The 110,585-nt window shown below is 71.2% G+C and carries 99 protein-coding genes, 1 pseudogene, 1 CRISPR repeat array and 1 riboswitch (1 of these 102 running past the window's edge); of the genes and pseudogenes, 55 read left to right on the top strand and 45 right to left on the bottom strand.

Features of this window, described 5'->3' with window-relative positions:
* On the bottom strand, window positions 1–19 hold the 5' portion of the coding sequence (locus tag PSEJ31_RS0100505) for a methyl-accepting chemotaxis protein (RefSeq protein WP_028914322.1). It extends 2,225 nt beyond the left edge of the window; 19 of the gene's 2,244 nt are visible here — the first part of the coding sequence; it begins with the start codon at window positions 17–19; its stop codon lies beyond the left edge, outside the window.
* Window positions 20–371: 352 nt separating this feature from the next.
* On the opposite strand from PSEJ31_RS0100505, the gene PSEJ31_RS0100500 reads away from it, so the two are divergent.
* Complete coding sequence (locus PSEJ31_RS0100500) at window positions 372–566, top strand: oxidoreductase-like domain-containing protein (RefSeq protein ID WP_028914321.1); 195 nt, start codon at window positions 372–374, stop codon at window positions 564–566.
* Here PSEJ31_RS0100500 and PSEJ31_RS0100495 read toward each other — a convergent pair.
* The 5 genes from PSEJ31_RS0100495 to PSEJ31_RS0100475 form a co-directional block, all read right to left on the bottom strand.
* On the bottom strand, window positions 563–979 hold the full coding sequence (locus PSEJ31_RS0100495) for an acyl-CoA thioesterase (RefSeq protein WP_019397438.1): 417 nt from the start codon (window positions 977–979) through the stop codon (window positions 563–565). The two genes, PSEJ31_RS0100500 and PSEJ31_RS0100495, sit on opposite strands and share 4 nt — an antisense overlap.
* Window positions 980–1,048: 69 nt before the next feature.
* Window positions 1,049–1,375 (bottom strand): thioredoxin family protein, encoded by a 327-nt coding sequence (locus PSEJ31_RS0100490; protein WP_019397437.1) that lies wholly within the window; start codon window positions 1,373–1,375, stop codon window positions 1,049–1,051.
* Complete coding sequence (locus tag PSEJ31_RS0100485; protein WP_019397436.1) at window positions 1,347–1,823, bottom strand: flavodoxin; 477 nt, start codon at window positions 1,821–1,823, stop codon at window positions 1,347–1,349. The genes PSEJ31_RS0100490 and PSEJ31_RS0100485 overlap by 29 nt, the downstream gene beginning before the upstream one ends.
* Before the next feature lie 122 nt (window positions 1,824–1,945).
* Window positions 1,946–3,010 (bottom strand): ribonucleotide-diphosphate reductase subunit beta, encoded by a 1,065-nt coding sequence (locus PSEJ31_RS0100480; protein WP_037034186.1) that lies wholly within the window; start codon window positions 3,008–3,010, stop codon window positions 1,946–1,948.
* A 165-nt stretch (window positions 3,011–3,175) separates the two neighbouring features.
* Window positions 3,176–5,617 carry a ribonucleoside-diphosphate reductase subunit alpha gene (locus PSEJ31_RS0100475; RefSeq protein WP_028914319.1) on the bottom strand — a complete coding sequence of 814 codons (2,442 nt, stop codon included), beginning with the start codon at window positions 5,615–5,617 and terminating at the stop codon, window positions 3,176–3,178.
* A gap of 176 nt (window positions 5,618–5,793) precedes the next feature.
* Window positions 5,794–6,007: riboswitch (cobalamin riboswitch) on the bottom strand.
* Between the two features lie 137 nt (window positions 6,008–6,144).
* Between PSEJ31_RS0100475 and PSEJ31_RS0100470 the strand changes: the two genes are divergently transcribed.
* Entirely contained in the window at window positions 6,145–6,732 is a 588-nt protein-coding gene (locus tag PSEJ31_RS0100470; RefSeq protein ID WP_028914318.1) for a DUF998 domain-containing protein, read from the top strand.
* Between the two features lie 3 nt (window positions 6,733–6,735).
* Here PSEJ31_RS0100470 and zapE read toward each other — a convergent pair whose 3' ends face one another.
* Window positions 6,736–7,872 (bottom strand): cell division protein ZapE, encoded by a 1,137-nt coding sequence (gene zapE, locus PSEJ31_RS0100465; RefSeq protein WP_028914317.1) that lies wholly within the window; start codon window positions 7,870–7,872, stop codon window positions 6,736–6,738.
* Window positions 7,869–8,534: an alpha/beta hydrolase gene (locus PSEJ31_RS0100460; RefSeq protein ID WP_028914316.1), complete on the bottom strand. Its 666-nt coding sequence runs from the start codon at window positions 8,532–8,534 to the stop codon at window positions 7,869–7,871. Before PSEJ31_RS0100460 ends, zapE begins: the two co-directional genes overlap by 4 nt.
* Before the next feature lie 93 nt (window positions 8,535–8,627).
* Between PSEJ31_RS0100460 and PSEJ31_RS0100455 the strand changes: the two genes are divergently transcribed.
* The 5 genes from PSEJ31_RS0100455 (at window position 8,628) to PSEJ31_RS0100435 (ending at window position 13,448) form a co-directional block, all read left to right on the top strand.
* The gene (locus PSEJ31_RS0100455) at window positions 8,628–9,485 is read left to right on the top strand and encodes an EamA family transporter (protein ID WP_026010252.1); all 858 of its coding nucleotides are present in this window, start codon (window positions 8,628–8,630) and stop codon (window positions 9,483–9,485) included.
* A 43-nt stretch (window positions 9,486–9,528) separates the two neighbouring features.
* Window positions 9,529–10,347, top strand: a complete 819-nt coding sequence (gene queF / locus PSEJ31_RS0100450; protein ID WP_019397429.1) for an NADPH-dependent 7-cyano-7-deazaguanine reductase QueF — start codon at window positions 9,529–9,531, stop codon at window positions 10,345–10,347.
* Window positions 10,348–10,594: 247 nt separating this feature from the next.
* Complete coding sequence (locus tag PSEJ31_RS0100445; RefSeq protein WP_037034182.1) at window positions 10,595–11,374, top strand: rhomboid family intramembrane serine protease; 780 nt, start codon at window positions 10,595–10,597, stop codon at window positions 11,372–11,374.
* An 84-nt stretch (window positions 11,375–11,458) separates the two neighbouring features.
* Complete coding sequence (locus PSEJ31_RS0100440; RefSeq protein ID WP_028914314.1) at window positions 11,459–12,322, top strand: phosphatase PAP2 family protein; 864 nt, start codon at window positions 11,459–11,461, stop codon at window positions 12,320–12,322.
* 100 nt (window positions 12,323–12,422) lie between these two features.
* On the top strand, window positions 12,423–13,448 hold the full coding sequence (locus tag PSEJ31_RS0100435) for a TIGR00266 family protein (RefSeq protein WP_028914313.1): 1,026 nt from the start codon (window positions 12,423–12,425) through the stop codon (window positions 13,446–13,448).
* Between the two features lie 112 nt (window positions 13,449–13,560).
* Here PSEJ31_RS0100435 and PSEJ31_RS0100430 read toward each other — a convergent pair whose 3' ends face one another.
* The 4 genes from PSEJ31_RS0100430 to PSEJ31_RS0100415 form a co-directional block, all read right to left on the bottom strand.
* Window positions 13,561–13,953, bottom strand: coding sequence for a hypothetical protein (locus tag PSEJ31_RS0100430; RefSeq protein ID WP_147208323.1), 393 nt, complete (start codon window positions 13,951–13,953; stop codon window positions 13,561–13,563).
* Window positions 13,954–14,005: 52 nt separating this feature from the next.
* A complete protein-coding gene (locus PSEJ31_RS15460; RefSeq protein ID WP_125109166.1) occupies window positions 14,006–14,347 on the bottom strand; it encodes a hypothetical protein in 342 nt (113 codons plus the stop codon).
* 98 nt (window positions 14,348–14,445) lie between these two features.
* On the bottom strand, window positions 14,446–14,850 hold the full coding sequence (locus PSEJ31_RS0100420; RefSeq protein ID WP_028914312.1) for a GFA family protein: 405 nt from the start codon (window positions 14,848–14,850) through the stop codon (window positions 14,446–14,448).
* 31 nt (window positions 14,851–14,881) lie between these two features.
* Window positions 14,882–15,361 carry an Lrp/AsnC family transcriptional regulator gene (locus PSEJ31_RS0100415; protein WP_019397422.1) on the bottom strand — a complete coding sequence of 160 codons (480 nt, stop codon included), beginning with the start codon at window positions 15,359–15,361 and terminating at the stop codon, window positions 14,882–14,884.
* Window positions 15,362–15,492: 131 nt separating this feature from the next.
* On the opposite strand from PSEJ31_RS0100415, the gene phhA reads away from it, so the two are divergent.
* Entirely contained in the window at window positions 15,493–16,386 is an 894-nt protein-coding gene (gene phhA / locus PSEJ31_RS0100410) for a phenylalanine 4-monooxygenase (protein ID WP_028914311.1), read from the top strand.
* 13 nt (window positions 16,387–16,399) lie between these two features.
* On the opposite strand, the gene PSEJ31_RS0100405 is transcribed toward phhA, so the two are convergent.
* Window positions 16,400–17,833, bottom strand: a complete 1,434-nt coding sequence (locus tag PSEJ31_RS0100405; protein ID WP_028914310.1) for an FAD/NAD(P)-binding protein — start codon at window positions 17,831–17,833, stop codon at window positions 16,400–16,402.
* Window positions 17,834–18,037: 204 nt separating this feature from the next.
* On the opposite strand from PSEJ31_RS0100405, the gene PSEJ31_RS0100400 reads away from it, so the two are divergent.
* Together PSEJ31_RS0100400 and PSEJ31_RS0100395 are read left to right on the top strand one after the other, a co-directional pair.
* A complete protein-coding gene (locus PSEJ31_RS0100400) occupies window positions 18,038–20,128 on the top strand; it encodes a TonB-dependent receptor (protein ID WP_051403589.1) in 2,091 nt (696 codons plus the stop codon).
* A gap of 127 nt (window positions 20,129–20,255) precedes the next feature.
* Window positions 20,256–21,455: an amino acid aminotransferase gene (locus tag PSEJ31_RS0100395; RefSeq protein ID WP_028914308.1), complete on the top strand. Its 1,200-nt coding sequence runs from the start codon at window positions 20,256–20,258 to the stop codon at window positions 21,453–21,455.
* 76 nt (window positions 21,456–21,531) lie between these two features.
* Here PSEJ31_RS0100395 and PSEJ31_RS0100390 read toward each other — a convergent pair whose 3' ends face one another.
* Complete coding sequence (locus PSEJ31_RS0100390) at window positions 21,532–21,711, bottom strand: hypothetical protein (protein ID WP_019397417.1); 180 nt, start codon at window positions 21,709–21,711, stop codon at window positions 21,532–21,534.
* A 157-nt stretch (window positions 21,712–21,868) separates the two neighbouring features.
* Between PSEJ31_RS0100390 and PSEJ31_RS0100385 the strand changes: the two genes are divergently transcribed.
* From PSEJ31_RS0100385 to PSEJ31_RS0100375, 3 genes are all read left to right on the top strand, one after another.
* Window positions 21,869–22,783, top strand: coding sequence for a Ku protein (locus PSEJ31_RS0100385; protein ID WP_028914307.1), 915 nt, complete (start codon window positions 21,869–21,871; stop codon window positions 22,781–22,783).
* Between the two features lie 77 nt (window positions 22,784–22,860).
* Window positions 22,861–23,967, top strand: a complete 1,107-nt coding sequence (locus PSEJ31_RS0100380; RefSeq protein ID WP_028914306.1) for a histidine kinase — start codon at window positions 22,861–22,863, stop codon at window positions 23,965–23,967.
* Window positions 23,964–24,602 carry a response regulator transcription factor gene (locus PSEJ31_RS0100375; RefSeq protein ID WP_019397414.1) on the top strand — a complete coding sequence of 213 codons (639 nt, stop codon included), beginning with the start codon at window positions 23,964–23,966 and terminating at the stop codon, window positions 24,600–24,602. The genes PSEJ31_RS0100380 and PSEJ31_RS0100375 overlap by 4 nt, the downstream gene beginning before the upstream one ends.
* A gap of 20 nt (window positions 24,603–24,622) precedes the next feature.
* Here PSEJ31_RS0100375 and PSEJ31_RS15455 read toward each other — a convergent pair whose 3' ends face one another.
* Together PSEJ31_RS15455 and PSEJ31_RS0100365 are read right to left on the bottom strand one after the other, a co-directional pair.
* Window positions 24,623–25,279 carry a glutathione S-transferase family protein gene (locus PSEJ31_RS15455; RefSeq protein ID WP_051403588.1) on the bottom strand — a complete coding sequence of 219 codons (657 nt, stop codon included), beginning with the start codon at window positions 25,277–25,279 and terminating at the stop codon, window positions 24,623–24,625.
* A 166-nt stretch (window positions 25,280–25,445) separates the two neighbouring features.
* Window positions 25,446–26,465, bottom strand: a complete 1,020-nt coding sequence (locus PSEJ31_RS0100365) for a sugar kinase (RefSeq protein ID WP_013533727.1) — start codon at window positions 26,463–26,465, stop codon at window positions 25,446–25,448.
* 302 nt (window positions 26,466–26,767) lie between these two features.
* Between PSEJ31_RS0100365 and PSEJ31_RS0100360 the strand changes: the two genes are divergently transcribed.
* The 4 genes from PSEJ31_RS0100360 to PSEJ31_RS0100345 all read left to right on the top strand — a co-directional run bounded on the left by PSEJ31_RS0100360 (window position 26,768) and on the right by PSEJ31_RS0100345 (window position 38,012).
* The gene (locus PSEJ31_RS0100360; protein WP_028914305.1) at window positions 26,768–29,512 is read left to right on the top strand and encodes a TonB-dependent receptor; all 2,745 of its coding nucleotides are present in this window, start codon (window positions 26,768–26,770) and stop codon (window positions 29,510–29,512) included.
* Between the two features lie 299 nt (window positions 29,513–29,811).
* Window positions 29,812–32,970, top strand: a complete 3,159-nt coding sequence (locus PSEJ31_RS0100355; protein ID WP_050992114.1) for a TonB-dependent receptor — start codon at window positions 29,812–29,814, stop codon at window positions 32,968–32,970.
* 120 nt (window positions 32,971–33,090) lie between these two features.
* Entirely contained in the window at window positions 33,091–34,140 is a 1,050-nt protein-coding gene (pelA, locus tag PSEJ31_RS0100350) for a pectate lyase (protein WP_013533724.1), read from the top strand.
* Between the two features lie 62 nt (window positions 34,141–34,202).
* Window positions 34,203–38,012 (top strand): LamG-like jellyroll fold domain-containing protein, encoded by a 3,810-nt coding sequence (locus tag PSEJ31_RS0100345; RefSeq protein ID WP_028914304.1) that lies wholly within the window; start codon window positions 34,203–34,205, stop codon window positions 38,010–38,012.
* Between the two features lie 193 nt (window positions 38,013–38,205).
* Here PSEJ31_RS0100345 and PSEJ31_RS0100340 read toward each other — a convergent pair whose 3' ends face one another.
* Entirely contained in the window at window positions 38,206–39,081 is an 876-nt protein-coding gene (locus PSEJ31_RS0100340) for a rhamnogalacturonan acetylesterase (RefSeq protein WP_037034180.1), read from the bottom strand.
* A 227-nt stretch (window positions 39,082–39,308) separates the two neighbouring features.
* On the opposite strand from PSEJ31_RS0100340, the gene PSEJ31_RS0100335 reads away from it, so the two are divergent.
* Together PSEJ31_RS0100335 and PSEJ31_RS0100330 are read left to right on the top strand one after the other, a co-directional pair.
* A complete protein-coding gene (locus PSEJ31_RS0100335) occupies window positions 39,309–40,913 on the top strand; it encodes a family 43 glycosylhydrolase (RefSeq protein WP_028914302.1) in 1,605 nt (534 codons plus the stop codon).
* Between the two features lie 14 nt (window positions 40,914–40,927).
* Window positions 40,928–42,154, top strand: a complete 1,227-nt coding sequence (locus PSEJ31_RS0100330; RefSeq protein ID WP_028914301.1) for a sialidase family protein — start codon at window positions 40,928–40,930, stop codon at window positions 42,152–42,154.
* A 17-nt stretch (window positions 42,155–42,171) separates the two neighbouring features.
* On the opposite strand, the gene PSEJ31_RS0100325 is transcribed toward PSEJ31_RS0100330, so the two are convergent.
* Entirely contained in the window at window positions 42,172–43,818 is a 1,647-nt protein-coding gene (locus PSEJ31_RS0100325; protein WP_028914300.1) for a carboxylesterase/lipase family protein, read from the bottom strand.
* A gap of 26 nt (window positions 43,819–43,844) precedes the next feature.
* Window positions 43,845–44,816: an alpha/beta hydrolase gene (locus PSEJ31_RS0100320; RefSeq protein WP_013533718.1), complete on the bottom strand. Its 972-nt coding sequence runs from the start codon at window positions 44,814–44,816 to the stop codon at window positions 43,845–43,847.
* A 156-nt stretch (window positions 44,817–44,972) separates the two neighbouring features.
* Between PSEJ31_RS0100320 and PSEJ31_RS0100315 the strand changes: the two genes are divergently transcribed.
* The 8 genes from PSEJ31_RS0100315 to PSEJ31_RS0100280 all read left to right on the top strand — a co-directional run bounded on the left by PSEJ31_RS0100315 (window position 44,973) and on the right by PSEJ31_RS0100280 (window position 52,999).
* The gene (locus tag PSEJ31_RS0100315) at window positions 44,973–45,812 is read left to right on the top strand and encodes a 2-keto-4-pentenoate hydratase (RefSeq protein WP_013533717.1); all 840 of its coding nucleotides are present in this window, start codon (window positions 44,973–44,975) and stop codon (window positions 45,810–45,812) included.
* On the top strand, window positions 45,809–46,825 hold the full coding sequence (locus PSEJ31_RS0100310; RefSeq protein WP_019397402.1) for a TRAP transporter substrate-binding protein: 1,017 nt from the start codon (window positions 45,809–45,811) through the stop codon (window positions 46,823–46,825). The genes PSEJ31_RS0100315 and PSEJ31_RS0100310 overlap by 4 nt, the downstream gene beginning before the upstream one ends.
* 20 nt (window positions 46,826–46,845) lie before the next feature.
* Window positions 46,846–47,370, top strand: a complete 525-nt coding sequence (locus PSEJ31_RS0100305; protein WP_013533715.1) for a TRAP transporter small permease — start codon at window positions 46,846–46,848, stop codon at window positions 47,368–47,370.
* Complete coding sequence (locus tag PSEJ31_RS0100300; protein ID WP_028914297.1) at window positions 47,370–48,653, top strand: TRAP transporter large permease; 1,284 nt, start codon at window positions 47,370–47,372, stop codon at window positions 48,651–48,653. The genes PSEJ31_RS0100305 and PSEJ31_RS0100300 overlap by 1 nt, the downstream gene beginning before the upstream one ends.
* A gap of 115 nt (window positions 48,654–48,768) precedes the next feature.
* Window positions 48,769–49,821: a LacI family DNA-binding transcriptional regulator gene (locus PSEJ31_RS0100295; protein WP_028914296.1), complete on the top strand. Its 1,053-nt coding sequence runs from the start codon at window positions 48,769–48,771 to the stop codon at window positions 49,819–49,821.
* A 136-nt stretch (window positions 49,822–49,957) separates the two neighbouring features.
* Complete coding sequence (gene kduI, locus PSEJ31_RS0100290) at window positions 49,958–50,806, top strand: 5-dehydro-4-deoxy-D-glucuronate isomerase (RefSeq protein ID WP_013533712.1); 849 nt, start codon at window positions 49,958–49,960, stop codon at window positions 50,804–50,806.
* 134 nt (window positions 50,807–50,940) lie between these two features.
* Entirely contained in the window at window positions 50,941–51,699 is a 759-nt protein-coding gene (gene kduD / locus PSEJ31_RS0100285) for a 2-dehydro-3-deoxy-D-gluconate 5-dehydrogenase KduD (RefSeq protein WP_013533711.1), read from the top strand.
* A 169-nt stretch (window positions 51,700–51,868) separates the two neighbouring features.
* Window positions 51,869–52,999: a GDSL-type esterase/lipase family protein gene (locus tag PSEJ31_RS0100280; protein WP_013533710.1), complete on the top strand. Its 1,131-nt coding sequence runs from the start codon at window positions 51,869–51,871 to the stop codon at window positions 52,997–52,999.
* A gap of 16 nt (window positions 53,000–53,015) precedes the next feature.
* Here PSEJ31_RS0100280 and PSEJ31_RS0100275 read toward each other — a convergent pair whose 3' ends face one another.
* Window positions 53,016–54,104 (bottom strand): PA0069 family radical SAM protein, encoded by a 1,089-nt coding sequence (locus tag PSEJ31_RS0100275; protein WP_028914295.1) that lies wholly within the window; start codon window positions 54,102–54,104, stop codon window positions 53,016–53,018.
* 83 nt (window positions 54,105–54,187) lie between these two features.
* Between PSEJ31_RS0100275 and cls the strand changes: the two genes are divergently transcribed.
* The 3 genes from cls to PSEJ31_RS0100255 all read left to right on the top strand — a co-directional run bounded on the left by cls (window position 54,188) and on the right by PSEJ31_RS0100255 (window position 56,767).
* Entirely contained in the window at window positions 54,188–55,633 is a 1,446-nt protein-coding gene (gene cls / locus PSEJ31_RS0100270; protein WP_028914294.1) for a cardiolipin synthase, read from the top strand.
* 109 nt (window positions 55,634–55,742) lie between these two features.
* Window positions 55,743–56,015 (top strand): hypothetical protein, encoded by a 273-nt coding sequence (locus tag PSEJ31_RS0100260; RefSeq protein WP_019397396.1) that lies wholly within the window; start codon window positions 55,743–55,745, stop codon window positions 56,013–56,015.
* Entirely contained in the window at window positions 56,012–56,767 is a 756-nt protein-coding gene (locus PSEJ31_RS0100255) for a pyridoxine 5'-phosphate synthase (RefSeq protein ID WP_028914293.1), read from the top strand. Before PSEJ31_RS0100260 ends, PSEJ31_RS0100255 begins: the two co-directional genes overlap by 4 nt.
* Before the next feature lie 404 nt (window positions 56,768–57,171).
* On the opposite strand, the gene PSEJ31_RS0100250 is transcribed toward PSEJ31_RS0100255, so the two are convergent.
* The 11 genes from PSEJ31_RS0100250 to dnaA all read right to left on the bottom strand — a co-directional run bounded on the left by PSEJ31_RS0100250 (window position 57,172) and on the right by dnaA (window position 69,114).
* Entirely contained in the window at window positions 57,172–57,582 is a 411-nt protein-coding gene (locus PSEJ31_RS0100250; RefSeq protein ID WP_026010245.1) for a biopolymer transporter ExbD, read from the bottom strand.
* A 3-nt stretch (window positions 57,583–57,585) separates the two neighbouring features.
* On the bottom strand, window positions 57,586–58,011 hold the full coding sequence (locus tag PSEJ31_RS0100245) for a biopolymer transporter ExbD (RefSeq protein ID WP_019397393.1): 426 nt from the start codon (window positions 58,009–58,011) through the stop codon (window positions 57,586–57,588).
* Between the two features lie 41 nt (window positions 58,012–58,052).
* Window positions 58,053–58,808, bottom strand: a complete 756-nt coding sequence (gene exbB, locus PSEJ31_RS0100240) for a TonB-system energizer ExbB (protein ID WP_019397392.1) — start codon at window positions 58,806–58,808, stop codon at window positions 58,053–58,055.
* Between the two features lie 95 nt (window positions 58,809–58,903).
* Window positions 58,904–59,575, bottom strand: coding sequence for an energy transducer TonB (locus PSEJ31_RS0100235; RefSeq protein WP_028914292.1), 672 nt, complete (start codon window positions 59,573–59,575; stop codon window positions 58,904–58,906).
* 131 nt (window positions 59,576–59,706) lie between these two features.
* A complete protein-coding gene (locus tag PSEJ31_RS0100230; RefSeq protein WP_019397390.1) occupies window positions 59,707–60,873 on the bottom strand; it encodes a tetratricopeptide repeat protein in 1,167 nt (388 codons plus the stop codon).
* 108 nt (window positions 60,874–60,981) lie between these two features.
* Window positions 60,982–61,785, bottom strand: a complete 804-nt coding sequence (locus PSEJ31_RS0100225; RefSeq protein WP_028914291.1) for a M48 family metallopeptidase — start codon at window positions 61,783–61,785, stop codon at window positions 60,982–60,984.
* Between the two features lie 73 nt (window positions 61,786–61,858).
* Window positions 61,859–62,680, bottom strand: coding sequence for a type II CAAX endopeptidase family protein (locus PSEJ31_RS0100220; RefSeq protein WP_028914290.1), 822 nt, complete (start codon window positions 62,678–62,680; stop codon window positions 61,859–61,861).
* Window positions 62,673–65,111, bottom strand: a complete 2,439-nt coding sequence (gene gyrB / locus PSEJ31_RS0100215; RefSeq protein ID WP_028914289.1) for a DNA topoisomerase (ATP-hydrolyzing) subunit B — start codon at window positions 65,109–65,111, stop codon at window positions 62,673–62,675. The genes PSEJ31_RS0100220 and gyrB overlap by 8 nt, the downstream gene beginning before the upstream one ends.
* A 75-nt stretch (window positions 65,112–65,186) precedes the next feature.
* A complete protein-coding gene (gene recF / locus PSEJ31_RS0100210; RefSeq protein WP_028914288.1) occupies window positions 65,187–66,317 on the bottom strand; it encodes a DNA replication/repair protein RecF in 1,131 nt (376 codons plus the stop codon).
* Between the two features lie 82 nt (window positions 66,318–66,399).
* Window positions 66,400–67,500, bottom strand: coding sequence for a DNA polymerase III subunit beta (dnaN, locus tag PSEJ31_RS0100205; RefSeq protein ID WP_019397385.1), 1,101 nt, complete (start codon window positions 67,498–67,500; stop codon window positions 66,400–66,402).
* A gap of 276 nt (window positions 67,501–67,776) precedes the next feature.
* A complete protein-coding gene (dnaA, locus tag PSEJ31_RS0100200) occupies window positions 67,777–69,114 on the bottom strand; it encodes a chromosomal replication initiator protein DnaA (protein WP_019397384.1) in 1,338 nt (445 codons plus the stop codon).
* A gap of 242 nt (window positions 69,115–69,356) precedes the next feature.
* Between dnaA and rpmH the strand changes: the two genes are divergently transcribed.
* From rpmH to PSEJ31_RS0100175, 5 genes are all read left to right on the top strand, one after another.
* Window positions 69,357–69,497 carry a 50S ribosomal protein L34 gene (gene rpmH, locus PSEJ31_RS0100195; RefSeq protein WP_019397383.1) on the top strand — a complete coding sequence of 47 codons (141 nt, stop codon included), beginning with the start codon at window positions 69,357–69,359 and terminating at the stop codon, window positions 69,495–69,497.
* Window positions 69,498–69,550: 53 nt separating this feature from the next.
* Window positions 69,551–69,988, top strand: coding sequence for a ribonuclease P protein component (rnpA, locus tag PSEJ31_RS0100190; RefSeq protein WP_050992112.1), 438 nt, complete (start codon window positions 69,551–69,553; stop codon window positions 69,986–69,988).
* Window positions 69,989–70,002: 14 nt separating this feature from the next.
* On the top strand, window positions 70,003–71,691 hold the full coding sequence (gene yidC, locus PSEJ31_RS0100185; protein WP_028914287.1) for a membrane protein insertase YidC: 1,689 nt from the start codon (window positions 70,003–70,005) through the stop codon (window positions 71,689–71,691).
* A gap of 91 nt (window positions 71,692–71,782) precedes the next feature.
* Window positions 71,783–73,117 carry a tRNA uridine-5-carboxymethylaminomethyl(34) synthesis GTPase MnmE gene (gene mnmE / locus PSEJ31_RS0100180; RefSeq protein ID WP_028914286.1) on the top strand — a complete coding sequence of 445 codons (1,335 nt, stop codon included), beginning with the start codon at window positions 71,783–71,785 and terminating at the stop codon, window positions 73,115–73,117.
* A gap of 124 nt (window positions 73,118–73,241) precedes the next feature.
* Window positions 73,242–74,249 (top strand): energy transducer TonB, encoded by a 1,008-nt coding sequence (locus PSEJ31_RS0100175; RefSeq protein ID WP_028914285.1) that lies wholly within the window; start codon window positions 73,242–73,244, stop codon window positions 74,247–74,249.
* A gap of 76 nt (window positions 74,250–74,325) precedes the next feature.
* On the opposite strand, the gene PSEJ31_RS0100170 is transcribed toward PSEJ31_RS0100175, so the two are convergent.
* The 6 genes from PSEJ31_RS0100170 to PSEJ31_RS0100145 form a co-directional block, all read right to left on the bottom strand.
* Window positions 74,326–75,507, bottom strand: coding sequence for an ABC transporter permease (locus PSEJ31_RS0100170; RefSeq protein WP_028914284.1), 1,182 nt, complete (start codon window positions 75,505–75,507; stop codon window positions 74,326–74,328).
* On the bottom strand, window positions 75,504–76,250 hold the full coding sequence (locus PSEJ31_RS0100165) for an ATP-binding cassette domain-containing protein (protein WP_028914283.1): 747 nt from the start codon (window positions 76,248–76,250) through the stop codon (window positions 75,504–75,506). The genes PSEJ31_RS0100170 and PSEJ31_RS0100165 overlap by 4 nt, the downstream gene beginning before the upstream one ends.
* 31 nt (window positions 76,251–76,281) lie before the next feature.
* Entirely contained in the window at window positions 76,282–77,799 is a 1,518-nt protein-coding gene (locus PSEJ31_RS0100160) for an alpha/beta hydrolase (protein WP_019397376.1), read from the bottom strand.
* A 41-nt stretch (window positions 77,800–77,840) separates the two neighbouring features.
* Window positions 77,841–78,038, bottom strand: coding sequence for a helix-turn-helix transcriptional regulator (locus PSEJ31_RS0100155; RefSeq protein ID WP_028914282.1), 198 nt, complete (start codon window positions 78,036–78,038; stop codon window positions 77,841–77,843).
* A 13-nt stretch (window positions 78,039–78,051) separates the two neighbouring features.
* Window positions 78,052–78,639: a hypothetical protein gene (locus PSEJ31_RS0100150; protein WP_028914281.1), complete on the bottom strand. Its 588-nt coding sequence runs from the start codon at window positions 78,637–78,639 to the stop codon at window positions 78,052–78,054.
* Window positions 78,640–78,898: 259 nt separating this feature from the next.
* Window positions 78,899–79,660, bottom strand: coding sequence for a ferredoxin--NADP reductase (locus PSEJ31_RS0100145; protein ID WP_083852373.1), 762 nt, complete (start codon window positions 79,658–79,660; stop codon window positions 78,899–78,901).
* A 98-nt stretch (window positions 79,661–79,758) separates the two neighbouring features.
* On the opposite strand from PSEJ31_RS0100145, the gene PSEJ31_RS0100140 reads away from it, so the two are divergent.
* The 9 genes from PSEJ31_RS0100140 to PSEJ31_RS0100100 all read left to right on the top strand — a co-directional run bounded on the left by PSEJ31_RS0100140 (window position 79,759) and on the right by PSEJ31_RS0100100 (window position 88,914).
* Window positions 79,759–80,709, top strand: coding sequence for an ABC transporter ATP-binding protein (locus PSEJ31_RS0100140; RefSeq protein WP_019397371.1), 951 nt, complete (start codon window positions 79,759–79,761; stop codon window positions 80,707–80,709).
* Entirely contained in the window at window positions 80,706–81,506 is an 801-nt protein-coding gene (locus PSEJ31_RS0100135; RefSeq protein ID WP_028914280.1) for an ABC transporter permease, read from the top strand. The genes PSEJ31_RS0100140 and PSEJ31_RS0100135 overlap by 4 nt, the downstream gene beginning before the upstream one ends.
* A 4-nt stretch (window positions 81,507–81,510) precedes the next feature.
* Window positions 81,511–82,458, top strand: coding sequence for a 2-dehydropantoate 2-reductase (gene panE / locus PSEJ31_RS0100130; protein WP_028914279.1), 948 nt, complete (start codon window positions 81,511–81,513; stop codon window positions 82,456–82,458).
* Window positions 82,459–82,515: 57 nt separating this feature from the next.
* Complete coding sequence (locus tag PSEJ31_RS0100125; protein WP_037034161.1) at window positions 82,516–83,073, top strand: ECF-type sigma factor; 558 nt, start codon at window positions 82,516–82,518, stop codon at window positions 83,071–83,073.
* A gap of 98 nt (window positions 83,074–83,171) precedes the next feature.
* Entirely contained in the window at window positions 83,172–83,702 is a 531-nt protein-coding gene (locus tag PSEJ31_RS0100120; RefSeq protein ID WP_147208564.1) for a hypothetical protein, read from the top strand.
* Window positions 83,703–83,711: 9 nt separating this feature from the next.
* Entirely contained in the window at window positions 83,712–86,537 is a 2,826-nt protein-coding gene (locus tag PSEJ31_RS16255; RefSeq protein WP_051403587.1) for a serine/threonine-protein kinase, read from the top strand.
* A 95-nt stretch (window positions 86,538–86,632) separates the two neighbouring features.
* Entirely contained in the window at window positions 86,633–87,337 is a 705-nt protein-coding gene (locus PSEJ31_RS0100110) for a hypothetical protein (protein ID WP_028914276.1), read from the top strand.
* Window positions 87,334–87,858 (top strand): hypothetical protein, encoded by a 525-nt coding sequence (locus tag PSEJ31_RS16800; protein WP_028914275.1) that lies wholly within the window; start codon window positions 87,334–87,336, stop codon window positions 87,856–87,858. Before PSEJ31_RS0100110 ends, PSEJ31_RS16800 begins: the two co-directional genes overlap by 4 nt.
* Before the next feature lie 27 nt (window positions 87,859–87,885).
* A complete protein-coding gene (locus tag PSEJ31_RS0100100; RefSeq protein WP_028914274.1) occupies window positions 87,886–88,914 on the top strand; it encodes a hypothetical protein in 1,029 nt (342 codons plus the stop codon).
* A 13-nt stretch (window positions 88,915–88,927) separates the two neighbouring features.
* On the opposite strand, the gene PSEJ31_RS0100095 is transcribed toward PSEJ31_RS0100100, so the two are convergent.
* Together PSEJ31_RS0100095 and PSEJ31_RS0100090 are read right to left on the bottom strand one after the other, a co-directional pair.
* A complete protein-coding gene (locus PSEJ31_RS0100095) occupies window positions 88,928–89,731 on the bottom strand; it encodes a TatD family hydrolase (protein WP_028914273.1) in 804 nt (267 codons plus the stop codon).
* Between the two features lie 29 nt (window positions 89,732–89,760).
* The gene (locus PSEJ31_RS0100090) at window positions 89,761–90,051 is read right to left on the bottom strand and encodes a hypothetical protein (RefSeq protein ID WP_028914272.1); all 291 of its coding nucleotides are present in this window, start codon (window positions 90,049–90,051) and stop codon (window positions 89,761–89,763) included.
* Between the two features lie 99 nt (window positions 90,052–90,150).
* Here PSEJ31_RS0100090 and hrpB point away from each other — a divergent pair, with 99 nt between their 5' ends.
* Together hrpB and PSEJ31_RS0100080 are read left to right on the top strand one after the other, a co-directional pair.
* Window positions 90,151–92,646, top strand: a complete 2,496-nt coding sequence (gene hrpB, locus PSEJ31_RS0100085) for an ATP-dependent helicase HrpB (protein ID WP_028914271.1) — start codon at window positions 90,151–90,153, stop codon at window positions 92,644–92,646.
* A gap of 469 nt (window positions 92,647–93,115) precedes the next feature.
* Window positions 93,116–93,505: a hypothetical protein gene (locus PSEJ31_RS0100080; protein ID WP_019397364.1), complete on the top strand. Its 390-nt coding sequence runs from the start codon at window positions 93,116–93,118 to the stop codon at window positions 93,503–93,505.
* Between the two features lie 168 nt (window positions 93,506–93,673).
* On the opposite strand, the pseudogene PSEJ31_RS0100075 reads toward PSEJ31_RS0100080, so the two are convergent.
* From PSEJ31_RS0100075 to PSEJ31_RS0100055, 5 genes and pseudogenes are all read right to left on the bottom strand, one after another.
* A pseudogene (locus tag PSEJ31_RS0100075) lies at window positions 93,674–94,162 on the bottom strand (pseudouridine synthase); the annotation flags it as partial.
* A gap of 17 nt (window positions 94,163–94,179) precedes the next feature.
* Window positions 94,180–94,566: a putative quinol monooxygenase gene (locus PSEJ31_RS0100070; RefSeq protein ID WP_125076425.1), complete on the bottom strand. Its 387-nt coding sequence runs from the start codon at window positions 94,564–94,566 to the stop codon at window positions 94,180–94,182.
* A gap of 78 nt (window positions 94,567–94,644) precedes the next feature.
* Window positions 94,645–95,490 (bottom strand): class I SAM-dependent methyltransferase, encoded by an 846-nt coding sequence (locus tag PSEJ31_RS0100065; RefSeq protein WP_019397361.1) that lies wholly within the window; start codon window positions 95,488–95,490, stop codon window positions 94,645–94,647.
* Between the two features lie 191 nt (window positions 95,491–95,681).
* Window positions 95,682–97,391 (bottom strand): bifunctional isocitrate dehydrogenase kinase/phosphatase, encoded by a 1,710-nt coding sequence (aceK, locus tag PSEJ31_RS0100060; protein ID WP_028914268.1) that lies wholly within the window; start codon window positions 97,389–97,391, stop codon window positions 95,682–95,684.
* A gap of 22 nt (window positions 97,392–97,413) precedes the next feature.
* Complete coding sequence (locus PSEJ31_RS0100055; RefSeq protein ID WP_028914267.1) at window positions 97,414–98,298, bottom strand: LysR substrate-binding domain-containing protein; 885 nt, start codon at window positions 98,296–98,298, stop codon at window positions 97,414–97,416.
* Between the two features lie 98 nt (window positions 98,299–98,396).
* On the opposite strand from PSEJ31_RS0100055, the gene PSEJ31_RS0100050 reads away from it, so the two are divergent.
* Window positions 98,397–98,612: a hypothetical protein gene (locus PSEJ31_RS0100050; RefSeq protein ID WP_232210955.1), complete on the top strand. Its 216-nt coding sequence runs from the start codon at window positions 98,397–98,399 to the stop codon at window positions 98,610–98,612.
* Here the strand turns inward: PSEJ31_RS0100050 and PSEJ31_RS0100045 are convergent.
* The gene (locus tag PSEJ31_RS0100045; RefSeq protein WP_028914265.1) at window positions 98,581–100,812 is read right to left on the bottom strand and encodes an NADP-dependent isocitrate dehydrogenase; all 2,232 of its coding nucleotides are present in this window, start codon (window positions 100,810–100,812) and stop codon (window positions 98,581–98,583) included. The genes PSEJ31_RS0100050 and PSEJ31_RS0100045 overlap by 32 nt on opposite strands.
* Before the next feature lie 285 nt (window positions 100,813–101,097).
* Between PSEJ31_RS0100045 and PSEJ31_RS15445 the strand changes: the two genes are divergently transcribed.
* The 8 genes from PSEJ31_RS15445 to cas2e all read left to right on the top strand — a co-directional run bounded on the left by PSEJ31_RS15445 (window position 101,098) and on the right by cas2e (window position 110,364).
* The gene (locus PSEJ31_RS15445) at window positions 101,098–103,860 is read left to right on the top strand and encodes a CRISPR-associated helicase/endonuclease Cas3 (protein WP_051403586.1); all 2,763 of its coding nucleotides are present in this window, start codon (window positions 101,098–101,100) and stop codon (window positions 103,858–103,860) included.
* A 324-nt stretch (window positions 103,861–104,184) separates the two neighbouring features.
* The gene (casA, locus tag PSEJ31_RS0100035; protein WP_028914264.1) at window positions 104,185–105,798 is read left to right on the top strand and encodes a type I-E CRISPR-associated protein Cse1/CasA; all 1,614 of its coding nucleotides are present in this window, start codon (window positions 104,185–104,187) and stop codon (window positions 105,796–105,798) included.
* Entirely contained in the window at window positions 105,795–106,352 is a 558-nt protein-coding gene (locus PSEJ31_RS17165) for a type I-E CRISPR-associated protein Cse2/CasB (RefSeq protein WP_147208555.1), read from the top strand. The genes casA and PSEJ31_RS17165 overlap by 4 nt, the downstream gene beginning before the upstream one ends.
* 28 nt (window positions 106,353–106,380) lie before the next feature.
* A complete protein-coding gene (gene cas7e, locus PSEJ31_RS0100025) occupies window positions 106,381–107,598 on the top strand; it encodes a type I-E CRISPR-associated protein Cas7/Cse4/CasC (protein ID WP_028914262.1) in 1,218 nt (405 codons plus the stop codon).
* 5 nt (window positions 107,599–107,603) lie between these two features.
* The gene (gene cas5e / locus PSEJ31_RS16395) at window positions 107,604–108,368 is read left to right on the top strand and encodes a type I-E CRISPR-associated protein Cas5/CasD (RefSeq protein WP_125109190.1); all 765 of its coding nucleotides are present in this window, start codon (window positions 107,604–107,606) and stop codon (window positions 108,366–108,368) included.
* Window positions 108,365–109,036 carry a type I-E CRISPR-associated protein Cas6/Cse3/CasE gene (gene cas6e, locus PSEJ31_RS0100015; protein ID WP_019397351.1) on the top strand — a complete coding sequence of 224 codons (672 nt, stop codon included), beginning with the start codon at window positions 108,365–108,367 and terminating at the stop codon, window positions 109,034–109,036. Before cas5e ends, cas6e begins: the two co-directional genes overlap by 4 nt.
* Before the next feature lie 99 nt (window positions 109,037–109,135).
* Window positions 109,136–110,065 carry a type I-E CRISPR-associated endonuclease Cas1e gene (gene cas1e / locus PSEJ31_RS0100010; RefSeq protein ID WP_232207881.1) on the top strand — a complete coding sequence of 310 codons (930 nt, stop codon included), beginning with the start codon at window positions 109,136–109,138 and terminating at the stop codon, window positions 110,063–110,065.
* Window positions 110,062–110,364, top strand: a complete 303-nt coding sequence (gene cas2e / locus PSEJ31_RS0100005; protein WP_028914261.1) for a type I-E CRISPR-associated endoribonuclease Cas2e — start codon at window positions 110,062–110,064, stop codon at window positions 110,362–110,364. The genes cas1e and cas2e overlap by 4 nt, the downstream gene beginning before the upstream one ends.
* Before the next feature lie 65 nt (window positions 110,365–110,429).
* Window positions 110,430–110,579: direct repeats of the CRISPR family, unit length 28 nt; unit sequence GTGTTCCCCGCGCACGCGGGGATGACCC.
* Between the last annotated feature and the right edge of the window lie 6 nt (window positions 110,580–110,585).

The following is a 110,585-nucleotide window of genomic DNA, read 5'->3' as shown; positions in this document are numbered from 1 at the left end:
GTTGGAGGAACTCGTTCATGACTGCCTCGGGGGGAGGTTGTTGCGGCTGGAGGACGGCGGAGCCGCCCGGGGCGCCTGGTCGGGGGATGCCCGGAGCCGCGCGGGCGGTTCCGGGTGTGCCCATCTATCGGCGCCCGCTGCACGGCGATTGAGCAGGCCTGATGAAGATCCTCAATACGATCGACGGCCTCTGCGGATTGGTAGCGATCCCTTGGCCCGGCGCAGCGCCGCCCGGGCGGTTGCACAGGGTCTTTCGCCGCCGGGAGTGCCGAGCTCGTCACACTATCGGTGGCGAAAATCTGAATAACAGGCGTCCGCGGCGCAGCCGGGTCGGCTGCCTGCGCGGCACGGTGATCGGCTACGCTTTCGCGATGCCACCCGACCCTGTTTTCCCGGCGGACGATCCACCGCCGCAGCCCCCGGAAAAGCCGCTGCCGTCCGAATGCTGCGAGAGCGGCTGCCCGATCTGCGTGTACGACCTCTACGCCGAAGCCCTGGACGAGTACCGCCAGGCGCTGGCCGCCTGGCAACAGCGCCATCCCGGGATCGATCCCGGGGTGGCCTAGTCGGCCGCGGCGCCCGCCGGCAGCTTGGGTACCGGCGTCGGCCGGCCCAGCGGATCCAGCGCGATCATCACGAACTGCCCGCGGGTGCACAGCTTGCGCTCGCCGCTGAGCAGGTTCTCGGTGATCACCTCGACCTCGACGTTCATCGAGCTGCGGCCCACCTTCACCAGGCGCGCGATCACCTCCACCAGGTCGCCCTTGTGGATCGGCTGGTTGAAGTCCACCTGCTCCGAGCGCGCGGTCACCACCGTGGTACGCGCGTAGCGCGAGGCGACGATGAAGGAGGCCATGTCCATCCACGCCAGCGCCTGGCCGCCGAACAGCGTGCCCAGGTGGTTGGTGTGGTCGGGGAAGACCATGTTCATCAGGCGCGCCTCGGTGGGGCGCGCTTCGGCGGGGACGGCTTCGGACATGGCGGCGTTCTCCCTGTTGGCCCGGCCCGATCATCGCCGATCCCGGGAAAGGCGCGCGTGAGGCGACGGCTACAGGTACGCCGCGACCGCCGCGGCCAGCTGCGCGGGGCCTTGGAAGCCCGGCAGCCGCGCCGTCTCCACCCCATCGCGGAACAGCGCCAGGGTCGGGGTCTGGCGCAGGCCCAGGCCGCGGAAGAAGTCCTCGCCAACCTCCTCCAGCTTCACCTTCAGCAGCACCAGGCCCTGCGCGGCCGGCTCGGTGGCGAACCTGCGCAGCGCAAGATCGAGCATGGTGCAGCCCGGGCAGGCGTCCTTCCAGTAGTCCACCAGCAGGCGGGGATGGGCCGCCAGCGCGGCGGCATGGGCCTCAGGCGAGGCGGCGTGCAGGATCTGCATGGGCAGCGGCTCCGGTGGCGGCCAGCACCTGGTCGGTCCAGCGGGCGATGGCCAGCGCATCGCGCTGCCCATGCGGCATCTGCTCGATTTCCAGGCGCGGGAAGGGTGAATCGAAGAAGCGGGCGATGCGCCGCACCGCGCCGCAGTAGTACTCCTCGCCCCACTGGGTCTCGCCGGTGCCAAACACGGCCACGTTGGCCGGCTTGCCCACGGCCGCGACCAGGTCGGCGATGAACTGCTTCATCTCCGCCGGCGTGCGCCCGCCGTTGTCGGTCCAGCTGCCCAGCAGGTAGAGGTCATGGCGCGGATCGCCCGCGTCGGCCAGCGCGTGCAATCCCGCCTCCAGCCAGGTCACGGCGTGGCCATGCGCCTCGCAGTGCCCACGCACCTGCCGTGCGAGGTCGCGGGTGTTGCCGCTGAGGGATGCGTAGGCGATCAGGAGGCGCATGAAGGCCGTGATTGGTGATTCGATAAAGGCGAGGGTTCGAGGTCAATGTCCGGGTCCCGTGATTGGCGCCGAAGCAGCTTTGCTCTTTCCGATCACGAATGACCAATCACGAGTCACGTGGCTCATAGCTCATCGAATCCGTTGTCCGCGTTGGTCTTCTTGTACGAGGCATTACGCATCTCGAAGAAGTCGGTCTTGGTCTGGGTGAAGTTGTCGGCGTAGGCGCGGATCCAGGGCATGACGTTGTCGGTGGTCTCCGTGTACAGCGACTCGATTCCCAGCATCCCGGCCATCTTGTTCGCGCGGTACTTCACGTAGCGGATCATCTCGTCCACGTCGATGCCGTCGATCCCGTCCAGCACTTCGCCGGTCCATTGCGTCTCCAGCTCGATGGCGTGGCGGAAGGCCAGGTGCACGTAGTCGGTCAGCTCGTCGGTCTGCAGTTCCGGGTTCTCGCCGACGATGGCGCGGATCACCTCGCTGATGAACTTGGTGTGCGCCAGCTCGTCGCGGTTGATGAAGCTGATGATCTTGCCTGTGCCGGCCATCCGGTTCTGCCGCACCAGGTTGTAGAAGTAGGCGAAGCCGGAATAGAAGTTGATGCCTTCCAGGATCGAGGACTGGATCAGCGCGCGCAGCAGGGTCTCGGCGGTCTTCTCGCGCATGAAGTCCTCGTATGCGACCATGATCGGTGCGTTGCGGCGCAGGATGGTCGGGTGGGTGCGCGCGATCTCGAACACCCGGTTCTGGTTGGCCAGATCGGTGATCGAGGCCAGCACGTAGCTGTAGCTCTCGTTGTGGATCACTTCCTGCTGGCCGATGATCGCCGCGTTGGCGTGCGCCGCCGGATCGGTGATGTACTCGGCCACGTTGTAGATGAAGCGGGTCTGCGGCGAGTCCAGGGTGGCCAGCAGGCCGATGATCGAGTCGAAGGCGTTCTTCTCGCGCGCCGACAGCTCGCCGTACTGGCGCGCGTCGCCCTTCATGTCGACCTCGTCCGGGATCCAGAAGTTGGTCGAGAGCTCCTTGTAGGCGCGGTAGAACGACGGGTAGGGGATGTCGTTCCAGTTGAGGATGCCCGAGGTGGTCCCGTTGATGATCCCGGTCGAACGGTTGGGATGGCGCGGCTCGAGGATGCGGATGCGGTCCAGCCGGGTGGCAGTACGCGGTGCGGCAACAGTATTCATGGTCGTTCTCTCTCTCTCTGCTGGTTGCCGACCGCAACCAGCATTCTGGAGGAAAGCCCCCCTGAGTCAGGGGGGCGCGCCGAAGGCGCAAGGGTGTGGAGGCTGATGAGCGGGGCCCGCGGTTCGCAGCGCGAACCGTGGAAGCTGACAAGGGCGAACGCGCGGTCAGCTACTGCACCACTCGCACTCGGCCACGTCGATATCGTTCGAGCGCACGTAGTACGTCGTCTTCAGCCCCTGCCGCCAAGCCTCCAGGTGCAGCTCCAGCAGCACCGAAGCGCGGATCGAGGAAGGTACGTAGAGGTTGAAGCTGATTGCCTGGTCCACGTGGCGTTGGCGGCGCGCGTTCTGCCGCACCGAGGCGAACTGGTCCACCTTCCACGCGCCCTTCTCGTAGTAGGGCCAGGTTTCCAGCGACAGGCCGGGTGCGGCTACCGGGCGCCGGTAGTCCTTCTTTTCCTCGTAGTAGAACGCCGAGTAGACCGGGTCGATCGAGGCGCTGGAGCCGGCGATCTGCGCGGTGGACATGTTCGGCGCCACCGCCAGCAGCCAGCCGTTGCGCAGGCCGTTGACCGCCACCTGAGCGGCCAGGTCCAGCCACTCGGGCGAGTTGTAGCCGCGTTCGCGGAAGTAGGCGCCGGTGTGCCAGTCGCTGCCGGGGAAGGCCGGGTAGGTGCCCTTTTCCTTCGCCAGCTCCATGCTGGCCTGGATCGCCAGGCGGTTGATCCGCTCGTACAGCGCGTCGCTGTAGTCCTCGGCCTCCTTCGAATCCCAGTGGATGCCCTTGAGTGCAAGCAGGTGGTGCCAGCCGAAGGTGCCCAGGCCGATCGCGCGGTACTTGCGGTTGGTGATGGTCGCCTGCGGCACCGGCAGCTGGTTGAGGTCGATGACGTTGTCGAGCATGCGCACCTGGATCGGTACCAGGCGCTCGAGCACGTCGCTGATCAGGTCGCCCTGGCCCTCGGCCTGGACCACCGCGCGGCCCAGGTTGATCGAGGACAAGTTGCAGACCACGAAGTCGCCAGCCTGCTTCGTGGTCACGATCTGGTCGCCGGAGACGACCTCCTGGATCATCCGGGTCGGGCTCTGGTTCTGCAGGATCTCGGTGCACAGGTTGGACGAATACACCATGCCGCAGTGCTTGTTCGGGTTCTTCCGGTTGACCTCGTCGCGGTAGAACATGAACGGGTTCCCGGTCTCCAGCTGCGAGACCATGATCCGCTTGAACAGGTCGATCGCGCGGACCGTCCTGCGGCCGATGCGCCCGTCCTCGACCAGCTCCTGGTACTTGCTGCGGAAGCTGCCCTCGCCGCGCTTTTCGTCGTAGAAGTCCTGCAGGTACCAGCCCTTGGCCTGCTTCACCTCGTGCGGGTCGAACAGGTACCAGTCGCCGCGCCGCTCCACCGCCTCCATGAACAGGTCCGGGATGCACACCGCGGTGAACACGTCGTGCGCGCGCAGGCGCTGGTCGCCGTTGTTGAGGCGCAGGTCGAGGAAGGCCTCGATGTCGCGGTGCCAGATGTCCAGGTACACCGCCACCGCGCCCTTGCGCTGGCCCAGCTGGTCCACCGATACGGCGGTGTTGTTGAGCTGCTTGATCCACGGCACCACGCCGCCGGAGGAGTTGGGCACGCCGCGGATCGGCGCGCCGGCGGCGCGCACGTAGCCCAGGTACGCGCCCACGCCGCCGCCGCCCTTGGACACGCGGGCGATGTCGGTGTTGGAGTCGTAGATGCCCTGCAGGCTGTCGTCGACGGTGTCGATGAAGCAGCTGGACAGCTGGCCGCCGACCTTGCCCGCGTTCTGCAGGGTCGGGGTGGCCACCGTCATGTACAGGTTGGACAGCGCCCAGTACGCCTCGCCCACCAGCTGCATGCGTCGCTCACGGGGCTTTTCGTCCTGCATCAGGTACAGCGCGATGGTCAGCCAGCGCTCCTGCGGCAGCTCGTAGACGTTGCGCGCCGCGTCGGTGGCCAGGTAGCGGGTCGCCAGCAGGTACAGGCCGTTGTAGGTGAACAGCTTGTCCCGCTCCGGGTCGAGCAGGCGGCCGGCCTCCTCCAGCTCCTCCTTGGAATAGGCGCGCAGGATGTCGTTGGAATAGATGCCGCGGTCGGCCAGGCTCTCCTGCAGGCCGACATAGGAACCGTACTTCCGTGCCACGTCGTAGAAGCGGTTGCGGCTGGCGCGCTTGTACAGGCGGCGCAGGTACAGGCGCGCGGCGAAGTACTCCCATTCCGGCGCGGCCAGGTCCACGCGCGCCTCCGCCTCGCGGATCAGGTGGTCGACCAGGTCGTCGGCCGACAGCGCTTGCTTGCGCGCGACGAAGCCCAGTACCGCGCGCTTGTAGCCGTCGATCTCAAGCTGCGGGAACTCGGCGTGGATGGCATCGATGCTGCGCTCCAGGCGCGCCGGGTCGAATGGCAGGCGGCGGTTGCCGGCCTCCTTGGTGATCCAGGTGGTGGCTGCCGGCGGCGGGGCCGGTGCGGCAGCGCGCGCGGCGGGCGGGGTGGGAACCGGGGCGTCGGCAAGCGCGTGGCCGGCGGCGGCCATGGCCGCGGTGGCCGGGGCCGCGCCGGCGACCGGCGAGGGGGTGTCCTGGGATGTCATGCGCATCCTCCGTGGCGTGATGCACCCCGCGTCCCTCCCTCGGGGAACGCGGATCCGGTGCGGATGCGGAGGATGCGAAGGCAGCGTCGCAACGGCCGCGACGCAGCGCGGCTGCGGCGGCCCCTGCTTCGCCAGTCTTCCCCCCTCCGGGGATTCCGTGACCGGCACCGCGCGGTGTGCTTGGCGCGGCTGTCGGCAGGTCTTCGGACTTCCGGACGTGGAGGTTTCCCTCCGCCTACTTCCGCCGCTTCCCAGGCCCTGGCCCAGTGCGTTGGTGCGGGTTCGTTTCCGGTTACCGCTGCGGGGCAGTGCCGGATTCGCCTTGCGGCCCACCGGACTTCCCTTTTAAACCCGCGCCGCGGCGCGGGTACCGACCCGACACAAGATAGTGGGGTACCAGGATCATGGCAACCCCATATCTCGGAACAGGCACCCTGTTGGCGGACTCGTCCGGGCCGCCGCCTGCGCCAGCCCCGCGCCTTTGCGACACTGCCGGCATGCGCGTGCCTGCCCCCGACCCCAGGTCCGTGGCCAGCACTCTGGTGCTGGGCAGCCTCGCCCACTTCCTGCTGGCCGCGGTGGCGGTGCAGGCGCTGCGCCCGGAATACGACCCCTGGCTGGCGCCGCTGAGCCTGTACCTGTCCGGTGCCTGGAGCGCGTGGCTGCGCGCGGGGTACTACGGCCTGGCCCTGGGCATCGTGCTGCTGGCGCTGGAACTGCGGCGCACGCTGGAGCCGCGGGCGCGCTACGCGCTGGTGCCCGTGCTGCTGTGCGGCGGCGCGCTGGCGCTGGCGGCCACCGCCGCCTGGCCGGGACCGGCACCCGGGTACCCGGTGGACGACCTGGAGGCGCTGGTCCACCGCATCGCGGCGATGGCCGCGTTCCTGCTGGTCGGCAGCGGCATGCTGCTGCAGTCCGCTGCGCTGCACCGCGATCCGCACTGGCGCGGACGGGCCCTGGCGGCGCTGCTGCTGGCGCTGCTGGCCTTCGCCGGGCTGTGGCTGCACGCGTTGTGGCGCGAGCTGCCGCGCGGGGCCTCGCAGAAAGCGGTGGTCGCGCTGTACCTGTCCTGGCTGTGGCTGTGCGCCTGGCGCCTGCGCACGGCGCCGCGCTGAGGCTCAGGCGCGGTGCGGGGTGGCCAGGTACTCGGCGCTCTGCATCTCGATCAGGCGCGAAGCGGTGCGCTCGAACGCGCCGCCCAGGCGCTGGCCTTCGTACAGTTGCGGCGGGGCCGCGTCGGCGGTGCACACCAGGTTGACCTGGCGGTCGTACAGCTCGTCAACCAGGTTGACGAAGCGCCGTGCCGCGTCCTCGTTCACCGCGCCCATGCGCGGGATGCCGCCCAGCAGCACGGTGTTGAACTCGCGCGCGATCTCGATGTAGTCGGTGGTGCCGCGCGGGCCGTCGCACAGCGCGGCGAAGTCGAACCAGGCGATGCTCTTGCCGCGGCCGCGCACCGGGATCTTGCGCGCGTCGATCTCGATGTTGCACGCGTGGGCCGCGTCGCCACCGCTCAGCTCGCGCCAGCGCTCGGCCAGCCAGGCGTCGGAGCCTTCGTCCAGCGGCGCGCGGTACACCGGGGAACGGGTCAGCGCGCGCAGGCGGTAGTCCTCCTGGCCATCGGAGCGCAGGACGGTGCAGTGCTGCTGCAGCAGGTCGATCGCCGGCAGGAAGCTGGCGCGCTGCAGGCCGTCGCGGTACAGGTTCTCCGGCGCGGTGTTGGAGGTGGTCACCAGGGTCACGCCCTCGGCGAACATCCGCTCCAGCAGGCGCGCCAGCAGCATGGCGTCGCCGATGTCGGTGACGAAGAACTCGTCCAGCACCAGCACCTTCAGCGCGCCGCGCCAGCGCCGGGCGATGTGCGCCAGCGGGTCGGCCTCGCCGGCGTGCTCGCGCAGGCGCTCGTGCACGCCGCGCATGAAGCGGTGGAAGTGGGTGCGGTACTTGCCGTTGCTGACCTGCGGCTTGTCCGTGCCCGGCGAGTACACCGGCAACGGCAGCGATTCGTAGAACAGGTCGACCACGAAGGTCTTGCCGCGCCCGACCTCGCCCCAGTAGTACAGGCCGCGCACCGGCGCCGCCGGGCGCGCGAACAGGCGCGACAGCAGGCCGCCGGAAGGCGGCGCCAGCAGCGCCTGGTGGATGCGGTCCAGCTCGCGCAGGGCCGGGTGCTGCGCCGGGTCGTCGCGCCAGCGCCCGGCCGCGGCGCCCTCGGCGTAGACCTGCGAGGGGGTGCGCACGCCGCTTGCGCTCATGCCTGCGACAGCCAGCCCTTGACCTCGTGCTGGATGGCGCCGCGCAGGTCGATCAGCTTGCGGTGGAAGAAGTGGCTGGTCTCGGGCATGCGCACCAGCTGCGGTTTGCGCGGCAGCGAATCGATCCAGTCGTACACCGCCTGCGGGTCGACGATCTCGTCCTGGTCGCCCTGCACCACCAGCCACGGCACCTCGGGGATCTGGATGCCGGAGAAGTCCCAGCCGCGTCCGGCCACCGGCGGCGCGATCGAGATCAGCGCATCGGGCGCCAGCTCGGCGGCGCTGGACAGGCTGACGTAGGAGCCGAAGCTGAACCCGGCCAGCCACAGCGCCTGGCCCGGGCGCGCGGCGCGCACCCAGTCCACCACCGCGCGCAGGTCCTCGCGCTCGCCGACGCCGCGGTCGAACTCGCCCTCGGAGGCGCCGGTGCCGCGGAAGTTGAAGCGCACCGTGGTCGCGCCCAGCTCGCGCAGCGCGCGCGCGACCATGGTCACCACCTTGTTGTGCATGGTCCCACCCTCGGTCGGCAGCGGGTGGCAGACCACCGCCACCAGCGGGCGGGCGTCGCCCGGTTCGGGCAGGTCCACGGCCACCTCCAGCGCGCCGGCCGGGCCGGGCAGCATCAGGGTGGTCGACTCGTCGGGGAAGGCGCTTGCGGTCATGCGCACATGATACAGACCGGCCGCGCGGCGCCGGTGTGGCTGCCGCGCCCGCCACTCGGCGACAATGGCGCCTTCCCGCCCGCCTCCCCGCGCATGCATTTCCTCCTGCTCAGCGTGACCTGCAGCGTCCTGGTCTCGGTGCTGCTGAAGCTGGCGCCGCGCCGCGGCTGGGACGTGGGCCAGATGGTCACCTGGAACTACCTGGCCGCGGCCCTGCTGTCGGCCTGGCTGCTCAAGCCGCCGGCGGCCGCCCTGCACCAGCCTGGCGCACCCTGGGGTGCGCTGCTGGTGCTGGCGGCGCTGTTGCCGACCCTGTTCCTGGTGCTGGCCGCGGCGGTGCGCCACGCCGGCATCGTGCGCACCGACGTGGCCCAGCGGCTGTCGTTGCTGCTGTCGCTGGCCGCGGCTTTCGTGTTCTTCGGTGAGCGCGCCGGGGCGATGAAGCTGGCCGGCCTCGGCCTGGGCCTGCTGGCGGTGCTGGGCATCCTGGCACGCCCGGCCGGTGCGCCCTCCGGCAGTCGCGGCTGGCTCCTGCTGCTGGCGGTATGGGCCGGCTTCGCCGTGGTCGACGTGGTGCTCAAGCGCCTGGCCATGGCCGGCACCCCGGCATCGGCCGCGCTGCTGGTGGCCTTCGTGCTGGCGTTCTTCGGCATGTCCGCCTGGCAGCTGTGGCGGATGCTGGCGCAAGGCATGCGCCCGGGGCTGCGCCACGCCGCCGCGGGCCTGGCCCTGGGGCTGCTCAACTTCGGCAACATCGTGTTCTACGTGCGCGCCCACCAGGCGCTGCCGGACAGCCCGGCCACGGTGTTCGCGACCATGAACATCGGCGTGGTCGTGGCCGGCACCCTGGTCGGCGTGCTGGCCTTCGGCGAACCCACCTCCCGGCTCAACCGCGCCGCCATCGCCCTGGCCATCGCCGCCATCGCCCTGATCGCGCTGGCGCCGCGCTGAGGCGGACAAGCGCCGTGCAGGCGCGCTTCCCTAGAATGTGCCGATGAATACCCCGCACGATTCCAGCCTCGGCCGCGAGGTCGCCTACCCGACCCGCTACGACCCGACGCTGCTGTTCCCGATCCCGCGCGCCGGCGCCCGCGCCGAACTGGGCCTGCAGGCAGGCGCGGCGCTGCCATTCACCGGCCACGACCGCTGGCATGCCTACGAACTGGGCTGGCTGGACGGCCGCGGCCGCCCGCAGGCGGCCACCGCGACCGTGCTGGTGCCGGCTGATTCGCCCTGCCTGGTCGAGTCCAAGTCGTTCAAGCTGTACCTCAACTCGCTCAACGGCGAGCGCTTCGCCGATGCCGGCGCGCTGCGCGCACGCATCGCCGCGGACCTGTCGCAGGCGGCCGGCGCCGCGGTGCGGGTGGAGTTCGGCCTGCCGCCGATGGCGGCAGGCGCCGAAGGCGCCAGCATCGACGATGCCGACGTGGACATCGACCACTACGGCCCGCCGCAGGCGGAAGTGCTGCGCGCCGATCCGGCCGAGGTGGCCGAGGAATACCTGCACTCGGGCCTGCTCAAGTCCAACTGCCCGGTGACCGGCCAGCCGGACTGGGGCAGCGTGCACCTGCGCTACCGCGGCCCGCGCATCGACCGCGGCAGCCTGCTGCGCTACCTGGCCGGCTACCGCGAGCATGCCGGCTTCCACGAGCAGTGCGTGGAGCAGATCTTCCTGGACGTGCTGGCCCGCTGCCGGCCGCAGTGGCTGTCGGTGGAGGCGCGCTATACCCGCCGCGGCGGCCTGGACATCAACCCCTGGCGCGCCACCCCGGGGCAACCGGCGCCGGCGCCGCTACGCGACCTGCGGCAGTAACCGCGGCCGCCCAATGCCGGCTTCACGGGTCACAGATGAAACGTTAACGACGCCTGTGACAACGTTGCGCCGTGCATTGGTCCGGCGCCTGGCAGGGTGGCCGCCGGACCCGGCGACCGGGCTCTCCCGGTGCTGCCTTCTCTCTCTCTCCCGGCAGGGTGAGTGACTCCTTGGGCGCGCCCTCCCGCGCCCTTCTTTTTGTCCGGACCCGGTTGATTCGGCGCCAGGCAGGCGCCATGCAGGGTTCATGGACGCCCCTACCGAACCCATGCCCCAGGCCGGCAGCGACCGGCGCAGGATCCTGCGCGCCTTCAACGCCAGCCTGGCCTTCGTGTTCCTGCTGCTAGTGGTGTTCGTTTCCCAGCCCGGGCTGGACGTGCGCGCCCTGGCAGTGGCGCCGCGCGACATCGGCCAGTGGATCGGCCTGCTCGCCGCGCCGTTGCTGCACGGCTCGCCGGAGCACCTGGGCGCCAATGCCGGCGCGATCCTGATCCTCGGCACCCTCGCCGGCGCGGTGTATCCGCGCGCCACCCTGCGCGCACTGCCGCTGCTGTGGCTGGGCTCGGGCCTGGGCGCCTGGCTGCTGGGCGATCCGGGCAGCCGCCACCTCGGCGCCAGCGGCCTGACCCATGGCCTGATGTTCATGGTCGCCGTGCTGGGCCTGCGCCGGCGCGACCGCGCCTCGATCGCCGTCGGCATGATCGGCTTCCTGTTCTACGGCAGCATGCTGGTGACCGTGCTCCCGCACGAGCCCGGGGTGTCGTGGCAGTCGCACCTGGGCGGGGCGCTGGCAGGCCTGCTCGCCGGCCTGCTGTGGTGGCGCGCGGACCCGCTGCCGCCACGCCCGCGCTACAGCTGGGAGGACGAAGAGGAGGACGCCGGCTCCCCCCAGGCCGGCACCGACGCCGACACCCTGGAACCCCCGCCGCCGCGCGACGTGCCGGTGCTGTGGCACCGTCGGCCACCGGTGCGCGGCGTGGTGCTGCGCTTCCCGCCGCCGCGGCGCGGACCTCCCGCGGAGCCCTGAGCCCGGCGGCATGACCGCCCGCACATCCGCGCCCACGGTGGGCCGCGGATAATCGGCGGCCTGTTCCCCTGCGCAGGACCTCCCATGCCTTCCGCTTCCGCCCCCGCGCCGGCCCGCTGGCGGCGGGCCCTGGTTCCCGTCCTGCTTGGCGCCGCGCTGGCCGCGTGCAGCGCGCGCCCCACCCCGCCCGCGCCCGCACTGGCCGCCGACGGCGTGCCGGAAAGCCGGCCCGGCTGGGCCATCGGCTACCTGCCCGACGCCGCCGTGCCCGACAGCCTGGCCCTGCTGCCGCCGCCGCCGTCCGGAGAAGCGGCCGCGCTGGACCAGGCGCGCATGCAAGCGGCGCTGGCGCTGCACGGTACCCCGCGCTTCGCCCAGGCCGCGGTGGACGCGGAGCTGCAGTTCCCGCAGGCCGCGCCGCTGTTCGCCTGCGCCCTGGGCGTGGAGATCGACCTGCAACACACCCCGGCCACCTGGCGCCTGCTGCGCCGCAGCCTGGCCGATGCTTCCCGCTCCACCCGCAAGGCCAAGGACCACTACAAGCGCCCGCGGCCGTTCCTGGCCAACCACGCGCCCACCTGCACCCCGCAGGACGAGGCACGCCTGGCGCACAGTGGTTCCTATCCCTCCGGGCATACCGCGATCGGCACGCTGTGGTCGCTGGTGCTGGCGCAGGCCGCGCCGGGCCACAGCGATGCCCTGCTGGCGCGCGGCCGCGCCTTCGGCGAGAGCCGGGTGGTGTGCAACGTGCACTGGACCAGCGACGTGGTCGAGGGCCGCTTCATGGGCATGGCCACCTTCGCCCGGCTGCAGGCCGAGCCGGCGTTCCAGGCCGACCTGGCCGCCGCGCGCCGCGAGCTCGCTGCCGCGCGCGCCGCCGGCCGCGTACCGCAACGCGACTGCGCCGCCGAAGCCGCGGTGCTGCAGGTGGCCGCCAACCCCGGCTGAACACCGGGCGTGGCCCCTGGTGCCGGGCTGACATCCGGCACCTGCGCATCCCGGCGCGCGGTCCTAGACTCGGCCCGCGATTCCCCCCCAGGAGGCCGCCATGACCCAGTGGTACCTGCACGACCCCGCGAGCAACCGCCGCCTCGGCCCCATGGACACCGACAGCGCGCGCGCCGAGGCCGCGCGCAACCCCGGCCTGCTGGCCTGGCGCGAGGGCATGGGCGACTGGCTGCCGGTGCGCAACCTCGCCGAGCTGGTCGACGGCGTGCCCGGCGACCCGGCCGCCACGCCGCCGCCGCTGCCGCGCAATGCCGGCCGCGGCCGCGCCGACGAGATCGAGTTCCGCATCCACGGCCAGGAGATGCAGTTCGTCGAGATCGAACTGGACCCGGGCGAGAGCGCCATCGCCGAGGCCGGCGCGCTGATGTTCAAGGACGCCGCGGTGCAGATGGACACCCTCTTCGGCGACGGCTCGCACCGCGGCCAGGGCGGCGGCTTCATGGACAAGCTGCTGGCGGCCGGCAAGCGCGTGATCACCGGCGAGAGCCTGTTCACCACCATGTTCACCCACACCGGCAGCGGCAAGGCCAAGGTGGCCTTCGCCGCGCCCTACCCGGGCACGGTGCTGGCGATGAAGCTGGACGAGCACGGCGGCCGCATCATCTGCCAGAAGGACAGCTTCCTGGCCGGCGCGCGCGGCGTGCAGGTCGGCGTGCATTTCCAGCGCCGCATCCTCACCGGCCTGTTCGGCGGCGAGGGCTTCATCATGCAGAAGCTCGAGGGCGACGGCTGGGTGTTCATCCATGCCGGCGGCTGCGTGGTCGAGCGCGAGCTGGCCGCCGGCGAGCGCATCGACGTGGATACCGGCTGCGTGGTCGGCTACCACGCCAGCGTCAGCATGGACGTGCGCCCGGTCGGCGGCATCAAGAGCATGCTGTTTGGCGGCGAGGGCGTGTTCCTGGCCACCCTGACCGGACCGGGCAAGGTCTGGCTGCAGTCGCTGCCGTTCTCGCGCCTGGCCGGACGCATGCTGCAGGCCGCGCCGCAGGCCGGCGGCCATAACCGCGGCGAAGGCTCGGTGCTGGGCGGGCTGGGCCGCATCCTGGACGGCGACAACCGCTTCTGACACCACGCGGCGCGGCCGCCCCGTCCGCGCCGGCGTCATTGGCTACCGTCGTCCTGCCCGCCGGGCGACGGGAGCGCGCCACGCGTCCTGCTGCACCTGACCGGGTGAAGCGTCAGGCCGACGAGCGACGGCGTGCAAAGTCCAGGCGGGCGAGTGCCCAGCACGCCGGCACCGCAACAAGCTGGCAGAACAGCCAGATGCCAGTGGCCGTATCCGGCCACGCCGCCGCCGGCAGCAGGACGTCGCAAGCGGCAAGCGCCAGCACGACGGCGACAGGCGCCAGCACGATCAAGGCCGCACGCACCGAGCGGCCGAACGGACCGGCCCCGGGGCTGCGCATCAAGGCAAACAGGGCCGGCCAGCCATGCAGCAGCGCCAGCACGAAGCTGACCACCAGTGCCCGCGATGGCGCCTGTCCTTCGGTGCCTACGAACTTGAGCCACCAGAGCGCCGCAAACAGCGCTGCGGACAGGAGGCCGAGAACTGGAACCTTCCGGTCGCGCACTGACCCGACCTGCTGCCTGGCACCTGGAGCCAACTCGCGCCGCAAGGCAGCGTCACCGCGGCGCGGGCACCGCGCCGATGGCGATGCCGGTATTGCAGTCGATGCGCAGCGCCTGGCGCGCGGACAGGCCGTAGCGCGGCGTCGTTTCCGGCGTGTAGTCGCCCAGGCCGCCGGTGGAGCGCAGCAGGCGCAGGCGGGTGCCGTCGCGCGGATCCAGCAGCGGGCTGCGGCAGGCCGGCCCGGCCACCGGCGAGGTGGCGCCGGTAGCGGCGTCGAGCACCTGGAAGCGTGGGGGCAGGTCGGTGATTGCGCCCGGGTCGGCGCGATCCGGCCATGCGCTGGCGCAGGAAGCCAGCAGCAGGGTGGCTGCGGCGGTCAACAGCAACGGTTTCATGGCGTCCCCCTTGCCTGTGTGTCCACGGACCGGGGCAGGGGGGTTATCGACGCTGCAAGGCGCCGCGCACCCGTGCCGTCGGCCATCCCCCGGGACGCTCAGCCGGGCGCGCGGTCGGAGGGATGGTTGATGCCGTCGCTGGTCGGCACCTCGCCCAGGTCGAAAGGATTGATGCCCTCCAGGCAGGCGACGTTGAGCCCGTACTCGTTGGGGTCCAAGCGCCGCTGGTGGTGGGTGTGGATGCCGCATATGCCGCAGAACCAGTGGCGCGCGGTCATGGTGTTCAACTGGTACAGGCGCAGGTGCTCCCGGCCGGCGGCCACGCGCAGGCGGTGCAGCGGCACGGTGGCCACGATCGTGCCCTTGCGCCGGCACAGCGAGCAGTCGCAGCGGCGCGGGTCGACCACGCCGTCCGGCAGTTCCACCTCCAGCCGCACCGCGCCGCAGTGGCAGCTGGCGCGGTGCACCGGCTGGATCGGCACGCCTCCGATGACCTTGTACATGGCAACTCCCGCCGGGCAGGTTGCCGCCACCTTAGCGCCGCGGCAGTGGCAGGCCGCGGGATTCCTTCACGGTGCGCAGCACGAAGCTGGAGTTCACGTCGGCCACCCCGGTGTTGTTGAGCAGGCGGTCGAGCAGGAAGCGCGAGAAGTGCTCCAGGTCCTCGACGTAGACGTGCAGCAGGTAGTCCATGTCGCCGGTCAGGGCATGGCAGGCCACCACCTCCTCCCAGTCCTGCACATGGGCGACGAAGCGGTCGATGCCGGGCGTGCCGTGCTTCTCCAGCTGCACCCGGACGAAGGCCTGCAGGCCCAGGCCCAGCGCGCGCGGGTCCAGGCGCGCGCCGTAGCCGGTGACCACCCCGGAGGCCTCCAGCCGCTGGATCCGGCGCAGGCAGGCCGAGGGGCTGAGGTTCACCCGCGCCGCCAGTTCGGCATTGGCGGCGCGGCCTTCCTGTTGCAGCAGGGCCAGCAGGCGCAGGTCGGTGCGGTCGAGTTCGACGGTGGCGGCCATTCGTTGCATTGCACCACGGTTGTGACGCAATAACATTGCGCCAGGCGCCGGGATATCCGCAACTTTGCAACCCGGTTGCGCGGGATCGGTCCTAGGCTGGGGGACGCCCCGCCAGTTCCGGAGACCCCGCCATGGCCACGCCCCGCCGCGTCGAATCCGAACGCCTGCAGACCGACAAGGGCTATGTCCCGGTCTACACCACCGCCATCGTCGAGCAGCCCTGGGACGACTACAGCGCCGACGACCACGCCACCTGGGGCACGCTCTACGAGCGCCAGCGCAGGCTGCTGGTCGGCCGCGCCTGCGACGAGTTCCTGCGGGCCCAGGACGCGATGGGCATGGACGCGCGCGCGATCCCGCGCTTCGACCAGCTCAACGAGGTGCTGGGCGCGACCACCGGCTGGACCCTGGTGGGCGTCGAGGGCCTGCTGCCGGAGCTGGATTTCTTCGAGCACCTGGCCAACCGCCGCTTCCCGGTCACCTGGTGGATCCGGCGCCCGGAGCAGATCGACTACATCGCCGAACCGGACCTGTTCCACGACCTGTTCGGCCACGTCCCGCTGCTGATGGACCCGGTGTTCGCCGACTACATGCAGGCATACGGCCGCGGCGGGGTGAAGGCGCACGGCATCGGCCCGGAGGCGCTGCAGAACCTGACCCGGCTGTACTGGTACACGGTGGAGTTCGGCCTGGTGCGCCAGGCCGGCGGGCTGCGCATCTACGGCGCCGGCATCGTGTCCTCTGCGGGCGAGTCGCAGTATTCGCTGGAGTCGGACGCGCCCAACCGGATCGGCTTCGACCTGGAGCGGATCATGCGCACCCGCTACCGGATCGACACCTACCAGAAGACGTATTTCGTGATCGACAGCTTCCAGCAGCTGATGGACGCCACCGCGCCGGACTTCACCCCGGTCTACGCGCGCCTGGCCGGGCTGCCGGCGCTGCCGGCCGGCGCGGTGCGCGACGGCGACCGCGTCCTGCACCGCGGCAGCGGCGAGGGCTGGGCCGAGGACGGCGACGTCTGAACCGGCGCGGGCGCTAGCGCGCGCCGGCGCGCAGGGCACGCGCGCCGCGCGGCAGGGCGCCCTCGCGCTGCACCCGGACCGAAGCCGCGGGCGCGCGCAGCAGCTGCTGGGCCAGTTCGCGCGCGGCCACCCGCAGTTCCGGCACGGCGATGATTTCCCACAGCTGCCCGCGCAGCAGCGGGCCGATGCAGTACAGCCCGCGCACCGGCGCGCCGTGGCGGTCCAGCGCCTCGAAGCGCTCGTTGGCGCGCAGGCCCAGGCCGAACGGATCGGGGCTGACCAGCCCGGCGTCGCGCAGCTGCCCGACCAGCGGGTGGCTGGTGCGCTCGATGTCGGTGTCCAGCCCGGTGGCGCGCACCAGCACGTCGTACTGCTCGGCCAGCGCGTGCGCCTGGCCGCGCTCGCGCAGCACCACCTCCACCGCTTCCTCGCCGCGGCGCGCGCGCAGCAGGCGCGCGGCGCGCACCACCAGGCGGCCCTCGCCGCGCAGCTGTTCCAGCTCCTCGTGCACGCTGGGCGGCAGGCGGTGGCGCACCACCTCCCAGTACGGGCGCAGGTGGCGCAGGAAGCGGCCGCGCTGCACGTCCGCCAGCCCGCGCCAGTAGCCCTGCAGGAACGGGCGCAGCGCATCGACCAGGCTGCGCCAGTCCGGCACGATCGGCGCCAGGCTGCGCAGCGCGCGCAGCAGCTGGCGCACGTCGCCGCTGTTGAGCGCGTGCAGCACGGTCGGCGGCAGCGCGATCGGGGGGCTGGGTTCGGCCAGGTGCGGGCGCGGTAGCAGGCCGCGGCGCGAGATCGCGGTGATCGGGCCCTGGTGGCCGCGGCGCAGCAGGGTGACCACGGTGTCGGCCATGGTCAGGCCGGTGCCGATCACCAGCACCCGGGCCTGCGCCGGTACCCGCGCCAGCGCGTCCTCGCCGCGCAGGTTCTTCTGCCACGGCCAGGCGATGTAGGCCGGGTCCACCAGCAGCCGCGGGCCGACGCCCTGCAGCCGCTGCGGCGGCAGCGCGCCGACCGCCAGCACCACCCGGTCGGTGAGGAAATCGGCGCCGTCGGCCAGCAGCACCCGGAACGCGTCGCCCTCGCGCTCCACCGCCACCGCCTCCTGCTGCACCTGGCTGAAGCCGGCCAGCGACACCTGCGCTGCCGACTGCAGCCGCGAGTACAGGTACTCGCCGTACACCAGCCGCGGCAGGAAGCTGTCCTCCGCGCGCCGGGTGAGGTTGAGCCAGCGCGCGAACTCGGCCGGCTGGTCGGCGGTGGCGCCCATCTCGCGGGCGCGCACGTTGAGCAGGTGCTCGGGGCGGGCCTCGCCGTAGGCCACGCCGCGGCCGAAGCCGTCGGCATTGCCGACCAGGCACAGGTCCACGCCAGTGGGGGCGATGCGGGCCAGTTCGGTCGCCAGGACGCTGCCGGCGAAACCGGCGCCGATGATGGTGATGCGCATGGCGCTGCCTCCGTGGATCGTTCGCCTTCGATTGGAACGGCGCGCCGCTCCCGGGGGGTAAAGATGCGGTTATCCCGGGGCTGCCGGCTCGCTACGGTTCGGCAGAAGCACATTGCGCATTGCCATGAGCGGCGCCCGTAGCGGACACCTAACGGGGCCATGCCTAGACTTGCGCCACCCGCTTCTGCACGCCATTGGCCCCCGATGAAGACCGCGACCCTGCTCCTGGCCGGCGCCACCGGCGCGCTCACTCCCGTTGCCGCCACCGCCGCCCCGGAACCGGAGGGCGTGCCGGCCGACCTGCCTGGCGTGCTCGTCACCGCGCGGCTGGATTCGGTGCCCGCGTTCGAGCTGCCGGCCTCGCTGGACGTGGTCGACCTGCAGGCCGGTTCGGCGCGGCCGCGCAGCGATGTCTCCGAGGTGCTGTCCGGCATTCCCGGCCTGCTGGCGCGCGACCGCGGCAACCGCGCCCAGGACACCCAGCTGTCGATCCGCGGCTTTGGCGCGCGCTCCACCTTCGGCGTGCGCGGCGTGCGCCTGTACGCCGACGGCATCCCCGCGACCATGCCCGACGGCCAGGGCCAGGTCTCGCACTTCGCCCTGGCCGCCGGCGACCGCATCGAGGTCATGCGCGGCCCGTTCTCGGCGCTGTACGGCAATTCCTCCGGCGGCGTGGTCCAGCTGTGGAGCGCCGATGGCACGCCCGAACCCAGCCTGGACCTGCGCGCCACCGCCGGCCGCTACGGCCACCTGGCCGGCAGCGCGCGCCTGCGCGGCACCGCCGGCGGCACCGGCTACAACGTCTCCGCCGCGGTCCTCGACAGCGACGGCTACCGTGACCACGGCCAGGCCAGGCGCAGCTCGCTCAACGCGCGCCTGCACCGCGACCTGGAAAGTGGCGGCCGGATCGAGCTGGTCGGCAACCACTTCCACGCCCCCGACGCGCAGGACCCGCTGGGCCTGACCCGTGCGCAGATGCAGGCCGACCCGCGCCAGGCGACCGCGGTCGCGCACGACTACGACACCCGCAAGTCGGTGCGCCAGGACCAGCTGGGCCTGCACTGGCGGCAGCCGCTGGGCGGCGGCTGGAACCTGCGCGCCAGCAGCTGGGCCGGGCAGCGCGACGTGGTGCAGTACCTGGCGGTGCCGCCGGCGGCGCAGGCCAATCCGCTGCACTCCGGCGGGGTGATCGACCTGGATGGCGCCTACGGCGGGGCCGACGCGCGCGTGGCCTGGCGGGACGCGGGAGGCCGTTTCGAACTCACCGCCGGCGCCAGCTTCGAGCGCCAGCGCCAGGACCGCCACGGCTACGAGAACTTCCTGCCCGGCGACGGCGGCCCGCGCCTGGGCGTGCGCGGCGCCCTGCGCCGCGACGAGGTCAATACCGTGCGCAGCTTCGACCAGTACCTGCAGGCCTGGTGGAAGCTGGCCCCGCGCTGGGCGCTGCAGGCCGGTGCCCGCCACAGCCAGGTGCGGTTCGAGGCCAACGACCGCTACGTCACCGCCGGCAATCCGGACGACAGCGGTTCGGTGCGCTACTCCGCCTTCACCCCGGTGGCCGGCCTGGTGTTCAGCGCCAGCGACGATCTGCGCCTGTACCTGTCGGCCGGGCGCGGTTTCGAGACCCCGACCTTCAACGAGCTCTCCTACCGCGCCGATGGCGGCGCCGGCCTGGCCTTCGACCTGCGCCCGGCGCGCAGCGACAACCTCGAGCTGGGGCTGAAGTGGCGCCGCGATGCCGGCACCGCGGTCGAGGCGGCGCTGTTCCGGGTCGATACCGAGGACGAGCTGGCGGTGGCCAGCAACAGCGGCGGGCGCTCCAGCTTCCGCAACGTGGGCGGGGCGCGGCGCGAAGGCGCCGAGCTGTCGGCGCACCTGCCGCTGACGGCGGCGTGGTCGCTGCAGGTCGCCGCGACCTGGCTGGATGCGCGCTTCAGCGACGGCTTCGGCCAGGTGGCCGCGGGCGCCGCGATCCCCGGCGTGGCCCGGCGCCAGGGCTGGGCGCGGCTGCAGTGGCGTGGCCAGGCCTGGGAGGCGGCACTGGAAGGCCTGGCCCTGGATGCGGTGCCGGTCAACGACGCCGGCAGCGAGTCGGCCGCCGGCCACGGCCTGCTGCACCTGGAGGCCGCGCGCAGCTGGGACGCCGGCGGCAGCCGCCTGCGCGCGTTCGCGCGGGTGGACAACGTGCTGGACCGGCAATACGCCGGGTCGGTGATCGTGAACGAATCCAACGGCCGCTACTACGAGCCCGGTCCCGGCCGCGCCCTGCTGCTGGGCATGGAACTGCGCCGCTGAGCGCGGCGACGGTCTCGGCGGAAACGGTCGAGCCGCCGCCGGGGCCCTGTTACGATTGGGCGGTTTTTGCGCCGCCGCGCCACGGCGGCGCCCGTTCCCGTCCCATCCCACCGCACAGAGCCAAGCCGTGTCCTTCTTCTCGAACGTCGAACTGGTCCCCGGCGACCCGATCCTGGGCCTGACCGAGGCGTACAACGCCGATACCCGTGCCACCAAGGTCAACCTGGGCGTCGGCATCTACTACGACGAACAGGGACGGATCCCGCTGCTCAAAGCGGTGCAGCAGGTGGAGCAGTCGCTGGCCGCGGCGGCGCGCCCGCGCGGCTACCTGCCGATCGACGGCCTGCCGGCCTACACCCAGGCCACCCGCGAGCTGCTGTTCGGCAAGGATTCGCCGCTGCTGGCCGCCGGCCGCGTCGCCACCACCCAGACCGTGGGCGGTTCCGGCGCGCTGCGCGTGGGCGCCGAGCTGCTGCGCAAGGTGCTGCCGCACGCCACCCTGGCGCTGAGCAACCCGAGCTGGGAGAACCACCGCGCGGTGTTCAGCGCCGCCGGCTTCGAGGTCAGGGACTACACCTACTTCGACGCCGCCACCCATGGCGTGGACTTCGCCGGCATGCTGGCCGACCTGCAGCAGCTGCAGCCGGGCACCACCGTGCTGCTGCACGCCTGCTGCCACAACCCCACCGGCGCCGACCTGACCGTCGAGCAGTGGAAGCAGGTGGCGCAGGTGCTCAAGGAGCGCCAGCTGTTCCCGTTCGTGGACATGGCCTACCAGGGCTTCGACAAGGGCATCGCCGAGGACGCGGCCGCGATCGGCATCCTGGTGGACGCCGGCATCGACAGCTTCATCGTCGCCAGCTCCTATTCCAAGTCGTTCTCGCTGTACGGCGAGCGCGTGGGCGCGCTGAGCGTGGTCGCCGCCACCGCCGAACAGGCCAGGGCGGTGCAGTCGCAGATCAAGCGCATCATCCGCACCATCTACTCCAGCCCATCGGCGCACGGCGCCTCGCTGGTGGCCGGCGTGCTCACCAGCCCCGAGCTGCGCGGCCTGTGGGAAGAGGAGCTGCGCCAGATGCGCGAGCGCATCCACGCCCTGCGTGCCGGCCTGGTGGCCAAGCTGGCCGAGCTGGGCCGGCCGGAGTTCGGCTTCATCTCCCAGCAGGCCGGCATGTTCTCCTACTCGGGCCTGAGCCGCGAGCAGGTGGACCGCCTGCGCGACGAGTACGGCATCTACGCCGTGGGCACCGGCCGCATCTGCGTGGCCGCGCTCAACCAGGGCAACCTGGAGTACGTGGCGCGCGCGGTGGCCGCGGTCAGCGGCTGATCCCGCCGCCACGCCGATGCACGAAGGCCCCGCGATGCGGGGCCTTCTGCGTCGCGGGCCCGCGCGGGGAAAGCGCCTACTCGGGCAGCTTGGCCGGCACGAACGGCGATACCGGGTCGCTGGCCGGGAAGGTCTCCTCCAGCGCCTCGTCCTGGTTGCGGTCCTCGTGCCGCTTGCGCTTCTGCTCCTCGGCGGGCGTGGGGGGCTGCCGCTCCTTGCCGGGCGGCGGCGGGTCCTTGCGGTCTCGGTTGGACATGCTCTGCCTCGTGGTCTGTCCGGCGGGAACGCCCATGTTTGCGCCAGGCCGCTAAAGAACGCGTGAGGGGCCGCGTCCGCGCGCCTGTGCGCGTCGCTCACGGCCGCGCCACGGCGCCCGTGCTAACCCTCCAGTCCCCGTCGCCCGAGGCTCCGCCATGGCCCGCCCGATCTGGACCGGCACCCTTTCCTTCGGCCTGCTCAACGTCCCGGTCTCGCTGATGTCCGGCGAGCGCCGCACCGACCTGCACTTCCGCATGCTCGACTCGCGCGACCACAAGCCGGTGCGCTACGAGCGGGTCAACGCCGACACCGGCGAGGAAGTGCCGTGGAAGGAGGTGGTCAAGGCCTTCGAGTACGACAAGGGCAGCTACGTCGTGCTGGAGGAATCGGACATCAAGGCCGCCGCGCCGGAGAGCCACGAGACGGTGGAGGTGGAGACCTTCATCGACGCGACCGAGATCGACCCGCGCTACTACGAGAAGCCGTACATCCTGGTCCCGGGCAAGAAGGCCGAGAAGGGCTACGTGCTGCTGCGCGAGACCCTGCGCAACAGCGGCCGCGCCGGCATCGCGCGGGTGGTGATCCGCACCCGCGAATACCTGGCCGCGGTGCTGCCGCAGGGCGATGCGCTGATCCTGATGCTGCTGCGCTATCCGCAGGAACTGGTGGATCCGGCCGAGCACAAGCTGCCGGAGGGTTCGGCCTCCGACTACCGGATCAGCGCCAGGGAACTGCAGATGGCCGAGCAGCTGATCGACTCGATGAGCGGCAAGTGGACCCCGGACGACTACCGCGACGAGTTCCGCGAGCGGCTGCAGGCCATCATCCGCAAGCGGATCAAGAGCGCCGGCGGCACCACCCAGGTGGACGACGAGCCGGACGCGCCGGAGGAGACCACCACCAACGTGGTCGACTTCATGTCCCTGCTGGAGCAGAGCCTCAAGGCCAAGAAGCGCACCCCGGCGAAGAAGGCTTCGCCGGCCAAGAAGGCCCCGGCGAAGAAGGCCGCGCGCAAGTCCACCGCCAAGAAGGCCGCGAAGAAGGCCCCGGCGCGGCGCAAGGCCGGCTGAGCCGCCCCCACCTGCCGGAAGTCACTTCCTGCGCCGGGACCATTGCCTCGGCGCCGGGCAGGACCGAGCATGCGCCCATGCGCCGCATGCTCGAACCCCTGCTGCGCCCGCTGCCGTTGGCCGGGTTGCTGACCATCCTCACCGTGGGCTACGCGCTGCGCTTCGCCACGCCGGAGCAACAGCCGCTGGCGCTGGCGCTGCTGGGCGCGTTCCTGCTGCTGTTCCTCGCCCTGCAGCTGCTGCCCGAGCACTGGCGCCGCAGCCGCGACCTGGTGCTGGTGGCGATGGCGCCGGTGATCCTGGCGCTGGGCGGGCTCAGCTACCGGGTCAATGCCTCGCAGGTACTGCTGGTGATCTGGGTGGCGTGCATGTTTTTGGCCTGGCCGGCTCGCACCTGCCTGGCCGCGGCGGCGGTGGCCAACATCGCCTTCTGCATCGCCCTGCGCCGCGCCGGCTTCCAGGAGCCGGAGCCGATGGTCCTGATCAACATGGGGTTCCAGGCCCTGGCCGCGATCTGCGTGCACTACGCCACCTCGGCCGAGCGCTCGCGCGACGCCCTGGCCCGGGTCAATGCCGACCTGCTGGCCACCCGCGCCCTGCTGGCAGACAGCGCGCGCGACGCCGAGCGCCTGCGCATGGCCCGCGAGCTGCACGACGTGGCCGGCCACAAGCTGACCGCGATGCGCCTCAACCTGCGCTCGCTGCTGGCCGATCCGCAGCTGGCCGGCCGCCACGAGCTGGCGGTGGCCGAGCGGCTGTCGGGGGAGCTGATGGCCGACATCCGCCAGGTGGTGCAGTCGCTGCGCGACGACCGTGGCCTGGACCTGGCCACCGCGCTGCGCGCGCTTGCCGCGCCGTTCCCGCGCCCGCGGCTGGAGCTGGAGATCGACCCGGGCGTGCGGGTGGCCGATCCGGCCGTGGCCGAGACCCTGCTGCGCGTGGTGCAGGAGGCGCTGACCAATGCCGCCCGCCATTCCGGCGCCGGCACGGTGCGGGTCCGGCTGCAGCGCGAGGACGGCGGGCTGGCCATCGACATCCACGACGACGGCCAGTGCCGCGGCCCGGTGCGCGAGGGCAACGGCCTGTCCGGCATGCGCGAACGCCTGGCCGCGCTGGGCGGGCGGCTGGACGTCGGCCTGACCCCGGGCGGCAGCCTGCGCCTGCAGGCGAGGCTGCCGGCATGAGCGGATCCGCGCTGCGCCTGGCCCTGGCCGACGACCAGGCCCTGGTCCGCGCCGGCCTGCGCGCCCTGCTGGAGCGGCTGGACCTGGTGGTGGCGCTGGAGGCCGAGGACGGCCATGCCCTGCTCGAGGCGGTGGCCGCGCAGCCGGTGGACGTGATCCTCAGCGACGTGCGCATGCCCGGCCTGGACGGCATCGCCATGGTCCACGCCCTGCGCGGGCGCGGCGACCCCACCCCGGTGCTGCTGCTGACCACCTTCGACGAGGCCGACCTGCTGCTGCACGCGCGCGAGGCCGGGGCCCAGGGTTTCCTGCTCAAGGACGCCGCGCCGGAGCAACTGCACGAGGCGATCCGGCATGTGGCCGCCGGCGGCACCCTGCTGGCGCCGGTCTCCACCGAGCCGGTGCGCGCGCGCTTCCGCTTCCGCGACGACACCCCTCCTGAGGAGGGCTTCAGCCCGCGCGAGGTGGCGATCCTGCGGCTGCTGGCCGGCGGCTATTCCAACAAGGAAATCGCGCGCAGCCTGTTCCTGGCCGAGGGCACGGTGAAGAACTACGTCTCCGCCATCCTCGACAAGCTCGGCACCCGCGACCGCACCCGCGCCGTGCTCAAGGCGATCACCCTGCGGATCATCTGATCATCCGCGGTACGCCGCGTTCAGGACGGCTCCACCCGGGTGCGCAGGAAGGCCTCGTGCTGGGCCTGGTACGCGCGCTGCCATGCCGGCCGCGCGCGGCCACGCTGGAGGTAGGCGACCAGGTTGGGGAAGCCTTCGAGCAGGCCATGGGCCTCCGCGCGCGCCAGCACGGTCACCATCAGCAGGTCGCCGGCGCTGAATCCGCCGTCCAGCCAGGGTGCGTCTCCCAGGCGCCACGCGAGGTCGCCCAGCCGGCGCCGTGCCTGCGCCTCCAGCGCGGCCATGCGGTCGGCGAGCCATGGCTTGCCGCGGTCCAGGATGGAGGCCAGCGAAAGTTCGAACACCGATGGCTCCACCGTGTTCAGCGCGGCGAACATCCAGCCGATCGCCCGGATGCGCGCGCCCGGGTCCTGCGGCAGCAGAACGCCATGGCGCTCGGCCAGGTGCAGGACGATGGCACCGGATTCGAACAGCGCCAGTTCGCCGTCCTCGTAGGTCGGGATCTGGCCGAATGGCTGGATCGCGCGGTGGGTCGGCGCCTTGAGCTCGGCGAAGTCCAGCAGCTGCACCCGGTACGGCTGCCCGACCTCCTCCAGCGCCCAGCGCACGCGCAGGTCGCGGGCCAGGCCCCGGCCACGGTCGGGCGAGTTCCTGAAGGCGGTGATGGTCGGCAGCATGCGCGCTCCGCTGGCGTGCGCCCCGCAGGGCCGCGACCGACAGGATCGGCCAGGGGCGATGTGCAGCGTTTGGGTTTCGGTCGCAGGCAGGCCAGGCACTCCAGGCCAGGCGCATGCGGGGAGGGCGGCCGTAGCCGGCCTCCCTCCGGCAGCACCGCGGCTCCGGCTAGCGCTTCACGTCGTAGCGGCCCTCGCCGACCAGCGCCTCGACGTCGGCCTCCGATACCAGGTTGAAGTCGCCCGGGACCGAATGCTTGAGGCAGCCGGCGGCCAGGCCGAAGCGGATCGTGCGCTCCGGTTCCCAGCCGCGTGCGAGGCCGTGCAGCACGCCGGCGGCGAAGGCGTCGCCGCCGCCGATGCGGTCCACGATCGGGCCGACCTCCTCCTGCGGTGCCAGCGCGGTGCCCGACGAGCGGCCGACCAGGACGCCGGCCAGGGCGTGGTGGTCGACGTTGCGCGGGCTGCGCAGGGTGCAGGCCAGCCACTGCAGGTGCGGGAAGGCAGCGAAGGCATCGGCGGCCGCGGCTTCAACCCGCTGCAGGGGCTCGGCCTGCGCGTACTGGCCGCCGAGCACCACGCCCATGTCGCGGTGGTCGGCGAACAGCACGTCGGCCTCGGCCATCAGCCCGCGCAGGATGGCCCGGGCATCGCCCTCCCATGCCTCCCACAGCTTCGGCCGGAAGTTGCCATCGAACGACACCTTCACCCCGGCGGCGCGCGCGGCGCGGGCCGCGGCCAGGGCGGCGGCGGCGGTGTTGGCGCCCAGCGCCGGGGTGATGCCGGACAGGTGCAGCCAGTCGGCCCCGGCCAGCAACGCCGGCCAGTCGTAGGCCTCTTCCGCGGCCAGGGCGAAGGCCGAGCCGGCGCGGTCGTACAGGACCTCGGCCGGCCGGTGGATGGCGCCGGGGGCCAGGAAGTACAGGCCCATGCGCCCGGGCACGTGGCGCACGGCGGAGGTGCCGACCCCATGGCGCCGCAGCTCGCCGACGACGGCCTCGCCCAGGGCGTTGTCGGCCACGGTGCTGACCATGTCGACGCGGTGGCCGAACCGGGCCAGCGACACCCCGACGTTGGCCTCCGCGCCCCCCACCCGGACTTCCAGCTGCGGGCTCTGCAGCAGCTTCTCGCGGCCAGGCGCGCTCAGGCGCAGCAACAGTTCACCGAAACACACGACACGCGCGGACATCGCGACTCCTTGGCTCTGGCTGGGGGACCGCCCGGAGGCGGGGGGATGGATGGTGGCATGGGCGGCGGCGCAGTTGGCGCGGCCATTGGCCGGAAATCGTGGCTATCGGTGTCATTGTAATGCTGGCGCGGGTTTCGGCGTATCCGCGGATGTGACCGCTACCAAGGTTGATCGTGCTGCGGCGCAAGATGCCCCATGCCCGGACGCGGTGTTAGCGTCCCGTTTGACCAGCGGTGTCATGCCGCTTGGCCCCTTAGTCCAACGCACAACGCATTCCGAGATAGTCAGCCCTGGGAGGGGATATGCACACTCGTAGCAACCGCCGTAAGACACCGGTTACCTTGCTGGCCGCATCCATCGGCCTCGCGCTGCATGCACCTGTGTTCGCGCAAGAGACCGGGCAGGCGGTGGAACTGGACACCATCGTGGTGACCGGCTATCGCGCCAGCCTCGAGCGCGCCATCGACATCAAGCGTGGCGAGGCCGGCGTGGTCGACGCCATCGTCGCCGAGGACGTGGGCAAGTTCCCCGACCTCAACCTGGCCGAATCGCTGCAGCGCATTCCCGGCGTGGTCATCACCCGTGACGCCGGCGAGGGCCGCAACATCTCCGTCCGCGGCCTGGGCCCGGACTTCACCCGCGTGCGCATCAACGGCATGGAGGCGCTGACCACGGTCGGCTCCACCGACCAGAACGGCGGCACCAACCGCACCCGCGGCTTCGACTTCAACGTCTTCGCCTCGGACCTGTTCTCGCAGATGATCGTGCGCAAGACCGCGCAGGCCGACGTCGAGGAGGGCTCGCTGGGCGCCACGGTCGACCTGGTCACCGCGCGTCCGTTCGACTACAGCGGCTTCACCGTCGCCGCCAGCGCGCAGGCCTCCTACAACGACATGTCCGGCGACGCCACCCCGCGCGTGGCCGGCCTGATCGCCAACACCTGGGCCGACGGCAGGTTCGGCGCCCTGCTGTCGGTGGCCCACACCAAGCGCAAGGCGCTGGAGCAGGGCACCGGCACCGGCCGCTGGGCCAACGGCACCAGCAACGGCGGCTTCAATCCGGCCTCGACCTTCACCGATGCCATGTCCGCCGACGTGTTCCACCCGCGCTTCCCGCGCTACACCTGGATGGAGCACGACCAGGACCGCACCGGCGTGACCGCCTCGCTGCAGTTCAAGCCCGGCGACAACACCCAGTTCTCGCTGGACGGCCTGTACTCGAAGATCGACGCGACCCGCCGCGAGCACTACATCGAGGCGATCTCCTTCAGCCGCTCGGCCTCGCAGGGCGGCAAGCCCGAGACCATCGTCCGCGACGGCTACATCGACCCGGCCACGGGTGCGCTGCTGTACGGCCGCTTCGACGACGTCGACGTGCGCGCCGAGCACCGCTACGACGAGTGGGATACGGTCTTCAAGCAGGTCAGCCTGTCCGGCGAGCACGAGTTCAGCGACAGCTTCAAGCTGACCGGCAAGCTCGGCACCTCCTCGTCCCGGCACGACAATCCCGTGCAGGCGACGATCATGATGGACAAGCTCAACGTCGACGGCTACAGCTACGACTACCGCGGCGACAAGTGGGCGCCGGTAATCGACTACGGCATCGACCCGACCGATCCGGAAGGCTGGACCCTGTCCACCATCCGCATGCGCGCCAACAAGGTCGAGAACGACTTCGACGTCGGCCAGCTCGACTTCAACTGGAGCATCAGCCCCGGCTTCCGCCTCAAGGGCGGCGTGCTGGCCAAGGACTACGGCTTCGAGTCGATGGAGTGGCGCCGCACCGCCACCGAGACCATCGTGCCGGCGTTCTCGGACGGCACCCGGATCGTGCCGGTGGACATGGTGCAGATGGCGCGCCTGAGCGGCATGTCCGGTTCGCCGGGCCAGTGGGTGGTGCCGGACTTCGACGCCATCGCCGACCACTTCGACATCTTCAGCGGCGACGGCACCTTCGCCCTGTCGCCGTACGCGGCCAACAACCGCAGCGTCGAGGAGAAGGACCGCGGCGCCTACCTGATGGGCGAGTTCTCCACCGACCTGGGCAACATCCCGTTCTCGGGCAACTTCGGCGTGCGCTACGTCAAGACCAAGCAGGCCTCGACCGGCATCGCCACCATCGCCGGCACGCCCACCCCGTTGACCGTCTCGCGCGAGTACAGCGACACCCTGCCGTCGCTGAACCTGGTCGCCGAGGTCGCGCCCGACCTGCTGGTCCGCTTCGGCGCGGCCAAGGTCATGAGCCGCCCGGGACTGGGCAGCCTGACCCCGGGCGTGACCGTCAGCGTCAGCGGCGGCTCGCGCAACGTCACCGGCGGCAATCCGGGCCTCGACCCGATCCGCGCCGAGACCTACGACCTGTCGGCCGAGTGGTACTTCCAGGACAGCGCGATGCTGAGCCTGGGGCTGTTCTACAAGGACATCGAGAGCTTCGTGCAGACCACCCGCGAGGTGCGGCCGTTCTACACCAGCGGCCTGCCGGCCAGCGTCGCCGAGGGCTTCGGCGTCAGCGCGAACGACGACTTCGTGTTCTCGGTGCCGGTCAACACCCCGGGCGGCCCGCTCAAGGGCGTGGAGGCGAACTTCATCCAGCCGTTCACCTTCCTGCCGGGCAACTGGGCCAACCTGGGCGTGCAGCTGAACTACACCTTCGTCGATTCGAAGATCCAGTACCTGACCAGCTCCGGCGCCGCTTCGCTGCGCACCGACCTGACCGGCCTGTCGCGGCACTCGTGGAACGCCACCCTGTTCTACGAAGGCCAGACCTTCTCCGGCCGCGTCTCGGCGACCAACCGCGACAACTACCTGATCCAGGTCCCGGGCACCGAGCAGGGCTTCACCAGCGACGTGCATGGCCAGAACGGCATCACCTACGTCGACGCCTCGCTGCGCTACAAGGTCAGCGAGCAGATCGAGCTGAGCCTGGAAGGCATCAACCTCACCAACGAGCCGTCGCTGCAGTCCTGGGTCGGCGCCGCCTCGCAGCTGCCGCTGGATTACAGCCTGACCGGACGCCAGTACCTGATGGGCATCCGCTACAAGTTCTGAGCATCCACGCCTGGACCCTGGAACCGGGGCGGCCCTGCCGCCCCGGTTTTCTTTTGCGTGCGGCCGACGCTTCCGCGGCACGCCTCCGCCGGTGCGCTCGACGGCGTCCACGGGAGACCCAGGCACCGCGTGCATCCAGGCCCCGCCTGCCTGCATGCGCTGTTGCGGCGCACGATGCGGGGCCGTGCAGGGGCTGCTACCTTCGGTTTGACTATCGGTGTCATCCGCGTCGCCATGCGGTTCCCGACGACGGCGCCGACGGCTCCAAGCCACCACTGCATATGTCCTGGGAGGGACCCATGTCGCCGTACGTCCGTTTCGGAAAGACACCGGTTACCATGCTTGCCGCGGCCATCGGCCTTGCCCTGTCCGCGCCGCTCGCCGCACAGCAGGCTTCGCCCGATCCGACCGAGCTCGACGCGGTCACCGTCACCGGCTATCGCCAGAGCCTGCAGAAGTCGCTGGACGAGAAGCGCTACTCGACCGAGCAGGTCGACGCGATCTACGCCGAGGACATCGGCAAGTTCCCCGACCAGAACCTGGCCGAATCGATGCAGCGCATCGCCGGCGTGTCGATCGACCGCGAAGGCGGCGAGGGCCAGCGCATCTCCATCCGCGGCCTGGGTTCGGACTTCACCCGGGTCCGCCTCAACGGCCTGGAGGCGCTGGCCACCGCCGGCACCGGCACCGGCGGCGTGAACCGCAGCCGCGGCTTCGACTTCAACACCTTCGCCTCCGAGCTCTTCAGCCAGGTCAAGGTCAACAAGACCCAGTCGGCGCAGATGGACGAGGGTTCGCTGGGCTCGACCGTGGACCTGCGCGGTTCGCGCCCGTTCGACTTCGACGGCTTCCGCGCCTCGGCCAGCGCCCAGGCCGGTTACGGCGAGCTGGCGCGCGAGGTCGACCCGCGCGTCTCCGGCCTGGTGTCCAACACCTGGAACGACGGCCGCTTCGGCGCCCTGCTGTCGGCCTCCTACAGCCGCCGCAACGTGTACGAGGAAGGCTACAACCCGGTGCGCTGGGAACACGGCAACCACCGCAACTCCAACCAGTCCAACGCCAACAACAACGGTACCTACGGCTTCTGCTCGCCGGTCGGCTACGACCCGCAGACCCCGCGCAACCCGCTGCCCAACGAGACCCCGGCCGGCACCGGCTCGCAGGCCAACCAGGACCGCAACAACGGCTGGGGCAGCTACGGCATCGACGCGGAGAACTGCGGCACCGGGCTGCCGCGCCCGGCGGCCACCCCGGAGAACATCGCCGCCTACGAGACCGCGACCAACGCCTGGATCCCGCGTTACCCGCGCTATATCCGCACCGCCAGCGAGATCGAGCGGCTGGGCCTGACCGGCGCCCTGCAGTGGCGCGCCAGCGACGACACCATCGTCAGCTTCGACGCCATGTACTCGGAACTGTCCAAGGACCAGCGCGAGGACTCGCTCGGCGCCAACCTGCACCGCGCCGCCAACCTCGGCGGCAAGACCCAGATCGTGGTGCGCGAGGCCGAGGTCGACGACCGCAACCGCCTGACCTATGGCGTGTTCGACAACGTCGACTTCCGCACCGAGGCCACCAGCATCGAGGAGACGACCAGGTTCCAGCAGTACAGCCTGTCGCTGGAGCACCACTTCAACGATGCGGTGCGGCTGGACGCGCAGCTGGGCCACTCCAGCTCCGACTACGAGCGTCCGGTGTTCTCGCTGGTCAGCTTCGACAATTCCAACCTCGACGGCTTCGTCCTGGACCTGCGCGGCAACCCGGACATGCCGCGCATGGGCTTCCCGTTCGCGCTCAACGATCCGGCGGCCTGGTCCTGGCGCGGCTACGGTGTGGTACCGGTCAACAGCAACGGGACCGCGCGCGGGGCCAACATCAGCGAGGTCCGCCTCAACCCGCAGTCAGTCGAGAACACGTTCGACACCGCCAAGGTCGACCTGCAGTTCATCCTCAACCCGACGTTCTCCCTGCGCGCCGGCCTGGCGTACAAGGACTACGACATGCGCTCGGAGGAATACCGGCACATCAGCTACGGCCGCCTGGCCCAGGCCCTGCCGGACGGGGTGGGCGTCGGCGACCTCAGCACCACCCTGGACGGCTTCGGCCGCAACCTGTCCGGCGCGCCTTCGAGCTGGCTGACGCCGGACTTCGGCAAGGTCGCCGAGCTGCTGGACATCTACTGCAACTGCGACAACGGCCTGCAGGGCGGCGATTACCGCCTGGCGGGGGTCGGCCACTTCGGCTCCTCGAACAACAACTTCGAGGTCAACGAGCGCAGCATGGCCGGCTACCTGCAGCTGGATTTCAATACCGACCTGCTGGACCGCCCGCTGCGCGGCAACATCGGCGCGCGCCTGGTGGAAACGAAGATCACCGCCTCCGGCTGGGCGCCGTGCGCGGCTTCGGACCCGGCGCTCAACGCGTCCAACTGCGAGGCCTTCTTCGGCGTGGCCAACGCCACCTCGGCGCCGGGCGAGCGCTACCTGGTGCGCAGCGTCGTGAACCACAGCTACCAGGACGTGCTGCCCTCGCTGAACGTCGCCTGGGACCTCACCGACGAGCTGGTCCTGCGCTTCGGCGCGGCCAAGACCATGGCCCGCCCGACGCTGACCTACCTGTCGCCCAGCGTCAGCGGCGGCCCGACCCAGTACTTCGATGACGGCCGGGTGTTCTCGATCAACCTCGGCAACCCGAAGCTGGACCCGTACCGCTCCACCAACTACGACCTCGGCCTGGAGTGGTACTTCGCCGAGGGCGCGCTGCTGTCCGGCGCGCTGTTCTACAAGGACATCGACAGCTACATCCAGCGCACCCGCCTGATCTCCACCTGGGGCGGCACGGGCTACTCGCTGGACCTGCTGCCGGCCGGTTTCGGCCCGGACACGCTGTTCAACGTGCAGAGCTACTACAACACCCCGGGCGGGCCGCTGAAGGGCTACGAGCTGACCTACCAGCAGCCCTTCACCTTCCTGCCCGGCATCTGGAGCAAGTTCGGCGTGCAGCTGAACTACACCCACGTGGAGTCCAGCATCAAGTACTGGTTCAGCACCTCGTCCAACGGCAACGCCACCGTGGTCACCACGGTCACCGAGAACGACCTGCTCAACCTGTCGCCGAATTCGTACAACGCCACCCTGTACTACGACGACGGCCGCTTCAGCGCGCGCGTTTCAACCAGCTACCGCGACGGCTACATCAGCGAGATCCTCAGCCGCGAGAACGTGTGGGACCTGGACGGCAACCAGCTGGCCACCGCCGACGTCACCGGCAAGCACTCGGTGGAGAACGTGGACTTCAACATGTCCTACCGCATCAACCCGCGCCTGACCGCGACCTTCGAGGCGATCAACCTGCTCGATACCCCCGACAGCCGCTACGTCGACTCCTCGCTCGAGCTGCCGGACCGCTACACCGTCAACGGCCGCCAGTACTACGTCGGCCTGCGCTACAGGTTTTGAGCCGTGCCACTCCGGTCGCCCTGCCCCTCCCGACTGAACGCGTGCGACCGGAACTTCCGGCCGCGCCCGGCCGCCATGGTTCCGCATGGCGACCGGGCGCCGGCCGGCTTTCGGCGACGGATGGCCCGCTGCCTGCGCGTGGCGGCGCTCGCCCTGGGGCTGGCGACCGCGCTGCCGGCCGGAGCGGCCACGGCCACCGTGCGCAGCGATCCGGTCGCGGAGAACATGCTGCGGCTGCAGACCGCCTCCGGAGGCTGGTCCAAGCATTACCGCGGGCGCGCGGTCGACTACCGCCAGCCGCTCGACGAAGCGGCGCTGCGCCAGCTGCGCGATCCGGCGCGGGTGGACGACGCCACCATCGACAACAACGCCACCACCAGCGAGATCGCCTACCTGGCCCGGGCGTACCGCGACACCGGCAACCCGGCCTACCTGGAGGCGGCGCGGCGCGGCGTCGATTACCTGCTCGCCGCGCAGTACCCGGGTGGCGGCTGGCCGCAGTTCCATCCGGACCACAGCGGCTACCGCAGCCAGGTCACGCTCAACGACGACGCCATGGTGCACGTGGTCGGCCTGCTGCAGGACGTGGCCGAAGGCCGCGATGGGCTTGATGCGCTGGGCCCGGACCATGCCCGCCGCGCGGCGCAGGCCGCCACCCGCGGCCTGGACTGCCTGTTGCGGCTGCAGGTCGTGCTGGATGGCCGCCCGACGATATGGGCCGCGCAGTACGACCGCGACACCCTGCAGCCGGCGCGTGCGCGCAGCTACGAGCTGCCGTCGCTGGCCTCGGCCGAGTCGGTCGGCGTGCTGCGCCTGCTGATGCGCCAGCCACGGCCGGATGCGCGCATCGTCGCCGCGGTCGAGGCCGGCGCGGCCTGGCTGCAGGCGCACCGCATCGACGGCCTGGCGCTGGAGCGCTTCGACGGTCCGGACGGACGCGACGCGCGCCTGGTGCCACGGCCGGGGGCCGGCCTGTGGGCGCGGTTCTACGACCTGCAGCGGCAGCAGCCGCTGGTGGTGGAACGCGACGGCAGCATCGTGCCGTTCGAGCAGCTGTCCCGTGAACGCCGCGCCGGTTATGCCTGGTATGGCACATGGCCGCAGCGCCTGCTGGAATCCGAGCTGCCGCAGTGGCGTCGTCGCCACGGGCTGCCCGCGCCCGGCCGTTGACCCGTGCGGCCTCCGGGCCCGGCAACGGGGATACTTCGATCCATCGTGGAAACGCACAACGCATGAACAAACCCAGCCGTCCGCTCCTGCTCGCCACCGCCGTCGCCCTGGCCCTCGCCCTGCCGCCGGCCCTCGCCCATGCACAGGAAGCACGACTGCTGTTCCGGGTCGCCGCCGACGAAGGCTTCGTCGCCGACCAGGCCGCCGGCGACCCGGTGCCCAACTTCCAGGACCGGGTGGAAATCGTGCCCGACGGCGTGCACGGCGGCGCGATCGAATGGGCCGACGACGGCGTGCTGTCATGGAATGCGCCGGGCAACATCCAGGCCCAGCGCGGCACCCTGTCGTTCTTCTGGCGCCCGCGCTACGCGGTGGGCGAGGCGCCGTTCGTGATCTTCCGCGTCGGCTACGCCGACCACAGCAGCTGGGACATGGCCTGGCTGCGCATCGACTGGAACGGCCACGGCTTCGATGCCTTCGTCACCGATGCCAACCTGGCGCGCACGCGGGTGTCGTTCCGCCTGGACGCGTTGCCGGACGCGGCCTCGTGGACGCACCTGGCCTTCGCCTGGGACGAGACCGCCGGCGTGCGCCTGTTCGTCGACGGCCGTGAAGTGGCTCGCCAGGACGCCACGGCCGACTACGACGCCGCACTGGACCAGTTGGGCCTGGCCGGCCGGGTGCTGGCGCCCTACCAGGTGCAGAGCCGCTACAACTTCCTGCGCGGCAGCGACTTCGACGAGATCCGCGTGTACGACCGCATGCTGCGCCCGGCCGCGGTGGCGGCGCTGGCGCGCGGCCAGGAACCGCCGCGCGACGGCGGCGAGGACCTGCCGGCGGCGCGCCGCCGCGCCGCCTGGCTGCACCGCCACGGCTGGGACCACGCCGCCCCGCCGGCGCTGGAGGCGCCGGTGACCACCATCCGCAAGCTCGAGTTCGCCGACGTGCGCGACAAGAAGCAGTGGATGTGGAAGGGCACCGACGGCATCCCCGAGACCACCTGGCCGGGCGTGTACAACCGCTCGCGCCTGCCGGGGCGCAACGACTACTTCCAGCTGCCGGACTGGAACACCTATGCCGAGGGCGGCTGGAACCTGGACCTGGCCCTGCCCGACGAGCCCTGGAACCGCGTCGAGATCCGCGGCGCCGCCTGGGGCCAGGCCAGCGCCGGCCCCTCGGCCGGGGCGCTGGAGCCGCTGTTCACCCGGCCGCAGGGCGTGGTGCGCAGCGTGCACACCTTCGGCGAGCGCCACGGCGGCCACCTGCGCTTCTCCAACGCCGAGCAGGAGACGCCGATCCAGGAGATCTGGGCCTACCACGTCAGCGACGCGCCCGAGCCGGAGGGCACGGTCAAGCAGCGCTACCTGGTGGACAGCCGGGTGCTGCCGGACTACGGCAACGTGCAGGGGCTGCTGGACTACATCCGCGGCCGCTACCCGGAAGGCGAGCGCAGCACGGTGATGGCCCTGCCGCGCGGCGCCGGGTCGCGCCGGCGCGACCCGGCCAGCCTGCCGGCCGATCCGGACCCCATCGTGCACATCCTGGTCCCGTCCGGCGTGGGCGACGCGCCGCCGGCGCAGCCGCTGATCCGCAGCTGGGCCTACAGCTGGGAGAACATGCACGACGGCCTGGACGGCATCGCCCTGGACATCCCCGCGCTGGACCTGCCGGCCACCCACGACGGGCTGATCCCGCTCAACATCCGGGTCAAGGACCCGATCTGGCCGGCGCGCGACATGATCGACGTGTCGGTGTCGGTGCGCCCGGGCCAGGCCCGCACGGTGTACCTGGACCTGCGCGACCGCATCCTCACCGCCGACAGCCTGTGGATCAGCGTGGCCAGCGCCGCGCCCGGCTTCAACGCCGCCTCGCTGGACGGCGCCGAGGTGCGCCTGGTGTTCAAGGCGCGCGAGGAGGCGAAGCGGGAGCACCTGGCCGACCGCTTCAACCAGGTGCGCGACAACTGGGGCTTCCTGGTCGAGGAGCACACCACCTCCAAGCGCCAGCGCCTGTACGCGCGGGTGTACGCCGACATCTCCGACCTGCTGCGGGTGGACCCGGACCACGAGCTGGGCCGCCTGTACTGGACCTACATCAGCTACGCCAGCCAGGGCCGGCCCCCGTTCAAGCAGCCCGAGCCGCCCAAGGGCGTGCCGCTGTGGGCCTTCCGCCAGCTGGAGGACCTGAAGTACGTGCGCCGCTTCGTGCAGTGGTGGATCGAGCAGCGCCAGGTCGAGTACGGCGACTTCGGCGGCGGCATCTCCGACGACAGCGACCTGGTGCAGCAGTGGCCGGGCCTGGCACTGATGGGCGTGATGCCGGACCGGATCAACGCCTCGCTGACCGCGCTGGCCGAGGCGGTGTACCGCAACGGCATGTTCACCGATGGCCTGAGCACCATCGAGACCGACGAACTGCACGCCTACGAGGAGGGCATCAACTCCAACAGCGCGATGCTCTACCTCAACTGGGGCGATCCGCTGACCGTCGAACGGCTGATGGAGACGGTAAAGGCCTTCGACGAGCGCATCATCCTGCCCAACCCGCAGGGCCACCTGCTGTTCTCCAGCAACTGGTTCGGCGGCAACAAGGTCTACCGCGACCCCAACTGGCAGTGGCAGAAGCCGTATTCCTTCCCGGCGCTGCACCCGGCCTTCCTGGTGGGCCAGTGGAACGCCGATCCGACCAGCCGCAAGCTGATCACCGGCTTGGCGGACGGCTACCTCGCACACGCCTATTCCGCCGCGGACGGGCAATGGGTGCTGCCCAACGAGATCCACTGGGCCACCGGCCGGACGCGTGGCGGCGAGCTCAACAAGGGCTCCGGCGCCGGCGACGTGATGCACCTGTTCTGGGCGGCGTGGCGCTGGACCGGCGACGAGCGCTACCTGCGGGCGCTGGACTACCGGGTCGCCCGCGGCGGCCCGGCCGCGCTGTCCAACCTGGGCGAGAACTTCGTCCAGGTGCTGGGTCGCGAGCAGGACTGGGGCAAGGCCCTGGTCGAGGCCGCCGACCGCGGCAGCACCGGCTTTCCCGGGGTCACCGCCTGGCAGTTGACCGGCGACCGCCGTTACCTCGAGGAACTGCACGCCGAAGGGATCCGCGCCAAGGCCCAGCGCGAGTACATGAACACCGAGGGCCACTGGTGGTCCGACCGGGTCGAGGCGCCCTCGGAATTCCTGCAGCGCGCGCGCCTGGGCGGCATCGCGCTCAAGCGCAACCAGAGCTGGCCGGGGCATACCGTCAGCTGGCGCTTCGAGCGCGACGAGGCGGCGGAGGAAGTCGCGCTGCTGGTCGACGCGCCCTCGCGCGAGCGCTTCACCGTCACCGCGTTCAACACCGGCAAGCGTCCGGCGTCCGCGGAAATGACCACCTGGAACGTGGCGCCCGGCCTGTGGCGGGTGCGCAGCGGCGTGGACCGCGACGGCGACGGCAAGATCGACGGCAGGCGGAGCGAGCGCCAGGTAAGGCTGGAGAAGAGCCGCTCCACCGGACTGGTGTTCACCCCGGGCCGGCACCAGGTGTTCGAGTTCGAGCTGGTGGAGGCCGGCACTCCGGTTGAGACCCGTCCGGACCTGGGCATCGGCCGCGGCGACGTGCGCGTGCAGGGCGACGTGGTCGAACTGACCGTGCACAGCCTGGGCCATGTCGCCACGCCGGCCGGTTACGCGGTGCTGGAAGACGCGCGCGGACGCGAGCTGGCACGCGTCGCGCTACCGGCCCTGGCTGCGCCGCTGGATCTGGAACCGAAGACGGCGCAGGTACGGCTGCCGCTGGGAGGCCGCGATCCGCACGGCCTGAGGGTGCGGGTGGCCCTTGATGGCGAAGCCGCGGAAGTGACCCTGCTCAACAACCTGAGGCCGCTGCACTGAGCAGCAGCCGGCCGCCCCGCACGGGGCGGCGGCCGGCCTGCATGTCGCCGGGGACGCGACGCCAACGCGCCGCCATGGCGCCCGCGCATGCAGGCGGTTCCCCTGGTCGCACGGGAGGTGTAGCTGGCCCGTGCAGACCAGGGAGCGGCCTCTGCGCAGTGGCCCGACCTCGTCGGGGACCGGGCCTGTTGCCTCAGGGAATCAGGTTGCGGCGCAGTTCCGGCACGGCGCGGGCCAGCTCGTCGGCCACGATCGCGGCGAAGAACCCGGCACCCTCCGTGCCGAGATGGGTGTAGTCGAAGGCTTCCTTGGGCGTGCCCATGGGTTCGGCCGCGGCGTTGGCCTGCACGGTGGCGGCCGCTGGCGTCACCGGCGCCATGCCGATGGTGCTTCCGGCCTGGGCCGCGACCACCTGCTGCGGCGCCGGTCGCGCCTGGGCGAACCGCATCGCCTGCACCGGGCCCATCCCCTGCACCGCCGCGGTGCTGCGCGCGTGCAGGTCCACCAGCGGCACCTGCAGCTCGGCGGCAACCCGGCGGGTGGCCTCGGCCCAGGGCGCCAGGTCGTCGACCAGGCGGCCGTCGCTGAACTGGCGGCGGGTCAGCGGCGTCAGCAACACCGGCCTGGCGCCCGCGGCACGGATCTCGCGCACGTAGGCACGCAGGTTGCCGGGGAACTCGCGTTGCAGGTCGGTGGAACGCCCGGGCTTGCCCGGCTGGTCGTTGTGGCCGAACTGCACCAGCACGTACACGTCCTGGTAGGGCCCCGGCCGCATCTCGTGCAGGGCGATGTCCCAGGAGCCCTCGGCGCGGTAGTTGTAGGTGCTGCGTCCGCCGCGGGCGAGGTTCACGCAGGCCAGGAAGGAGCTGACGTGGCGCGCGCAGAACGCCGGGCCCCAGCCACCCTGCACCGCGGTGGTGGAATCGCCGACCAGCACGATCTTGCTCGCGCGTATCGGGCTGACGGGCGGACGCTTGCTGATCGAAGGATCCGGCGCCGCCAGGGCCGGCAGCGACAGGCCCAGCAGAAGCAGCAGGGTTCCGGACCTGGAAAACTTTCCCTTGCGCATCAGTCACCTGTAGGTCGAGGGTGGGCCGGAAGCGGCGTCGCGCGGCTGACTATCGGTGTCATTCTGTGACGTCCCGGACCGCCTCCGGAGGCGTCCAATGTAGCCGCGGATGCCGCGCAAACCTTGCTGCAACGCAGGATGCCCCACCGGCGAATGCTCTGGTACGGTCCGTTTGACCATCGGTGTCATCCGAATTGCGGTCCACCCTGTTTCCCGAAAGGAGCACCATGCCGACGTCCTTCCTCCCGAGATTCCCCGTGCTCGCCGCCCTGCTGCTGGCCGGCGCCGTCTCCACGGCTGCCGCGGCCGGACCGGCCAGCCCGTGGAAGCGCGGCATCGAGAACCAGCGCCAGGCCGACCTGGGTGACGGCACCTTCCTCAACCCGGTGCTGCCCGGCGACCACCCGGACCCCTCCGTGCTGCGCGACGGCGAGGACTACTACCTGACGGTGTCCTCGTTCGACGCCTATCCCGGCCTGCCGATCTGGCATTCGCGCGACCTGGTCAACTGGGTACCGCTGGGCCACGCGATCACCCGCAACGTCGGTTCGATCTGGGCACCGGACCTGGTCAAGCACGAGGGGCGCTACTACATCTACTTCGCCGCCCGCCGCGGCGGCACCGAGGGCCAGGCACGCAGCAACTGGGTGGTGTGGGCCGACGACATCCGTGGCCCCTGGAGCGAGCCCGTGGAACTGGGCCTGGGCCGGTACATCGACCCTGGCCACGCGGTGGGCGAGGACGGCCGGCGCTACCTGTTCCTCAGCGGCGGCGACTACGTGCCGCTGTCCGACGACGGCCTGCGCGTGGCCGGCGAGCCGAAGCACGCCTACGACGGCTGGCGCTACCCCGAGGACTGGGACGTGGAGGCCTACGCCCAGGAAGGCCCGAAGATCCTCCGGCGCGGCGGCTGGTACTACATGGTCACCGCGGTCGGCGGCACCGCCGGCCCGCCGACCGGGCACATGGTGATCGCGGCGCGCTCGCGCTCCATCCACGGGCCGTGGGAGAACTCGCCGTACAACCCGATCGTGCGCACCGCCAGCCGCGACGAGCCGTGGTGGTCGCGCGGCCACGCCACCCTGGTCGAGGGCACCGACGGCCGCTGGTGGATGGTCTACCACGGCTACGAGAACGGCTACTGGACGCTGGGCCGGCAGACCCTGCTGGAGCCGGTCGAGTGGACGGAGGACGGCTGGTTCGTGGCCCGCGGCGGCGACCTCGGCAAGCCGCTGCCCAAGCCCGCCGGCGAGGTGGTGGGCACGCCCGGCATGGCCCTGTCGGACGACTTCGACGGCGACCGTCTCGGCCCGCAGTGGGCGTTCTTCGCGCCCGGCCCGGACGAGTACGCACGCCTGTCCTTTGGCGGCGGGGCGATGACCGTGCGCGGCAAGGGCCGCACCCCGGCCGACAGTTCGCCGCTGACGGTGACCGCCGGCGACAAGGCCTACCGGTTCGAGGTCGAGATGGAGATCGAGCCGGGCGCGGTCGGCGGCGCGCTGCTGTTCTACAGCGACCGCCTCTACGTCGGCGTGGGCAGCAACGGCGAGCGCTTCATCATGCACCGCTACGGCCAGGAGCGTCCGGTGGAAGGCCTGCCGCCGGGCAAGGGCGGCAAGCTGTGGCTGCGGGTGACCAACAACCAGCACATCGTCACCTTCCACACCAGCCGCGACGGCAAGCGCTGGGAAAAGTACCCCGTGCAGATGGAGGTGTCCGGCTACCACCACAACGTGGCCGGGCAGTTCCTGGCGCTGAAGCCGGCGATCTATGCCGCGGGTAGCGGCAAGGTGCACTTCCGCGACTTCCGCTACCGCGCGCTCGATTACTGAGCGCGGCCGGCGGAATGCGACGCACGCGTGCATGCCTGGCGCTGGTGCTGGCCACGGCCAGCGCCATCGCCGCGGCCACCGATCCGGCGACGCCGGCATCGCCTCCCTACGCGTTGGCCACCGGCCTGTTCGATGCGCAGGCCCCTGACCTGGGGCTGCGCCCGGCGGCCGGCACCACCAGCGCCACCGTGTTCCGGGCGGATCCGGCGAGCGGCATGTTCAACAACGGCGCGGTGCCGGTGGTGTTCGGGGGCCGGCTCTACGTGCAGTGGCAGAACTCCGCGCGCGACGAGGACTCGCCCGACACCCGCGTGCTCTACAGCCGCAGCGACGACGGCGTGCACTGGAGCCGGCCCGAGGTGCTGATGGAGGCAGGCAGTGGCGGCGCCATGCATTCCGGTGGCGGCTGGTGGAGCGATGGCCGGACCCTGGTCGCGTACATCAACGTCTGGCCGTCCGGCTTCCAGTCCGGCGCAGGTGGCTGGACCGGCTACCGGCTCAGCACCGACGGCGTGCAGTGGACCCCGCTGCGGCCCGTGCTTGGGACCGGTGGCGCCCCCGTGCCGGGCGTGATCGAACAGGACCCCCACGCGCTTTCCGACGGCCGCATCCTCGCCGCCTTCCACCTCCGGCCGGGGATCCTCGCCGCGCCGTTCTTCAGCGACGATCCGCTGGGCCTGGCCGGCTGGCAGCGCGGCGCGATGCGCAACCTGCCGCATGCAGGCCCCGCCAGCCGCGAGCTGGAACCGAGCCTGTTCCTGCGCCGCGCCAAAGACGGCGGGGAGTGCGCGGTGATGGTGTTCCGCGACCAGGGCGACAGCTACCGCCAGCTGGCCAGCGAGAGCTGCGATCGCGGCGGCACCTGGACCGTGCCGGCGCTCACCCCGATGCCGGATTCGCGCGCCAAGCAGAGCGCCGGCAACCTGCCCGACGGCAGCGCCTTCCTGGTCAACGCACCCAGCGGGCAGCGCGAGCGCATGCCGCTGGCCGTGACGCTGTCGGCCGACGGCCGCTGCTTCGACCGTTCCTTCCTGCTGCGCGGCCGCGACGCGCTGCCGCCGTTGCGCGCCGGGGGCCGCTACAAGCGCCCCGGCTACCACTATCCCAAGAGCGTGCTGTGGGACGATCGCCTGGTCGTGGCCTACGCGGTGAACAAGGAGGACGTGGCCGTGACCTGGGTGCCGCTGCGATCGCTGGCTGCCGGCGCTGCCGGTCCGGATCGCTGCCCGGCACCGTCCTGAGCACGGCGCCGGCCGGGCTACATCGTCCCGCGCTGCACGAACGGCGCCTGCTGCCAGAACGCGCGCTCGGCCCCGCGCGGATCGTCGGCCAGCACGGGCGGCAGATCGAATAGCAGGGTCTGACGGCGCGGCAGCGTGTACGGCTCCCAGTGCGGCAGGCCGGCGTGGTTGGGATCGCCGTGGCGGGCGAAGGCCAGCAGCGCCTGGCTCATCAGTTCGGCCATGCGCCAGGCATCCTCGCCGTCGCCGGCGCGCGCGCCGGGCTTGTCCACGTTGTCGAACACCAGCGGGATGTCGAGGGTGTGGAAGGCGCGCAGGCGCCCGCCCTCGACCGGCGAGGGCCAGTCCAGCTGGTAGGCCCAGGTCGGCGCCGCCCCGGCCGGCTGGCGTGCGCGCGCCTCCAGTTCCTCCACCGCACCGCGCCAGGAACGGCCGGCGGTGGTGGCGGCGAAGAACACCTCCGAGGGTGTGTAGTGCGGATACAGCGCGCGGTAGTGCGCCACCACCAGGTCGGAGCGGATGTCCACGTACTGCTGCTTCTCCAGCCGCTCCGGCAGCCGGTCCCAGTCCAGGGTGAAGTTCTCCGGGTCGCCGCCGAGGAAGGCACGGGTCTCGTCGCGGGTGTTGCCGATGACCATGGGGATGTGCGCCGACTGCGGCGGCGCGTCCGGCCAGAACGGGTGGCGCGGCAGCACCTCCCCGTCCATCACCGGGCCGAAGTAGAGGCGCGTGTCCTCGACCCGGGAGAAGTCGCGCGCGGTCGTGCCCTCCACGATGCGTTGCGCCGGCAACGCCTGCAGGCGGGCCAGGGCGTCGCCGGCGTCCGGATCGATGCCCACGGTGCGCAGGAACAGTTGCGCACGCTGGGTCGCCGCGCGCGGGCCGGCGGCGGTGACCTGCTGCCCGCTCATGGTCCAGGCCTTGTGGAACAGGCCGCGCGCGGCGGGCATGGCCATCAGGGTCGCGATCTTGGCACCGCCACCGGACTGGCCGAACACGGTGACGTTTCCCGGGTCGCCGCCGAAGCGGGCGATGTTGTCGCGCACCCACTGCAGCGCCAGCACCAGGTCCAGCTGCCCGGCGTTGCCGGAGCTGCCGTAGCCCGCGGCGAGCAGGCCGAGGTAGAGGTAGCCGAATGCGTTGAGGCGATGGTTCACGGTCACCACCACCACGTCGCCGCGCGTGCACAGGCGCGTGCCGTCGTACAGCGGGTCGCTGCCGTTGCCGGCGTCATAGCCGCCACCGTGGATGTAGAACAGCACCGGCCGCCTGGCCCGCGGGTCGGTGTCGGGCGTCCAGACATTGAGGAACAGGCAGTCCTCGCTGCCCATGCCCTCGCGCGAGCGCTGTGGCGCCTGGGCGCCATACGCGGTGGCGTCCTGTACGCCGCGCCAGGGCGCGGGCGGCAACGGTGCGCGGAACCGCACCGGCGCGGTATCGGCGCCGTAGCGGATGCCGCGGAAAACCTGCACTCCGTGCTCGCGCAGGCCACGCACGCGGCCATGGACGGTGGCCACGACCGGCGCGGGCGGCGCCGCGAACGCCGGCAGGGAGGTGCCGGCTGCAAGCGCCAGCGTCGACGCGGCGGCGCCGGCCCGGAGCAGGCGTCGGCGACCGGCATCGACCTGTGGCTCGGTCGGGCGGGATGGCGGTTGCTGGGTCATGCGGCCTCCACTGTCGGGATCGGGGTTCACCTGCCGGCGCCGGCATCGCGCGGCGGCGCCTGGACATCGATCCAGGCGCGCACCATCGCCGGCCACAAGGCCAGGCTGCCGTGCGCCTGGCGCACGCCGAAGCCGTGGCCGCCGTGCGCGTAGAGGTGGGTTTCGTGGTCGATGCCGGCGGTACGCAACGCCGCGTCCAGCAGCAGCGTGTTCTCCACGGGCACCGTTCCGTCATCCTGCGCGTGCAGCAGGAACACCGGCGGGGTCGTAGCGTCGACCCGGTTCTGCAGCGAGTACGCACGCACCGCCGCCGCGTCCGGCGAAAGGCCCAGCAGGCGCTCGCGCGACCCCGGGTGCGCGTGGGCACCCATGTCGATCACCGGATACACCAGGACCGCGTAGGCCGGCCGCGCCGGCTGGCGGTCGGCCTCGTCCACCGCCGGGTACACGCGCTCTGCATGGCGGGTGGCCAGGCTGGCGGCGACGTGGCCCCCGGCGGAAAAGCCCATCACGCCGACGCTGTCCGGGTCGATGCCCCACTCGGCGGCGCGCTGGCGCACCAGGCGGATGGCGCGCTGGGCATCGGCCAGCGGCACGTCGCGTGGCTCCCGGTGGCCCTCCCCCGGCAGCCGGTAGTGCAGGACGAACAGGGTCAGCCCGTCCTCGCCGGCGAAGTGCGGGACCAGGGCCGTGCCCTCCTTGTCGACCACCACCCGCTGGTAGCCGCCGCCCGGCACCACCAGCAGGCCGCGGCCGTCGGGGCGGGCAGGCCGGTACACGCTGAGGAACGGCTGGCCGATGTTGTCGACGTAGCGGTCCGGCAGCCGCGGATCGCTGCTGCGCTCCACCACGCGTTGCTCCAGGGCCAGGCCTTCGGAGCCGGGCGGCGTGCCCGGCCACAGGGGAATGTGCGGCGGCGCCCCGGCCGCCGCCGCGGGAGCGGCCGCGCCGGCGATCGCCAGCGGCAGCAGCAATCGCGCCAGGAAGGGTGGAACCATGCTCTCCTCCGATGCCCGCAACAGGTGCCTGCGCGTACAGTCCGGCGGTTTTGCCGCACTGCACATTGCTACATGACACCGGTTTACCATATACCGCTTCTCGAGCGCCGTCGTCTGGCGGCGCAGCATGCATTCGCATTGGACATCGGAGGCGCCTTGAGCACCGAGCACGGCAATGGAACCGGCGGACTGCCACCGGAACTGGCGGCGATCGCCGAACGCTTCACCACCGCCCGCAGCCGCGGCGCCTCGCTGCCGGCATTCCCCGGGGACATCCCCGCTGACCTGGTGACCGCCTACCGGGTCCAGGACGCGGCCATCGCCCGCTGGCCCGACCGGGTGGTCGGCTGGAAGGTCGGCTACATCGCGCCCGAACGCCGCGACGGCTCCGGCGACGAGCGCCTGCTGGGCCCGATCTTCGCCCGCCACCTCTGGATTGCTACCGGTGGTACGGAGCAGGTCCCGGTGTTCGCCGGCGGGTTCGCGGCGATCGAGGCCGAGTACGTGCTGCGCCTGGACGCCGACGCGCCCGCCGACAAGCTGGAATGGACCCCGGACGAGGCCGCGGCGCTGCCGTCCACCCTGTTCGCCGGCATCGAGATCGCCAGCAGCCCGCTGGCCACGATCAACGAGCTCGGCCCGCGCGTGGTCGTGTGCGACTTCGGCAACAACAACGGGCTGCTGCTGGGTCCGGAAATCCCGGACTGGACGACGCTGGACGAAGCCAGCCTGCTGGCCGACACCTCGATTGACGGGCAGGCCGTCGGCAGCGGCGGCGCCAGCCGCCTGCCGGGTGGCCTGCGCGCGGCCTTCGCCTTCGCCCTGGCCCGCTCCGCGCGGCGCGGCCGGCCGCTGCGGCGCGGCGAGCTGATCGCCACCGGCAACGCAACCGGCATCCACGACATCGGCGTCGGCCAGACCGGCACGGTGGTGTTCGACGGCCATGCCACGCTGCGCTGCGTCGCCGTGGCCTCGGCGGGCGAGGATCCGGCATGAAGGGGCTGACCCGGCGCCGCCTGCTGCTGGCCGGGGCTTGGGCCTGTGCCCTGCCGCTGGCCGCGCCGGGCCGGCTGCTGGCCGCCGCCAGCGGCGCCGGCGAGGGCGCGCGGGTGCTGACCGCCACCGACGTGCATGTGTCCGACTACCCGACCGTGGAAGCGGTGCGCTGGATCGGCCAGGCCCTGCGCGAACGGACCGGTGGCCGCCTCGACATCCGCCTGTACCACTCCGGCCAGCTGGGCCGCGAGAGCGAGGCGATCGACATGGCGCGCTTCGGCGCCATCGACATCACCCGCGTGTATTCCGGCGCGCTCAACAACGCGTTCCCGCTGACCCGCGCCCTGTGCCTGCCGTACGTGTTCGACTCGGTGCAGCACATGCGCCACGCGCTGGACAACGGCGTGGCCGACGAAGTGCTGCGCGGGTTCGAGAGCCGCGACCTGGTCGGCCTGGCGGTCTACGACAGCGGCGCCCGCTGCTTCTACAACACCAAGCACCCGATCGTGGTGCCACGGGACCTGCACGGCCTCAAGCTGCGCGTGGCCTCCTCGGACATCTTCATCCAGCTGGTGCGCCTGCTCGGCGCCAACCCGACGCCGATGTCGCTCGGCGACACGTTCTCCGGCATGGAGACGCACATGATCGACGGCGCCGAGAACAACATGCGCAGCTTCCACTCCAGCCGCCACTTCGAAGCCGCGCGCTTCTGGTCGGAGACCGGGCACTCGCACGCGCCCGACATCCTGCTGGTGTCGCGCAGGACCTTCGAGGCGCTGTCGCCGCCGGACCGCCGCCTGCTGCTGGAAACCGCGCGCGCCTCGGTCGACGTCATGCGCCGGCACTGGGACGCCTCCGAGGAGCGCGCGCGCCAGGCCGTGCTGGCCGCCGGCGTGCAGGCAAACGAGGTCGACATGGATGCGTTCCGCGCCGCCGCGCGCCCGCTGCTCGAGCAGTACCTGCGCGACCCGGCCATCGCCGGCCTGCACCAGCGCATCCGCGCGCTCGCCTGAACCCCTTCCTGGAACCCGCGATGTCCGAACCCGTGACCGTCCCACCCACCGGCGCCCAGCGCGTCCTGGACCTGATCGCCACCGTCGCCATCGGCATCGCCGCCGCCGCCCTGCTCGGGCTGGTGGTGGTGCAGGGCTGGCAGGTGTTCGCCCGCTACGTGCTCAACGACTCGCCGAGCTGGACCGAGCCGGTGACCCTGCTGCTGCTGGCCACCGCCATGAGCCTGGGCGCGGCCACCGGCGTGCACACCAACCGCCACTTCGGCTTCTTCCTGCTGCACGACCACGTGCGCCCGGGCATGCGGACCGCGATCGACGTGGTGGTGCAGCTGGTGGTGGCCACGATCGGCGCGGTGCTGGCGTGGTGGGCCTCAGTGCTGCTGCTGGACGGCCTGCACATCAAGGCTGCCGGCGCGGCCCTGCCGCAAAGCATCAACTACCTCCCGCTGGCCGCCGGCGGCGCGCTGATGGTGCTGTTCGCGCTCAACCGGCTGGCGCTGGCATTGCTGCCGCACCAGGCCGCCGCCATGGAAGGAGACCGCTGATGGCCATCGCCCTGCTGTTCCTGGTGTTCGCCGTGCTGCTGGTGATCGGCGTGCCGGTGGCGTTCGCGCTGGCCGCGGCGGCGCTGGCGACCCTGCTGTACCTGGACCTGCCCTCGGTGGTGCTGGTCCAGCAGGTGTCGGCCGGCACCGGCTCGGCCTCGCTGATCGCGATCCCGCTGTTCATCTTCGCCGGCGAGATCATGATGCGCGGCGGCATTTCCGAACGCCTGATCGCGCTGGCCGCCTCCCTGGTGGGACGCATGCGTGGTGGCCTGGGCCAGGTCTCGATCCTGTCCTCGCTGTTCTTCGGCGGCGTGTCCGGCTCGGCCATCGCCGACGTGTCCGCGGTCGGCGGCACGATGATCCCGCAGATGGTCAAGCGCGGCTACGACCGGGACTTCGCGGTCAACGTCAGCATCACCGCGGCGCTGGTCGCGCTGCTGGTGCCGCCCTCGCACAACCTGATCCTGTTCTCGGCCGCGGCCGGCGGCGGCCTGTCGATCGCCGACCTGTTCGCCGCGGGCATCGTCCCGGCGCTGATGATGACCGCCACGCTGATGACCACCGGCTACCTGGTCGCGCGCCGCCGCGGCTACGGCGTGGAGCTGTTCCCGGGCTGGCGCGCGGTGTTGCTGCGGCTGGTCGCGGCGCTGCCGGGCCTGGGCCTGGTGACCCTGATCTTCGTCGGCATCCGCGCCGGCATCTTCACCGCGGTCGAGTCGGCGGCCATCGCCGTGGTCTACGCCCTGCTGGTGACCATCGTCCTGTACCGCCAGCTGCGGCTGAAGGAGTTCCTCGAGACCGTGGTGCACGCGGCGCGCAGCACCGGCGTGATCCTGTTCGTGATCGCCACCGCGGCCGTGTTCGGCTGGCTGCTGGCCTACCTGCAGGTACCGGCGGCGGCGGTGGAGTTCCTGCAGTCGATCGCGCACAGCAAGTACGCGGTGCTGCTGATGATCGTGGTCATGCTGCTGCTGCTGGGCACCTTCATGGACCTGGCGCCGATGATCCTGATCTGCACCCCGATCTTCCTGCCGGTGGCGCGCGCCTACGGGATCGACCCGATCCACTTCGGCCTGGTCCTGGTGCTGACCGGCGGCCTGGGCCTGGTCACCCCGCCGGTGGGCTCGGTCCTGTTCATCGGCACGGCCATCGGCAAGATCAGCGTCGGCCAGGCCATGCGCTCGATCTGGCCGTTCTGGCTGGCCGGGCTGGGCGTGCTGCTGGTGGTGGCGTTCTTCCCGCAGCTGTCGCTGTGGCTGCCGGCCCTGCTGCGGGGCTGATCCGGGCGCCCGGGACGGCGGCAAGCCCGGCCGCCGCGGGCCGACTGGCGTGCCCCGCCCCTCGCCGGGCCGCGGCTCCGGCTAGAATCCAACCGATATTCCCGTGAAGCCGAACATGCCCGCGCGCAAGAGCCCAGATACGGCCTCCCGGATTCCCTCCGGCAAGGCAGCCACCATCAACGACATCGCCCGCCTGGCGGGGGTGTCGAAGAAGACCGTTTCGCGGATCATCAACAACTCGCCCCTGGTCCGCAAGGACACCCGCGAGAAGGTCGAGGCGCTGATGCGGGAAGTCGGCTACACGCCCGACCCGCTGGCCCGCGGGCTGGCGTTCCGGCGCTCGTTCCTGATCGGCATGGTCTACGACAACCCGACCGCGCAGTACATCGTCGACATGCAGTACGGCGCGCTGGACGCGCTGCGCGATTCGGGCTTCGAGCTGGTGGTGCACCCCTGCGACAGCCGCACGCCGAATTACATCGATGGGGTGCGCCGCTTCGTCCAGCAGCAGAAGCTGCACGGGGTGATGCTGGTGCCGCGCGCCTCGGAGGACCAGAAGCTCGCGGACATGCTGGCCGAACTGGGCTGCCGCTACAGCCGCATCGTGCCGGTGGGCTTCGAGGACAACGACGGCCGCATGATCGTCACCCACGACCGCGAGGGTGCGGTCGAGGCGGCCGACTACCTGCTGACCCTCGGCCACCGCGACATCGCCCTGATCACCGGCCCGCTGACCTACCGCTCGGCCATCGAACGCACCAACGGCTTCCTCGACACCCTGGCCCAGCGCGGCGTGGAGGTGCCGAAGGCGCGCATCATCGAGGCCAGCTACACCTTCGAGTCCGGCGTGGCCGCGGCCGAGAAGCTGTTCGCGGCCAGGCAGCGCCCGACCGCGATCTTCTGCGGCAACGACGAGATGGCGGCCGGCGTGTACAAGGTCGCACTGCGCGCGGGCATCAGCATCCCGCGCGACCTGTCGGTGGTTGGCTACGACGACAGCCCGCTGGCCTCGCGCCTGTGGCCGTCGCTGACCTCGGTCCGCCGGCATACCCGCGACACCGGCCGGATCGCCGCCGGAGCCCTGATCCGCACCGATACCGCCCCGCTGGCGGTTGCCAGCGTGCGCCCGCACCTGATCGTCCGCGACTCCTGCCAGCCGCCGCCCTGAGGCGGCTTTCCCCCTGCCTTCCCGCGCCCCGCGCGGAATGGCGCAGCGCAGAATGACACCGGTTACCAGAAGGCCTAGAATCGTCCGCGATGGATAGGGACCGCCCCCGGTCCCCCGCTTGCCAGGAGCCGTACCGATGTACCAGAAGACCTATTACGCGACTCATCCCGGCGTGATGCAGGGCGCCAGCAACGACGAGCTGCGCGACCTGTACCTGATCGGCGAGCTGTTCGCCGCCGACGAGGTCCGCCTGAACTACACCCATTACGAGCGCTTCGTGATCGGCGGTGCCGCCCCGGTTGGCAAGACCGTGTCGCTGCCGCGCCAGGTCGAGCCGGCCTCGGCCGCGGGCAAGCCGTTCCTGGAGCGCCGCGAGCTGGGCGTGATCAACGTCGGCGCCGGCACCGGCACGGTGACCGTCGACGGCACCGAGTACGTGCTTGGCCCGAAGGACGGCCTGTACGTGGCCATGGGCAGCGAGGAGGTCAGCTTCTCCTCGGCCGACGCATCCAGCCCGGCCAAGTTCTACCTCGCCTCGACCCCGGCGCACGCCCGCTTCGAGACGAAGAAGCTGTCGATCAAGGACGCCGTGGCCCTGGACCGCGGCGCGCTGGAGACCAGCAACGAGCGCACCATCTACCAGTTCATCGTGCCGTCCACCTGCCAGTCCTCGCAGCTGCTGCTGGGCCTGACCGTGCTCAAGCCGGGCAGCGTGTGGAACACCATGCCGCCGCACCTGCACGACCGCCGCAGCGAGGTCTATTTCTACTTCGACCTGGGCGCGGACGACCGCGTCTACCACTTCATGGGCCAGCCGGACCAGCAGCGGCACATCGTCATGCGCAACGACGAGGCCGTGGTCTCGCCGCCGTGGTCGATCCACATGGGATCGGGAACCTCCAACTACGCCTTCATCTGGGCGATGGGCGGCGAGAACCTGGACTACACCGACATGCACGTGCTGGACATCTGCCAGCTCAAGTAATGCCCGCGCCGCCGCCCGCCGGCGGCGCCCCTCGCCGGTGGACCGCCGGCGCAGCTCCCGATGCGCCGGGACACCCCCCGGCTTCCCATGCATCCGGCGGCCATGACGCCGCCGGCCAGAACCGAGGACCGCTCATGGCAAACAACCCGTTCAGTCTGGAAGGCAAGGTCGCGCTGGTCACCGGCGCCAACACCGGCCTGGGCCAGGGCATCGCGCTGGCGCTGGCCGAAGCCGGCGCCGACATCGCCGCCGCCGGCATCGTCGCGGCCGAGGAAACCGGCGAGAAGGTGCGTGCGCTGGGCCGCCGCTTCCTCAACCTGGAAGCCAACCTGATCTCGATCGAGCCGGTCGCGCGCCTGGTCGAGGAAACCGTCGCCGGCCTCGGCGGCCTGGACATCCTGGTCAACAACGCCGGCCTGATCCGCCGCGCCGACGCGGTGGACTTCAGCGAGAAGGACTGGGACGACGTCATGAACGTCAACATCAAGTCCGCGTTCTTCATGTCGCAGGCCGCAGGCCGACGCTTCATCGCCCAGGGCAGCGGCAAGATCATCAACATCGCCTCGATGCTGTCGTTCCAGGGCGGCATCCGCGTGGCCTCGTACACCGCTTCCAAGAGCGGCATCGCCGGCATCACCCGGCTGCTGGCCAACGAGTGGGCGGGCAAGGGCATCAACATCAACGCCATCGCCCCGGGCTACATGGCCACCGACAACACCGCGCAGCTGCGCGCCGACGAGGAGCGCAGCAAGGCGATCCTCGACCGCATCCCGGCCGGCCGCTGGGGCGTGCCGGCGGACCTGGGCGGCACGGCGGTGTTCCTGGCCAGCCGCGCCTCGGACTACGTCAACGGCGCGGTGATCCCGGTCGACGGCGGCTGGCTGGCGCGCTGAAGCCGGTGCGGACGGCCGCCGCCGTCCGCCTTCGCCCTGGCTTTGGAAGGGACCTGGCCGCGGTCGTGTGGGCGCCGCCTGGCGAGAGGCGACGTCCCCCCTCTCTCTCCGCGGCCGCGGCCAGGTCCCGATTCCAGGCACCGACTGCCTGGCATCCCTGGGAGGCCCCATGAGCATCCTGCCCCGCATTGCCACCCTGCTCCTGCTGGCCGTGCCGCTGCTGGCGGGCGCGGCGACCCCGCCGCGGCGGGTGTTCATCGCCGCCGATTCCACCGCCGCCGGGTACGGCCCCGAGCGCGCGCCGCGCAACGGCTGGGGCCAGCACCTGCAGGGTTTCCTGGACCCGGGTGCGTTCGAGGTGCGCAACCACGCCATCGGCGGGCGCAGCTCGCGCAGCTTCATCGCCGAAGGCCGGCTGGATGCCATCGCCCGCGAGCTGCGCCGCGGCGACGTGCTGCTGGTGCAGTTCGGGCACAACGACGCCAAGCAGGAAGACCCCGGCCGCTACACCGAACCGCGCGAGGAATACCCGCGCTGGCTCATGCGCTACGTGGAGCTGGCGCGCACGCGCGGTGCCACGCCGGTACTGATCACCCCGGTGACCCGGCGGATCTGGAGCTTCGGCTCGCTGCTGGACACCCACGCCCGCTACACCGATGCCATGCGCGAGCTGGCCCGGCGCGAGCAGGTGGCGCTGGTCGACCTCAACGCCAGCAGCCGCGACTGGGTCCGCGCGCTCGGCGAGGAAGCCTCGCGCGCCTATTACGAGCACGTGCCGGAACGCGGCATCGCCGACGACACCCACTTTTCGGCGGCCGGCGCGACGATGGTCGCGTGCCTGGTGGTGCGCGACTGGAAGACGCTGGATCCGGCGCTGGAACGGCACGTGGTGCGCGACACTGACTGCGGCGCCCCGGCCACCGCGCGGCAGGATGCAGCCGCCCAGCCGCGTCCTTCACAGGTGGTGAACGAGGCGGCGCTGGCCCGCGCCCAGCCCGGTCCGCACGGCGGCGCCGGCAGCACCACCGCCTATCCGCTGTTCGCCGATGCCGACGGCCTCTCCTTCGTGATGCGCAAGCGCGTGCTGCACAAGGGCGCCGGCATCGGCCTGCACCAGCACCACAAGGACGAGATCTACTACGTGCTCGCCGGCCGTGGCCGCTACGTGCTGGACGGCAAGGTGCACGACGTGGGTCCGGGCGACGCCATGCTGACCAGGCCCGGCAGCACCCATGCGATCGAACAGGCGGGGGAGGACGACCTGGTGATCCTGCTGGCCTACCCGGTCACCAGGCCATGACCGCACGCGCGCCGCTTCAGAACAGCTCCCCCTGCGGCGAAGGCGGCCGCGGCGGCTGGAAGCGGCTGCAGTCCAGCGGGCGGGTGGCCGCGTCCGCATAGCCGGAGCGCCGGTACGCCAGGGCGAAACGCTGCTCCAGCAGGTCGGCGTAGCGGCCCTGGCCACGCATGCGGGTGCCGAAACCGGAGTCGTAGTCGCGCCCGCCGCGCATCTGCTGCACCGTGCTCATGACGTGTTCGGCGCGGTCGGGCAGGTGCGCCTGCAGCCAGTCGCGGAACAGCGGCGCCACCTCGTGTGGCAGCCGCAGCAGGATGTAGCCGGCGCTGGTGGCGCCGGCCTCGCGCGCCGCCTCCAGCACCCGCTCCAGCTCGTGGTCGTTCACCCACGGGATGGCCGGGGCGAACATCACTCCGACCGGAACCCCGGCCTCGTGCAGGCGGCGCATCGCCCGCAGCCGCGCGTGGGGGGCGGCGGCGCGCGGTTCCAGGCGGGCGCTGAGGTGCGGATCCAGCGAGGTCACCGGGAAGTGCACATGGACCAGGTCGAGCGCGGCGGCGGCTTGCAGCAGGTCCAGGTCGCGCTCCACCAGCGCGTTCTTGGTGATCAGGGTGAACGGGTGGCGGCACTCGAGCAGCACCTCGATCAGCTGCCGGGTCAGTTGCAGCCTGCGTTCCAGCGGCTGGTAGGCGTCGGTGTTGATGCCCAGCGCGATCGGGCTGGGGCGGTAGCCGGGGCGCGCCAGTTCCCGGCGCAGCAGGTCCGGCGCGTTGGTCTTGGCGAAGATCTTCGTCTCGAAATCCAGGCCCGGCGACAGGTTGAGGTAGGCATGCGAGGGCCGGGCAAAGCAGTACGAGCAGCCATGCTCGCAACCGCGGTAGGGGTTCACCGACTGCGAGAAGCCCACGTCCGGGGAATTGTTGCGGCTGATGATGCTGCGCGCGGTTTCCTCCTGGACCCGGGTGCGCGGGCGCGACGGATCCGGGCCGGATTCGGTGTCGGCCTCCGGCGGCGCCCAGCCGTCGTCCACCGCCTCGGTGGTGGTGGCCTCGAACCGCCCCGGCAGGTAGCCGCGCGCGCCGCGCCCCTTGATGACAGGTCCGTGCATGGGCCCAGCCTGCCACGGCCGCGTCTCAGCGGCTGCGACGCCCTCACCCCCGCGTCGCCGCCGGCCCGCCTAGAATCGCCGCCATGCCCGACCTCATCCAAGCCGCCTGGCAGGCCGTCAGCTCGGTTCCGAACCTCGGCCTCTACCTCGCCGTGGCCTGGCTGCTGTACATCCCCTGGCTGGTCGCCTGGGTCGTGCTGCAGAAGCGCGAGCCGGTCGCCACCCTCAGCTGGGTGCTGTCCCTGGCCCTGCTGCCCTACATAGGCTTCCTGGTCTACTTCCTGCTCGGCCCGCAGCGGATCAAGCGGCAGCGCCTGCGGCGCGGGCGCTCGCGCTCGGGCATGGGCCACTACTCGGCAATCTGCCCGGCCGACGACAGCGCGGTGGAGCTGGCGCGCGTGGCCCAGTCCACCACCGGACTGCCGCCGTCCACCGCCACCCGCGCAGACTGGCTGGTCGACGGCCACGCGACCTACACCGCCCTGCTGGAGGCCATCTCCAGGGCCCGCCACCACATCCACCTGGAGTACTACATCTGCCGCCCCGACAGGACCGGCGGACGCTTGCTGGAGGCGCTGGCCGAGCGTGCCCGCGCCGGCGTCGAGGTACGCCTGCTGCTGGACGCGGTGGGCTCCGGGCCGCTGCGCGAACGCCACCTCAGGCCGCTGGTCGAGGCCGGCGGCCAGTTCTGCTGGTTCCATCCGACCAAGTTCCGGCCGTTCACCCGGCCGTGGCTGAACATGCGCAACCACCGCAAGATCGTGGTGATCGACGGCGCGGTCGGCTTCATCGGCGGGATCAACATCACCGACGACCACGACGAGACCGTCCGCGACCGCGCCTTCCGCGACCTGCACATGCGGGTGGAGGGCGAAGTGGTGCGCAGCATGCAGCTGGCCTTCGTCGAGGACTGGATCTACGCCGACTGCACCGAACCCACCCGGTTCGGTGATCCCGCCTACTGGCCCGAGGCTCCGCGCGGCCGGATCTTCGCCCAGCTGCTGGTGTCCGGCCCGGACTCCTCGTGGGAAGCGATCCACCGCCTGCAGGTGGCCGCGATCCACGAGGCGCGGCGCCGGGTATGGCTGGCCACGCCCTACTTCGTGCCGGGCGAGGCGGCGCGCATGGCCCTGACCTCGGCCGCGCTGGGCGGGCTGGACGTGCGCCTGCTGGTGCCGCGGCGCTGCGACTCGCTGCTGGTGACCCTGGCCGCGCGCTCGTACTTCGACGAGCTGCTCAAGGCCGGGGTCAAGGTCTACGAGTACGGCCCGCGCATGCTCCACACCAAGGCCCTGGTGACCGACGACGACCTGTGCGTGGTCGGCAGCGCCAACTTCGACCACCGCAGCTTCCGGCTCAACTTCGAGGCCTCGATGATGCTGCGCGACCGCCAGACCTGCGAGGCCCTGGCGCAGCTGCTGGAAGGGGAGATGGAGCAGTCCACGCGGGTCCGGCTGGACCGCCCCATGGGCCTGTGGCGGCACCGCCTGCCGGAGGCGTTCGCGCGCCTGCTGTCGCCGGTGCTGTAGGCGACGGGCGGCCACGCTGGCGGATGCGCGGGCTGGCCGGCGGCCGCCGGCGGCGGCATCATGGCGGCGCCGGGGCGCACGAGGGGGCGCCGATCTGCGGAGAATCGCGATGCACTGGCTGTACCTGCTGCTGGCCCTGGGGGCCCTGATGCTTGCCTTGACCACCCATAGCGCCGGGCTGTTGGCCCTGTGGCTGCTGATGATGGCCGGCTTCCTGCTGGCCTGGGTGGTCGGCTGGTACCGCGAGCGGATCGGCCAGGGCAGCCGCGACGAGGTGGCGATGGTCGATCCGGCCGAGCTGCTGCGCCTGCGCCAGCTGGCCGAGGCGCGCCGGCGCGAGGCCGCCGCGCGCCAGGGCGACGACAGCCCGCCGGCGCCATGACCCGGCTGAGCGTCAACGTCAACAAGGTCGCGGTGCTGCGCAATTCGCGCGGCGGCCGGGAGCCGGACGTGCTGGCGGCCGCGCGCGCCTGCCTGGCCGCCGGCGCCCACGGCATCACCGTGCATCCGCGTCCCGACCGGCGCCATATCGTCGCCGAGGACCTGCCGCCGCTGGCCGCGGCCACCGCCGGGTACGGCGTGGAACTGAACATCGAGGGCAACCCCTTCGCCCCGCCGCGTCCCGGCTATCCCGGCCTGCTGGCGCTGTGCGGGCAGGTGCGCCCGGCCCAGGTCACCCTGGTCCCGGACAGCGACGGCCAACTGACCTCCGACCACGGCTTCGCCCTGGAAGGCGACCTGCAGGCCCTGGCCGACCAGGTGGCCGGGTTCAGGGCGCTGGGCTGCCGGGTCAGCCTGTTCGTGGACGCGGGCAATCCGCGGGTCGAGCGCGTGGCCGAGGTCGGTGCCCAGCGCATCGAGATCTACACCGGCCCCTATGCCGTGGCCCATGCCGCCGGCGATGCCCGGGCGGCACTGGCCGCCTGCGCCGACACCGCGCGGCGGGCCCAGGCCGCGGGGCTGGGGGTCAATGCCGGGCACGACCTGTCCCAGGCCAATCTTGGCCAGTTCCTCGCCGCGGTACCGGGGATCGAGGAAGTCTCCATCGGCCATGCCCTGGTGGGCGAGGCGCTTTACGCCGGCCTGGACGCCACCGTCCGCGCCTATCTCGGGATCCTCGGCCGCACTGGCTGAGTGCCCCGCGGCGGTCGCGGCCAGCCGCCGCCGGACCGGCCACAGGCAAGTGCGCCCGTACCGGACCTGCCGGGCAACAGGTCCGGTACGGGCGCCGCCATCCGGTTTGCGGGTTCCACGTGGCGGTACTGCATGCAGCCCGGGACGCGGCGCGCCGGCCCGACGGCTTCCGCCGCGGGCTCCGGGGACGCTGCGTTGCTGTCCGGCGCTGCCGCGCAGCGGCCGCCCGCCTTCCGGGCCCGCGGACGGGTCTGGCGCACCGCTCGGGGCCACGCCGTGCCGTAACCGGAGCGGGGCCGGCGCCGCGGCAGCGTGAAACGAAAAACGCCGCCCGGAGGCGGCGTTATCCCAGTGCTGGTCCCGGCGACCCTACCGCTGCAGGAGGCGGGGCCGCCAGGGCACTGTTACTGCACGAAGTTGATCTTCTTCATGTCCGCGTTCTTGGCCGCGGCCAGCACGCGCGTCAGCACTTCGTACTGCGAGTCGCCGCTGGCATCGATGCGCAGCTCCGGCTGGTTGGTCGGATCGCGCTGCACTTCGGTCTCCATCAGCTGCTGGAGGTTGGCCAGGGCAACCGGGCCGTTGTTCCAGTACACCTGGTTGGAGGCGTCGATGCGCAGGTCGATCGGCGGCGGCGGTTCACGCGTGACCGGCGGCGGGTTGAGCACCCGCTGCGGCAGGGCCACGTCGATCGGGTAGGTCATGATCGGCGCGGTCACGATGAAGATGATCAGCAGGACCAGCATCACGTCGATCAGCGGCGTGACGTTGATCTCCGCCATTGGGCCCTTGTTGCCACCCGTACTGAAAGCCATGGGTTACTGCCCCTTCTCTTTGGTGGCGACAAAACCGATGTCGAGCATGCCCTGACCCTGGGCCACCTTGATGACATCCTGGATGATGCCGGTGCGGGTGGTGCGGTCCGCGCGCAGGTTCAGCGGCGGCTGCGGGGTCTGCTGGGCAACGCTGGACAGCCTCGACTCCATCACCTCGCGGGTGATCGGCTCGTCGTTCCAGTAGAGCGAGCCATCCTCCGTCACCGCGATGGTGATCGGCATCAGGCGATCGTTCTCCTCGTCGTGCGAGCGGACCAGGTTGGCCTCGGGCAGCTCGACCTTCACCTTATGCGCCATGAGCGGCGCGGTGATGATGAAGATGATGAGCAGCACCAGCATCACGTCCACGAGGGGCGTGACGTTGATGTCGTTCATCGGACCGCTGCTGTTGTCGGTACTGAAGGCCATGGGGCTCTCCGTCTAGGCTGGAACGACGCTTCGGTACCGGCTCAGCGCACGCGCGAGCCGGTGGCGAAGAAGTCGTGCAGATCGTGAGCGAACGCGTCGAACTTGGCGATCGTGGCGCTGTTGATCTTGCTGAAGAAGTTGAAGGCGAACACGGCCGGGATCGCGACGAACAGGCCGATCGCGGTCATGATCAGCGCCTCACCCACCGGGCCGGCAACGGCGTCGATCGAGGCCGAACCGGTCGCGCCGATGCGGATCAGGGCGCCGTAGATGCCCCACACGGTACCCAGCAGGCCGACGAACGGAGCGGTCGCGCCGACGGTGGCCAGCAGCACCATGCCCGACTGCAGCTTGGCGCTCTCGCGGGTCACGGCCTGGCGCAGGGCGCGGTCGACGAACTCCGAGCGGCTCAGGTTCTCGCCCAGGCCGGCGCCGGCGCCTTCGGTGCGCTGGTGGTGGGCAGCCGCCTGGGCGGCGTCCAGGGCGATCTTGGAGAACGGCTCGCTGCGCGGCTGCTCTTCCATCACGCGGATGGCTTCCTGCGCGTTCGGGGCTTCCCAGAAGGCGTTGACCACGCGGTCGGCGGCGGCCTTCAGGCGCATGTTCTTGATGGCGTTGAAGATGGTCCAGTACCAGGACGCCGCCGACATGAACACCAGGACGAGCAGCACGATCCAGGAGACAGCGAACTCACCGGGCTTGGTGGTCATCTCGTGGAGCAGGTGGTCGAAGCCCATCTGGTTCAGGGCGGAGGCGTTGCCCCCGGCAGCGGCGGCGATGAAGAGTTCCTGCAGCATGACGCTTACCTTTGTTTGGTTTGGTGGTGTTGTAGAAGGAAGGCGGAAACGTAGGCCCGGCTACCGTGGCGGCGGGCCGCCACGGGGTTCGGACATCAACCCAGGGTGAAGTTCACCGGGACCCGGACGCGACCGGCCGCCTTCTGGCCGTCCACGACTGCGGGATTGAAGCGCCACTTGCGAGCCGCCTCCATGGCGGCACGGTCGAGGTCGCGGTTACGGCTGGACTTTTCGACCGTGACGTTGGTGACATTGCCATTGGCGTCGACGTCGATGATCAGGATCACCTCGCCCTCGATGCCGGCGCGCGCGGCGGCCGGCGGGTAGCGCGGCGGGTTCATGTTCTTGGACGAGATGTCCACGCTGGCCGCGATGTCGGTCGGCGGGGCCGGCGGCGCCGGCGGGCTCGGCTCCTGGAACACGTCGGTCGGCCGCGGTTCCGGAACGTCGATCGGCGGAGCCTCCGGCGGCGGCGGCACCGGCGAGGGCTTCGGCGGCGACAGCTCCTTGATCGGCGGCGGCGGCTTGTCCTGCTTCGGCGGCGGCGGCGGCGGCGGCGGGGGTGGCGGCGGGGCGTCGACCAGCGTCACCAGGATGGCGCGCTCCTTCTCCTTCTCCGCCTTGGGGGCCACGGCCGGGATCAGCAGCAGCATCAGCGCCGCCAGATGAAGCGCGATGACGAACGCGATGCCGATGATGCGCGGCCAGCTTAGCCCGCTGTCCTCGGTTTCTTCGTAGTTCCTGTGGACGACCAGTTGTTCAGTCATTGCGCCAATGGCTCGATTGTGAGGCTGGAACCCGGCGGTTCCGTGATGCACGGTGAAAACCGCATGAACCGCCAAGCATATACCAATACCGAGGCCCTGTGCCTAGGGCCCGGCGGCTGATTTTGGACTACTTATTTGAGGTTGATGATCTTGCGCGCGTCCTCGGGCTTGCGCACGCCCTTGGCCAGGGCCTGCTGGGCGGCCTGCTTGGCCTCCGGCACGCGACCTTCCTGGTAGAGGACCCTGGCCAGGTTCAGGTAGGTCTCGCCGTCCTTGGACAGCGGGGCCGCCTTCTGCCAGTTCTCGATCGCCTGCGGGATCTGCTCGCTGTAGTAGTAGGACTGGGCCAGGGCCAGGTAGGTCTGGTAGTCCGGCTTCAGCAGGCCCTTCTGCAGGCCCTCGTTGATCACCGCGATCACGTCCTTCTCGCGGCCTTCCATGTTGGCATAGGTGACGTAGAGCTGGCGGTACTCGCGCTCCTCGCTCAGCTGGCCGGCGGCGCGCAGCTTCTCCAGCACCTCGGCGGCCTTGTCCATGCGCTCGGCCTGGGCGTAGACGGTGGCCAGGTTGGTCTGGGCCTTCTTGTCGCCCGGGTTCTTGGCCACCAGGCGCTCGGCCAGGGCGATCGCCTCGCCGTGCTGGCCGGACTCGACGTAGCAGGCCATCAGCAGCTGCACCCAGTTGTCCCGGGCTTCCGGCGACTCCACCGCCTGCTTCAGCACCGGGATCGCCTCCTGGTAGCGCTCGGCCTGGTAAAGCGCCTGGCCCTTGAGCACCAGGTCCTGCGGCTTGGAGGACTGGGTCTCGGACAGGTAGCGGTCGAGCACGGCCAGGCCCTGGTCGACCTCGTCGTCGGCCAGGTGCAGCTGGGCCAGCATCAGCATCGACTGGTAGTGGCCGTTGTTGTCCAGGCCGTTGTACTGCAGCACCTGCTCCAGGTAGGCCTTGGCGGCAGCGCTGTCATCCTCGCTGTAAGCCGCCTGGGCGGCGACCTGCGCGGCCAGGGCACGGTCGTAGTCGTTGGTGCCTTCGGTGGCCAGGATCTGGTCGGCCAGGCTGCGGGCCTGGGCGTAGTCCTCTTCGTTGAACGCGTCCAGCATCTTCTGCAGGTTCTTGCCCGCCTTGCGCGAGGACGTGGTCGCCGGCTCCTTGCGGGTCGCCTGCGGGTACAGCTGCTCGGCCCCCTGCGACTTCTTGCTGCCGCGCGACTGCGCGGCGGCGTCTTCCGCCAGCACCACGCCCCCGAGGGCGGCTGCGACGAAAAGCGACAGGACGGCGTGCTTGCTGCGGAATTTCATGGATCACCTCTTTCGTGCCACCGGTGGTCGATGGCGGATCGGTCGGCAAACCTAACAGAACCTGCCTCAATACGGAAAGGACTGGTTCCGGATGTTAGGAAGACGTTATCAGCCGCAACGCGGCGTTCGGCCCGCGTTGCGTGCTGCCTGGTAGGTCCCCTGCAGGGTCGGCGCCCGCTGGCGCAGGCTGGCAATCCGGTTCTGCGGGTCGGGGTGGGTGGACAGCCATTCCGGCTGGCGGCTGCCGGCGGCATCGATCATGTTCTGCCACAGGTTGACCGCCTCGGCCGGGTCGAAGCCGGCCTGGGCCATGAGTTGCTGGCCGATCTGGTCCGACTCGGCCTCCTGGTTGCGCGAGAACGGCAGCAGCAGGCCCAGCTGGGCCAGGGTGCCGCCGCCCTGGGTGATGGCCTGGGAGGCGCGGTCGCCATAGCGGGCACCGGCGACCGCGCCGAGCAGGCCCAGCACGCCGGAGGTGGCGGCCTGGCGCGAGACGCGCTCGTTGGTGTGGCGGGCGTAGACGTGGCCGATCTCGTGGCCCAGCACCGCCGCCAGCTGGTCCTGGTTCTTCGCCACCTTGAACATGCCGGTGTGCACGCCGACCTTGCCGCCCGGCAGGGCGAAGGCATTGGGCGTGTCGTCGACGAACACCGCGGTCTCCCACGGCAGCGAGCGCCACTCCGCCGGCAGCTGCGCGACCAGCGCCTGGACCACGCACTGCACGTAGGCCGACTGCTGCCCGCCGGAGAGGGTCTGCTGCTTGGCCTTCATCTCGTTGAAGGCCTGGGCGCCGACCTGGTTGAGCTCGGCGTCCGAATACGCCATGTACTGTTTGCGGCCGGTCGGCGAGGTGGTGGTGGCGCAGGCGGCCACGACCACCGCGATTGCGGCGGCAAGCATCCACTGTCTCATTGTGATCCCGCCCTTGCTGGTTCCACGGGAAAGTGTGTTCGCGGGGGGCTTAACTTTTCGTCAAGCACGCGGCTCAGGCAAGCCCGTGTACCAGCAGCGCCAAGCCGTTGTTGGCCGCATGCGCGGCGATCGGCGCCCACAGCGTGCCGCTGCGCCAGTACAGCCAGGCGAACACCGCGCCCATGCCGCTGTACACCGCCAGCAGCATGGCCACCGCCAGCGGCGGGTTGGCGCTCACCCCGGGGACCTCGTGCATCAGCGCGAACGCCAGGCTGCTGAGCACCACGCCCAGCCACGGCCGGCCGGCGTCCAGGAAGCGCCCGAACAGCACCCGGCGGAACAGCAGCTCCTCGTAGGCCGGGGCCAGGACCACGGCGAACAGCACCAGGAACACCGGCCAGCGCCGCGCGGCCTCGTCCACCAGGGCCAGGTTCGAGGGGACCGGTTCGGCACCGGTCAGCGAGATCAGCCAGCTGGCCAGCGAGCTGCCGGCGAACACCAGCACTCCGGCGCCCAGCGCACGGGCCCAGGTGCGCGGACTGCGCGCCGCCTGCCACGACCACTGGCGTTGGTGCGCGGTGGCCGGCCGGCGCCAGAAGTACAGCACCAGCGCCGCCGCGGACATGCCCAGGATCGCCGCCAGCATCTGCACCAGCGCGCCGGGTTCGCCCACCGCGCGCGCCAGGCTGGCGGCGTCGGCGCTGCCGCCAAGCGCGGGCATGGCGGAGAAGGCGCGCCAGGCGCCCCAGGCCATCATCACCGCGAAGGTCACGGCCAGCAGCACGCCCACCGCCACCACCAGGTCCAGGGCGAACGCGCCCAGCACCCGCGGCAGCCGCGCGGTCGGGACCGCGCCGGCGGCATGCGCCGGCGGCGCCGGGGCCGGTTCAGACATCGAGGTTGGCGACCTTCAGCGCGTTGTTCTCGATGAACTCGCGGCGCGGCTCGACCACGTCGCCCATCAGCGTGCTGAAGATCTGGTCGGCGGCGACCGCGTCCTCGATGCGCACGCGCAGCAGGCGGCGGGTGTCCGGGTTGACCGTGGTCTCCCACAGCTGCTCGGGGTTCATTTCGCCCAGGCCCTTGAAGCGCTGGATCTGGCGGCCCTTCTTGGCCTCCTCCATCAGCCAGGCCTGGGCCTCGGCGAAGCTGGCCACCGGCTGGCTGCGGTTGCCGCGGATCACCTGCGCGCCCTCGCGCACCAGGCCGTGCAGCAGCACCGCCGCATCGTGCAGCGGGCGCAGCTCGCCGCTCTCGAAGATCGACAGCGGCAGCACCTGCTGCACTTCCTCGCCCATGTGGCGGCGGGTCAGGCGCAGCGCGGCCGGGCGGTCCTCGGCCGCCGGCAGCAGCTCCAGGCCGAAGCGCGGGGTGCCGAGCTTGCCGCGGTTGAGGCGCGCTTCCAGCGCCTTGAGTTCGGCCGCGCCTTCCGGGTTGCGCGCCAGGTGCTCGGTGTCCAGCGGCGCGAAGTCGACCAGCGCCTCCAGCAGCAGCGGGTCGAAGCGGTGCGCGCTGCGCTGGATGGTGTCGCGCGCGGCCGAATAGGCCAGCAGCAGCTTCTCCAGCGCCTCGCCGGTGATCGGCGGCTCGCCCTCGGCCGGGACCAGTGCGGCGCCGTCGACCGCACTGCTGGCCAGGTAGGCGTCCAGCGCCGCGTCGTCCTTCAGGTACAGCTCCTGCTTGCCCTGCTTGACCTTGTACAGCGGCGGCAGGCCGATGTAGACGTGGCCGCGCTCCAGCAGCTCCGGCATCTGCCGGTAGAAGAACGTCAGCAGCAGGGTGCGGATGTGGGAGCCGTCCACGTCCGCGTCGGTCATGATGATGATGCGGTGGTAGCGCAGCTTGTCGGGGTTGTACTCGTCCTTGCCGATGCCGGTGCCCAGCGCGGTGATCAGGGTGCCGACCTCGGCGCTGGAGAGCATCCGGTCGAAGCGCGCGCGCTCCACGTTGAGGATCTTGCCGCGCAGCGGCAGCACGGCCTGGTTCTTGCGGTTGCGGCCCTGCTTGGCCGAGCCGCCTGCCGAGTCACCCTCCACGATGAACAGTTCAGATAGCGCGGGATCCTTCTCCTGGCAGTCGGCCAGCTTGCCGGGCAGGCCGGCGATGTCCAGCGCGCCCTTGCGGCGGGTCAGTTCGCGCGCCTTGCGCGCAGCCTCGCGGGCGCGGGCGGCGTCCACCACCTTCTCGACGATGACGCGGGCTTCCTGCGGGTGCTCCTGCAGGAATTCCTCCAGGCGCGCGCCGAACACGGCTTCCACCGCCGGCTTGACCTCCGAGCTGACCAGCTTCTCCTTGGTCTGGCTGGAGAAGCTGGGGTCGGGCACCTTCACCGACAGCACCGCGATCATGCCTTCGCGCATGTCGTCGCCGGAGAAGCTGACCTTGGCCTGCTTGGCCAGGCCGTTCTGCTCGATGTAGTTGGTCAGGGTGCGGGTCAGCGCGGCGCGGAAGCCGGCCAGGTGGGTGCCGCCGTCCTTCTGCGGGATGTTGTTGGTGAAGCAGAACATCGTTTCCTGGTAGGCGTCGGTCCACTGCAGGGCGACTTCCACCACGATGCCGTTCTGCTCGCCGCTGACCGAGATCACGTTCGGGTGCAGCGGGTTCTTCAGCTGGGCCAGGTGCTCGACGAAGCTGCGGATGCCGCCTTCGTACTGGAACACGTCCTGGCGGCCCTCGCCGCGCTCGTCGACCAGGGTGATCTTCACGCCGGAGTTCAGGAACGAGAGCTCACGCAGGCGGCGCGCCAGCACCTCGTAGTGGAACTCGACGTCGGTGAAGATCTCCTGGGCCGGCTTGAAGCGCAGGCAGGTGCCACGCTTGTCCGAAGGCTCCAGCTGCTTGAGCGGGTACAGCGGCTCGCCCAGGGCGTATTCCTGCTGCCAGTGGAAACCGTCGCGCCAGATGTCCAGCCACAGGTGTTCGGACAGGGCATTGACCACCGACACGCCCACGCCGTGCAGGCCGCCGGAAACCTTGTAGCTGTTGTCGTCGAACTTGCCGCCGGCATGCAGCACGGTGAGGATCACCTCCGCCGCCGAGCGCCCCTCATCCTTGTGGATGTCGACCGGGATGCCGCGGCCATTGTCGGAGACGGCCACCGAGCCGTCCTCCAGGATCCGCACCACGATGTCGTTGGCGTAGCCGGCCAGGGCCTCGTCGATCGAGTTGTCGACCACCTCGAACACCATGTGGTGCAGGCCGGTGCCGTCATGGACGTCGCCGATGTACATGCCCGGGCGCTTGCGCACGGCCTCCAGGCCCCGCAGCACGGTGATCTTGCTGGAGTCGTAAGTACCTGGGGTGGAGCTGGGAGTCTGTTCGCTCATGCCTTCGCCGCAATCGGAAGCCAGGCCGCACGCCTTGCGGGCGACCGGGTGGCTGTGGGGTGACGGTCGATTATATCAGGCCGGGCCACCCGGCCCGGGACCGCCCTGCCCGGCCCGGATCTGGCCCTGTTCCACGTGGAACACGTGGATGGGCAGCGCGGTATGCCCGGCCAGCACGGCTGGCAGTTCGGTGGCCGTCACCAGCACCTGCACGCCGGGTTGGGCCTCGAAGAAGGCCAGCACCCGGTGCTGGTGGTCGCGGTCCAGTTCCGAAGGCAGGTCGTCCAGGGCCATGACCGGCCAGTGCCTGCGCCGGGCCGCGAAATCCGCCGCCTGGGCCAGCAGCATGGCCAGCGCCGCCAGCTTGGTCTGCCCGCGCGACAGCGCTTCCCTGCCCGGCAGTCCGGCCAGCCGCAGGCGCCAGTCGGCGCGATGCGGGCCGACGCCGGTGTAGCCGAGGGCACGGTCGCGGTCGCGCCCCAATAACAGCGCATCGGCCAGCGATAGCTCGTGCCGGCGCCAGCCGGGCTGGAACTCCAGGCCCTGCAGGGGCAGCGAGGCCGAAAGCCGGGCAGCGACATCCAGCAGCCGGGGTTCCAGCGCGGCCAGGTAACCCTCGCGGAATCCGGTCAGGAGCTCCCCTGCCTCGGCCAGCTCGTGGTCCCAGGCATCCAGCTGGGCATTGCTGCCACCGGACTTGAGCAGCGCATTGCGCTGGCGCAGGGCGCGGGCGTAGCGCCGCCACGGCAGGAGGAAGTCGTGTTCCACGTGGAACAGACCCCAGTCCATGAAACGCCGGCGGTTGTCGGCGGCGCCGGAAATCAGGGCGTGGCTACCGGGATCGAAGGTCACCACGGCCAGTGCCGCGCACAGTTCGCCCAGCTGCGGCACGTCGCGGCCATCCAGGCGCCCGGTCCAGGCGTCGCCGGAATGGCGCAGGCCGGCGCGGCGCAGCGCGGGCACGCCGACCGCGTCGGCCTGCTCCCATTCCACGAATACTTCCAGCGCCTCCGCCTCGTGGCGGACCAGGCCATCACGCACCCGGCCACGGAAGCTGCGGCCATAGGCCATCAGGTGCAGGGCTTCCAGCACCGTGGTCTTGCCGGCGCCGTTGGCGCCCAGCACCAGATTCAGGCCGGGGCCCGGCTCCAGCCCGGCCTCGCCAAAGCGGCGGAAATCGCGCAGCTGCAGCCGGGTTACCCGCATGGCACCGGATTTCCCAATGCAAGACGCCCGGCATCGGCCGGGCGTCGTACAGGTTCCACGTGGAACACGGCGGTTTCCACGGTCAGAGGCGCAGCGGCATGACCACGTGGCGGCAACGGTCGCTGCCGGCCTCGCGCACCAGCGCCGAGGAGTTGGCATCGCGCAGGGCCAGCACGATGTGCTCATCGCGCAGCGCGCCCAGCGCATCCAGCAGGTAGTTCACGTTGAAGCCGATCGCCAGGCCGTCGACCTTGGTCTCCGCCTCGACCTCTTCCTGGGCCTCTTCCTGCTCCGGATTGTGCGCGTTGATGCGCAGCAGTCCGGGCGAGATCTCCACGCGCACGCCGCGGTACTTCTCGTTGGACAGGATCGCGGCGCGCTGCAGGGCGGCACGGATGACCTCGCGGTCGACCTTGACCTCCTTCTCCGCGCCAATCGGAATCACCGCCTCGTAATCCGGGAAGCGGCCATCGATCAGCTTGGAGGTGAAGCTGACATCGTCGCGCTTCACCCGGATGTGGCTGCGACCGATTTCCAGTTCCAAGGTGCGGTCGCCGCCTTCCAGCAGGCGCTGCAGCTCGGTCACGCCCTTGCGCGGGACGATGATCTGGCGCTTGGTGCCCACCGGCTGCTCCAGCGGCGCTTCGCACAGGGCCAGGCGGTGGCCGTCGGTGGCCACGCAGCGCAGGATCTGCTCGCGCAGGTCGAACAGCAGGCCATTGAGGTAGTAGCGCACGTCCTGCTGGGCCATGGCGAAGGCGGTGCGCTCGATCAGTTCCTTGAGCGCCGCTTCCGGAACACTGATGCGTTCGGTGGCTTCGACCTCGTCGACCGAGGGGAAGTCGTTGGCCGGGAGCGTGGCCAGCGAGAAGCGGCTGCGTCCTGCCTGCACCGTGACCTTCTCGCCCGAGAGGCTGATGGTCACCCGGCTGCCGTCCGGCAGGGCACGCACGATCTCGAACAGCTTCCGCGCCGGGATCGTGATCTCGCCGTCCACCGCGTCTTCCACCGCGGCACGGGCAATCATCTCGACCTCCAGGTCGGTACCGGTCAGCGAGAGCTGCCCGTCCTGCACCTGGACCAGGAAGTTGGCGAGAACCGGCAGGGTCTGCCGCCGTTCGACCACGTTGACGACCTGGGCCAAAGGCTTGAGCAGGGCTTCGCGCTGGAGAGTGAAACGCATGGGATTCCGTGCCTCTACGCTTTTAAAGAGATGTGGAATAAATCTGAAAGCGGTGGTGCTGGAGGGCGCCGAAGCCTGTGGAAAACTATAGCAACCCGTTGTTTTTGAAAACTTTTCTTGGGGGACAAACCTTGCGGGAAAGTCTCCGGGCGATCCGGGACAAGCTGTGGATGGTTTTGGGGGTTGGATTCTGTCCCCGGGTTATCCCCAGCCTGCCCCCGTTTTCCGCCCAATTTACCCCAGCTCGGTCCACCGCAGCCGCCGGCCGCGGACGGATCACTCGCTGAGCTTGCGGATCAGCTTGTCCCAGTCCTCGCGCAGCTTGCCGTCGGTCTCCATCAGGGTGCGGATCTGGCGGCAGGCGTGCAGCACGGTGGTGTGGTCGCGGCCGGCGAAGGCGTCGCCGATCTCCGGCAGCGAGTGCTCGGTCAGTTCCTTGGTCAGGGCCATGGCCACCTGCCGCGGGCGCGCCAGCGAACGGGTGCGGCGCTTGGACAGCAGGTCCTTGACCTGCAGCCCGTAGTAGTCGGCCACGGTCTTCTGGATGTTGGGGATGCCGATCGCCTGCTGCTGGGCGCGCAGCAGGTCGCGCAGGGTCTCCTGGGCGAACTCCACGGTGATCGCGCGGCCGGTGAAGTTGGCGCGCGCGGCCAGGGTGTTGAGCGCCCCTTCCAGGTCGCGCACGTTGGAGCGCATCTTCTTGGCCAGCAGGAACGCGACCTCGTCCGGCACCACGGTGCCGCGCTCGCGCGCCTTGGCCAGCACGATCGCCGCGCGGGTCTCGAAGTCCGGCGGGTCGATCGCCACCGACAGGCCCCAGGCCAGGCGCGACTTCAGCCGCGGCTCCAGGCCGTCCACCTCGCGCGGGTAGCGGTCGCAGGTCATGATGATCTGCTGCCGGCTGTCGAACAGCGCGTTGAAGGTGTGGAAGAACTCTTCCTGGGTGCGGTCCTTGCCGGCGAAGAACTGGATGTCGTCGATCAGCAGCGCGTCGATCTGCTGGAACTGGCGCTTGAACTGGTCGGCGGTCTTCTCCTGCAGCGAGCGGAAGAAGGCGTTGTAGAACTGCTCCGAGCGCAGGTACAGCACGCGCGCGCCCGGGTTGAGGCGGCGCATCTCGTTGCCGGCGGCGAACATCAGGTGGGTCTTGCCCAGGCCGGTGCCGCCGTACAGCAGCAGCGGGTTGTGCGCGCGGTCGCCCGGCTTCTGCGCCGCCTGCCAGGCCGCGGCGCGGCCGAGCTGGTTGGAGCGGCCCTCGACGAAGTTCTCGAAGGTGTAGTGCGGGTCCAGGTTGCCGTTGAACGGCTCGGCCGGGGCGCTGGCGCGCGCCGGGGCCGGCCCGGCGACCGCGGCGGCAGCCGGCACCGGCTCGGCCGGCTTGGGCCGCGAGCCGATCTCCAGGGAGACGTTCAGGTGCCCGGCGAAGTGCTGGGCCAGCTCGCGGATGCGCGCCAGGTAGCGGTCGCGCACCTGCTCGACGATGAAGGCATTGGGGGCATAGAGGACGACGCTGTCGGGGCGCTCCTCGGCCTGCAGGGGTTTGAGCCAGGTATGGACGTCCTCGGCCGGAAGTTCGGCTTCGAGGCGTTCCAGACAGCGGGGCCAGGCATCCATCGGAAAGGCAAAGCTCGTCGGGCGGTGGCCGCGCCGCCGCAAGCGTCGCCGGGCCACCGCATGGGTCGGGTCGGGACGCGCCAGCCTACCATCCGGGCCCGTCTTTTCCCACTGTTATCAACAGGGCATCCACAGGGCCGCGCGCGGCCCGGCGCAGGAGGCATGCACGCGAACTTGACCGAAGTGCCCGCGCTCCCTACACTTTCCGGTTCTTTCGCCCCATTACCGAATCGAGTGCCGCCATGGCCACCAAGCGCACCTTCCAGCCCAGCAACCTCAAGCGCAAGCGCGACCACGGCTTCCGTGCCCGCATGAAGACCGCCGATGGCCGCAAGGTCCTGGCGCGTCGTCGTGCCAAGGGCCGCAAGCGCCTGAGCGCCTGATTCGCCTCGCGGCCCCGTCTTCCGGACCCCGGGCCGCTGCGATCTTCCGCGAGATGACCACGGACCCGCGCGCGCGATTCCCTCGCAGCGCCCGGGTCCGTTCGCGCGTGGAGTATTCCCGCGTGTTCGAGGGCGGCCGCCGCCTCGGCGACGCCCTGCTCGGCCTGCACTGGTTGCCCGGCGACGGCGAGCCGCGCCTGGGCCTGGCGGTGTCGCGCAAGGTCGATCCGCGCGCGGTCGGCCGCAACCGGATCAAGCGCGTGCTGCGCGACGACTTCCGCCACCTGCGCCTGCATCTGGCGCCTGGCGATTACGTGGTCGTGGCCCGTCCGGGCGCGGCGCGCGCCGGCAACGGGCAGCTCCGGCAGGCGTTCCAGCGCCTGCTGCGCAAGGCCGGCGCATTGCCGGGCCCGGCCCGCGGCGGCACAATGCCGGCGCCTCCTCCTTCCGCTTCTCCCTCCGATTCCTTGCCGGACCTTCCCTCCGGCTGAGCCTGCCTGCCCTGATGAACCAGACCCGCGTATTCCTGATCCTCGCCTGGCTGATGGTGGCCGTCCTGCTGTGGATGGAATGGGGCAAGGAGCAGGCCGCACCGCCGGCCTCCGCGTCCGCCCCCACCACCGCCGTGGCCGAGGAGGCGGTGCCGCAGCCGGTGGCCGCGGTCCCGGCCGACGGTTCGGTCCCGCCCGCCACCGCGCCGGCCCCGGCCGTGGCCGCCACCCCGGCGGCGGCGTCCGCGCAGCGGGTCACCGTGAGCAGCGACGTGCTGCGCCTGGTGCTGGACGGCGGCAGCGTGGTCCAGGCCGACCTGCTGCAGTTCCCGCGCAGCCGCACCGGCGATGGCACCCCGGTGCGCCTGTTCGACGCCGACCCGACGCATTTCTATGCGGCGCAGAGCGGCTGGGTCAGCGCCAGCGGCGGCGCCCCCACCCACCTGTCCGGCTTCGTCCCGGCCGAGGCGCAGCGCGAGTACGCGCTGGCCGAGGGCGCGGACACGGTCGAGGTGCCGTTCCTGTGGCAGGGCGACAACGGCGTGCAGATCCGCCGCACCTACGTGCTGTCGCGCGGCGACTACGCGGTGACCGTGCGCGACGAGGTGGTCAATGCCGGCAGCGCGCCGTGGCAGGGCCAGGTCTACCGCCAGCTGGTGCGCAAGCCGCCGGTGATCGAGCGCGGCTACACCAGCCCCGAGTCCTTCAGCTTCAACGGCGCCGCCTGGTACGACGGCAGCTACGACCGCCGCAAGTTCGACGAGGACTACCTGGAGGACGGCAAGCTCAACCTGCAGGCCAGCAACGGCTGGGTGGCGATGCTGCAGCACCACTTCTTCAGCGCCTGGCTGCCGGCCGGCCAGCAGGCGGCGGGCACGATCTCGCTGGACAAGGTGGGCGACCGCGCGCTGGTGCGCGAGGTGGCCAACCCGCTGGTGGTCGCCCCGGGCAGCTCCGCCACCGCCGAGGCGCGCCTGTACGTCGGTCCGAAGCTTGTGTCGCAGATCCGCGCCCAGGGCGTGCCCGGCCTGGAACGCGCGGTGGACTACAGCCAGTTCACCATCCTCGCCCTGCTCGGCGAAGGCCTGTTCTGGGTGCTGAGCCACCTGTACGACCTGTTCGGCAACTGGGGCTGGGCCATCATCGGCCTGGTGGTGGTGGTCAAGGCGCTGATGTATCCGCTGTCGGCCGCCCAGTACAAGAGCTTCGCCAAGATGCGCAAGTTCCAGCCGCGCATCCAGCAGCTGAAGGAGCGCTATGGCGAGGACCGCCAGAAGTTCCAGATGGCGATGATGGAGCTGTACAAGAAGGAGAAGATCAACCCGATGGGCGGCTGCCTGCCGATCCTGGTGCAGATGCCGGTGTTCCTGGCGCTGTACTGGGTGCTGGTGGAGTCGGTGGAGCTGCGCCACGCGCCGTGGATCCTGTGGATCCAGGACCTGACCGCGCGCGATCCGCTCTTCATCCTGCCGGTGATCAACGTCGCGGTGATGTGGTTCACCCAGAAGCTGCAGCCGGCCGCCGGCATGGATCCAATGCAGCAGAAGATGATGCAGTTCATGCCGCTGGTGTTCGGCGTGATGATGGCCTTCTTCCCCGCCGGCCTGGTCCTGTACTGGGTGACCAACGGCGCGCTGGGCCTGCTGCAGCAGTGGTGGATGATGAAGCGCCACGGCGAGCCGGCGCCCAAGGCCGCCAAGTAAGCTTCCAGGGAACCCGCCGCCAGGCGGGTTTCCTTTGTCCGCCGCCTGCGCCGCGGGAGAATGCGGACGCCCCGTCCCGTTTGCGACCGCCATGACCGCGTCCGACACCATCGCCGCCATCGCCACCGCCCCCGGCGCCGGGGGCGTGGGCATCGTGCGCCTGTCCGGGCCGCGCGCGCTGGCCATCGCCGCCGCCCTGTGCGGGCGCGAGCCGGCGCCGCGCCGCGCCCTGCGCGCGTTCTTCCGCGAGGCCGACGGCGCGGTGATCGACGACGGCATCGTGCTTGCCTTCCCCGGCCCGCACAGCTTCACCGGCGAGGACGTGGCCGAGCTGCAGGCGCATGGCAGCCCGGTGCTGCTGCAGCGCCTGGTCGAGCGTTGCCGCGAGCTGGGCGCGCGCCAGGCGCGGCCGGGCGAGTTCAGCGAGCGCGCCTTCCTCAACGGCAAGCTCGACCTGGTCCAGGCCGAGGCCATCGCCGACCTGATCGCCGCTTCCGACCTGCGCGCCGCGCGCGCCGCGCGCCGTTCGCTGGAAGGCGCGTTCTCGCGCCAGGCCGAGGACATCGCCGCCGAGCTGCTGCGGCTGCGGATCCACGTGGAGGCGGCGATCGACTTCGTCGACGAGCCGATCGAGACCCTGGGCCTGCCCCAGGTGGCCGCCGGCCTGCAGCGGCTGCGCGCCGCGCTGGAGCAGCTGCTGCAGCGGGCCGAGCGCGGCCGCCGCCTGCGCGACGGCCTGCACGCGGTGCTGCTGGGCCGGCCCAACGCCGGCAAGAGCTCGCTGCTCAACGCCCTGGCCGGCGACGCCCGCGCGATCGTGGCCGACGTCGCCGGCACCACCCGCGACGTGCTGCGCGAAGTGGTGCGGATCGACGGCCTGGAACTGGTGCTGGCCGATACCGCCGGCCTGCGCGAGGGCGGCGACGCGATCGAGCGCGAGGGCATGCGCCGCGCCCGCGCCGAGGTCGCGCGCGCCGACCTGGCCCTGCTGGTGCTCGACGCGCGCGACCCGGAGCCGGACCGCGCGCTGCTGGAGGAAGTGGCGCGCGAGGTGCCGCTGAAGCTGTGGATCCACAACAAGGCCGACCTGCTGCCGGCGCCGCCGGCCGGCGACGGGGCGCTGTACGTGTCGGCGCTGACCGGACAGGGCCTGGACGGGTTGCACGCGGCCCTGCGGCGGCTGGCCGCCAGCGGTGCGCCGGAGGCGGCCGAGGGCGAGTTCAGCGCGCGCGCCCGCCACCTGGAGGCGCTGCGCCGTACCCTGCAGGCGGTGGACGCCGCGGCCCTGGAGCTGGAGGCCGGGCAGCTGGAGCTGGCCGCCGAACAGCTGCGCCTGGCCCACGACGCGCTGGGCGGCCTCACCGGCCGCCTCACCGCCGACGAACTGCTGGGCCACATCTTCTCCAGCTTCTGCATCGGCAAGTAGGCGCGCCGGCGCGGCCGACGAACGCTTGTGCGCGGCCGACGCGCGGTTGACAATCGGGGACGTACGGCGCGATACGGGGAGCCGTATTCCGTAGTCAAACGGGTTCCACCACGGGGGAGTACAGATGACCTTGACGATTCCGCCGGGTTCGCGGTTCGTGGCCTGCCTGCTGCTGGCCGCCGCACTCGGTGCATGTTCCAAGCAGGAAGAAACCGCCGCCGGCGCCAGCGCCGGGGCTCCTTCCGCCCAGGCCGGGGCCGAGGCCGCGCCGGCGCCGGCGCCGGCGGTGGCCGCCAAGGTCCAGGGGATGGGCGCGGAGGAATTGCGCGAGCTGGCCACCCGGGCCCTGCGCGAGAACCGCATGTATGCCCCGGCCGGCGACAACGCGATGGAGTACTACCTGGCCCTGCGCGACAAGCTGCCCGACGACGCCACCGTCGCCAGCGCGCTGACCGACCTTATGCCGTACACCGTGATCGCCGCCGAGCAGGCGGTGAACCGCGAGCAGTTCGACGAAGCCCAGCGCCTGGTCGGGCTGATCGAGAAGGCCGATGCCGGCAACCCGGCGCTGCCGCGCATCCGCCAGAGCATCTCCAGCGGCCAGCAGGCCGTGGCCAAGCGCAGCGAGGCCGAAGCGGCCCGCGCCCGCGCCGAGGCCGAGGCGCGCCAGGTCGCCGAGCGCCAGCGCATCGCCCAGCAGCAGGCCGCCGAGGCCGAGGCGGCGCGCCGGCTGGCCGAACAGCAGGAAGCCGCGCGCCTGGCCGCCGAGCGCGAGGCCGCCGCCCGCCGCGAGGCCGAGCAGCGCGAAGCCGCCGCCCGCCAGGCCGCCGCGCAGCAGCAGTCGCGCCCGGCGACCACCCAGCAGGCCCCGGCGCCGCGTCCGCTGCGCCCGATCAGCATGCCGGCTCCGCGCTACCCGCCCGACGCCCTGCGCGCCGGCACCTCCGGCGAGGTGCTGGTGGAGTTCACCGTCGGCACCAGCGGCGAGGTCACCGACGTGCGCGTGGTGCGTTCCAACCCGCCGCGCGTCTTCGACCGCGAGGCGATGAACGCGGTGCGCCGCTGGAAGTACGAGCCGATCGATGCTCCGGTCACCACCCGCCGCACCCTGGCCTTCACCCCGAACGAGTAAGCGCCCGGGACAAGGCCAAAGGAAAGGCCCGGCAAGCGCCGGGCCTTTTCCGTTTCCGCCGGTGGATGGCGGTGCCTCAGGTGGAGATCGCCAGCTTCTCCTGGCGGTAGCGCAGCACCGCCGCGCCCCACAGCAGCAGGGCCAGGCCCAGGCTGCAGCCGAGGTAGATCGCCCACTCCCGAGGACTCACCGCCTCGGCGCGGATGATCCGCAGCAGCATCTGGTTCTGCGCCAGGAACGGCACCGCGAACTGCCAGGCCTCGGTCTTCACCGGGTTGGCCATCAGCACCAGGCTGGGGATCATCGGCAGCAGCATCAGCCAGGTGATGTGGCTCTGCGCCTCCTTCAGGCTCTTGGCCGAGGCCGCCAGCAGGGTCAGCAGCGAGGTGCCGACCAGCAGGATCGGCAGCAGCACGAACAGCATCTTGGCGATCGCCAGCATCGACACGTCCATCTGCCGGGTGATGCCGGTGGCCATCAGCGCGGAGGACTTCAGCGCCAGCAGCGACAGCAGCAGCGTGGCCAGGCCGAGGATGCAGGCGGCCGCGATCTTGCCGCTGACGATCGCCCCGCGCGCGGCCGGGGTGGCCAGCAGCGGTTCCAGCGACTGCCGCTCGCGTTCGCCGGCGGTGGCGTCCAGCACCAGGGCCATGCCGCCGAGGAAGCCGGTGAGGATCATGAAGTACGGCAGGATGAAGGCCAGCACCCGGCCGCGCCTGGCGGCGTCGGTGGCCACGTCGCGGGTGCCCGGGTTGAGCGCCTGCGCCACCGAGGCATCCACGCCGCGCGCCAGCAGGCGCAAGGCGCCGACCTGGGCGCCGTAGGCGCGCAGCGCGCCCTGCACGCGGCTGGCGGGGATGGCCGAGTCGCGCTGGGTGGTATCCACCAGCACCTCCACCAGCGCGGGGCGGCCGGCGCGCCAGTCCGCGGCGAACTCCTCGGGGATGTGCATGCCCACCTCAACCCGCTGCTCGCGGATGGCCTGCTCCAGGTCCTCCGGCGCCGGCACCGCGCGGATGCCCTGGGTGGCGAGGAACGCCACCAGGTTCGGTGCGCGCTCCAGGCCGATGGTGGGCACCTCCAGCTCCTTCTCGCTCTGGGTGCGCAGCTTCTTCTCGGTCAGCGCGCCCATGCCCAGCATGATCGCCGGGAACAGCAGCGGTCCCATCACCAGGGTCAGCACCAGGGTGCGGCGGTCGCGCAGGATGTCGCGCAGTTCCTTGCACATCACGATCCACATGGTGGTCAGCGCGTTCATGCCTGCAGGCCCTCCCCGGAACCGATCACCTTGACGAAAGCATCTTCCAGGCTCGCTTCGCCGGTCTGCGCGCGCAGCTCGTCGGCGGTGCCGGAGGCGACCACCTGGCCCTTGGCGATGATGACGATGCGGTCACACAGCGCCGCCACCTCCTGCATGATGTGGCTGGAGAAGATCACGCAGCGGCCCTCGTCGCGCAGGCGGAACAGGAACTGGCGCATGGCGCGGGTGGTCATCACGTCCAGGCCATTGGTCGGCTCGTCCAGGATCACGTTGCGCGGGTCGTGCACCAGGGCGCGGGCGATCGCGGTCTTGGTGCGCTGGCCCTGGGAGAAGCCCTCGGTCTGGCGGTCGAGGATGTCGTCCATGTCCAGCGCCGCCGACAGCGTGGCGATGCGCTCGGCGGTGCGTGCGGCGGACATGCCGTGCAGGCGCGCGAAGTAGGCGATGTTCTCGCGCGCGGTCAGGCGCTTGTAGATGCCGCGCGCGTCCGGCAGTACGCCCAGGGCGCGGCGCACCGCCATCGGGTCGCGCGCAGGGTCGATCCCGTCGACCTCGATCTGGCCGCGGTCCGGGCGCATCAGCGTGTAGAGCATGCGCAGGGTGGTGGTCTTGCCGGCGCCGTTGGGGCCGAGCAGGCCGGTGATCTGGCCGTCGCGGGCCTCGAAGCCCACGCCGGACACGGCCTGCACCGTGCCGGTGCGGGTCCTGAAGCTCTTGTGGAGGTCTCGGGCGACGATCATCGCTGAACTCCGCGGTGGTGGTCGTGGCGCATCAGGGCTCCCATCCGTTGAAGCTGGTGAAAGGGGGGACGTAACTCATGCTCGCCAGGCAGGACGCATCCAGGGCCTTGGCGTCGGCGCTTTCGATGAACTGCCCGAGCAGGCGCGGCATGCAGCCCAGGCCCAGGGTGCCGTGGCCCTGGCCCTGCAGCACCAGGTGGCGGCCGTTGGGCAGGCCCTGCAGCACGCGCTCGGCGTAGCGCGGCGGGGTGACCGGGTCCATCTCGCCGGACAGCAGCAGCGCCGGGACCCCGGACTGCAGCGGCGCGGTGAAGTCGTCCGGGCGCGTGCCGTGCGGCCAGGCCTCGCAGGCGGCGAAGAACATGCGCGCCACCTGCGGTCCCAGCAGGGTGCCTTCGGCGCTGGCGGCCGCCTCGTGCTGGCGGTCGGCGTCCTCGGCGCAGATCACCGACCACTGCATGCCGACCGCCATCTGCTGGGCGGTGCCGCGCGCCATCAGCTCCGACAGCGACTTCAGCGGCGCGTAGCGCCCGTGCGCGGCCTCGTCCAGCACCAGCGGCAGCAGCGCCGCGGTCTGCGGCATGTACGAGAACATGAAGGCCAGCCCGGTGACGGTGCCGGCGTCGACCCGGCCCTTGAGGCTCTCGCCGCTGGCCGGATCGCGGTACTCGACCTCCACCGGCGCCTGCTCCAGGCGCCCGACCAGCTGCCGCAGCTGCGCCTGCGGATCCTGCGGGAAGCGCTCCGCGCATGCCGGCAGCTCGCGGCAGCGCCCGGCCTGCAGCGCCAGCGCGTCCTCGAAGGTGCGCGCGAATTCGCCGCCGACCACCAGGTCGTTGGGCGCCACGCCGTCGAGCACGATGCTGCGCACGTGCTGCGGATGGCGGCGGGCGTAGTGCTGCGCCACCCGGGTGCCGTAGGACGCGCCGACCAGGTTGACCTGCTCGGCGCCGATGGCACGGCGCACCGCCTCCAGGTCGGCCACCGCCGCGGTGGTGGTGTAGAAGCGCGGGTCGGCGCGGTCGGCGACCTGCGCCGCGCATTCGCGCGCCAGCCCGACCACGGCGGCGAAGGCGGCCTCGGTGTCGCGTGGATCCAGCCCGTCCAGCGAGCCACGCTCGCATTGCAGGAGGTTGGAACCGCCGGTGCCGCGCTGGTCCACCAGCACGACGTGCCGCTGCCGGCGCACCTCGGCAAAGGCCGGATCCAGCAGCGGCCACACCTGCAGCGCAGACTGTCCCGGGCCACCGGCGAGGAAGAACACCGGGTCCGCGGCATCGGCGCCGTCCTCGGTGGGCGGCAGCCAGGCGATGTTGAGCGCGATCCGGCGGCTGCCGGCATCGTCCGGGTCCTCGGGCACCTCGTAGCGGGTGCAACGCGCCTGCACGCTGCGGCCGGCCACGCCGCCGGCCAGGGTGCACGGCTCGAACACCAGTTCGCCGTAGCGGTTGTCGTCCTGCGGCGGGGCCGGGGTGGCGCCGCCGCCGCAGCCGGCGAGCGCGAGCGCGGTGGCGGCGGCGAGCGGGATCAGTGTCTTGCGGGTCTTCATGGGATGGGCCCGTTCAACGAAGGGTGGAAGGGATGCGGCGCTCAGGCCTCGTCGGGGATGAACACGTCCTCGATCCGGCGCCCGAACAGCCGCGCGATGCGGAACGCCAGCGGCAGGCTGGGGTCGTACTTGCCGGTTTCCAGGGCGTTGACCGTCTGCCGGGACACCTCCAGGCGCTCGGCCAGTTCGCCCTGGGACCAGCCCCGTTCCTCGCGCAGCGTACGCAGGTGGTTCTTCATCGCCCGGTACCGGTCACTGGTAGCGGCGCATGACCAGGAACTTGGCCACGCCGTAGGTGGCGCACAGCAACGGGAACACCCAGATCATCACGGCCGCGGCGGGCAGATCGATGACCTTCGCGGCCTGGAGGAAGCCGCCAGACATGTACAGCAGCGCAACCAGCGCCGTGGCGATGCTCACCGCTTCCAGCTCGATGCGCTGCTGCATCTCGTCCGCGTCGCGGATGTAGCGCACCATCGCGCGCAGCACGAAGGCGATGGGCGGCACCGGCAGCAGCGCGACCAGTGCCCGCAGCGGGCCTTCCGGCCCACCGTCCCTGAGCACGGACACGGTGGCCACCACCATGACCATGTACGCAGCCATCGCCAGCAGGATTTCCCGGGTGTAGCGCCGGCGCAGGTCGGTCGGAGCCGCCTCGCACAGGGCCGGCAGGCGCCAGCGGATCAGGCCGCTGGCCAGCGAACCGACGCCGATGCTGACCAGCATCACCGAGGCGATGTCGGCGATGCGCTCCGGCAGCAGCGGCTTGGCCGCCAGGCCGAGCGCGATGGCGACGATCCCGCCGAGCAGCCAACCAACCGCGGGTTTCAGTGCGTCCATGGGGCCCTGCTCCGCAGTGCGCTGGCGAAGGCGGAAACAACGCCCTCCTTCGAAGCGGCCCCGGCGATGCCGGCGCCGACGAAAGCCAGGCCGATGCCGGGGAATCCGATGCCGCAGATGTGCTTCCTGCCGGGCATGTCCACTCCCTGTAAAGCGTGCTTGACAGGTGGACGATAGGGCCGTCCCCCGGGCCTGTCAAGTACCCTTTACAGCAGCGTGCAGGCGCCGGCGGCAGGGCCGCACATGGGCACCCGCGGCATCACTTGTTGCTGACGTACTTCTCCCGGCGGATCTGCGCCGCCCCGAACCCCATGCCCTTCAGCGCCTCGAAGGTCGCGTCCACCATCTCCGGGTTGCCGCACAGGTAGGCGATGTCGCGCGCCGGATCCGGGACGAACTCCGGCAGCTGCTGCTGCACGTAGCCGTGGCGCACGTCCGCATGCGCATGCGGGGAACCCGTCCCGGGCAGCTCGCGCGACAGGCAGGGCACGTAGCGGAACTGCGGGTGCGCGTCGGCGAACGCGCGGAAGTCGTCGGCGTACAGCAGCTCGCCGGGCGTGCGCGCGCCGGCCAGCAGCACCACCTCGATGCCGCGCTCGGCGATCAGCCCGGCCAGCACCGGCAGCATCGAACGGTACGGGGTCACGCCGGTGCCGGTGCCGATCAGCAGGTAGCGCGCGTTGCGGTCGCCGGGCATCAGGCAGAAGCGACCGTAGGGCCCGCTGGCGTTCACCCGCCCGCCGATCTCCAGGGCCTCGAACAGCGCGGTGGCCGCGCCGCCGGGGACGTGGCTGACCGCGATCTCCACCGCCTCGCCCGGGCCCATCGCGTGGTCGTGGATGGTGGCCAGGGAGTAGCTGCGCCGCGCCGGCGTGCCATCGGCGTAATCGAAGTGGATCTGGATGAACTGGCCGGGCACGAAGTCCAGCGGTTGGCCATCGTCGCGCGCCAGCACGTAGTGGCCGATGGTGGGCGCGAGCATGCGGCGCTCGACGAGGCGGAGCGGGAACTGGACGGGCACGGTATTCGTTTCGGGACAGTGTGTGCCGGGCGGCTTCCCGGCTGCGACCTATAATAGCCGCAGCTCCGTGCAAGCGCCTTCCAGGCGCGAAAGGCCTCATGACCCCACACTCTCCCGAGGCAGCGGCTCCGGCGCTGCGCGTACGCGAACTGCGCAAGACCTACGGCAACGGCGTGGAGGCGCTCAAGGGCGTCTCCCTGGACGTGGCGCCGGGCGACTTCTTCGCCCTGCTCGGCCCCAACGGCGCCGGCAAGTCGACCCTGATCGGCATCGTCAGCTCGCTGGTCAACCCGACCAGCGGTAGCGTCGAGGTGTTCGGCACCGACCTGGTCTCGCGCCGCAGCGAGGCCATGCGCCTGGTCGGCCTGGTGCCGCAGGAAATCAACTTCAACCTGTTCGAGCAGCCGTACGACATCCTGGTCAACTACGCCGGGTTCTACGGCATCCCGCGCGAGGAGGCCGGCCCGCTGGCCGAGCAGGAGCTGCGCCGCGCCCACCTGTGGGACAAGGCGCGGGTGATGAGCCGCACCCTGTCCGGCGGCATGAAACGCCGGCTGATGATCGCGCGGGCGATGATGACCCGGCCGCGGCTGCTGATCCTGGACGAGCCCACCGCCGGCGTGGACATCGAGATCCGCCGCGACATGTGGCGCGTGCTGCGCGAGATCAACGCCGCCGGCACCACCATCATCCTCACCACGCACTACCTGGAGGAAGCGGAGAGCCTGTGCCGCAACCTCGCCATCATCGACCGCGGCACCATCGTCGAGCAGGGGCCGATGCGCGCGCTGCTGGCCAAGCTGGACGTGGAAGGCTTCCTGTTCGACATCGACGGCGAGCTGCCGGCCCGGCTGCCGGAGATCGAGGGCACCACCCTCGTGGCGCTGGACGCCCACACCCTGGACCTGGACATGCCCCGCGCCATGGACCTCAACCGCGTGTTCGCCGCGTTCGACGCGGCCGGCATCCGCATCCGCTCGATGCGCACCAAGAGCAACCGCCTGGAGGAGCTGTTCGTGCGGCTCACCGGCCAGAAGGAGGCCGCATGAGCAGCACGCCGCTGGCATCCAGGTCGCCGCGCGCCGCCAACTGGGTGGCGCTGGGCACCATCGTCCGCCGCGAGGTCAACCGCATCCTGCGCATCTGGGGCCAGACCCTGGTGCCGCCGGCGATCACCATGACCCTGTACTTCCTGATCTTCGGCGGCCTGATCGGCTCGCGGATCGGCGACATGGGCGGCTACAGCTACATGGAGTTCATCGTCCCCGGCCTGGTGATGATGAGCGTGATCCAGAACAGCTACGGCAACATCTCCTCCTCGTTCTTCGGCGCCAAGTTCGGCCGCCACGTCGAGGAGCTGCTGGTCAGCCCGATGCCCAACTGGGTGATCCTCGGCGGCTACGTGGCCGGCGCGGTGCTGCGCGGCCTGATGGTCGGCGCGATCGTGCTGCTGATCGCCATGTGCTTCACCAAGGTGCGCATCCCGCATCCGCTGGTCACCCTGAGCACGGTGCTGCTGGGCGCGACCATCTTCTCCCTGGCCGGCTTCGTCAACGCGGTCTACGCGCGCAAGTTCGACGACATCGCCATCGTCCCGACCTTCATCCTCACCCCGCTGACCTACCTGGGTGGCGTGTTCTACTCGGTCACGCTGCTGCCGCCGTGGGCGGAGGCGGCCACCCACGCCAACCCGATCTTCTACATGGTCAACGCCTTCCGCTACGGCCTGCTGGGCACCTCGGACGTGCCGCTGTGGGTGGCCTACGTGCTGATGCTGGCCTTCGTGGCGGTGCTGTCGGCCGTCTCGCTGTGGCTGCTGCGCCGCGGCGTGGGCCTGCGGAGCTGAGGCCATGCGCGTGCTCGTGCTCGGCGCCGGCGGCACCGGCGGCTACTTCGGCGGGCGCCTTGCCCAGTCCGGTGCGGACGTGACCTTCCTGGTGCGCCCGGCGCGCGCGGCGCAGCTGGCCCGCGACGGCCTGCGCATCCGCAGCCCGCTGGGCGATGCCGACCTCAGGGTCGAATGGACCACCGCCGAGGCGCTGCCCGCGCTGGCCGCGCAGCGGCCCTTCGACCTGGTGCTGCTGGCCTGCAAGGCCTACGACCTGGACAGCGCCATCGAGGCGGTGACCCCGGCCGTGGGCCCGGCCACCACCGTGCTGCCGATCCTCAACGGCCTGCGCCATTACCCGGTGCTGGATGCGCGCTTCGGCCGCGAACGCGTGCTGGGCGGGCTGTGCTTCATCAGCGTCAGCAAGGCTGCCGACGGCGCCATCGTCCACCATGCCCGCCCGGCCTCGCTCACTTTCGGCGAGCGCGACGGCGGTGGCAGCGGACGGGTGCGGGGTTTGGCCGCGCTGTGCGAACGGGCCGGCATCGAGCACCACGCGGTGGAGGACATCGCCCGCGCGCAGTGGACCAAGTTCTCGTTCCTGGCCGCGCTGGCGGCCGGCACCTGCCTGATGCGCGGCAGCGTCGGCCGCATCGCCTCCGCCGAGGGCGGCGCCGCGTTCATGCGCGCGCTGTACGCCGAATGCCTGGCGGTGGCCGCCGCCGCCGGCCAGCCCATCCCCGGCCCGGCCCAGGCCGACGCCCTGGCCCAGCTGACCGACGCCCGGTCCACGCTCAAGGCCTCGATGCTGCGCGACCTGGAAGCCGGCGGCCCGGTGGAGGCGGCGCACATCGTCGGTGACATGTGGCAGCGCGCCCGGCAGGCCGGCCACGCCGCCCCGCTGCTGCAGGCGGCCTGGGTGCACCTGCAGGTGTACCTGGCCGGCCGCGCCGGCCAGGCCCCGCGCTGACGCCCGTTCCGGCCCGGCCGCGCTAAGCTTCGGCCGTCTCCCGGGGAAGGGGGTGGCATGGGGCAGGAGTGCGAGGAGATCACCGGGCTGCTGGCGCGCGCCCGCAACGGCGAGCGCCAGCCTCTGGCCGAGGTGTTCCAGGCGTTGTACGCGGAGCTGCACCGCATCGCCGTGGCGCGGGTGGGCGGCAGCGGGGCCACGATCACGCCCACGGTCCTGGTCAACGAGCTGTACCTGCGCCTGGCCAGCGGCGGCCTGCCGGAGCTGGCCGACCGCCGCCACTTCTTCGTCGCCGCCGCCCAGGCCATGCGCTGGATCCTGGTGGACCACGCGCGCCGCGCCGCCGCCGACAAGCGCGGCGGCGGCCTGGCCGGCATCACTCTGGACGAGGGCCTGGTGGACGGGGCCGACGCCGACACCCGCATCCTGGCCCTGCACGAGGGCCTGGAGGCGCTGGAGCAGATCGACCCGCAGCGCCGCCAGGTCGTCGAGCTGCGCTACTTCGCCGGCATGGGCTTCGCCGAGATCGCCGAGCTGCTGGGCTGCTCGGAACGGACCGCCAAGCGCGAGTGGGAGCGCGCCCGCGCCTTCCTCCACACGCTGCTGCAGCCATGACTGGCACGGCCGGGTCCCGGATTGCGTATGCGGTTCGGGAGCGTCGGCCGGGCGATGGCGTCCGCCGGGATCGTTCCCGGTCATCCGGAGAGACGGACATGAAACGGAAAGCGACAAGCTGGATCGTGGCGGTGGGCCTGGCCGTGCCGTTCGCGGCGCTGGCGCAGAAGCCGGCCACGGCGGCGGCGGACGAGGCCGCCGCCGGGCGCGGCCAGGCCGGCAAGACCCGGGTCGGCGTGATCGGCGAGGACCGTCCGCAGGCGCGGGTGGGCGTCATTGGCGAGGATCGTCCGCAGGCGGTCCGGACCGGCACGGCCGGCACCACCCTCACCCCCGGCACCCAGGGCTACACCCCCGAGAAGCTGCCGGGCAAGATCGATCCCAAGGGCCCGGACAAGCTGGGCGCGTCCGGCGCTGCAGCGCGCCTGGGCCAGGTGGCCATGGATCCCAAGGAGAAGGAGCCGCCGCCGAAGGACGAGCCCAAGGACCCCAAGGGCCCGGACAAGCTGGGCACGGCGCTGCAGCGCGAAGCGGCCGTGGGCATCCGGCCGGCCGACCGGGCCCTGCCCGCGCAAAGCCGCGCCGGCCAGCAGGCCACCCGCGCGGCCGGCCAGGCCACCCGGCCCTAGGAGGCGGCGATGCGGTTCCCGGGCGGGATCCTGGACGGGCCGGAACGCGAGCTGTGGCGGCGCGCCGACGCGCTGTTCGACCGGCTGCTCGACGAACCGGAGCACACCCGCCAATCCCGCCTGCTGGAGCTGACCGACGATCCGGCCCTGCGTGAGCGCGTGCGCCGCCTGCTGGCGGCGCACGCGCGGTCTTCCGGGCCGCTGGACCAGCCGCCGCCGGGCCTGCCGCCGCCGGCGGCGACCCTGGCCGGTCAGCGCCTGGGCCGCTGGCGTCTGGAGGAGGAGATCGGCCGTGGCGGCATGGCCGTGGTCTACCGCGCCCGCGCCGAGGACGGTGCCGAGGGCCAGCTGGCCGCGGTCAAGGTGCTGACCCTGGGCAGCCTGGCCCGCGACGGCCGCGAGCGCTTCCTGCGCGAGCAGCAGGCGCTGCTGCGCCTGCGCCATCCGTACATCGCGGCGCTGTACGACGCCGGCGTCAGTGCCGACGGCACCCCGTGGCTGGCCATGCAGCTGGTGGAGGGCGAGCCGATCGACCGCTGGTGCGCGCGCCACAGGCTGGACGTGCCCGCGCGCGTGCGCCTGCTGCTGCAGGTGTGCGAGGCGCTGGACTACAGCCACCGCAACCTGGTCGTGCACCGCGACATCAAGCCGTCCAACGTGCTGGTGGATGCCGACGGCCATGTGCGCGTGCTCGATTTCGGCATCGCCCGCACCCTGGACGGGGATGAGGCGGCCACCCGCACCGCGCTGCATGCGCTCACGCCCGAGTACGCCGCACCGGAGCAGTTCACCGGCATGCCGCCGGCCACGGCCATGGACGTGTACGGCGCGGCGGCCCTGCTGTACCGCCTGCTGACCGGCCTGGCCCCGCGCCAGGCCGCGCCCGCCGGCGAGGTCATTGCCCCGTCGAAGCTGCTGCGCCAGCGTGCCGGCGAGCGCCCGGACCCGGCGCAGCGGCAGGCGGTGGCGCGGCTGCGCGGCGACCTGGACACCATCCTGCTCAAGGCCCTGGCCGGGACGCCGGAGGACCGCTATCCGGGCATCGCCGCCTTCGCCGAGGACCTGCGCCGCTGGCTGCAGCGCCGGCCGATCCGTGCCCATCCGCCCAGCCTGCGCTACCGCCTGCGCAAGTTCGCCTCGCGCAACCGCTGGCAGGTCGCCGCCGGCGCCGTGCTGCTGCTGCTGCTGGCCGGCGGCGTGGCCGGCACCGTATGGCAGATGCGCAAGGCCCGCGCCGAGGCCGCCCGCGCCAACGCCCTGGCCGAGGAATCGGAGGCGCAGCTGGCCTACCTGGAAAGCCTGCTGGAGATGCTGGCCCCGGGCACCGAGGACACGCGCCACATCGACCGCACCCGCGTGCTGGCCGAGGCCACCGCCCGCGCCCGCCGCGAACTGGCCGACCGCCCGCAGGTGCTGGCCAGCGTGGAGATGCGCCTGGGCCTGCTGGCCGAGGAGCTGGGCGAGTATGGACGCGCCGCGGACCTGTTCGACAGCGCCCTGCGGCGCCGCCGGCAGCTGTTCGGCGACGAATCGGAGGCCACCGCCGAGGCCCTGGCCAAGTCCGGCTCGGTGCGCGCCTATCTCAGCCCGCGCCAGCCGGAGGAAGTGCTGCGCCGCCTGGAGCAGGCCCTGCCGGTGCTGGCGCGGCTGGCGCCGCACGGCCAGGCGCGGGTGCGCGCGCTCAACGCCCTGCTGGCCATCCTGGCCGAGCTGGACCGCTACCCGCAGGCCGAGGCGCGCCTGGCCGAGGCCATGGCCGTGTGCGATGCACCGGCCGCGCCGGAAGAGGCCTGCGCCGCCCTGTGGGCCAACGCCGGCGCCTTCTACCAGCGCACCAGCCGGCCGAAGGACGCCCTGCCCCACCTGGAGCGCGCGCTGGAGACGCGCCGTCGCCTGTGGGGCCCGGAGCATGCCGACACCCTGGTGGTGGCCAGCCGCCTGGGCCTGGTCTACGCCGAGACCGGCGACCCGGCGCGCGGCCTGGCCCTGCTGGAACAGGTGGTTCAGGCGCAGCGGCGCATCTACGAGCGGCCCACCCGCGACGCGCTGCCGGCCCTGTACATGCTCTCGCGCCTGCTGGCCGGCAGCGGCGAGGTGGAGCGCGCCCTGGCCCTGAACAGCGAATATCTGGACCAGCTGCGCGAGGTCTACGGCGAGGACCATCCGGACAGTGCCCTGGGCCAGACCGAGCGTGGCACCCTGCTGTTCACCGAGGGCCGCTTCGCCGAAGCCGCCGCGGCCTATGCCGAGGGCGTGCGCATCTACCGCCTGGTGCGGAGCGAGGCCGGCACGGCCATCGCCGAGGGCAACTACGCCGACGCCCTGCGCGAGCAGGGCCAGGCCGCACGCGCCCTGCCCCTGCAGTACCGCTCGCTGGAGGTGCTGGAACGGGTGTTCGGCGCCGGACACCCGCAGGTGGCCGCGCGCCTGGGCAACGTGGCGCGCACTCATGCCGCGCTGGGCCAGCACGAGCAGGCCCTGCGCCAGTACGAGCGCACCCTGGAGATGTACGAACGCCACGCGCGCGAGCAGCAGGGCGGCGACCGCACCGCCATCGCCTACGTCGACGCCTGGCGCGCGCGCAGTCTGCTGGCCGTGGGGCGCGGCGAGGAGGCGGTGGCCACCCTGCGGGCCAGCGTGGCGTTGCTGCAGGACCGCCCGCAGCCCAACCCACGCCTGGAGAACGAGGCCTTCGCCTTCCTGGTCGAGGCCGCCTGCCGCACCGGCACCGGGGACTGCGCGGCGCTGCGCGCGCAGGCGCGCGAGCGGCTGGAGCGGCCGCTGCCGGGGATCGCCCGCCTGCGCCTGCGCCAGGCGCTGGCCGGCGGCGGCTGAGCGGCTGGCACTTTCTGCCGCGCCGTTGCGTATGTCCGGACAGAAGCGGCCGCCACGGGGGTGGCCGCCGGGGAGGGAGCGCGATGACGGCGGGCATGGCGGCAACCGCGGCCGAACGGGCCGGCACCCTGCGCACGGCGCTGCTGCTGGCCCTGGCGCTGGCCGCCTGTGGCGCCGAACCGCGCGGTGCGGCCGGACCGGACCAGGAGGCGGACCTGCAGGCCGCGCTGGCGCAGTACGAGGCGGCGGTGGCCTGGCTGCTGGGCACGGACCAGGCGGACCTGCAGGCCTGCTGGACCGAGGACCGTGCCGCGTTCGCCCGCCGCCTGGCCACCTGCGCCGGCACCGCCTGCCGGGTGGCGCTGCTGCGCGAACGCCTGGCGGAGCTGCAGGGCTGGCAGTCCGACAGCCAGCGCATCGCCGGCCTGGCGCTGCCGCCGCCGCGGCGCGAGCTGCTGGCGATCCTCGCACCCGAGGGCGGCGCGGCGCCGGCGCGGCAGGACGAGCCGCCGGCGCAGGCGCGCGAGGGCGTGCTGGTCCATGCCGCCACCCGTCCCGAGCACATGGGCCTGGCCGTGGCCACGGCCGAGGGCGAGCACGTGATCGTGTTCGACGACGAGCTGGGCAACCAGGACGCCCACCACATGCTGCTGGACATGCCGGGCGTGCCGGTGCGGGTGCTTGGTCACCTGCGCGTGGCAGCGGACGGCATCGCCGATTTCGACACCGCGCGCTGCCGCCGGGTGTACCGGCTGCATGCGCCGCCCGCCCCGCCCGAACCTGCCGGAGATGCCTCATGACACCGACGCGCCGCCCCATCCCGAACCCGGTCCTGCCGCTGCTGGCCCTGGCTGCGGCGCTGCCGGCCGCAGCTGCCGACCCATGCCTGGTGGGCCGCTGGGAGCCGGTGGGCAACGCCGCCGGCGAGTGGATGCAGCGCAACGCCCCCGGCCTGCAGGTGCAGGCCGCGCAGCAGGGCACGCTGGAGTTCCTCGCCGACGGCACCTACGTGGCCGGCGGCAGCGGCCAGGCCCAGGTCGCCGCCACGCAGGCGCAGGCCGAGGTCCGCGACCTGCGCTTCCAGGCCCGCGGCACCTGGAGCACGGAGGGCACCACCCTGGTCCTGCAGCCGACGGCCGGATCCATGGACGGGACCATGCGCATCCAGGGCCCGGCCGGGCGGACCATCGAAGTGCCCATGCCCCGGGGGGCGGCGCAGCCGCAGCGCCTGCAGTACGCCTGCAGCAGCGACGGGCTCCAGACGCGCATGGCGGTCCGCAACGCCACCCCGGTCGTGCAGCGCTACCGGCGCCTGCCCTGACCTTCCGTCACCGCAAGGAGGAACGTGATGAAGCTACGCGATGTGCCCGTCCGGACCCTGTCCCGTGGCGCCCTGTGCCTGGGCGCGCTGCTGGCCAGCGCCTCGCTGCTGGCGCAGGTGCGCATACCGGCGCAGGTGCAGAAGGCGCTGAAGGCGCAGGCCGACGCCGGCACCTGGTCGGAGTCGGCCAGCACGGTCAACGGCATCACCGGCAGTGGCAACGGCGCCAACCAGCCGGCGCTGCCGCAGGTGGCCGCACTCAACGGCTTCCTGCTGTCGTTCAACAACGGCGACCACAAGCTGCGCCACATCGGCGTGCTGGCCGACGGCCGCTTCACCCGCTTCGCCTACGCCGACCGCAACGGCGACGACCCGTTCCGCGCCAGGGCCGGCTGGACCACCTTCACCCGCGGCATCGCCGGCGAGGTCAGTGCGGTGGGCGGTGGCAAGTTCCGCATCGAGCTGCCCACGCCGCGCCCGGAAGGACACGTGCTGGTGCTGCGCGGCTTCGAGTTCCGGCGCGCCGACGGCACCGACGCCAACCTGCGCAACATCAGTGTCAAGCTGGACGGGGCGCTGAACATCGCCGAGGTCTCGCTGACCGACGACCAGGGCCTGGACTTCCGCGGCCTGGAGCGCACCCTGGGCGCGGCCGTGGCCTCGGCCGCCGCCGGCGTGCCGCTGCCCGGCCTGGTGGAGTTCGCCCATGCCGACCTGGCCCGGGTGGCGGCACGCAACATTCCGCAGATGGTGGGCCGCTACCGCGCCTACCGCGTGACCGTGCAGTACGCCTGGATCCCGCGGGCACTGGTGCAGCAGGAAGGCACGCTGGCCGGCGGCACCGGCGACCTGGGCGCGATCACCCCGCCCACGCCCGTGCACGCCCTGCAGGGCTTCGAGTTCACCTTCGACAACTCCGACCACCACCTGCTGACCCTGGCGGTGAACGCGGACGAGCGCGGCAAGCGCGTGTTCGCCTTCCAGGACAACAACCACGACGATCCGCTGCGCTGGACCGTCACCTACCTCACGCTGAAACCGGAGCTGCGCCGCTGAGCGGGGCAGGCCGTCAGGGAAGACGGAAGAAGGACCGCGCCGTCGCGGTGGTCGCCACCGCGACGGCCTCCATGGACTGGCCGCGGTCGCGGGCCAGCTCCTGCACGATGTGCGGCAGGTACATCGGCTCGTTGCGGCGGTCCCTGGGCATCGGGTCCAGGGTGCGCGGCAGCAGGTAGGGCGCGTCGGTCTCCACCATCAGGCGGTGGTCCGGGATCTCCTTCACGAACTCGCGCAGGTGCCGGCCGCGGCGTTCGTCGCACAGCCAGCCGGTGATGCCGATGTACCAGTCGCGGTCCAGGTAGTCGAACAGCTCCTCGCGGGTGCCGGTGAAGCAGTGCACCACCGCCGGGCCGATGCGGCCCTCGAACTGGCGCATGATCGCCATGAAGTCCTCGTGCGCGTCGCGCTGGTGCAGGAACAGCGGCTTGGGATCGCCGGCGGCGGCCAGGTCGGCGGCGATTTCCAGCTGGCGCTCGAAGGCCTTGCGCTGGGCCGGGCGCGGGGAAAAGTCGCGGAAGTAGTCCAGGCCGCACTCGCCCACCGCCACCACCTCCGGGTGCCGGTGCAGCTCGCGCAGCTCCGCGTCGCACTCGGCGGTGTACTCGGTGGCGTGGTGCGGATGCACGCCGGCGGTGGCGTACAGCACGCCCGGGTGGGCGCGGGCCAGTTCCAGGGCCCTGGGCGAATGCTCGCGGCTGGCGCCGGTGACCACCATCTGCACCACTCCGGCCGCGCGCGCGCGCTGCAGCACCGCCTCGCGGTCGCGGTCGAAGCTGTCGTGGGTCAGGTTGGCACCGATGTCGATCAGTTCCATGGAGCGTGCGGTCCGGGAAAGCGCGCATTCTACCCGCGCGGCGGAAAGGCCCCGGCACGGGCCTGGCTTGCGGGCACGCCGTGGCCCGGGCCGGTCCGGCCATGGCAGGGCCGGCTCCGGTCCTCCAGCCCCGGCACGGTGGCGCTGGTGTCGTCGCCCCCGGGCATGGCGCGCTTGACCGCGCCGCGGGTGGCCACGGCGGTGGCCAAGTCCACCGGCTTGCCCGCCAGCCGCAGGGCGATGATCGCCCCGCGCCCGGCCAGGTCCGGCAGGCAGCGCCTCGACCTCTGCGCCGGGCGGGCCGACGTGGGACTGGACATGCAGGTATCCGCCGGCAAACCGGCCGATAATACTTTTCCTGTTTCGTGAACCCTCGCGCGTACGCAGGGCGCCAGCACGCCCGCGCATCCTGCCGCTCCATGTCCTTTCCCATCACACCCCTGCTGCCCGCGATCCGGGACAGCCTGTCAGCCCATCCGCGGCTGGTGCTGGAGGCCCCGCCCGGGGCCGGCAAGACCACCCAGGTGCCGCTGGCCCTGCTTGCTGCGCCCTGGCTGGAGGGGCGGAAGATCGTGATGCTGGAGCCGCGCCGGGTGGCCGCGCGCAGCGCCGCCGGGTTCATGGCCCGGCAGCTGGGCGAGGAGGTGGGCGGCACGGTCGGCTACCGCATCCGCTTCGAGAACAAGGTGTCCGCGCGCACCCGGATCGAGGTCGTCACCGAAGGCATCCTCACCCGCATGATCCAGGACGACCCGCTGCTGGAAGGCATCGGCGCCCTGCTGTTCGACGAGTTCCACGAGCGCCACCTGTCGGCCGACCTGGGCCTGGCCCTGGCCCTGGACGTGCAGGCGCAGCTGCGCGAGGACCTGCGCATCGTGGTGATGTCCGCGACCCTGGACGGCGAGCGCCTGGCGCGCTTCCTCGATGCGCCGCGCCTGTCCAGCGAGGGCCGTTCCTTTCCGGTTGAGGTCAGCCACTTCCCCGCGCGCCGCGACGAGTCGCTGGAGGCGCAGGCGCGGCGCGCGGTCGAGCAGGCCCTGGCCCAGCATCCGGGCGACGTGCTGGTGTTCCTGCCCGGGCAGCGCGAGATCGCGCGGGTCGGCACGGCACTGGATGCCGCCTCCCTGCCGGCCGACGTGGAAGTACAGGCCCTGCATGGCGAACTGCCGGTGGAGCAGCAGTCGCGCGTGCTGCAGCCGGCGCCCGACGGCCGTCGCCGGGTGGTGCTGGCGACCAACGTGGCCGAGTCCTCGGTGACCCTGCCCGGGGTGCGGGTGGTGATCGACTCCGGCCTGGCGCGCGAACCGCGCTTCGATCCGGTCAGCGGCTTCTCGCGGCTGGACGCGGTCCCGATCTCCCAGGCATCGGCCGACCAGCGCGCCGGCCGTGCCGGGCGCGTCGCCCCCGGCGTGGCCTGGCGGCTGTGGCCGCAGTCGCAGCGGCTGGAGGCGCAGCGGCGGCCGGAGATGGCCCAGGTCGAACTGGCCGGGCTGGCGCTGGAACTGGCCGCCTGGGGCAGCGACGAGCTGCGCTTCGTCGATCCGCCGCCGCCCGGTGCGCTGGCCTCGGCGCGCGAGCTGCTGCAGCGGCTCGGCGCGCTGGAGGGCGGATCCATTACCGCGGCCGGCCGGAAGATGCTGGAACTGGGCACCCATCCACGACTGGCGGCGATGCTCCTGGCCGCGCGCGGCGCGCGCGAACAGGCCCTGGCCGCGGACCTGGCCGCCCTGCTGGAGGCGCGCGACCCGCTGCGCAGCCGCAGCGACGCCCTGGCCGAACGCTGGCGCGCGCTGGCCGCGTTCCGCGGTGGACGCATGCCGGCCGATGCCAGCCGTTCCGCGCTGGCGGCGATCGATGCCGCCGCCCGCCAGTGGCGCCGGCGCCTGCGCTGCGAGTCCACGCCGCCGGCGGAGATCGAGGCCCACGAGCTGGGCGACCTGCTGGCCCATGCCTTCCCCGACCGCATTGCCGCCCGGCATCCGGCCGATCCGCTGCGCTACCAGCTAGCCAACGGCCGCATGGCCCGCCTGTTCGAGGACAGCGCCCTGCGCGGCGAGCCCTGGCTGGTGGCCACCGAGCTGCGCTTCGAGCCGCGCGGCGACGCCCTGCTGCTGCGCGCCGCGCCGGTGGACGAGGCCCGCCTGCGCGCCGACTTTTCCGACCGCTTCGTCGAGGAGGAAGGCGCGGTCTGGGATGCCGAGCGCCGCGCCCTGGTCGCCCGCCGCGAATCGCGCTTCGACCGCATCGTGCTCGACAGCCGCCCCGCCGGCCGGGTGGATCCGGAACAAGCCGCGCAGGCGCTGACCAACGCCGTGCGCGAACTGGGCCTGGAGGCCTTGCCGTGGACCGAAGGCCTGCGCCAGTGGCAGGCGCGCGTGGCCTGCCTGCGCGGCTGGATGCCGGAACTGGGGCTGCCCGACCTCACCGACGAGGCCCTGCTGGCCAGCGTCGACGCCTGGCTGCGCCCGGCCTTCGCCGGCAAGACCCGGCTGGACGCGCTGTCCGAGCAGGAACTGGGCGAGGCGCTTAGGTCGCCGCTGGACTGGAACCTGCGCCAGCAGGTGGACCGCCTGGCCCCGGTACGCATTACCGTGCCCTCGGGCATGGACCGGCCGATCGAATACGCGCTGGAGCCGGATGGCACGCCGCGCCCGCCGGTGCTGGCGGTCAAGCTGCAGGAGCTGTTCGGCCTGGCCGACACCCCGCGCATCGCCGACGGCCGCGTGCCGCTGCTGCTGCACCTGCTCTCTCCCGGCGGCAAGCCGCTGCAGGTCACCGGCGACCTGCGCAGCTTCTGGGACAACACCTATCCGGAAGTGCGCAAGGAGATGAAGGGGCGGTATCCCAAGCATCCGTGGCCGGATGATCCGTGGTCGGCGACTGCCACCCACCGGGCCAAACCGCGGGGGACGTAAGGCCTACGTCGCCGGCAGCCACGACGGTGCGCGGCATGGCTGCCGGGCGAGCACGGCGCATGGCCAGTTACTGCTGGCCTCTCCGGTGCTTGCCTGGCCCTGGCCTGGCGCTGGCCGTGCCGCGCAGCGGCGGGCTGTCGATCGGCAGCCACCGGGGCGGCAAGCTTGCCTTCCGCATGATGTCCGGCTTCGACGGCCACGCACGCTGGAACCGGGCGCGGTGCAGCAGGCCACGGTGTACGAGTGGGTCGCATCGCCATCACTGCCTGCTGGTGTCGCTGGCCTGGCGGGCCAGCCGCAACCGCGGCGGCCCGCCGCAGGCCGCCTGGGCCGGGCGGCTGTCCGTCGCATGAACATGCAGCGGTTGCGGCCGGAACCTGCGCGGCCCGGCCGCGGGCCCTGACGTATCTTGCACGGGTGCCCGCCCACACTGGGCCCCGTCTCCCCATTCCTGAAAGAAGGGATCGCCATGAGCAAGCTCACCATCATCACCGACCGGGCGCTGGAACTGGCCGAGCAGGCCGGCGCCGGCCTGCGCAGCGCGGGCCGCCAGGCGGGTTCGGGCCTGCGCCACGCCGGCGTCGGCGCCGAGCAATGGCTCAAGGCCGGTGCCGCCCTGGGCGCCGCACGCGCCGGCACCCGTGCCGCCGCCACCGTGGTCCGCCGCAATCCCGTGGCCGTGGCCGCTGCTGCCGCCGTGGTCGGTGCCGGCGTGCTGGCCTACGTGATGTACCGCAAGCGCCGCCAGCAGCGCGCAAGCGCCCCGCTGGAGGGCGAGGCCTACCAGGTGCGCGACAACGGCAATGCCCGCGCCCGCGCCAGCGCGCGCCGTACCCACAACATCACCAGTGCGGAGTGACTGGCTCGGGATTGGTGATCCGGGATTCGTGATTCGTGCGGGAGTTCGCGGGAACCGCGGATCCACGGCTCCCGGCTCGCTGCGCCGTTGCCTGGCGCCTCAACGCACCACTTCGCTCCATTGCCCAGGTGGCAGCGGCGTGCCGTCGGCGCCGTGCAAGCGGTGCGGGCCGATCGCCACGCGCACCAGGCGCAGGGTAGGCAGGCCGACCGCGGCGGTCATGCGCCGCACTTGGCGGTTGCGGCCCTCGGTGATCACCAGCTCCAGCCAGGCATCGGGCACGGTCTTGCGGTAGCGCACCGGCGGATCGCGGGGCCATAGCGCCGGCGGCGGGTCCAGGCGCCGCACCTTCGCCGGGCGCGTGGGGCCGTCGTTGAGCACCACGCCTGCGCGCAACGCCTGCAGCTGTTCCTCGCGCGGGTCGCCTTCCACCTGCACCCAGTAGGTCTTGGGCTGCTTATGCCGCGGATCGGTCAGGCGGTGCGCCAGCGCGCCGTCGTCGGTCAGCAGCAGCAGGCCCTCGCTGTCGTGGTCCAGGCGGCCGGCGGGGTACACGTCCTTCGGCAGGCCGAAGCCGGCCAGGGTCGGGCGCGGCGGCTGGCTGCGGTCGGTGAACTGGCAGAGCACCGCGTAGGGCTTGTTGAAGGCGATCAGCATCGGGGTGCGGCGGAACCTCAGTCGGCCAGGCCGACGCCACCGAGCGGCCGGGTGATCCAGTGCGAGTCGAAGCCGGCAATCAGCGGCCGCGCGCGGGCGATGGCGTCGCGCACGGCCGGCAACTGCAGCGAGGCCTGGTGGCTTTGCGCATTGTCCCAGACCTCGGTGATCCACAGCGCGTCCGCGTCCTCGGTGTCCTCGGCCACCACGTAGGCCAGGCAGCCGGGCATGGAGGTGGTGGACTCCAGCAGGATCGCCGCCAGCGCCCCGCGCTGGCCGGGCTGGGCCCGCAGTTTTCCGATCAGTCCGTGCATGGATGCGTCTCCTCCGGCGGCCAGCGCCGGCGCCAGGGGCATGGCGGCCAGTCCGGCCGCCAGCGTGGTGAGGAAGGTGCGGCGGTGCATGGCAGCGCGCCCTGGGGGGATGAAGAACCTGGTGGCGTTGAGAGGGCGGGCCACGGCCCCCCGCCCCCACCGTTCATTTCATTCCCGGGGCGGCTTGACGAAGCGCAGGGTCATGCGGTCGCTTTCGCCGATCGCCTGGTACTTGCCGCGGTCGGCCTCGTCGTGGCGGTTGGTCGGCGGCAGGGTCCATACGCCGTTGGGGTGGTCCTTGGTGTCGCGGGGATTGGCATTGACCTCGCTGCTGCCGTCCAGCACGAAGCCGGCGGCCTCGGCCAGGGCGATGACCTGGGCCTGGCCGACGTAGCCGCTGCCGTCGTCGGCCGGTACGTCGGCCGCGGCGCGGTGCTCGACCACGCCCAGCACGCCGCCGGGCTTGAGCACGTCGAAGAAGCCCTTGAACATGCCTTCGGCCTGGCCGGCCATGCGCCAGTTGTGCACGTTGCGGAAGGTCAGCACCAGGTCGGCCGAACCGGCCGGGCCGAACACCGGGGCCTTGGGATCGTAGGCCACCACCTCGGCCTTGCCGTACTGCGGCGCCGAGGCCAGCTTCTTCTCCAGGCCCGCGCGCGCGCGCTGCTGGTAGTCGCGGCCGGGGCCGGCGTCCACCGCCTGCGGATCGACCACCGCCGCCACGTAGCGGCCGTGGTCGCGCAGGTAGGGCGCCAGGATCTCGGTGTACCAGCCGCCACCGGGGGTGATCTCGACCACGGTCATGTCCGGGCGGATACCGAAGAACGCCAGGGTCTGCCCGGGGTTGCGGTAGCGGTCGCGGGCGACGTTGGCCGGATCGCGCCAGCTGCCGCCGATGGCCGCCTGCAGCGCCGCATCAGGCGCCGGCTCGGCGGCAGCGGCGGCCTGCGCGGCCGGCAGGCCGAGGGCGAACGCGATGGCCAGGGCACAGGCACGGGAACGGGACATGCTCATCAGCGTCGTGCTCCTGCTTGGGGACGGGGCGAGACTAGCATTGGGGCCGTGATTCGGGATTGCGGATTCGTGACCCGAAAGAGCAGGAGCGGCCCCCCGTTCGCCGTGCGGCATGCCGGAGGCGCTCTTACGAATCCCCAATCCCGAATCCCGAATCCCGAATCCCGAATCCCGCGCCGTACCCTGATTCGTTACGCGAGGCGCAACGAATCAGGGTACGGCGGTGTATCCGGCCACTGGCCGTCCCGCAGCTGCGCCTGCAGGTCGCGCCACCACTGCGGCTGGAACAGGCCGGGGTGGGCGGATTTCAGCGCGGCCAGCAGCGGCGCGGGCAGGCCCATGAACTGGCCGAAGCGTTCGGGAAACACGTCCTGCGGGCCGACGTGGAACCAGGGCTCGGCCGCGACCTGTTCCTCGTAGGTCGTCGCCTGCGGCCAGTCGCGGAACTCCAGCTCGGAGACCGAGCGGATCTCGTCGTAGTCGTAGAACACGACGCGACGGTGGCGGGAGACGCCGAAGTTCTTCAGCAGCATGTCGCCGGGAAAGATGTCGTTGCGCGCCAGGTCGACGATCGCCTGGCCGTAGTCCAGCACCGCCTCGCGCCGCGCCTCGGCGCCCTGCTCGCGCAGGTACAGGTCCAGCGGGCGCAGGCGGCGCTGCACGTAGCACAGCTTCAGCACCACGTCGTCGCCGTCCTCGACCACGCTGGCGGCGCAGCTTTCGCGCAGCTCGCGCAGCAAGGCCGGGTCGAAGCGCGCGGCCGGGAAGCGCAGGTACCGGAACGGCTGCGCGTCGAGCAGGCGGCCCACCCGGTCCAAGCGGAACACGCGCTCGTACTGCGCCTGCACTTCCTCCGGCGTGGTCCGCTTGGGCCAGGCGAAGCGGTCGCGGATCACCTTGAAGACCAGCGGCTGCCCAGGCAGGGTGAACACCGCCATGACCATGCCCGGGGTGCCCTCCGCCGGCACCAGGCGTTCGGCCGGGTGGGCGTGGAAGTAGCGGAAGAAGCTGCGGTAGCGCTCGGTCTTGCCCTGCTTGGCGCGGCCCAGCACGGTGTACAGCTCGTCCACCGGCTTGTGCGGCAGCAGGGTGCGCAGGAACACCACCGCGTCGCCCACGGTGGGCAGGTCGGCCTGGAAGTAGCTGCGCGAGACGCCGAACAACTGGGCCACGTCGCCGCGGCGGGTCAGCACCGCCTCGGCGCGGATGCCGGAATCACCGTTGACCAGGGCCACCACGCAGGGCGAGAAGCGGTGCTCGCCGAACACCCGCCCCACCAGGTAGGCGCGGCGCTCGCGGTAAAACACCGTGTCCAGCAACTCGATCGAGCGCACCGGATGCTCGCCCCAGTGCGCCAGGTCGTCCTGCAGGCGCACCGCGATCGCCGCCGCGCAGCGCGCCAGGTGCGCATAGGGCACGTCGAAGCGGTAGTCGCCGAGCATGCGCACGAACGCGTCCACCGGGCGGCTGGTCGAGACCGCGTAGCTGTGCCGCGCCACCGGGCGGGTGATGGCGTCGGTGGGCTCGATGTCCAGCGCCACGAACTCGATGTCCGCGTCCAGGCCGCGGGTGCGGAAGAAGCGCCGGGCGAGGGTGTTGAAGAAGGTCTTGTACAGCTCGGTGTCGATCGCGCCCTCGATCGAGGCGGCGTAGTGGTCGCGCACCCGCGCCCACAGCGTGCGGTCGTGCGCGTGCAGGCCCAGCAGCGCGGCCAGGCGCCGGCGGCATTCGTCGATGCACAGGTCGTACAGGTCCAGGCGCTCGGCGGCGTCGGCGCGGGCGCCGGCCCAGTCGCGCTGCTCGAAGCGCCGCCTGGCGCGGCGGCTGATCGCGGCAAACCGCGCGTGGTAGTCGTCGAACGCGTCGCGTGCGACCTGGGCAATGGCTTCGGCCTGGATCATGGCGGGATGGTAGCGGGGCGGTTCACGGGGCGGACGGAGCCGCGGCCTGCTGCAGCAGCCAGGCGCGCACGGTGGGGAAGGCCGGATGCGCCAGGCTGCGCTCCGGATACACCAGGTAGTGGCCGAAACCGGCGGGCAGGCGCCTGCGGCCTAGGGTGACCAGGCGCCCGGCGCGCAGCAGCGGCTCGGCCAGGGTCAGCCGCGCCAGCGCCACGCCCAGTCCCTCCGCGGCGGCCTGGTGCAGGGTCTCGGTGTCGTCGAAATGCGCGGTATAGCGCTCCGGCGCGCTGCCGCCGGTGGCGGCGAACCAGTCCTCCCAGCGCCCGGAGGGATCGCCCAGCAGCGGCAGCCGCGCCAGCCGCTGCGCCGCCGGCACCTTCGCGTGCCGCTTCAGCAGGCCGGGGCTGGCCACCGGCACCAGCCACTCGTCGAACAGCAGCTCGGCGCGCACGCCCGGCCAGTTGCCGCCGCCCAGGCGCAGGGCCAGGTCCACCGGCTCGCGTTCGAAGTCCACCACGTGGGTGCTGGACTGCAGGCTCAGTGCCAGGTCCGGGTGCGCGGCCAGGAACGAGGGCAGGCGCGGCACCAGCCAGGCGGTGGCCATCGAGGGGATCAGGCTGATGGTCATGCTGCGCCCGCGGCGGCGCGCGCTGGCGCGCTGCAGCGCCTGCGCGATCGCGTCCAGCGGCCCGCCCACCGCCTCGTACAGGCGCCGTCCTTCAGGGGTCAGTTCCACCCCGCGCGGGCCGCGTGCCAGCAGCTGCTGGCCGAGGCGTTCCTCCAGCTGGCGCATGCGGTGGCTCAGCGCGCTCACCGTCAGGTGCATGCGCTCGGCGGCGCGGGTCAGGTTGCCCAGCCGCGCGGCGGCGACGAAGGCCTCCACCTGGTCCAGCGGAATCCGGCCCATCTTGAGCCTCCCTCAAGTCTGGCTTGTGGAACTTGCGCTACATGCCCGTCCAGCATCGCCTTAGCTTGATCCACGTTCAAGCCAGCCGGAGCACGGACATGGGTACGAGGAACACGGGCGCATACGGAAGCGAGCTGTCGGCGATGTTCCGCCAGCTGCTGTCGATGGAGGGCTACGTGGTGGACCTGGACGCGGCCACCGCGCACCCGGCGGACGCCACGAAGCACGACGCCCGGCGCGAGGCCGGGCGTCGTCGGGTGGAGCGGGAAGTGGAGGCCGCGCTCAGGCCGCCAGTGCCGCGAGGCTGGCGTTGAAGGTCGGCGACGGGCGCATGGCCGCGCTGGTGCGGGCCAGGTCGGGGTGGTAGTAGCCGCCGATGTCCACCGGCTTGCCCTGGGCGCCGTTGAGCTCGGCGACGATCTTCGCCTCGTTCTCGGCCAGGGCCTTGGCCAGCGGCGCGAACTTCGCCTGCAGCGCCGGATCCTCGTCCTGCGCGGCCAGCGCCTGCGCCCAGTACAGGGCCAGGTAGAAGTGGCTGCCGCGGTTGTCCAGCTCGCCGACCTTGCGCGCCGGCGAGCGGTTGTTGTCCAGCACCAGGCCGTTGGCCTGGTCCAGGGCCTTGGCCAGCACCGCGGCCTTGGCATTGCCGGTCTGCTCGGCCAGGTGCTCCAGCGAGGCGGCCAAGGCCAGGAACTCGCCCAGCGAATCCCAGCGCAGGTAGTTCTCCTCGAGGAACTGCTGCACGTGCTTGGGCGCGCTGCCGCCGGCACCGGTCTCGAACAGGCCGCCGCCGGCCATCAGCGGCACGATCGACAGCATCTTGGCGCTGGTGCCCAGCTCCAGGATCGGGAACAGGTCGGTCAGGTAGTCGCGCAGCACATTGCCGGTCACCGAGATGGTGTCCTTGCCCTGGCGGATGCGCTGCAGCGAGAACTTCGTGGCCTCCACCGGCTCCAGGATGCGGATGTCCAGGCCGGAGGTGTCGTGGTCCTTGAGGTACTTCTCGACCTTGGCGATGACCTCGCGGTCGTGGGCGCGGTTGGCGTCCAGCCAGAACACCGCCGGGGTGTTGCTCAGGCGCGCGCGGGTCACGGCCAGCTTGACCCAGTCCTGGATCGGCGCGTCCTTGGTCTGGCACATGCGCCAGATGTCGCCGGCCTCGACCTTGTGCTCGAACACCAGCTTGCCGTCCTGGTCGAGCACGCGCACGGTGCCGTCGGCCGGGATGCGGAAGGTCTTGTCGTGGCTGCCGTACTCCTCGGCCTTCTGCGCCATCAGGCCCACGTTCGGCACCGAGCCCATGGTGGTCGGGTCGAACGCGCCGTTGGCCTTGCAGTCGTCGATCACCGCCTGGTACACGCCGGCGTAGCAGCGGTCCGGGATGACCGCCTTGGCGTCCTGCAGCTTGCCCTGCGCGTTCCACATGCGGCCGGAGTCGCGGATCATCGCCGGCATCGAGGCGTCGACGATCACGTCCGAGGGCACGTGCAGGTTGGTGATGCCCTTGTCCGAGTTGACCATGGCCACCGCCGGGCCGCGCGCGTACACCGCCTCGATGTCGGCCTTGATCGCCGCCTGCTGCTCCTCCGGCAGCGAGGCGATGCGCGCGTACAGGTCGCCGATGCCGTTCTCCGGCGAGAAGCCCACCGAGGCCAGCGCGTCGGCGTGCCTGGCCAGGGCGTCCTTGTAGAACTCCGAGACCACCACGCCGAACATGATCGGGTCGGAGACCTTCATCATGGTCGCCTTCAGGTGCACCGAGAACAGCACGTCGTTGGCGCGGGCGTCCTCGACCTGCTCGGCCACGAACGCGGCCAGCGCCTTGCGGCTCATGGTGGCCGCGTCGACGATCTCGCCGGCCTTGACCGCCACCTTCTCCTTCAGCACCACGGTGCGGCCGTCGGCCTGGGCCAGTTCGATGCGCAGCGCGCCGTCGGCGGCGATGGTGGCCGACTGCTCGCTGCCGTAGAAGTCGCCGGCGGCCATGTGCGCCACGTGCGACTTCGAATCCTTGCTCCAGGCGCCCATGCGGTGCGGGTGCTTGCGCGCGTAGTTCTTGACCGAGGCCGGTGCGCGGCGGTCGGAATTGCCCTCGCGCAGCACCGGGTTGACCGCCGAGCCCTTGACCCGGTCGTAGCGGGCCTGGATGTCCTTTTCCTTCTCGTCCTTCGGCGCGTCCGGGTAGTCCGGCAGCGGGTAGCCCTGCGCCTGCAGTTCCTTGATCGCCGCCTTCAGCTGCGGCACCGAGGCGGAGATGTTCGGCAGCTTGATGATGTTGGCTTCCGGGCGCTTGGCCAGCTCGCCCAGCTCGGCCAGGTGGTCGCCGATCTTCTGGTCCTCGCCCAGGTAGTCCGGGAACTGCGCCAGGATGCGGCCGGCCAGAGAGATGTCCCGGGTTTCGACCTGGATGCCGGCGGTGGCGGCGAAGGCCTGGACGATGGGCAGCAGCGACTGGGTGGCCAGGAACGGCGCTTCGTCGGTCAGGGTGTAGATGATCTTCGGCGTGTTCGACATGGTCTGCGGGGGCTCTCTGGTGCGGACGGCGGTACGGAACAGGAAGCGCCGGGGCGCCCGCGGCGGCGGCAGGACCCGGCGGCGAAACCCCGGCATTGTCGCGTGTTTTGCCCTCCGATGCGCGCTTTCGGCCATCCAGCTCGGTATGGTATCCCTGGGCAGTAGCGGGGGTATGGGCGCTACCATCGCGGCGATGGACAAAGCCGTGTGCCGGTGCCGATGTTTGCCCCTGGGATACGGTGGTTCGACAGCCTTAGGGAACCGGGCATGCGCGCTGGATCGTGGATGGCCTACTGGGGCAAGGCGGGAAGGTGGGGCAGCGTGGGGGCGTACCATCCCCTGGTCTTCCACTGCCTTGATGTAGCCGCGTGCGGGCAAGCCTACATCGACTGCCAGCCTGGCCTCCTGGGCCAGCTTGCGCGCTGGCTGGGTCTGGATGACACATCTGCACGGCAGGTACTGGTATTCCTGCTGGCCGTGCACGACCTCGGCAAGTTTGCCGAAAGCTTCCAGTACAAGGTTCCGGAGCTGGTCGAGCAGGGCTTCGACCCGCCACTTCCACGTCTGACGGGTAGCCGCCGGCACGATGAGATCGGCGCGTTGTTCTACGCCTGGCTGGCGGAGGAAGGGCGGCTTCCGGAACAGCTGCGTGGCTGGGATGCGGACACCTGGGGCGCGTTGCTCGCCCCGGCCTTTGGCCACCATGGCATGCCGCCCCCGACCCTGCCGCCCGGAAGGGGAATGGCCCTGGCCGCCCTGTGCGAGGTGATGTCGCCGCAGAGCCGCGATGCAGCCGAGGCATTCTTTGCCTGGTGCGCCCGCACCTTCCTGCCGGGCACCCTGCCCGCTTCCTGCAATGAAGCGAGAGCCAAGCTGGCCTCCTGGTGGATTGCCGGCCTGGCGGTCCTGGCGGACTGGATCGGCTCCAACACCACCTGGTTCGGATACGCGGCGCCCGGGCTGCATGGACTCTCACTGATGGAGTACTGGCAGCGGCATGCCTTGCCGTCGGCTTGCCGGGCCGTGGAAGAAGCGGGCGTCGTTTCCGTCCGGCCGCGGCCCTACCATGCGCCGGAGGTGCTGTTGCCACGCCTTGCCGAAGGACTCCGGCCTGCCCAGGCGGTTGCCGCGGACATTGACATCCCCGCCGAACCGCAGTTGTTCGTGCTGGAGGATGCGACCGGCTCGGGCAAGACCGAGGCGGCGTTGATCCTGGCTGCGCGCCTGATCGATCGGGGGCTGGCCGACGGGCTGTTCTTCGGCCTTCCCACCCAGGCCACCGCCGACCAGATGTTCGAGCGCGTCACCCGGGATGTGCCGGCTTGGTTCGAAGATCCGGCACGTGCCACGCTCGTCCTGGCCCACGGAGCGCGGGACCAGTCGCACGCCTTCCTGCGGCACCTGGCCCAGCTCGACGACGATGTGCCGGGCGAGGGGCGTTCGGCGACCATGCGCCTGTCCGAGTGGCTGGCCCAGGGCAACAAGCGTGCCCTGCTCGCGCAGGTCGGCGTCGGGACGCTCGATCAGGCTTTGCTGGCCGCCCTGCGGGTCCGGCATCAGTCCCTGCGGCTGCTGGGACTGTTCCGCAAGGTGCTGGTGGTGGACGAAGTCCACAGTTACGACCCCTACATGACCCAGGTGTTGCTGCGCACCCTGGAGCTGCACGCCGCAAGCGGCGGGAGCGCCATCCTGCTTTCGGCCACGCTTCCCCTCGCCTTGCGCTCGCGCCTGTTGGCCACGTATTCCGCGGGGGCCCACCGCTGGCGGGCCGACGAAGGGCAATCGGGCCGGCGCCGTCGCTCGGGGTCCGTGCAGTTGCCGCAGGCACAGTCGACGGACTATCCGTTGTTGACCCGTTGGTCGCGTTCGCTTGCAAACCAAGCACAGGAGCTGGCATTCCCGTCTTCGGACCACAGCAGGCGGGTGTTGGACATCGAGTACCGGACCGATGAAGGCCAGGTGTTGGAGCGGATCGCAGCCTGGCACGCCGCGGGAGAGGCCGTGGTCTGGGTGCGCAATACCGTCGGCGATGCCTGCAAGGCATGGGAGCGCCTGGTGGAGCGCTTCGGCATCGACGCCTGCACCCTGTTCCATGCCCGATTCGCCGCCGTGGACCGCAGGCGCATCCAGGAGGACGTGCTGGCGGCCCTGGGCCGGAACAGCGGTGCGGCCAGCCGCAAGGGCCGCATTATTGTGACCACCCAGGTTTTCCAGGAAAGCCTCGACGCCGATGCCGACCGCATGGTCACCGACCTGTGTCCGGTGGACGTCATGTTGCAGCGTTTGGGGCGCTACCGCCGCCATCTGCGCGATGCCCAGGGGAACCCGCTGGAACACGGTTGCACGCAGGACGGGCGCCCGCCCGGGCCCGTGGTGGTCTTTGGTCCCGACCGTGATGTTGAGCCCGACGCCGACTGGTACTCCCGTTTCTCCCGCGGAGCAGCGTATGTCTATGCCGCGCACGGGCGCATCCACCGTAGCGCCCGTGCAATCGGGGACCGCATCGAGCTGCCGGGCCAGTTCCGCACCCTGGTGGAGGCGGTCTATGGCGACGACGCGGCACCGATTCCGGATGCCCTGCAGACGGCCGAGGACCGCGACTTGGGCAAGGTCATTGCCCAAGGGACGCAGGCCGCACAGAACGCCGTCGCGCTGTCAGAAGGCTACGGTGGTTCCAGATGGCAGGGCGAGGAGCGTATCGGCAGCCGACTGGGCGACAGCATCGAGGCCGTGCTGGTCCGGGTCACGCCCCAGGGCCTGGAGGCATGGGCCACCGGTCGTTGCGGGGAAGACGAGGACGTCTGGGCGCTGAGCACGATCCGCCTGCCGGGCCATTGGCTGCCCAAAATGGAAGCGGCCGTCTGCCTTGACGGGCGCCTGGCGGGCATGGCGGAAGAGCTCCGGAACAAGGTGCCGGCCCTGCGCTACCGCCTGATCCTGCCGCTGGTGGAGGACGGGAATGGCACCTGGTCATGCACCTTGGCGGGCAGTCCGCCGCTAAGTCTCAGCTATTGCGACAGGCGCGGGTTACAGCGCCTGTCACGGTAATCCCCGCAAGACCGCGGGGAACGGAAAAGCGCATGAAGGCATCAAGCCACCATGCACGGAAAAACTTGGGGCAGCTTCCATCGCCGCGAAGCAAGCTAACAACAAGCCACCATGCACTTCATCAGGATTCTTATTCCGCCACCAACCGCGGCTCCGTGGGCATAGCGGCCCCCACGGAGCCCCAAGGCAAAAAAGCCCACCGGCCGACGGTCGCCAAACAGTCCGGCCGGTGGGCGTGGTCGCTGCTTGCTGTACACAACCAGCTGGGCGGGAATGTAACCCGCCCAGCTCCTCTGCTCAATTGCCTTGAAGAGGAGCTGATACGTGAACCTGATAACGGACCCTTGGATCCCGGTTCGTGGCGCCAGTGGGAAGTCGCGCCTGATCTCGCCGCTGCAGCTATTGGACGAGGACGACCCGCCCCTGGAGCTGGATGCAATACGGCCGGATTTCAACGTTGCCCTTGCCCAGTTCCTGGTCGGGCTTATGCAGTGGCTGGCGCCAGACGACGAGGCGGAATGGCGCCGCATCGCCCAGGGACAGGAGCGGCCTGAACTGGAGCGGCTGCGTGAGATCGTGCACTGCTTCCAGTTCGACAGCGGCCCGCGACGCTTCATGCAGGACATGGACTTCGAGCCTGACGAAGCAGGCGATCTGTCCGCGCTGCTCCTGGAAGCGCCGGGCGGCAAGACGTTGCGTGACAACACCGACCTGTTCGTCAAGCGCAGCGAAGGTACGACCATGTCGCTTCCGGTCGTCGCGCAGGCGTTGCTGACCCTGCAGATCAATGCCCCCGCAGGAGGCCAGGGGCACCGGACATCGGTACGGGGTGGCGGCCCGGTTTCGATGCTGCTGTGGCCTGCGAAGCTGGGCGGACGGGCGACGCCGCTGTGGCGCAAGTTGTGGATCAACACGCTGGTGCTGGAAGGTGGCGAGCCGCACCTGGAGGTGGTCTTCCCCTGGATGGCGCCCTGCCTCACCAGTGAGGGCGGACGCGATGTGCACACCTGCCTGGCGGAGCAACCGCCGAGTGACATCGAACAGGCGCTGTTGTGCTACTTCGCCACGCCGCGCCGCATCCGCCTGCATTTCGAGCCGGATGGTGTCTGCACCCTGACCGGGCAGCGTGGTCCCTGCGCCACAGGCATGGAAACGCGCAACTACGGTGCCAACTACCGCAGCGAGCTGTTCCAGCATCCGCTGTCCCCCTACTACATGGAGAAGGCAGGTGGCTTCCTGCCTGCACATGTACGCGAGACAGGATTCACCTATGCCGACTGGCTCCTGACGTGCGAGGACAGTGGACAGATCCGCATGCCGCGCGCCTTGAGGACGGAGCGGTTGGGCATGGAGCTGCGCTCCCAGCTGCCTGTGGATCCGGTGTGGGCCTCGGGCTTTGCGATGGACAACATGAAGTGCCTGGCCTGGCACGAGGTACGGTTCCGCCACCTGGACCTGGACGAAGAGCGCAAGGCGGTCGTGTTGCATGAAGTCCGTGCATGGCTGGACGGGGTGGACCATGTTCGTCGCGAGCTCTCCAGGCAACTGCGGCTTGCATGGGGGGCGTCCGGCAGCGGCGACACCAGCGTCGCCGAGCGCGAGCTGTTCAGCAGGACCGAAGAGGCGTTCCACCAAATGGTGGGCGAACTTGCCGCGATGGATGGGGTGTCCGAACAACAGCGGATGCAATGCCACCAGGACATGCGTCGTCGCTGGCAGAGGCAACTGGCGGGCGTGGCCCTGCAGCTATTCCAGCAGCATGCCGAACGTGGAGATGCGGCGGAAGCGAGCGTGCAGGCGCTTGAACGTGTGGCCCTGGCGCACCGAAGCCTGTCCCAGGCAGTCCACGGAGGACTGGCCAAGAAGCTTGGACTCGTAACCCCGGCTGCGAAGGCCGGCCGGGCGACCGGAACCAGGAGGAAGGAGAAGGCAGCATGAGGGATCGCGAACGTTTGGCCTACGCGGTGCTGACAGCCAGCCGGGCCATAGCAAGGAATGGCCGTCTGCGCTCGTCATTGCGTCGGGCGGCCTGCTGCAGCGATGCGGCCGGCTACGAGGAGACGGAGGACTTTGTCCGGGCACTGAAGGCCTGCATGGGAAAGTGGAGGCCGGAAGACTGCGTGGCCGATGGTGCCATGGTGCTCCTGGCGCAACCCAGGGTGGCGCTTTGGCCAAGGGGCGAAGGATTGGGGTCCCTGCCTGACAGGTGGCTCCTGCCGCGGCTCCTGGGGCAGCGGACGGGAGAAAGGCGCCTCCTATCGGAGCTTAGGTTCCAGCGTCTGCTGCGTGCGGCAGGCAGCGACGAGCGTCTGTTGCACATGCGTCGCGCCATCGCCCTGCTGGACAGCCCCGTACATCCCCTTGCGGTGGTGGAAGCCTGGCTGGAACTGCATGGCGAACAGGGGCGGCGGATCTTCGCCCGCGCCTATTTCTCCGGCGACGCAGCTGTCGCCGAGCGGGAGCCAGCCGGACCGACTGCCGATGCAGCCTGAGACCAATGACTGAATCAAGGACAGACCCATGAAATACCGCTTCCTGCAACTGCATGTGCTCACCGCCTTTGGTCCCTCCAACCTGAACCGCGACGACCTGGGCATGCCCAAGACTGCCGTGTTCGGCAACGTGCCCCGGCTGCGGGTTTCCTCACAGAGCCTGAAGCGCGCCTGGCGCACCAGTGACGTGTTCCAGTCGGCGCTGGCAGGCCACCTGGGTATCCGCACCAAGAAGATCGGCCAGCTCGCGATGGAGGAGATGCTCAAGGCCGGGCTGGACGAAAAGAATGCATTCGAGTGGTCCAAGCTCATCGCCCAGGCCTTTGGCAAGCTCAAGGAGGGCGAGGAAGCCGACCAGACAGCGGATGGCGGTGAGGAGCCCGCCGGCAAGGGCAAGCGCGGCAAGGGCAAGAAGGGCGAAAGCAACGAGGTCGAGACCCTGGTGTTCCTTTCGCACGAGGAGCGCGAGGCCATCATCGCCCTGGCCCGCACCCTGGCCCAGTCGAAGCAGGCGCCTTCGTCGGACCAGCTTGCCCTGCTGAGGAAGGGCAATGCCACCGTGGACATCGCGCTCTTCGGGCGCATGCTGACGGCGGACAAGTCGCGCAGGGCGGAAACCTCGGACCGGCCCCAGTTCAGTGTCGAGGCCGCCGCCCAGGTGGCCCATGCGATCACGGTGCATCGGGCCGTGCCGGAAGACGACTTCTTCTCCGCGGTGGATGACCTCAACAAGGACGAGGACACCGGCTCCGGCCATCTCGGCGATCTCGGCTTCGGTTCTGGCGTGTTCTACGAGTACGTATGCGTGGACCGCGACCTGCTGGTGAAGAACCTGGGTGGGAACACGGAGCTGGCGGCACGTGCCCTGCGTGCGCTGGCCGAGGCGGTCGCGTCGGTGGCGCCGACGGGCAAGCAGAAGAGCTTCGCCAGCAATGCCAGGGCGAGCTTCGGACTGGCCGAGCTGGGCGATGAAGCCCCGCGCCAGCTGACGGCAGCCTTCCTCAAGCCGGTCGAGGCTTCGGAGGTGGACATGATGGCGCGGGCCGTCGAACGCATGCGCGGCCTGGTGAAGAAGTTCGACGAGGTGTACGGCTTCGATGGCCTTCGCCTGCATTTCAATGCCACCGACGCCGTCGCCTCGGAACTGGATCAGGGCGTGGAGACGGATGCGCGGCCGCGGTTCCGGCAGTTCATCGACTTCGTCGCCCTTGGCCTGGATGAAGGCGGCGGGGATGCAGGGGAGTGACCACCATGCATTGGCTGCTGTTCGAGCTTGCAGCGCCATTGGCCAGTTTTGGCGGAACCGCCCCTGGACAGGTGCGTGACACTGAGCTGCTTCCCTCGCGCTCGGCGGTACTTGGCCTGCTGGCTGCGGCCCAGGGCGTCGAACGCGATGATGTCGCCGCCCAGCATGCGCTGGGCGAAGGCCTGTACATCGCGGCGCGGGTCAACCCGGGAGCAAGCCTGGCGCGTGACTACCACACTGCACAGGCACCTGGCCAAGCGGCGCTGAAGGGGCGTCCTTGCCGCACGCGACGCGACGAACTGTCGGTGCCGAAGGACGACCTGAACACGGTGCTGTCCGACCGCTACTACTACTCGGATTACGCCGCCACCATCGGCGTGGCATGCGGATCGGCCGAACGCCTGGATGCGCTCGGCCGGGCCCTCAGGCGTCCCCGTTTCACGCTGTATCTTGGCCGCAAGAGCTGTCCTCCGGCGTGGCCCATCGTGCCCCAGCTGCTGCAGGCGGATACGTGGGCGCTTGCGCTGTCGGGCTACGAGGAGCGTGTTGGCACCAGCCTTTCTCGCTTCGATGGCTTTGGCGTAGCGGGTTGGCTGCGCAGCCGCAAGGACAGCTATTTCCACCGGGTGGATGAAGGGATCAACCCGGGTGAACTGACGGGAGCCAGGCAGCTGGTGGTGCGTCGCGATCGGCCACTGGATACGGCGCGCCGCCTGTTTGGCGAAGGGCGGCATTGGCGCATCGGCCCGGAGCAGGAGGCTAGGTCATGAGCTGGTTCAGTCGCGTGACATTGCTGGCCTCGCCCCGGGGCGAGGGAGACAACCTGCGGGATCTGCGCGTGCATCCCTACCGGCAGCACCAGGCCCTGTGGAGGATGTTCGAATGCCCGGAGGACACGCCCCAGCCGTTCCTGTTCCGCCAACTCCCCGACGAGGACGGTGGGGTGTTGCGTTTCCTCGTTGTCAGCAGGGAACGCCCCCGTGAGATCCCGGGATGGCGGATGGAGTGCAAGCCCTACGAGCCGAAGCTAAGAGAGGGAGACCTCTATCGCTTCGACATACGCCTGAACCCTACCCGCACGGAGGCATCGCCGGAGGGACGTGGCAAGCGCCAGGACTATGTCATGTCCCGCCTGCACCAGTTGCAGGTGAGCCCGGCACGACGGGCCGCGGAGCGCCAGCGTGTGGTGCACGAGGAGCTTCCGGAGTGGTTGCGGCGGCGGGGAGAAAGGAACGGTTTTGGCATTGAATCCTGCCACGTGGGGCGCTACGAGATCCTGCGCATGCAGAAGGGGATGCATGGGATCACCCTGGGTGTTGCCGAGTTCAGGGGCACTCTGCGCGTGGAAGATCCGGAAAAGCTGACGACCACGCTGTTGGAGGGGCTGGGGCATGGCCGCAGCTTTGGTTTGGGCCTGCTGCTTCTCAAGCCCTGCTGATGGCCAGCGGGTCCTGCCGGCGCACTGCCGGCAGGACCCCACCGTGGTCATGCCGGTAATGAGTCTCCTGCGAGGCAGGCGTCTGGAGGGTTGCAGACCATGACCACACCATTGCTGCCACCATTGAAACCGCTGCCGATGAAAGACAGGGTTTCCATGATCTTCGTCCAGTACGGGCAGATCGACGTGCTGGACGGTGCTTTCGTCGTGGTGGACAAGAACGGCGTACGCACCCACATCCCGGTTGGGTCGGTGGCCTGCATCATGCTGGAGCCGGGCACGCGTGTTTCCCACGCGGCGGTGAGGCTGGCGGCCCTGGTGGGGACACTCCTGGTGTGGGTGGGGGAATCGGGAGTGCGCCTGTACGCCAGCGGGCAACCCGGAGGGGCCCGTGCCGATCGGCTGCTCTACCAGGCCAGGTTGGCATTGGACGACGAATTGCGGCTCAAGGTCGTACGCAAGATGTACGAAGTCCGCTTCGGGGAACCGGCGCCATTGCGGCGCAGCGTCGAGCAGCTGCGTGGCATCGAGGGCGTGCGGGTGCGCGAGACCTACAAGTTGCTCGCGCGCAAGTATGGCGTGAGCTGGCGCTCCCGCAATTACGACCGCGAGGAATGGAGCGCCGCGGACATCCCCAACCGCTGCCTGTCCGCGGCCACGGCCTGCCTGTACGGCATCACCGAGGCGGCGGTACTGGCGGCCGGCTACGCGCCGGCGGTAGGGTTCATCCACACCGGCAAGCCGCTGTCGTTCGTGTACGACATCGCCGACCTGTTCAAGTTCGACACCGTGGTCCCGATCGCATTCCGCATCGCCGCGCGATCGCCCAGGGAGCCGGAGCGGGAGGTGCGACTGGCCTGCCGTGATCTATTCCGCAGCGAGAAGCTTTTGGGGCGCATCATTCCGACCATCGAGGAGGTGTTGGCGGCGGGGGGTATCCAGCCGCCTGAAGCCCCGGTGGAGTCGGTGCCACCGGCCATCCCCAATCCGGAGGGAATCGGGGATATCGGCCATCGGGTGCAGGGATGAGCTTCCTGGTCGTCGTCACGGAAAACGTCCCGCCCCGCCTGCGTGGCAGGTTGGCCTTGTGGCTCCTGGAGGTGCGGGCGGGCGTATACATCGGCGATGTGTCGCGTCGCACCCGGGAGATGATCTGGCAACAGCTGTCCGAGGGCTGCGAGGACGGGAACGTCGTCATGGCTTGGGCCAGCCGCCACGAATCGGGCTACGAGTTCCAGACACTTGGCCCGAACCGGCGTGTTCCCGTGGAGTTCGACGGCCTGCGACTGGTGGCTTTCCATCCGCCGCCGGAACACGCCGCTCTTTGACAATTCAGTTTGGTAGGATTGCGGCCGCCGAATTTTCTTCGGTGCATCAGTTATTTGCGTGAAGTGTGTTCCCCGCGCACGCGGGGATGACCCAGTGGGTCAAGGACTGGGCGCGCGTGCGCCGCGGTGTTCCCCGCGCACGCGGGGATGACCCAACCGCCGAAGCAGTGGCCGCGCAGATTCGCGCGTGTTCCCCGCGCACGCGGGGATGACCCGCACAT

Source organism: Pseudoxanthomonas sp. J31 (assembly GCF_000510725.1).
In the GTDB taxonomy this organism is placed as follows: Bacteria; Pseudomonadota; Gammaproteobacteria; order Xanthomonadales; family Xanthomonadaceae; genus Pseudoxanthomonas.
Note: the sequence above shows the minus strand (reverse complement) of the source record. Positions and strands in the feature narration are given on the sequence as shown.

Excerpts from the sequence above, each read along its gene's own strand:
- PSEJ31_RS0100420 (WP_028914312.1), bottom strand. The coding sequence starts at position 14,850 with ATGTACAAGGTCATCGGAGGCGTGCCGATCCAGCCGGTGCACCGCGCC.
- PSEJ31_RS0100050 (WP_232210955.1), top strand. The coding sequence starts at position 98,397 with ATGGGTACGAGGAACACGGGCGCATACGGAAGCGAGCTGTCGGCGATG.
- dnaA (WP_019397384.1), bottom strand. The coding sequence starts at position 69,114 with ATGGATGCCTGGCCCCGCTGTCTGGAACGCCTCGAAGCCGAACTTCCG.
- PSEJ31_RS0100235 (WP_028914292.1), bottom strand. The coding sequence starts at position 59,575 with ATGACTGAACAACTGGTCGTCCACAGGAACTACGAAGAAACCGAGGAC.
- panE (WP_028914279.1), top strand. The coding sequence starts at position 81,511 with ATGCGCGTGCTCGTGCTCGGCGCCGGCGGCACCGGCGGCTACTTCGGC.
- gyrB (WP_028914289.1), bottom strand. The coding sequence starts at position 65,111 with ATGAGCGAACAGACTCCCAGCTCCACCCCAGGTACTTACGACTCCAGC.
- PSEJ31_RS0100080 (WP_019397364.1), top strand. The coding sequence starts at position 93,116 with ATGAGCAAGCTCACCATCATCACCGACCGGGCGCTGGAACTGGCCGAG.
- PSEJ31_RS0100460 (WP_028914316.1), bottom strand. The coding sequence starts at position 8,534 with ATGACCGCAAGCGCCTTCCCCGACGAGTCGACCACCCTGATGCTGCCC.
- PSEJ31_RS16255 (WP_051403587.1), top strand. The coding sequence starts at position 83,712 with ATGCGGTTCCCGGGCGGGATCCTGGACGGGCCGGAACGCGAGCTGTGG.
- phhA (WP_028914311.1), top strand. The coding sequence starts at position 15,493 with ATGGCCACGCCCCGCCGCGTCGAATCCGAACGCCTGCAGACCGACAAG.
- PSEJ31_RS0100375 (WP_019397414.1), top strand. The coding sequence starts at position 23,964 with ATGAGCGGATCCGCGCTGCGCCTGGCCCTGGCCGACGACCAGGCCCTG.
- PSEJ31_RS15455 (WP_051403588.1), bottom strand. The coding sequence starts at position 25,279 with ATGCTGCCGACCATCACCGCCTTCAGGAACTCGCCCGACCGTGGCCGG.
- PSEJ31_RS0100490 (WP_019397437.1), bottom strand. The coding sequence starts at position 1,375 with ATGCAGATCCTGCACGCCGCCTCGCCTGAGGCCCATGCCGCCGCGCTG.
- PSEJ31_RS0100150 (WP_028914281.1), bottom strand. The coding sequence starts at position 78,639 with ATGGACGCACTGAAACCCGCGGTTGGTTGGCTGCTCGGCGGGATCGTC.
- PSEJ31_RS0100160 (WP_019397376.1), bottom strand. The coding sequence starts at position 77,799 with ATGAAGACCCGCAAGACACTGATCCCGCTCGCCGCCGCCACCGCGCTC.
- PSEJ31_RS0100500 (WP_028914321.1), top strand. The coding sequence starts at position 372 with ATGCCACCCGACCCTGTTTTCCCGGCGGACGATCCACCGCCGCAGCCC.
- PSEJ31_RS0100390 (WP_019397417.1), bottom strand. The coding sequence starts at position 21,711 with ATGTCCAACCGAGACCGCAAGGACCCGCCGCCGCCCGGCAAGGAGCGG.
- rnpA (WP_050992112.1), top strand. The coding sequence starts at position 69,551 with ATGACCACGGACCCGCGCGCGCGATTCCCTCGCAGCGCCCGGGTCCGT.
- PSEJ31_RS0100065 (WP_019397361.1), bottom strand. The coding sequence starts at position 95,490 with ATGAGCATGTCCCGTTCCCGTGCCTGTGCCCTGGCCATCGCGTTCGCC.
- PSEJ31_RS0100380 (WP_028914306.1), top strand. The coding sequence starts at position 22,861 with ATGCGCCGCATGCTCGAACCCCTGCTGCGCCCGCTGCCGTTGGCCGGG.
- PSEJ31_RS0100440 (WP_028914314.1), top strand. The coding sequence starts at position 11,459 with ATGCCTTCCGCTTCCGCCCCCGCGCCGGCCCGCTGGCGGCGGGCCCTG.
- PSEJ31_RS0100405 (WP_028914310.1), bottom strand. The coding sequence starts at position 17,833 with ATGCGCATCACCATCATCGGCGCCGGTTTCGCCGGCAGCGTCCTGGCG.
- PSEJ31_RS0100280 (WP_013533710.1), top strand. The coding sequence starts at position 51,869 with ATGAGCATCCTGCCCCGCATTGCCACCCTGCTCCTGCTGGCCGTGCCG.
- PSEJ31_RS0100095 (WP_028914273.1), bottom strand. The coding sequence starts at position 89,731 with ATGGAACTGATCGACATCGGTGCCAACCTGACCCACGACAGCTTCGAC.
- PSEJ31_RS0100220 (WP_028914290.1), bottom strand. The coding sequence starts at position 62,680 with ATGTCTGAACCGGCCCCGGCGCCGCCGGCGCATGCCGCCGGCGCGGTC.
- PSEJ31_RS0100310 (WP_019397402.1), top strand. The coding sequence starts at position 45,809 with ATGAAGGGGCTGACCCGGCGCCGCCTGCTGCTGGCCGGGGCTTGGGCC.
- PSEJ31_RS0100055 (WP_028914267.1), bottom strand. The coding sequence starts at position 98,298 with ATGGGCCGGATTCCGCTGGACCAGGTGGAGGCCTTCGTCGCCGCCGCG.
- PSEJ31_RS0100300 (WP_028914297.1), top strand. The coding sequence starts at position 47,370 with ATGGCCATCGCCCTGCTGTTCCTGGTGTTCGCCGTGCTGCTGGTGATC.
- rpmH (WP_019397383.1), top strand. The coding sequence starts at position 69,357 with ATGGCCACCAAGCGCACCTTCCAGCCCAGCAACCTCAAGCGCAAGCGC.
- PSEJ31_RS0100045 (WP_028914265.1), bottom strand. The coding sequence starts at position 100,812 with ATGTCGAACACGCCGAAGATCATCTACACCCTGACCGACGAAGCGCCG.
- PSEJ31_RS0100225 (WP_028914291.1), bottom strand. The coding sequence starts at position 61,785 with ATGAGACAGTGGATGCTTGCCGCCGCAATCGCGGTGGTCGTGGCCGCC.
- PSEJ31_RS0100305 (WP_013533715.1), top strand. The coding sequence starts at position 46,846 with ATGTCCGAACCCGTGACCGTCCCACCCACCGGCGCCCAGCGCGTCCTG.
- PSEJ31_RS0100120 (WP_147208564.1), top strand. The coding sequence starts at position 83,172 with ATGAAACGGAAAGCGACAAGCTGGATCGTGGCGGTGGGCCTGGCCGTG.
- cas7e (WP_028914262.1), top strand. The coding sequence starts at position 106,381 with ATGAAATACCGCTTCCTGCAACTGCATGTGCTCACCGCCTTTGGTCCC.
- PSEJ31_RS0100110 (WP_028914276.1), top strand. The coding sequence starts at position 86,633 with ATGGCGGCAACCGCGGCCGAACGGGCCGGCACCCTGCGCACGGCGCTG.
- PSEJ31_RS0100415 (WP_019397422.1), bottom strand. The coding sequence starts at position 15,361 with ATGGCCGCCACCGTCGAACTCGACCGCACCGACCTGCGCCTGCTGGCC.
- PSEJ31_RS0100385 (WP_028914307.1), top strand. The coding sequence starts at position 21,869 with ATGGCCCGCCCGATCTGGACCGGCACCCTTTCCTTCGGCCTGCTCAAC.
- cas5e (WP_125109190.1), top strand. The coding sequence starts at position 107,604 with ATGCATTGGCTGCTGTTCGAGCTTGCAGCGCCATTGGCCAGTTTTGGC.
- PSEJ31_RS0100125 (WP_037034161.1), top strand. The coding sequence starts at position 82,516 with ATGGGGCAGGAGTGCGAGGAGATCACCGGGCTGCTGGCGCGCGCCCGC.
- PSEJ31_RS0100175 (WP_028914285.1), top strand. The coding sequence starts at position 73,242 with ATGACCTTGACGATTCCGCCGGGTTCGCGGTTCGTGGCCTGCCTGCTG.
- PSEJ31_RS0100355 (WP_050992114.1), top strand. The coding sequence starts at position 29,812 with ATGTCGCCGTACGTCCGTTTCGGAAAGACACCGGTTACCATGCTTGCC.
- pelA (WP_013533724.1), top strand. The coding sequence starts at position 33,091 with ATGGCCCGCTGCCTGCGCGTGGCGGCGCTCGCCCTGGGGCTGGCGACC.
- PSEJ31_RS0100475 (WP_028914319.1), bottom strand. The coding sequence starts at position 5,617 with ATGACATCCCAGGACACCCCCTCGCCGGTCGCCGGCGCGGCCCCGGCC.
- PSEJ31_RS0100155 (WP_028914282.1), bottom strand. The coding sequence starts at position 78,038 with ATGAAGAACCACCTGCGTACGCTGCGCGAGGAACGGGGCTGGTCCCAG.
- PSEJ31_RS0100250 (WP_026010245.1), bottom strand. The coding sequence starts at position 57,582 with ATGGCTTTCAGTACGGGTGGCAACAAGGGCCCAATGGCGGAGATCAAC.
- PSEJ31_RS15460 (WP_125109166.1), bottom strand. The coding sequence starts at position 14,347 with ATGAAACCGTTGCTGTTGACCGCCGCAGCCACCCTGCTGCTGGCTTCC.
- PSEJ31_RS0100445 (WP_037034182.1), top strand. The coding sequence starts at position 10,595 with ATGGACGCCCCTACCGAACCCATGCCCCAGGCCGGCAGCGACCGGCGC.
- PSEJ31_RS0100435 (WP_028914313.1), top strand. The coding sequence starts at position 12,423 with ATGACCCAGTGGTACCTGCACGACCCCGCGAGCAACCGCCGCCTCGGC.
- kduD (WP_013533711.1), top strand. The coding sequence starts at position 50,941 with ATGGCAAACAACCCGTTCAGTCTGGAAGGCAAGGTCGCGCTGGTCACC.
- cas1e (WP_232207881.1), top strand. The coding sequence starts at position 109,136 with ATGACCACACCATTGCTGCCACCATTGAAACCGCTGCCGATGAAAGAC.
- PSEJ31_RS0100345 (WP_028914304.1), top strand. The coding sequence starts at position 34,203 with ATGAACAAACCCAGCCGTCCGCTCCTGCTCGCCACCGCCGTCGCCCTG.
- PSEJ31_RS15445 (WP_051403586.1), top strand. The coding sequence starts at position 101,098 with ATGGCCTACTGGGGCAAGGCGGGAAGGTGGGGCAGCGTGGGGGCGTAC.
- PSEJ31_RS0100455 (WP_026010252.1), top strand. The coding sequence starts at position 8,628 with ATGCATTTCCTCCTGCTCAGCGTGACCTGCAGCGTCCTGGTCTCGGTG.
- mnmE (WP_028914286.1), top strand. The coding sequence starts at position 71,783 with ATGACCGCGTCCGACACCATCGCCGCCATCGCCACCGCCCCCGGCGCC.
- dnaN (WP_019397385.1), bottom strand. The coding sequence starts at position 67,500 with ATGCGTTTCACTCTCCAGCGCGAAGCCCTGCTCAAGCCTTTGGCCCAG.
- PSEJ31_RS0100100 (WP_028914274.1), top strand. The coding sequence starts at position 87,886 with ATGAAGCTACGCGATGTGCCCGTCCGGACCCTGTCCCGTGGCGCCCTG.
- PSEJ31_RS0100485 (WP_019397436.1), bottom strand. The coding sequence starts at position 1,823 with ATGCGCCTCCTGATCGCCTACGCATCCCTCAGCGGCAACACCCGCGAC.
- PSEJ31_RS0100340 (WP_037034180.1), bottom strand. The coding sequence starts at position 39,081 with ATGCGCAAGGGAAAGTTTTCCAGGTCCGGAACCCTGCTGCTTCTGCTG.
- PSEJ31_RS0100260 (WP_019397396.1), top strand. The coding sequence starts at position 55,743 with ATGCACTGGCTGTACCTGCTGCTGGCCCTGGGGGCCCTGATGCTTGCC.
- PSEJ31_RS0100170 (WP_028914284.1), bottom strand. The coding sequence starts at position 75,507 with ATGAACGCGCTGACCACCATGTGGATCGTGATGTGCAAGGAACTGCGC.
- PSEJ31_RS0100135 (WP_028914280.1), top strand. The coding sequence starts at position 80,706 with ATGAGCAGCACGCCGCTGGCATCCAGGTCGCCGCGCGCCGCCAACTGG.
- PSEJ31_RS17165 (WP_147208555.1), top strand. The coding sequence starts at position 105,795 with ATGAGGGATCGCGAACGTTTGGCCTACGCGGTGCTGACAGCCAGCCGG.
- PSEJ31_RS0100320 (WP_013533718.1), bottom strand. The coding sequence starts at position 44,816 with ATGGTTCCACCCTTCCTGGCGCGATTGCTGCTGCCGCTGGCGATCGCC.
- PSEJ31_RS0100335 (WP_028914302.1), top strand. The coding sequence starts at position 39,309 with ATGCCGACGTCCTTCCTCCCGAGATTCCCCGTGCTCGCCGCCCTGCTG.
- PSEJ31_RS0100230 (WP_019397390.1), bottom strand. The coding sequence starts at position 60,873 with ATGAAATTCCGCAGCAAGCACGCCGTCCTGTCGCTTTTCGTCGCAGCC.
- PSEJ31_RS0100165 (WP_028914283.1), bottom strand. The coding sequence starts at position 76,250 with ATGATCGTCGCCCGAGACCTCCACAAGAGCTTCAGGACCCGCACCGGC.
- cls (WP_028914294.1), top strand. The coding sequence starts at position 54,188 with ATGCCCGACCTCATCCAAGCCGCCTGGCAGGCCGTCAGCTCGGTTCCG.
- exbB (WP_019397392.1), bottom strand. The coding sequence starts at position 58,808 with ATGCTGCAGGAACTCTTCATCGCCGCCGCTGCCGGGGGCAACGCCTCC.
- PSEJ31_RS16800 (WP_028914275.1), top strand. The coding sequence starts at position 87,334 with ATGACACCGACGCGCCGCCCCATCCCGAACCCGGTCCTGCCGCTGCTG.
- PSEJ31_RS0100255 (WP_028914293.1), top strand. The coding sequence starts at position 56,012 with ATGACCCGGCTGAGCGTCAACGTCAACAAGGTCGCGGTGCTGCGCAAT.
- PSEJ31_RS0100480 (WP_037034186.1), bottom strand. The coding sequence starts at position 3,010 with ATGAATACTGTTGCCGCACCGCGTACTGCCACCCGGCTGGACCGCATC.
- recF (WP_028914288.1), bottom strand. The coding sequence starts at position 66,317 with ATGCGGGTAACCCGGCTGCAGCTGCGCGATTTCCGCCGCTTTGGCGAG.
- PSEJ31_RS0100365 (WP_013533727.1), bottom strand. The coding sequence starts at position 26,465 with ATGTCCGCGCGTGTCGTGTGTTTCGGTGAACTGTTGCTGCGCCTGAGC.
- PSEJ31_RS0100275 (WP_028914295.1), bottom strand. The coding sequence starts at position 54,104 with ATGCACGGACCTGTCATCAAGGGGCGCGGCGCGCGCGGCTACCTGCCG.
- cas2e (WP_028914261.1), top strand. The coding sequence starts at position 110,062 with ATGAGCTTCCTGGTCGTCGTCACGGAAAACGTCCCGCCCCGCCTGCGT.
- zapE (WP_028914317.1), bottom strand. The coding sequence starts at position 7,872 with ATGAGCGCAAGCGGCGTGCGCACCCCCTCGCAGGTCTACGCCGAGGGC.
- PSEJ31_RS0100400 (WP_051403589.1), top strand. The coding sequence starts at position 18,038 with ATGAAGACCGCGACCCTGCTCCTGGCCGGCGCCACCGGCGCGCTCACT.
- queF (WP_019397429.1), top strand. The coding sequence starts at position 9,529 with ATGAATACCCCGCACGATTCCAGCCTCGGCCGCGAGGTCGCCTACCCG.
- PSEJ31_RS0100070 (WP_125076425.1), bottom strand. The coding sequence starts at position 94,566 with ATGCACCGCCGCACCTTCCTCACCACGCTGGCGGCCGGACTGGCCGCC.
- cas6e (WP_019397351.1), top strand. The coding sequence starts at position 108,365 with ATGAGCTGGTTCAGTCGCGTGACATTGCTGGCCTCGCCCCGGGGCGAG.
- PSEJ31_RS0100330 (WP_028914301.1), top strand. The coding sequence starts at position 40,928 with ATGCGACGCACGCGTGCATGCCTGGCGCTGGTGCTGGCCACGGCCAGC.
- yidC (WP_028914287.1), top strand. The coding sequence starts at position 70,003 with ATGAACCAGACCCGCGTATTCCTGATCCTCGCCTGGCTGATGGTGGCC.
- aceK (WP_028914268.1), bottom strand. The coding sequence starts at position 97,391 with ATGATCCAGGCCGAAGCCATTGCCCAGGTCGCACGCGACGCGTTCGAC.
- PSEJ31_RS0100090 (WP_028914272.1), bottom strand. The coding sequence starts at position 90,051 with ATGTCCAGTCCCACGTCGGCCCGCCCGGCGCAGAGGTCGAGGCGCTGC.
- PSEJ31_RS0100360 (WP_028914305.1), top strand. The coding sequence starts at position 26,768 with ATGCACACTCGTAGCAACCGCCGTAAGACACCGGTTACCTTGCTGGCC.
- PSEJ31_RS0100495 (WP_019397438.1), bottom strand. The coding sequence starts at position 979 with ATGTCCGAAGCCGTCCCCGCCGAAGCGCGCCCCACCGAGGCGCGCCTG.
- PSEJ31_RS0100295 (WP_028914296.1), top strand. The coding sequence starts at position 48,769 with ATGCCCGCGCGCAAGAGCCCAGATACGGCCTCCCGGATTCCCTCCGGC.
- hrpB (WP_028914271.1), top strand. The coding sequence starts at position 90,151 with ATGTCCTTTCCCATCACACCCCTGCTGCCCGCGATCCGGGACAGCCTG.
- PSEJ31_RS0100245 (WP_019397393.1), bottom strand. The coding sequence starts at position 58,011 with ATGGCCTTCAGTACCGACAACAGCAGCGGTCCGATGAACGACATCAAC.
- kduI (WP_013533712.1), top strand. The coding sequence starts at position 49,958 with ATGTACCAGAAGACCTATTACGCGACTCATCCCGGCGTGATGCAGGGC.
- PSEJ31_RS0100140 (WP_019397371.1), top strand. The coding sequence starts at position 79,759 with ATGACCCCACACTCTCCCGAGGCAGCGGCTCCGGCGCTGCGCGTACGC.
- PSEJ31_RS0100325 (WP_028914300.1), bottom strand. The coding sequence starts at position 43,818 with ATGACCCAGCAACCGCCATCCCGCCCGACCGAGCCACAGGTCGATGCC.